Source organism: Arthrobacter sp. Leaf69 (assembly GCF_001422645.1).
Classification (GTDB): Bacteria; Actinomycetota; Actinomycetes; order Actinomycetales; family Micrococcaceae; genus Arthrobacter.
In genome coordinates, this window is the sequence record NZ_LMLR01000012.1 from 110,874 (window position 1) to 222,949 (window position 112,076).

Consider the following 112,076-nt stretch of genomic DNA (forward strand, 5'->3'; position numbering starts at 1 on the left):
CACGACCAGTGGCTTACTCGTGGCTTGACGAAGGGCCTCAAGGGAGGGCGAAACCAGCTCCAACGGCACACAATTCACACCGATGGCTGCCACGTGCGGATGTCCTCCGCAGAGCCCTGCGACGTCGGCCAGAGAAGTCCCGTCGCTGATACGCTCACCGTCCCGGAGTGTGAAGGAGAACCAGGACTCGACGTCGAACTCTTCCACCAGGTCCAATAGCGCCTCGGCCTCCGGGAGTGATGGCAGCGTCTCACATGCCACGAAATCGGCCCCTGCCCCCACCAACGCCGCAATCCGTGGCCGGTGGAAGTCCATGAAACCGCGCTTTCCGAGGACGTAGTCACCCCGGTATTCCGATCCGTCCGCGAGGTAGGCGCCATAAGGGCCCACAGACCCGGCAACCAGCAACGGACCAGCACCCGGATGTTCGTTCAGGTGCTCGCGCCGCGCCTCGTCGGCCAAGCGCACACTCAATTCCACCAACTCCAGCGCTTTGGCCTCGACAATGCCGCGCTGAAGGAATCCTTGAGGCGTGGCCTGATAGCTCGCCGTGATGGCGACCGCGGCGCCGGCGCGGAAGTAATCGCGGTGGACCTGCCTGATTAAATCCGGCTGTTCCAACAGGACTTTGGCAGACCAGAGGGGGTCTGCCAGATCACAGCCGCGCGCCTCAAGCTCTGTAGCGAGCGCACCGTCCGCCACTACTTTTTCGCCGGCCCTGAGCATGTGGGACAACTTCGCGTTCCTGGGCATCAGCAACCCTTCCTGCTAGTCGTAATAAGCATTTGTAGTTGCTTGTAATGATCATCACTATATGTCACGATGACACTCAAGCAACCTGAGAACCGCGAGGAAGAGGCGTCCCCATGGACATTGAGATGAAGACCGTCCGTAAGCTGCGCGTGCATTGGCCCATATCGTCAGAGATTTTCACTCGGCTCACAAAGGGCGAAGCCGAGGCATTTCAGGATGACCAAGGCATAGCGGCACTGCTCCAGGCTTTGGCAGCATCCCCGGAACTGGGTGATTTCGGAAACTACAGGCACGTCTTTGAGTCTGGTGTCGGTTTTGAGGGATTCACCGTGTCGGAGGGAGCCAACCCCACGCTGGGGCAGGTGGGACAGCGGACGATTTCGACGACCCTTGCCTTCACCACGTACTTCGACGCTGCCTTGGAGGACGCCGCAGTGGACCGGATCATACGCCGCATCGTGGAAATCCATCCTTGGGAAGTGCCGGTCATCGAACTGTCCGGGCCTCTCAGTGTCTCTTGCACGGCGTTGGCGGCAGCCTACGACCACCAGGCCGCGTCATGATTGGAGCCACCAAGACGGCACTCTGGGACGATCTCCAGCCGCTGCTTGCCGGCAGGACATTTACCGATTTGACGCATGCCTTCCACCCCGGTCAGCCGCATTTCCCGGCATTCCCGGACGAGGTCAGGGAAGCTGTGTACGACCTGGCGAAGGGCGACGGGTTCACCGCCGACCGCTATTCCATCATCGGGCAATGGGGAACGCACGTTGATCCCCCCTCGCACTTCATCCGCGGGGGCCTGACGCTGGACCAGATCCCGGTTGAGGACATGGTCCTTCCCCTGGTCATCCTGGACATCACCGATCGAGTCGGTGCAAACGCTGATGCCTGCCCTACGGTGGAGGATATCCAGGCGTGGGAGTGCCGCAACGGCACCGTCCCGGCGGGCTCCTTTGTAGCCCTGCGGACCGGGTGGAGCCGTCGCTGGCCTGACGCGGACGCGATGGCAAACAGGGACGGCGCGGGCGTCAGCCACACGCCGGGCTGGTCGCAGGAAGTTCTCACGTTCCTGATAGAAGAGCGGTCAATTGCGGCTCTCGGCCATGAACAGACGGACACGGATCCGGGATTAGCCACTTCCCGGCAGGATTTCAGCCTGGAGACCTACGTTCTGGCGAAGAACCGCTGGCAGATCGAGCTACTGGCAAACCTTGATGGGCTTCCCGAAGCGGGAGCCGCGCTCATTGCAACATGGCCGAAGCCGCTACAGGGCAGCGGCTTTCCCGCCAGGGTCTTTGCAATCCACTAAAACGGGTCCATCCGGCGACTAGAATCGGGTCCATGCCTAAGACATCCAGCATGGGGCGCGGAATCATGGCCGTCTTCGCGGTTGGCTCCCGCAACGCAAAAGGCCTCCCCGGCGGGACTGTCGCCGACATAGCAGCCGATTTGGGCAAGGACCGCAGCCAGGTTTCGCGGAGTCTGCGGGGAGCACAGCAGGAGGGCTTCCTGGAACGCCGGGAACAGCGGTCCTACGCGTTGGACTGGTCGCTCTTTACGGACGCGCAGCTGCTGACAGAGCAACGGCTGCAGACCGACGGCGCAACTGCCCTGGAAGGCCTTGCCCGCGAAACGGACGAAGGGTGCTTTCTGGGTGTGCTGAGCGGAGACAGCACGGTGACCATCGGTGAACGCGTTCCGACCAGCAGCCATATGGTCGGCTCGTGGCTGGGCCGGCCCTACCCTGCTTACTGCAGTGACGCCGGCCAGGCATTGCTGTGGGAGGCGTCGGACGCCGAGGTCCGAACCGTTCTTGCTGCCGCTGCATTCGTCCGCCATGGCCCCAACACGCCCGTGGATGTCGAGGACTTCCTCACCCGGCTGCGTGACGCGCGTGCGCGGGGCTACTCCATCGTCGATGAGGAGGCCGAGCCCGGCCTCTATTCCCTGGCCGTTCCGATCCGGGATTTCAAAGGCGACGTGGCGGCTGCGCTACAGGTTGTAGGGCCCAAGAAGCGGCTGGAGCCGCGTCGTGAACTCTGCGCCGCGGCTCTGGTGAGGTGGGGACGGTGGCTGGAGTCGTCGCTTGGTCACTCGTCGCCGCAGGAGCAGGCTTAGCTGGGAATGCCTTCGTGACCGGCATCGTCCCGCGCACTGAGGTCGCAGGGCCCGAGCCGTCCAGCGGCTTCCGCCATGGCCTTGGCGATGCGCTTGGCAATCGGTTCGATCGCGTTCCGGGCGCCTAGGACACTAAGGGCGGCAAGAATCGTTCCCTCAGCGTTGCGGACAGGGACTGCCAGTTCATAGATGCCGTGCTCGAACTCTTCCGCCGCCACGATGAAGCCGCGGGGCCTGTCCCGGTCCATCAGTTCGAAGACCTCAGCCGGCGAATGAGCCGCTCCCGGACCGCCGACGCCGATGAAGCTGACCTCGCTGAGCAGGTCATTAATCGTCGATTGTTCGTGGTCCCAAAGCAGCGCCCGGCCGGATCCGGTGCACCATACCGGTGTCACCATACCGGGCTTTACGAAGCTTCCGGGGAGGGCATCGTTGGTGGAAGCCCGCAGGAGAATGACGCGGAAGCCGTCGCGGACGGAGATTCTGAATCTGAGGCCGAACGTGGCCACCAAAGTTTCCAGCTCGGTTCTTGAGTCGCGAACCCAGCCGCTGTTAAGCGAGTCCGCCAAGGCGAAGAATCGCGGACCAGTTCGAAATGGCCCCCTCTCGACACGTTCCAACAGTCCCAGATCGCACAATTCCTGGGTCAGCCGGGACACACGGCTCTGTTCCAGGTCAAGTTCGGAGGCGAGCTGAGATACGCCTAGAAGCCGCCTGCCCCACTTTTCCCGGTCCGCGACCAAGCGGACAATGCGAAGACCTTGTGTCATGGACGACGATTCCGAGGAAGAATCCACTGTCAACGCTCCTTCCGCCCGATAGCCACGCCCATTCTCACACGTCCTTAGGGCTGACAAGGATGCGGCGCCCTCCCGCCCACACGGTATAAAGGTCAGCGAGGATGGCCGAATTCGCTGTTTCCAGCTCTTCGGCGGTGATTTCTTCGCTTCCTTGCCGCCCGAAGAGCACCACCTCGTCCCCGGGAGAGACATCCGCGATGTCGGTGACATCTACCACCATGGAATTCATGGAGACAAGGTCCACAATGGCAGCACGGCGGCCATGAACGAGCACGCTGCCCTGGCATGCCAGGGCACGGCGGTACCCGTCGCCGTAGCCTGCGGTCACCGATGCCAGCCTGGAATCCCGCGTCAGGGTATGCGTGAGCCCGTAGCCGACCTTGCTGCCGGTGGCATAGCTGTTGACGGAGGCGATTCTGGCCTTGAAGCTCAGGCACCGTTGAAACTGTCCCTGCGCCGGATCCGAATCGCCGTAGAGCACCGCCCCGGCACGGACCATGTCCAGCCAGGTACCGGGCATGTGCATCGCGGCGTAGGAATTCGCGCAATGCAGGAGGACATCCTCTCGGGGAATGCCGGTTAGCTGAAGCAGGGTCATCGCCTGGCTGTGAAAACGCCAAAGGCCCTGTTCGATATGCCGGTTATCGTCTGTGGGGAAGTGGGTCATGATCCCAGCCAGTTGAAGCCACGGGTGGCTGACGATGCCTACAGCGCAGGCCCGGCCGAGCGGGGTGGAGACATCGAGGCTGTGCCTGCTCATCCCGGAAGAATTGATGTCGAGATGGATTCGAATCGATTTTCCCGCGTCGGCGGCGATGTTGTGCATCTCCCACGCGCTCTCCGGATCGGCGACAAGTTCTTCGATGTCATGGTCCAGCCCGGCTTTTATCTCCTGCGGCGCTGCGGCACGGACACGCAGGATCCGGCCCTCAAAACCGCAGCGGCGCGCGAGGGCCGCCTCCTCGTTATTTCCGACTCCGACGAAAGGGACGCCAAGCCGTACGAGGGATGGGAGCACCAGGTCAGCTCCATGGCCGTAGGCATCGGCCTTGACCACCGCGCACAGAAGCGCTTGATGATCGATCATCGACAGGACGCCGCGGACATTTGACTCGAAGGCGACGGCGTCAATCTCCAGCCAGTTGCCGACGTTCTGGATGGAGCTGCCCACATGGTGCATCAGGTGTTGGGATTTCATGTCTTATCCGTGGGACAGCTTCGCGGCCGGGGACACGGAACGCCCAGGCCGCGAAGCTGAGTTGATGAGGGTGAACGGTGCAACTAGGCCGACTCGACCGTTCGCGGCTGGCGCCCGTACTTGAAGTAGAAAAAGGCGTAGCAGGCACCCACGAAGGGAACTCCGAAGTACAGTGCCGCGATCTGGTTCGGGTCAAAGGCAATACCGATGAGCGAAACGAGGCACAGCGTGAAAGCCAGGATCGGGACCAGCGGAAACAACGGGGCCCGGTACGGAAGGGCTGCGACATCGCCACCGTTTTTGACGAAAGCCCTCCGGTGGAAGAAGTGCGAGGCAACGATCGACATCCAGACCCCCACGACGGCGAAGCCCGCAACCGAAACGAGGGCCAGGTACACCGTTTCGGGTGCCATGACACTGCTGATAAGCGAGGCCAGGCCGCCCAGCATGCTGACGGACAGCGCAACCATGGGGATACCGCGTTGGGTTAGTTTCTTCAGCACCCGCGGGGCGTGTCCCTCATCGGCGAGGGAGTAGAGCATCCGGGCGCAGGAGAATAGGCCGCTGTTGCCGGCGGACAGAAGTGCCGTGATGATAACGAAGTTCATGATGTCGGCGGCAAACGGAACACCGATGGAGGAGAAGACTGTCACGAACGGACTTTCGTCCAGTCCGACCTCGTCAAACGGGACGGTTGCGGCGATGACGGCGATCGCACCGACGAAGAAGATGAGCAGGCGCACGACTGTACTGCGCATCGCCTTGGGGATGCTGGTGGCGGGATCTGCCGTCTCGCCTGCGGCAACGCCGATGAGCTCGGATCCGGAGAAAGCGTAGAACACCGCAAGTGCCGTCACGAGCACACCCGTAAAGCCGTTAGGGAAAAGGCCGCCGGCAGTGTTGAAGTTCTCGAACAGGACGGGGTGGTTGCCTCCCTCGCTGAGCGGATGAAAACCGAACAATGCGGCGCCGCCGAGAACAATGAGGCCCACGATCGCTGCGACTTTGACGATGGCGAACCAGAACTCGGATTCGCCAAAGAACTTCGAGGAAACTGCGTTGAGGCCGAACAGGAGTGAGGCGAAAATTAAGCACCAAACCCACACATCTATGCCCGGGAACCAGCGTTGCATGAGGAGACCGGAGGCTGTGAACTCCGATCCGATGGCTACGGCCCAGCAAAGCCAGTACAGCCAGGCCGTGGCGAAGCCGGTGGCGGGCCCGATGGACCTTGCGGCGTAAATGTGGAACGCACCCGAGACCGGGTAGGCGATGGCAAGTTCGCCGAGGCAGGCCATCACGAGATACACCACAAAGGAGCCGATGAGGTAGGCGATGACGGCACCAAGCGGACCGGCCTGGGAAATCGTGTAACCCGAACTCAGGAAGAGTCCGGATCCGATCACGCCGCCCATGGCGATCATGACGAGATGCCGCGGCCCCATGGACCGGCGGAGCCCTGGTTCGGCCACCGGCGGGGCCGTTGGGTGTTGTTCAAGCTTGATGGTTGATGAGGATTCCATGGTGTCTCCCAGGTGAGTGGTCAGGTCAGCGGCGATCGGTGCGCGTGAGCCTCGGGTTGAAGCGCCACGGGGTGGCTGGAGCTGCACAAGAGGATGGTGACGAAGGTAACACGGAATGGCCCTAGCGGTCATTAAAAACATCCAAACATGCATATGTCGCACGTATGTTACTTGGGGTCGTAGGTGTCGAATCGACATGCGGATGGTCAGTTCGCCCCGTTCTTCGGTCAAAATCACATGCCCTGACGGACACGCAGTGCCGTCAATATTGGGTGACCAACCTTATTGACTGAAGGAGCACCATGACCACGTATGACATCGCGCTGATCGGCTTCGGCGGCGTAAACAGGACCCTGGCCGAACTGATCGCCACACGCGGCGAGGCACTTCGTTCAGATTTGGGTTTTGGCCTGCGGGTAGTTGCCATCACCGATCTTCGCCTCGGATCGCTGGTCCAGTCCGAGGGAATTGATCTTTCCATGGCCCTGAACCTGGGCAGCGGCGGGGAAACCTTCGCCGAGCATGGCGGATCCGCGGACACCCACAACGAAGCAGTCATCCGTACATGCCCAGCGGACATCATCTGCGAGGCCACCTACACAAACCCCGAAGACGGCGAGCCTGCCGTGTCCCACGTCCGATGGGCGCTCGAAGCCGGCAAGAGCGTGTGCACCACGAACAAAGGTCCGGTTGCTCTCCGCGGTGCCGAACTGACGTCAATGGCCGAACAGAACGGAGTGCATTTCGAGTTCGAAGGTGCCGTCATGAGCGGCACACCCGTCATCCGCTTGGCCAAGAAGATGTTCGCTGGCCTCAAGCTGAACGGCTTCGAAGGCATCCTCAACGGCACCAGCAACTACGTGCTGGGGCGGATGGAAGCAGGTTTGGACTACGACGCGGCCATTTGCGAGGCACAGGAACTTGGCTACGCCGAGGCAAATCCCGCAGCAGATGTCGAGGGTTACGACGTTCAGCTCAAAGTCCTGATCCTCGCCAACGAGCTTCTCGATGCCGGCATCGAACTCAAGGATGTTCAGCGGCACGGAATCTCGACGGTGACGCCGGAAGATATCCAGAACGCTGCCCGGGCAGGACGCCGCTGGAAACTGGTCGGTTCGGCTCAGCGGAACCCCGACGGGACCATAACAGCAGGTGTTAATCCCGTCGAGCTGCCCCTCGACCACGGGCTGGCCGGGGTTTCGGGCGCGACGAACGCCGTCGCCTTCGATACCGATCTCCTGGGTCAAGTCACCGTCTCGGGACCGGGAGCCGGTCGCGTGGAGACCGCTTATGCGTTGCTTTCTGACATCATCGCCATGCACGCTGCCAAGACGGAGGCAGTTGCACATGTCTGAGTCCACCATGTTCCGCATGGAAACGGCGCTGTCGCAGAACCTCCGGGAGGTGACAAGCCCCTACGACGGGAGGGTGGTCGGCACAGTTCCACTGACCGCCTCGACGGCCGGCGAAGCGGTGCTCGAAGTGGCACGCTCCGGCGCGAGGAAGGCCCGGGCTTTGTCCCGCAATGCACGCGGGAAGATTCTTGACGCCGCCGCGACGGACATCGAACACCGGAACGAAGAGTTCGCTCGCACCATTGTGGCCGAGTCCGGAAAGACCATCCGGCAGGCACGAAAAGAGGTGCTGCGAGCCGTCAACACCCTCCGCCTCTCCGCAGACGAGGCCCGCAGGAACGCCGGCGAGGTCATCCCGTTCGACTCTTATGAGGGCTCGGAGGACCGGACCGGCTGGTACTCCCGGGAGCCGCTGGGCATCATTGCGGCGATCACGCCTTTCAACGACCCGCTCAACTTGGTGGCACACAAGATCGGGCCGGCCATCGCCGGAGGGAACGCTGTGATCCTTAAGCCTTCCGCTCTGACGCCCCTGTCGGCCCAATTGCTCACGGATGCCCTCGTGGACGCCGGGCTCCCGCCCGAAGTCCTCTTTGTTGTACACGGCGACCGGGACGTGGCCGAAAGCATCATTGCGTCCCGCGACGTACGAATGGTGTCCTTTACTGGTGGTTTCTCCACTGGAGAGAGCATCGCCCGCACCGCCGGGTTGAAGAAACTTTCGATGGATCTGGGCGGAAACGCGCCGGTGATCGTCCTGAACGACGCTGATATTGAGGACGCCGTTGAATCCTGCGTTTCCGGTGCATTCTGGGCCGCCGGCCAGAACTGCGTGGGGGTGCAGCGCATCCTCGTGGCTAAGTCGTTGTACGCCGAGTTCCGCCAGCGCTTCCTGGATGCAACGGCGATCTTGGTTGCCGGCGACCCGTCGGACGAGCGGACCGATGTGGGCCCGATGATCAGCCCTGTCGCATTGAGCGAACTCCGGAGCAAGCTGGACGAGGCGATTGACGCTGGCGCTGTGGTTCTCACTGGCAACGTGGCGGACGGCAATGTTCTTCAGCCGACCGTCCTGGAAGCCGTCCCGGCAGACAGCAGGCTGTGGAAGGAAGAAGTGTTCGGCCCCGTTGTCATGCTCCATCCTTTCAGCACCTTCGAGGAGGCCATCGAAGTTGCGAATGCCATCGACTTCAGCCTCCACGCAGGCATTTTCACGGACTCCCTGGGCAGGGCCATGGACGCTGCCCGCCAGCTGGAAGCAGGCGGCGTCATGATCAACGACTCCTCGGACTACCGGTTCGATGGCATGCCGTTCGGGGGTTCCAAGTACGGAAGCATGGGCAGGGAAGGCGTCCGCTTCGCCTATGAGGAAATGACTCAGCCGAAGGTCATCTGCATCAAGAACTAGGGACGGAGGGGCGCTGCGCTCCTCCACCTTTCGCTCGGACCAGCCACATTGGCCCTGCAAAAACGATTCCACATTAGAGAACGGAACATCATGACCACCCGCATCGAGACTGATTCGCTCGGCAGCATTCCCGTGCCGGCTGCGGTCTACTGGGGAGCCCACACTGCCCGTGCTTTGGAGAACTTCACCATCAGCGGTATTCCTGTCTCCCGTCACCCGCATCTGGTACGCGCCTTGGCGATGATCAAGAGCGCCGCGGCTCAGGCCAATTGCGAGCTCGGGGTCCTCACGCACGCGCAGAGCCAGGCAATCCGCGAGTCGTGCCAGGAAATCCAGGATGGACAGCACCATGAGCAGTTTTGCGTGGACGTCATTCAGGGTGGAGCGGGCACAAGCACGAACATGAACGCGAACGAAGTGATCGCGAACCTTGCCTTGGAAAAACTGGGCCACCGCCGCGGAGAGTACCAGCACCTGCATCCGATCGATCATGTCAACCGGTGCCAATCCACCAATGACACGTATCCAACGGCGATCAAGCTGGCCCTGATTTTCGCCACCGCGGAACTCCACCATGAACTGGGCAAACTTGCCGACACGGCCAGAGGAAAAGCCGCCGAATTCGCCGCCGTCGTAAAGATGGGCAGGACCCAACTTCAGGACGCTGTTCCGATGACCCTCGGGCAGGAATTCAATGCATTCGCCGCAACACTGGAAGAAGACCGCGCCCGGCTCCTTGAGTCCACGGGCCTTATGCGTGAGTGCAGTCTGGGCGCCACTGCCATCGGCACAGGCATCACCGCCGAGCCGGGATATCAACAGCTTGTACTGCGGGTACTGTCCGAAGTCTCTGGCGTCCGGCTCGTTCGTGCCGCTGACCTCGTCGAGGCAACGTCTGATGTCGGCGTTTTCATGCACATGTCGGGAATGCTGAAACGGACGGCGATAAAGCTGTCCAAGATCAGCAGCGACCTCCGGCTGCTGTCCAGCGGACCGCAGAACGGCTTTGGCGAGATCATCCTGCCTCCCCGTCAGGCCGGGTCGTCAATCATGCCGGGAAAGGTAAACCCCGTGATTCCGGAGACCATGAACCAGATCGCTTTCGCGGTCGCCGGAGCAGACACGACAGTCACGATGGCGGCGGACAACGGCCAACTCCAGCTCAACGCTTTTGAGCCTGTTATTGCCCACGTACTTCTTCAGAGCATTTCGTGGCTCAAACAAGGAGTACGCGTTCTCCGGACTCACTGCTTGGAAGGCATCGAAGCAAACACCGAACGACTCGCCCGCCAGACGGCAGTCTCAGCGGGCCTTGCGACGGCGCTGATTCCGGCCATCGGTTACACGGCCGCAGCAGCAGTCGCCAAAGAGGCCCTCCACAATGGATCTACGATTCTTGACGTCGTCACCGGTAGGAGGCTCCTGGACCGGGACGCGGCCCAGAAGCTGCTTGAAGCCGCCGTGCGGCCCGTTGAGGAGACCGCCATGTCGCCCGTCTGACCGCTCATTCCGCGTTGCCGACTCCACCGGTGCCCCGCCTAATGACACTGGAAAGCGTCATTGCCGTGACGGTGTCGGTGACGCCGGGAAGCGCGGCGATCTGCTCCCAGATCTCCTGGATCCTTTCCAGCGACCGGGCCTCAATTCTCACGAGGAGATCGAAGTCACCGCTGACGACATCACACAAAACCACTTCCGGAATGGTCCGCAGAACTGTGATGACGTCCGAACCCCGCACACGGTCCTTCCGATAGACCATCAGGAAGGCAGATACGGGACTCTGGCCGGGCGGGCCCGACACAACTGTGTACCCCTGGATATACCCTTGCCGTTCCATCCGGTCGATCCGCTGGCGCACCGCATTCCGTGAAAGCAACACCTTCGTTGCCAGTTCCGCGTGACTAATGCGTGCGTTCTTCGTGAGCTCCGCAAAGATCCTCTGGTCTATCTGATCAAGACTCACTCGATCCATGCCTACCCTTCACAGCAAATCAATCCCCGGGCACAACCCGAGCTGAACCAACGCCAAGACCGAAAGTTCCTGAGAAATGATACTTCCGCACCAAAACCGTCCGACGCTTAAGGACATAACCTGCGTCCTGTTCGACATGGACGGAACGCTGCTCGACTCCGCACCTGGTGTTACATCAAGTGCCGCCCAAGCCCTGGCCGCTGTAGGCGCATCCATCCCGTCACAGGATGAACTGTGCCGGTTTGTCGGCCCGCCGATGATCGAGTCCTTCAGAACAGTGGCAGGGCTGGACGAACCAACCGCCCAAAGAGCCCTCCAACAGTATCGCAAAGCGTATGCGGATAATGGTGCTGAGCAGTCCAGCCTTTACGCCGGAATCATCGAACTGCTGGAGGATCTACAGTCAGCCGGCATACCCATGGCTGTGGCCACTTCCAAAGTGGAAGATCAGGCCGTACGACTCGCGCGACGGTTTGGCATAGAACGCCACTTCGTCACCGTATGCGGTGCCTCGGACAGCGAGGGACGGGCCACCAAGGCGGAGGTCATTGCCGAACTGCTGCTCCGTCTCGACTCCTACGGCGTCGACATCTCCCATCCGGTGATGGTCGGGGACCGAAGCCATGATGTCGCGGGAGCAGCGGACCACGGCATCTCCACCATCTTCGTGCCTTGGGGATACGGCGGCGCGGAAGAAGCGTCGGGAGCGGCCGCGGTGGCCGCCTCACCTTCAGCCCTGGTGCAAATCTTCCTGCAGAACAGCCACCGCCCCACTCGCCAGGCAGGCGCCATACTGTAGCGGTTCACAGGTCTGCCTTTGAATCTCATTCGGTGGAAACGACGGCGGCGCCAGGGTCCCCGGTATCGGGCGCTGAGGCTGGGGGAGGCCCTGCCAGCGGTTCCCTAAGTCAGCCTTCCAGGATCTGCCCGCCAGCAGGACATTGCCCGGGTGAAGGTCCCCGTGGAGCATCATCGGCGGACCGTCCCAGGCTTTGGCGGCACAGGCCTGCGCCCACACTGCTCTCAGCGCTGCTGCCTGCGGGTAGCGTTCGCGGTCCCGGAGCCGTTCCACCACCGCAGTGTCGCGCTCCAGCAGCGGCACGCCGCGGAAGGGATTCACGGGTACGCCGGTGTCGGCGGGCACGTGGAGGGCGAGGAGGAAATCGGCCAGACCATCGGCGGCCGGCCCACGGCCGGCGGGGCCGACGTCGGCCGCGGCGGTTCCGGGGACCCACCGCACGATGCTCCACGGCCAGGAAAGTCCGGCGCCGGCCGGCCGGCGTGGACGGGGACAGGAACCGCCACCGGGGAGCGGCGGGAGATGCCGGGAAGGTAGCGCTGCTCATGCAGGATCAGCGGCACGGCCTCCGCCCTGCGCGGCAGCCGGACGGCCAGGTCGTCGCCGAGCCGGAAGGTCGCGTTGTCCCAGCCGTTCGTGACCCGCACCAGGGGGCGATCGGCCAGATCGGGCCGCTGGTCCCGGACGAGGGACTGGACGACGGCGTCATTGACTTCCAGCGTGGCTGGGGGCATTCCCGCCATTCAGGGCTCCGTCTTCCTTTGCGCCTGGAATGCAGTCCGATCCTTTCCCGCCATGATCCAGCCCGCTGGAGGAAATGGAATCGGTCGCCGGCGGGATGTCCCGCCGTCGACCTGGGGACGCCGGGCACGAAACTCATCCGGCGAGGACCCCGGATTCTCGGGGGTCAGCCCGTGCCCTCGCGGGCCGTCTCCTCCAGAATCCTGGCTGTTGGCGCTGCCGACATGAGCTGCCCCATGACCTCGGGTTTGTCCCACACCTGGCTGCGCAAATTTCCCAGAAATTCAGTCGCGGCGTCCTTGGTGTCGAAGTCCAGGAGCACGGCCACGCTGTTCTGGTCCTCGGTATCCCGGAACAAGCGGACAGATCGGGCGCCCGAGGCTGCGCGGCCTGCGGGATCCGTGTCGAACACTTTCTTGAAAGCCTCGTATTCCCGGACCGGATAGCTAATCTGCAGGGTGAACATCGTCCTTCCTTCCCTCGCGCTGTGGCAGGGACCACGATAGGCCGTCCAGCGTCATCCCGATAGGGCCGGAAGGTGGACGTGAGCCGGCGCCGCGCATGAGGGCGGTGACGTTGATCCGGAAGACCCGATCCCGGAGGTCATCGTCCACCTTGTGGGTGGGGCGACTGGGTTAGTCCATTCGGTGTATTATTCTGGACGGGATAACCCATTTCTCGTGCGCGTCCCTCCCAGAGCGCTCAGACGCAAGGAGCCTCCGTGAGCCTTCCCGCTCAAGCGATGGACCAGACAGCTCCCAGCAGACCACCACGCCGAACTCCCGCCGGGGATGCCGCTTGGGGGTGGCTGATCGGGATCCTCGCGGGATTGCTCGGTTTGGGCCCCTGGCTGGTGACCGGCGCACAGCTCCCACTGCAGAATTTGTGGGGCGCCGACGTCGCTCCGGACCAGATGCCCGTGTCGTTACTGCCGCTAAGCCAATACGAACTCACCACGATCGTAGCCCTCCTCACCGTGGGAGGTGCGGCAGCCGGACTTGCGGTGCGCATCTGGTCCCCCGCCCGACGGCGACTGGTGGCGTGGTGCGCGGCAGCCGGCGTTCTTGTGGTCCAGTCCACGGCTGCCGTCCAGTCCTTCACCGTGCTCGACGGCGGCTTGACGGGCGGAACAACGGCAAGCCTCTACTTCGCCGGGTTGCTCGCGGGCGTGACCGCATCCCTCGCTGCTGCCCTCGTTGCGCACCTGCTGCTCTGTTCAAGGTCACGGAGCCTGGCGGCACTGGGCGCCGGACTCGTGGCGGTGCCGTTCGCTTCGTGGACGGTGGAGTGGGTCGTCGGCTTCGTTGGCCACATCAACGTCCCAGCGGCAGTGCCGTCCCTGGCTCACTGGATTCCCGCCATCCTCGTTGGTTGTGCCCTGGCATGGTGCGGCCTTCGTCCTGCGCGGCGGGCCGCGGTGTGGGCCCTGAACCTTGCCCTGTTGTGGGTGGTTCCCGCCCTGTTCATCTCCGTCAACTACGTTCTGGGGACGCGCGTACTGGCTGGCGACCTGCAGGAGATGCTGTTGATGAGTCGGCAGATCCTGGCGGCAACACTTGGACCCGCGGGTGGAGCAGCTCCCAAAGTCTTGCTGGCTCTGGTCATCGCGTTGGCGGGGCTGGGGGTCAAATCCATTGCCGCCCGCCGGCGGCCGGACGTGCCGACCTTCCCCTCCACATAAAATCCGGGCTCACCCGCGATTGAGCACGGCCATGCTGTTTTGGTCCTCCGCCGGCCCAGACACGTTTTCCTCCAGCTGAGACAATGTCCCAATGGACATCGCGCTGGGACTCCTGGTTCTCGTCGGGGTGGTCTGTGCCGGCAGCGCGCTGGGCCGGAAGCTCAACATTTCGGTTCCACTGCTGCTGGTGTTGGCCGGCGTGGTGGGCTCGTTCCTCCCCTTCGTTCCGCAGATTGAGCTGAACCCTGAAGTGGTCCTTGTGGGACTCTTGCCGCCGCTGCTGTACGCCGCGGCGCTGCGGACTTCGCTCTTCGATTTCAGCTCCAACCGCCGCGCCATCGGACTGCTCTCGGTGGGCTACGTCATCTTCGGAACCTTCGCCGTGGGCTTTGTGGTCTGGTGGTTGTTCCCGGAAATTCCGCTGGCTGCCGCTATCGCTCTCGGCGCGGTCGTGGCGCCGCCGGATGCTGTGGCGGCCACCGCCATCGCGAGGAAGGTGCGGATGCCGCGCAGGATCGTCACCATCCTGGAGGGTGAATCCCTGGTCAACGACGCCACCGCCCTGATCTGCCTTCGCGCCGCCATCGCCGCCATCTCGGGGTCTGTGTCCGTGACGGGGATCGCCGGGGACTTCCTGCTAGCGGCCGGGGGCGGGGTGGTGGTGGGCATGGCGGCCGCCTACGTGCTGACCGAGCTCCGCAAGCGGACCCGGAACGTCGCCATTAACACGTCGACGTCGTTGATCGCCCCGCTGGTCGCCTACCTTCCCGCGGAGGCGATCCATGCGTCCGGCGTACTCGCCGTCGTCGTTACCGGGTTGGTGATGGGCACCAAGGCGCCATCCATGCCCAACGGTGCCGCCCGGCTGAGCCAGCGCAGCAATTGGAACACTGTGCAGTTTCTGCTGGAAAACGCAGTCTTCCTGCTGATCGGGCTGCAGGTGCGGACCATCATCGACGGCGTCCAGGACGACTCTCTGGGCGCCGGCCGGATTTGGGCCGGCTGCGCTGTGATCCTGCTGGCGGTGCTGGTGCTCCGGCCGGTGTGGGTTTTCCCGGCCACGTACCTGCCCCGCCTGATTCCGGCCGTGCGGCGGAACGACCCGGCGCCGCCGTGGCAGTTCGCGGCGATTGTCTCTTGGGCCGGGATGCGGGGAGTGGTCACCCTGGCCGCGGTGCTGGTGCTGCCCGCAGATCTGGAGCACCGTTCGGTGCTGATCCTGGCCGCCCTGGTGGTGGTGGGCGGCACGCTGACGCTGCAGGGGTTCACTCTTCCGGGGCTGGTCCGTCTCCTGAAGGTCCAGGGCCCGGACCAGCGCGAAGACGCGCTGAACCAGGCTTCGCTGATGCAGCTGGCCACCGCTGCGGGCGTGGCACGCCTGCAGGAACTGCGTACGGAAAACGATCCGCCAGAGGTGGTGGCCATGCTGAAACGCCGCACCCAGGAGCGCGGGTTGGCTGCTTGGGAACGGCTCGGCCGCCCATCGGCGGAAACGGCGACCCCCAGCGCGCGTTACGCCTGGCTGCGGCTGGCCATGCTGGAAGCGGAACGGGCCAAGGTACTGGAACTGAGGCGGGGCGGCGAGTACGCGCAGGAGGTCCTCAGTGATGTGCTGGACCGGCTGGATGTTGAGGAATCCATGTTGGACATGGCGCTGGACGAGGTGGACACCTCCGGCGAGGGCGGCGGGGAAGGGATCGCGCGGCCGGGCGGAGTATGTGCCCACCTCGAGTCGGCCCGGTCTAGGGACGTACCCGCGGACCCCTTCTGCGCGAGCTGCCGGAGGGAAGGCACCACGACGGTGCACCTGCGGATGTGCCTGGCGTGCGGCAGAGTGGGGTGCTGTGATTCCTCACCCGGCAGCCACGCCTCGAGGCACTTCGAAGCGACCGGGCACCCGGTGATGCGGAGCATCGAGCCGGGCGAAGACTGGCGCTGGTGCTATCAGGACGACCTGCTGGGCTGACGGCAGGACAGAACACCTTCCCTCGCCGTGAACAACGTGCCCGTTTCAGAGCTCACGATAGTAGTAAAGCATTGGGTCTGTCTGGTTGGGTTCGGTGTTGGTGAACCCGTGTGCTTCATAGAAACGGCGCGCATCGGTGTCCTCGCCGTCCACGTTGATCTCAAGGAGTGCACCGCCCCGGCTGCGCACCAAATCGAGGGCCGCGTCCAGGAGTGCGCTGCCGAGGCGGTGACCGCGGAGCTCTGGACGGACGTAGAGCTCGTCGAGGATCGCGACCGGCCCCCGGTACCAGACGTTGGGCCGGAAACTAAGCACAGCAACCCCGCTCGCTGGCTCCCCGGTCAGCAGGACCACCACGTCGTCCCCCGCCAGGAGTTGCGTCAATCGTGATTCAAGTTCCTGGGTGCCGGGCGTCGGCGTCGAGAATTCAGTGTTGAAGTCATGAAGCAACTGGGCAATGACGGCGGCGTCGTCCAGGGTCGCCCGCCGCGGCCTCTGGCCGCCTGCAGAATCGTCGGAAGTCATGGCTTCATCATGAGGAGCAGGCGAAGCGGCGTCCACCCTTACCTCCGATCAGGATCCGGAGGGCGCTGGCTGAAGGACACGAGACGCGACTGCATCTCCCAGTACGGAGTGGCGGCCGGGACCTGCTGGCCGTCACGCAGGGCGTTGACCACGTTCACCGCCGCGTCCACTGCGGCGCGGTATGGCAGGGAGCCGGAACTCACCCGCCGGACCCCCAGCTCGCCCAGCTCGGCAACAGTCAGCGAGGGATGTGCCAGCACGTTGACCGGCAGCCCAATACCGGCGGTGATGGTCCGGATGTCCTCCGGGACCACAAGTCCGGGGACGAAGATCCCGTCCGCTCCGGCGTCGGCGTAGGCCCGGGCGCGGAGCAGGACGGCATCCACAGTGGCCTGTTCGCCGAACCATATGTTGTCCACCCGGGCGTTGATGAACAGAGCAGGGCTGCGCCGCTTGACGGCGGCCACTTTCTCGGCAAAAGCTGCTGGATCGACCAGGTGCCCGTCCGTGCTGTCCTCCAGGTTGACCCCGACCACGCCCTGGGCAGCCAGTTGGGTCACAAAGTCTGCAACCTCGGCGGGGTCATCGGCGTAGCCGTCTTCGACGTCCGCCGTGACGTGGACAGGCAGGCGGCACAGCTGGTTCACCAGGGCGGCGGTCACTGCCTTGCTGGACCGGCCGCCGTCGGGCAGGCCGGCACTTGCCGCAATCCCAAAGCTGGTGGTGCCGACGGCCGGGTATCCAGCTGACGCAAATGCCAGGGCGGATCCGACGTCCCACGCATTGGGCAGCAGGAGCGGCGCCCCGGTGTGGTGGAGTTCCCGAAAAGTGGCCATAGTATTCCCTTCCCCTCCCAACCGAATAGGTGGGTCCCTATCCGGCCCAGTCGTCGTCGTACGGCCGTCCGCGGAAGTGCGCGCGGAGGTACTCCCCCACGACGGCGGCGCCCAGGTCCCCGGTGTCGGGCGCCACAACGCGGCCGCCGATCCGGCGGGCCATCCGGGCGACGAACCGCTCCAGGCCCGGGTCGTCGCCGAGCCGGAAGAACGTGGCCTGCGTGCCGGCCCGGCCCAGGCGGTCCAGCTCGGCCACGGTCACGCGGATGGTCTCCGGGTCCGGCGGATACGAGAACCAGGATTCGCCGTCGGCCAGCAGGTGCGCGGTGGGTTCGCCGTCGGTCACCACGAGGAGGACCGGCTGCATGGACGGGTGCTGGCGGAAGAACCGGCCGGCCAGCAACAGGCCGTGGTGCAGGTTGGTACCCTGCTCCCGGAAGGCCGGCAGAGCGGTGAGCTCACCGATGTCCATGGACTGCGCATAGCGGCCGAAGCTGATCAGCTGCAGCCGGTCGCCGCGGAACCGGGTGGTGACGAGGTGGTGCAGGGCGAGCGCGGTGCGTTTCATCGGCACCCAGCGTCCCTCGGCGGCCATCGAGAAGGAGACGTCCACCAGCAGGGCGACGGCGGCCTGCGTGCGCGCCTCTGTCTCTGTCACCTCGATGTCATCCACGGCCAGGCGCAGCCCGTGGCGCGGGTCGCCGCCGTCGGCGATCGTGCGGCGGATCGCGTTGGTGATGGTCCGGGTGACGTCCCACGGTTCGGCGTCGCCGAACTCCCACGGGCGGCTGGAGCCGGTCTGCTCCCCGGCCGCGCCGGCAACGCGCGTGTCCCGGAGGCCCTGCCGGCCGGAGAGCTGCTTGGCGGTGTCCCGCAGCAGCGCCCTGCCGAGCCGCCGCATGGCCTGCGGGGAGAGCCGGAGGTCGCCGTCGGCGCCGCGCTGCAGGAAGCCGCCATCGTGCATGGCCCGCTCGATCTCCGCGAGGGTCCGGGCCGACACGGCGGCGTCCTGCCCCAACTGGCGGGCGAGGGCGTCCAGGTCCAGGTCGTCCAGGCGCGAGCCGTTGTAGGACTGGGAGAGCTGTTCGGCCAGCTCGTCCAGTTCGGCGAGGTCCTGCAGCACGCCGGTGCCGTCGCCGAGTCCCAGCCCTTCCTCGCCCTCGAAGCGTTCGGAGCCGGACCAGTCCTCGCCGGGGCGCAAAGCCTGCAGGTTGGCATCGAGTTGGCCCAGCTGTGCCATAAGCTCCGGCGAGCCGAACGCCTGCGCGGAAAGCCGCATCAGCTCCTCGCGCTGCTCGGCGGACATGGACTGCAGGAGCCGCTGGGCGGCGGCCGCGCGCTGGGCGAGCGCGTCCACCAGCTCCTCCACCGACTGCGGATTCTCCGGGAAGAACTGGCCGTGCTTGGCCATGAACTCCTGGAAGTCGGCATCGGTGTCCTCGCCGCGGCGGTGTTTGTCCAGCAGCTCGTTGAGGTCCTGCAGCATCTCGGCCACGGCCGCGCGGTCCTCCTCGGTGGCGCCCTCGAGCGCCTCCTTCATCCCGGCGAACCGCTGGTCCAGGACCTCGCGGCCCAACAGGTCCTTGATCCGCTCGTAGGCTTCCCGGGCGGTGCTCGACTGCCAGTCGTAGGAGGCGAGCTCGTTGACCGCTGCCGCCGTGGACTTGGGCAGGTTCTGCAGCTGCATCTCGCGGAAGGCGCGGTCCGTGTTGTCCATCATGGCGTCGCGGGCCAGCTGTTTGCGTTCCTCCAGCACCGCGGTGTCCAGCAGCTTCTGGACCTCGTTGAGGGTGCCGTCCAGCCGGTGCCGGCCCAGCAGGTCCTTGCGCCGCTGCTGGACGCGGCCGGCGAGGTCGTCGAGCCCTTCCCGTTTGCGGCCGCCGCGCCGCAGGTACTCCTGCAGGGCCTGCCGGGGCGAGTAGCCGGCCATCACGTCCTCGGCGACGGCGTCCAGCGCCTCCGCCAGGTCCACCGGCGGGGCGAGCGGATCCGGTCCTCCCCGGTACCGGCTGTACCGGGACCGGTGGTGTGCGGTCATGAGGCCTCCTGTGCCGTGGGATTACTTACCCGTAAACGGTCGCCTCGTCGTCGGACTCCTTGGCGATCCGCCGGGCGAGGTAGAGGCCTTCCAGTGCCAGTTCGACGGCGGCGGCGCGCTGCCCGTCGTTCGTCGCGCCCAGGCGCTCGCTGATGTCGTCGTAGAGGCGGGAGCCGTTGAGGGACGGCAGGTTCTGCAGGAACTCCCGCGCGGTGACCAGCTCCCCGGTGGTTACGGTGGTGTGTCCGTCGAGCGCGGCTACGAGTTCACCCATGTCGATGCCGTGGAAGTGCGCCCGCACGGCTTCCGCGGTGGCCACACGCAGGAGGTGGTCCAGGATGTCTTGTTCCCGGCCCTCCTCCCCGGACTCGAACTCGATCTTCCCGGCCAGGACTTCCACGGCGGCGTCCAGGTCGATGATCCGGGCGACGGCCTCGTCCTCGCCGCGCACGCTGGCGCGGCGCAGGGCGGCCGCGGCGACGGTTTCGGCACCGGCGATGGCGAACCGCGCGGACACCCCGGAGGTCTGGTTGATCGCCGGGGACTGCCGCAGCGCCCGGGTGTAGCGGGCCAGGATCTCGAGGATGACGGGCGGGACGCCGGCCACCAGGTGGCCCTCCTGCCGGATGACGGCCACCTCGTCGTCGAGCTCGATTGGGTAGTGGGTGCGGATCTCGGCGCCGAAGCGGTCCCGCAGCGGCGTGATGATCCGGCCCCGGTTCGTGTAGTCCTCCGGGTTGGCGGACGCGACCACCAAGACGTCCAGCGGCAGCCGCAGCACGTAGCCGCGGATCTGGATGTCGCGCTCCTCCATCACGTTGAGCATGGAGACCTGGATCCGCTCGGCGAGGTCGGGGAGTTCGTTGATGGCGATGATGCCGCGGTTGGAGCGCGGGACCAGGCCGTAGTGGATGGTTTCCGGGTCGCCCAGGCGGCGGCCCTCGGCCACCCGCATCGGGTCGACGTCGCCGATCAGGTCCGCGACGGAGGTGTCCGGCGTCGCGAGCTTCTCGACGTAGCGTTCCGAGCGGTGGCGCCACGCCACCCGCAGCCGGTCCCCCTCGGTGAGGGCGAGGGCGCGGGAGTGCTCGGTGAGGGGTTCGTCGGGGTGTTCGTTCAGTTCCGAGTCCTCGATCACCGGCGACCACTCGTCCAGCAGCCCGGCCAGGGTGCGCAGCAGCCGGGTCTTGCCCTGCCCGCGTTCACCGAGCAGGACGACGTCGTGCCCGGCGAGCAGTGCGCGCTCCAGCTGGGGCAGGACGGTGCGGCTGAAGCCGTACATCCCGGGCCAGGGGTCGCGGCCGGCGGCGAGCGCGGCGAGCAGGTTGTCGCGGATTTCGCGGCGCAGGTCCTTGTGAACGTGGCCGGAGGCACGCAGTTCACCAACAGTGAAGATATCGGGGCGATCACTCACCCCTCCACCGTAGACCTGTACCCGGCGGGGAATCGAGGGATTTCTTGAGATTCATGCGCTTTGGGCTGTTGCCCGGCTTAGGCTGAATCTTGATGACTGCAGCAACGCCTGGACCTTCGGCGAAGCCCCCACAGCAGGGCACGCTCCTCCTTTTGGTGCGCCACGGCGAGACGCCGACGACGGGCATGGTGCTGCCGGGGCGCGCCCCGGGGCTGCACCTGTCCGACCGCGGCCGGGACCAGGCAGTGCGGGTCGCGGAGCGGCTTTCTGGCCTGCCGGTGGACGCCCTCTATTCCTCGCCGCTGGAGCGCGCCTGCGAGACGGCAGAGCCGACGGCGGTGCGCACCGGACTGGCGGTGAAGCACGACGACGGGCTGCTTGAGTGCGATTTCGGCGAGTGGACCGGTGCCGCGATCGCCGAGCTGGCGGCGTTGCCGGAGTGGCAGACCGTCCAGCACAGCCCGTCGACGTTCCGCTTTCCTGACGGCGAGAGCTTTCCGGAAATGCAGGCGCGGATCGTCGGCGCGATGGAGGTGCTGCGTGCAGCCCACGCCGGGGGCGTAATCGTGTGCTTCTCCCACGCCGACCCCATTAAGGCGGCCGTCGCCCACGCCCTGGGCACGCCCTTGGACCTCTTCCAGCGGATCGTCATCAGCCCAGGATCGGTGTCGGCCATCTCCTTCGTGGAGGGCCAGGACCCTGCCGTGCACATGGTGAATTCGACGTCGGAACCGCTCAGCGGGCTGAGGGCGTCATGAGTGAGGGCCGACGGTGTCCGCCCGGGAACTGATGCTGCTCAGCGAGGGCAGCATAGAACTTCTCGGACTCATCCCGCGCAGCAGCAACCAGACGTTTCTCGTCCAGGTCTCCTGCGGCGAGGACAAAGGGTACGCGGTCTACAAGCCGGAGGCCGGCGAACGTCCCCTGTCCGACTTCGAGCCCGGGCTCTACAAGCGAGAACGCGCCGCCTACCTGCTGAGCGAATCGCTCGGCTGGGGCTTCGTGCCTCAGACGGTCATTCGGGAGGATGCGCCCCTCGGTGTCGGCTCGCTGCAGTGGTTTGTCGAATGCGACTTCCAGGAGCACTACTTCACCCTGTTCGAGGACGCCCCCGAGACACACCGCGAGCTCGCCCGGATAGCCCTGTTCGACTACGTCGCCAACAACACGGACCGCAAAAGCGGCCACGTGCTGCGCGGCGATGACGGGCGGATCTGGGGCATCGACCACGGGCTGTGTTTCTCGGCAAGCTTCAAGCTGCGCACCGTGATCTGGGACTTCGCCGGCGAACCCATCCCAGAAGCCCTGCTCAAGGACATCGCCCCGCTCGCAGAGGCTGTTCCTCCCGCAGTGGCTAAACTGCTCGACGACGACGAGATCACGGCCATGCAGCACCGCGTCCAGCGCCTGCTGCGTGCACGGGTGCTGCCCGCTGACCGCACGGGCATGCGTTACCCATGGCCGCTCGTATAGGCGCCCGCGACAACCGATACCGGATCTTCTGTCAACCTAGTTGCCTCAGGAAACCTTTCAGGCACCAACGGCAAAGTTTCCCATGGTCCAGGCCGCGCTACTCCGGCCCCGGCACTGAGGTGTGGCCGGCTCTTTTCCAGCCGTAGACGACACGGAGTCTGGGGTGGGCGGACACAGCGAAGGCCGGCACCTTTCCGGACGTAGGCTGGCCGCAGCAGAGTGGCAGGAACCGGGAGAGGGACGCCATCGGCCTTTAGAATGCCGCGTAACCGGACCGTTCGCTAGGCTGGCCCAAAAGTACCGCCATATTGATCAGTCACACGCGAAAGAAGCACCCCGTAATGGAAGCACTTATCAGCATCGTTGGCTTCATCATCGTCGTCGGAGGTATCGTCGCCGTCGCCTACTACTACACGTACGTCGCGGAACCCCGTAAGCGCACTCCGCAGATCATTGCGGCACTGGAAGAGAACGAGCGCATCGGACTCTCTGACATCGATGTGGACATCCGTAGGACCGCCGCACGGTGGGGACTCCTGAAGATCGGGCACACTGAAGCGAAACGCTTCAAGACCGAAGCGTACAGCGACCGCATCGCCGCGCAGATGAAAGTCCTTGAGCCTCGCGCCGCCGACCTGCTGCGCGAACGCACCAAGCTCACGAACCTCGAAACGTTCCTCAATATTGACACCTCGATCTGAGACGACAAGTAAGCCAGCTCCCTCGGGCCTCTATGGACGAGGGAGCTAGTGATGGGATTCCAGCCATCCCGCCATCTCATGTCACCATCCGCAACAATTTAAGAGATGACAGGTCAGACACAAACAGGCGATGCCTGGTCAGCGACGACGGCGGCGTCTTTGGCGACCGTTTTTCCCTCGCCCCGGTAGAGCCGGGAGGCGTGGCGGACGATCCGGCCGGGGATGTTCAGGATGTCCTGGCCGTGAGCAAAGAGCAGTGCGATCAGGAGCGCCGGTCCGCCGTGTTTCAGGTCCGTCGCCCAGACCACCTCATCGCCCCCGCCGAGTTTGAGGACGTGGCGATGAGGGAGCACGGCCGGTTCATCGTTGGGGGACTTTTGCGAGAGCAGACGATTTCCATCGGCGTCGATCACGACGCAGTGATGGTGTGCTTTGCCGGTCAATACCGGCCCATAGGTGCACCAAGAACTGCCTCCAGTCTGTCGGATGGATGGGGCCCAGCAGATCACCGTGCCGTTGTGACTCCTTCGTCCTCGGATCAGGCCCCACGCGCACCAGCACGACCTGGTGTAAAGCCTTATTCCCGTTGCGGTCCCCTCCCCGGGTGAGACGGTGACGGCTCGTCTTACCTGATGATGCAGGCATCGGCACCCCGGCTAAAGCTGCGAACTGGGCCTCACTACCCACGCGTTCTAAAACGTCGCCGACCGTCACCAGCAGCTGGCTGGCAACCTCGACACCAACACCCGGAAGGTCACAGAGCAAAGGAGAGTCCAGGATCCCCGCCGGTGGCCACACGCGCTGTCATGCACTCCATCCGTGATCTTCACGGCCCCGGCCTGCACCCGGAGGGAGACGACCCGCTGGGGCGCCTGGATCAACGACTACCGCGCGGCAGTTGCAACCCGCGCTGCGGCCAGGGTTCCCCGTATGCTGACCGGGGCAGCCCTTGCCCCCGTGACCCGAAAGGTACCCAGTGACCAGTCCCGCCCCGTGGAACGAAACTGACGGCTTTGCCTACGCCACACCGCCCACCTCGAACACGTTGCCGGTATGGGCGAGGACCTTCCGTAACGTCCTGATGGTACTCGGTGGGGTTGGTGTTGCAGCCCTCATTGGGATTTATGTCAGCTTTGCTCTCCCGGCAAGCATGTACGAGCCCGGGGGGCTTCGCGGAGTTGGCTTTGGCATCATGTTGTCGCTTTTCTACGCGGTCGGATCGATCCCCTATTTGATCGCGAACGTCGTCTATGCCATTCGCTGGGCGACCTCTCTGCGCGGCCACGGCTACAGTGTCTCCCTACTCAGTTCAGCCTTCCTCGTAGCCGCCCCGATACTGGTCTCCCTTAGTGTCGCCAGTGGCGTCGCTTTGCTCTGGTGGCACTAGCGGGGACTTTGGCACACGCCTCCGCGCAGATGATGTGCATGGAAACTCAGACGCTCCCAAATTCGGCACCAACTACCATCCCAATGTCGTCCGCCAGGTCAGTGCCGGCCGGGCGACCAATCACTCGGTGGAGTCGTCCCATGAGACGCTTCTCGCCGAGGTGGAGCGCCTGACGTACCTAGTCGCCCCGGAGAAGCTGGAACAAGCGAGAGCTGTTCCTAGGCGAAATCTTGCGTTGTGCCCACGGCGCCGAACAAACCCGACTTGCGGCCGCCAATGAGGTTGAGCATGCCGACCTGGAAGTACTGCCGGGCAGTCTCCTGCTGCCAGCCCTTGACATAGACGTACAGCCGGACGTTTGGGTGACGGGTTCCTCGGTCCAACTCTTGGTTGAGGCAAAAGGCTTCAAGAAGGGCGCCGCGTTCAGTGTCGAGCAGCTTCCTCGGGAGCTGCTATGCCTGCAGGCGCGCAGCGGCGACCGCGCACTTGCTCCTGCTGCTCCTGACCACTCCCCCACCCATCAGACTCGCCGGGAGGGGCCGACACGAAGTCGAGGCTGGTGTTGCCGTGGGTCTTTAGTCCCTGTACGCCCGCGCTGGAATGTCTGCCGCAGATTACGAGGGTTTGCTTGCCTCAATTCCGTCTTGTGTCGCATGGATAACGTGGTTTGAGATCCACGCCATCGTCATGCGACAGAAAAGCGCCTTTCCCGGGCTCCCCTCAAGCATCGCTGCATCCCTACATCGGATCGCTGACGGCGTGGCCCAGGCTATCAAGTGGCACTCCGGTGGCCTCGTCACCGAACCTGTCTCGTTCGTTGATCAGCCCTAGAGCTGACCGTTGCAGCATGAAATCGGAAGTCTGTCGCTGCCGGAGTCTGTGAGTCATTGAGTGCGGGCCGATAGCGGATATTATGTAACCTCCGTACGATGAGGCGGCCCGTACTGTCGCACCATGGACCGTCTATTCGTGATTCCCGCCTGGCGGGAGCGGCCCAGCGCCCCTAAACCTCCGCCACCGGCGCCGCGAACTGCGCCGCGTACAGCGCGGCGTACGCCCCGCCCGCCTCCAGCAGCTCGGCATGCGTCCCCTGCTCCACGATCTGCCCGGACTCCATCACCAGGATGAGGTCGGCGTCGCGGATGGTGGAGAGCCGGTGCGCGATCACGAAGCTGGTCCGGTCGGACCGCAGCGCGCTCATCGCCTTCTGCACCAGCACCTCGGTGCGGGTGTCCACGGAAGAAGTCGCCTCGTCCAGAATCAGCACGGACGGCCGGGCCAGGAACGCCCGGGCGATCGTCAGCAGCTGCTTCTCACCCGCCGATACATTCGAGCCCTCGTCCTCGAGCACGGTGTCGTACCCTTCCGGCAGGGAGCGGACAAACCGGTCCACGTACGTCGCCTGCGCCGCCTCCATAATGTCCGCCTCCGAGGCGCCGGGCCGGCCGTAGGCGATGTTGTCCCGGATGGTCCCGCCGAACAACCAGGTGTCTTGCAGGACCATGCCCATCCGCGAGCGCAGCCCGTTGCGGGTCATCGCCGTGACGTCCACGCCGTCGAGCGTGATCCGCCCGGCGTCGAGCTCGTAGAAGCGCATCATCAGGTTCACCAGCGTCGTCTTCCCGGCCCCGGTGGGGCCGACGATCGCCACCGTCTGCCCCGGCTCGGCCACCAGGCTCAGGTCGGTGATCAGCGGCTTGTCCGGCGAATAGGAGAACGACACGTTCTCGAACACCAGCCGGCCCCGCCCGCCGTTCGGCGCCACCGAAGGCATAGGATCCGCCGACTGCTCGTCCTCATCCAGCAGCTCGAACACCCGCTCGGCCGACGCCACCCCGGACTGCAGCAGGTTCGCCATCGAGCCCAGCTGTGCCAGCGGCTGGGTGAACTGCCGCGAGTACTGGATGAACGCCTGCACGTCGCCCAGCTGCATCGCCCCGGCGGCCACCTGCAGGCCGCCCACCACGGCGATCCCCACATAGACCAGGTTCCCGATGAACGTCATGGCCGGCATGATCAGCCCGGACACGAACTGCGCGCCGAAGCTCGCCTCATACAGCTCCGCGTTCTTCTGCCGGAACCGCTCCTCCACCTCCCGCTGCCGGCCGAACACCTTCACCAGCGCGTGCCCGGTGTACGTCTCCTCGATCTGCCCGTTCAGCTCCCCCGTGTGCTTCCACTGCGCCACGAACAGCTTCTGCGAGCGCTTGGCGATCAGCGCCGTCGTCACCAGCGTCAGCGGCACGGTGACCAGCGCGATCAGCGCCAGCGTGGGCGAGAGGATGAACATCATCACCAGCACACCCAGCACGGTCAGCAGGGACGTGACCGCCTGGCTGATGGACTGCTGCAGGCTCTGCGAGATGTTGTCCACGTCGTTGGTGACCCGGCTCAGCAGTTCCCCGCGCTGGATCGAGTCGAAGTAGCGCAGCGGAAGCCGGTTGATCTTGGCCTCGATCCGCTCGCGCAGCCGGAACATGGTCCGCTGCACCACCCCGTTGAGGATATATGCCTGCATCCACATAAATCCCGACGCCAGCACGTACAAGGCCAGCGCCCACAGCAGCACGTTGGCCAGCGCCGCGAAGTCGATCCCCGCGCCCGGCGTCAGCGTCATGGCACTGAGCATGTCCGCCTGCTGGTCCTGCCCCTGGGCCCGCAGTTGCGCGATCAGCTGCTCCTGGCTCACCCCGGCCGGCAGCTGCTTGGACACAACGCCGGCGAAGATCAGGTTGGTGCCCTCGCCCAGCAGCCGCGGCCCGATCACCGAGAACGTCACACTCACCACGGCGAGCATCAGGACCAGCACCAGCCACAGCCGCTCCCGCCGCAGCTGGCCAAGCAGCCGTTTGGCGGACGGCCAGAAGTTCATCGCCTTCTCCGCCGGCACGTTCATCCCGGCGAACGGCCCGCCGCGCCCCGGCCCGCCCGCCGGGCGCGGAATCCGCAGCGGGGCCTCCTTGGTTGCGCCACCGGCGCCGGGCGTCTGAGACTCGACCTTGCTCATGCCGCCTCCTCCGCCGCCAGCTGGGAGTTCACAATTTCGTTGTACGTCTCCGAGGTCTCCAGCAGCTCCGCGTGCGTGCCATGCGCGACGATCCGGCCGCCGTCGAGCACCAGGATCTGGTCCGCGTCCACGATGCTGGACACGCGCTGGGCGATGATCACCAGGGTGGCGCCGGCGGTGTGCTGCCGGAGCGCCTGCCGCAGCCGGGCGTCCGTGGCGGTGTCCAGCGAGGAGAACGAATCGTCGAAGATGTAGAGCTCCGGCCGTTTCACCAGCGCCCGGGCGATCGCGATCCGCTGCCGCTGCCCGCCGGAGACGTTGGTGCCGCCCTGCGAGACGGGCGCGTCCAGCCCGCCCTCCATCTCCCGGACGAAATCCTCCGCCTGCGCGATGGCCAGCGCCCGCCAGAGTTCCTCCTCGGTGGCGTCGGGTTTGCCGTAAAGGAGGTTGCTACGGACCGTGCCGGAGAACAGGTACGGTTTCTGCGGGACCAGGCCGATGTGCCCCCACAGCAGGTCCGGGTGCAGCTCCCGGACGTCCACGCCGTCGATCATCACCGAGCCGGACGTCGCGTCGAAGAGCCGCGGCATGAGGTTCACCAGGGTGGTCTTGCCGGAGCCGGTGGCGCCGATGATCGCCGTCGTCCGCCCCGCGCGGGCGGTGAAGCTGATCCCGGCGAGGACCGGCTGCTCGGCACCCGGGTAGGCGAACCCGACGTCGCGCATTTGAAGTTCGCCGCGGCCGGTGCGGCCAGAGAAATCCAGCGGGTGCTCCGGCGGCCGGACGCTGGATTCGGTGCCCAGCACCGCGCTGATCCGGTCCGCGGAGACCGCGGCGCGCGGGATCATGATCGCCATGAACGTGGCCATCATGACGGACATCAGGATCTGCATGAGGTAGCTCAGGAACGCGATCATGGTGCCCACCTGCATGGAGCCGTCCTGGATCCGGAACGCGCCGAACCAGATCACGGCCACGGACGAGACGTTCAGGACCAGCATCACGGTGGGGAACGCGAGCGCCATCAGCCGGCCGGCGCGCAGGGCGGTGTCCGTGACGTCCTCGTTGGCGCGGGCGAAGCGGGTGGTCTCCACCTCCTCGCGGACGAACGCGCGGACCACGCGGATGCCGGTGAGCTGTTCGCGGAGCACCCGGTTCACGGTGTCGATCCGGGTCTGCATGAGCCGGAACAGCGGCACCATCCGGGTGATGATCAGCCCCACTCCCGCCAGCAGCACGGGCACACTGACGGCGATCAGCCACGACAGCTGCAGGTCCTGCCGGATCGCCATGATGACGCCGCCGATGCAGAGCATTGGCGCGGCCACCATGAGGGTGGCGGACATGAGGACCAGCTGCTGGACCTGCTGGACGTCGTTGGTGGAGCGGGTGATGAGGCTCGGCGCGCCGAAGTGGGTGACCTCCTGCTCGGAGAACGCCGCCACGCGGCTGAAGATCGCGCCGCGCACGTCCCGGCCCATCGCCATGGCCGCTTTCGCCCCGAAGTACACGGCCGCGATGGCGCAGGCGATCTGCAGCAGGGTGACCAGCAGCATCACGGCGCCGGTGCGCAGGATGTAGTCCGTGTCCCCCTTCGCCACGCCCTGGTCGATGATGTCCGCGTTCAGGGTGGGCAGGTACAGCGAGGCGATGGACTGCGCCAGCTGGAAGACGACGACGGCGAGCAGCAGCCGCTGCTGCGGCCGCAGGTATTCAACGAGCAGTTTCCAGAGCATCCGTACTCCACTTCACGGGTCACGGCAGTGGTGTGAAGGTCAGTTTACGTCCAGAGGCTTGGAGCGGAACGGGTTCCTCTCAGGGCGGACCGCTTCCCGGCGGAAGGTGGCACCATGGGGAGATGACTCCTGCTCACGGTCTTTCCGGCATTTTCCGGCGTCCCCGGCCCATCAAACCCGAGCCCGGCCAAGAATCAGTGTGGGACTACCCCCGGCCGCCCAGGGTGGAGCACCGGCCGGAACGGGTCACCGTGCGGCTGGGCGGGCAGGTGATTGCCGACACCACCGATTCCGTGCGCGTCCTGGAGACGAGCCATCCGCCGGTCTACTACCTGCCGCTGGATGCCTTCCCGGCCGGGGTGCTCGTCCCGGTGGAGGGCACCAGCTTCTGCGAGTTCAAGGGGGAAGCGCACTACTTCGACGTCGTTGCCGGCGGCGTCGTGGTTGCCCGCGGAGCGTGGACCTACCCGGAGCCCGCACGGGGGTTCGAGGCGCTCAGGACCCGGGTGGCCCTCTACCCGCGGCACATGGACTCCTGCGAAGTCGACGGCGTGCCGGTGACCTCCCAGGAGGGCGACTTCTACGGCGGCTGGATCACTAAGAAGATCGTCGGTCCGTTCAAGGGCGGCCCTGGCACGGCCGGGTGGTGATGACCTCTTCTGAACCTGACACGACCATCCGGGCGTTCCCGGCTCTGCTGATTGGGGACCGCGGGCGCTGGGTTTCTTCCTCTAACCGACAGGAAGCGGGACATCTTCCGTGGGCGCGAACTCCGTCATTGCGTAAGAGCCGACGCGTCCAGGAGATGCGGGAAGGTGTGTGCCATCTCCAGCGCCGCCAGGGTCATCGCCTGGTTCTCGTTGATGGGGCGGCCGAGTAGCTCGGCGGCTCGTTTGACCCGATATGCCACGGTGTTGGTGGCCAGATGCAAGGCTTGGGCTGCCGCAAGGCGGCTGCTGCCGGCCATCAGGAAGTGGCGCAAGGTGTCGCGGATGTCGGCCAGTTTCTGGTCCGGACCCAGCAACCCATCGAGCTGGACTTGGACGAACCTGGCAGCTGCCTGGGAATCAGCAATGAGCAGTGCCAGCATGCCGGCGGTGTCGTAGTCCCAAAATTTCTGCTGCGGCGAAATCCGGGCGACCCGGGCAGCCTGCTGGGCCTCAAAGTGGCTGTCCCGCAACCCGAATAGCCCGGAGCCGGGCCGCCCAGCTGCGAGGTGGATCCAGTCGGCGCGTGGCACAGCACGTAGCGCTCCTGCCACCGAGGGGTCCGGGCGGGTGTTGAACCCCCACCAGAAGAGCGTGGTGCCCTGGTATTCGACGGTCAGGAAGCCAGCGGCGCCCAGCGCCTGCGCAGCGTCGGTGCCGAATCGCTGGCGCGCCGCCTCACGGTCCGGGATGTGCCCGCTGGTGGCGGGCCACGCCAAGGCGACCAGATGGTGCCTTCCGAGCCTGAGTCCCAGGATGCGTTCGGCGTCTTCGCCCGGCTCTTCGCCGTCGAGGATTGCCGTGAGTACCCTCTGCCGTTCGGCTGGAAGCCGGCCATGCCACAGGGTGAGCTCGTCTTCGTAACCGTGCATGAGGTCGATGACGTAGGAGTTCACGTAGGAAAAAAGGGCCGCATTGAGCTCCCGCACTTCAGGGACCATGCGGTCGGCAGGGACTTCCTGCTCGATGACGGCCAGCAGCGCATCCTGGACCCGGGTGTGGCAGGCCCAGACGGTGCGCAGCACGGACCCGATCGGGACGCCCTGCCGCACTGACAACCGTACATTTTCCTGGGCGCCGCGCGGGGCCACAATGTCAGCCGCCGCGGTGCCGCGGTGCAAGCCGATCAGGGTCGTGAGGAGGGACGCTTCACATCCCTCCCGCTCGGTACCGGTCATCATGCCGGGCGTCCCGGCGAGGCTGAAGTCCTCATCCACTTGGCGGACTATCTCCGCGGCAGCCTCGATGGCCCATGCCGTGGCTGGCGCGCCGATTTCCGCCTCGGCGCTGGCAATGATCTCCGGATCCGATGCAGGGCCGTCAACCGCGCCGTTCGCTGTCGGGCGGAGACTTTCCATCCAGTTCATCACTGTTACAAACCACCTTTGGTCTTGGCCACCGGAAGCCAAGTATAGGGATGCGCGCAGAGGTCTTTGCTCCCGGGCGCCATACGGAACGACTTTTCTTGCCGTCCGGCACCAAGAACCAACCCTGTGTGCCACACCACACTTGAAGCAACCGGTGTTCGGAGCTGAACACCCGTCAAGCAACGGAGCGTGACACAGCACATGACAACAACCACTGAGCTCAACAACTCGTCCTCGGTTCTGAGCAAGGCCATTGCGCGGATGACCGAAGTTCTCGGCTCCGATGCCGTCTTGCTGGATGAAAGCCAGGTCAAGGACTTTCGCGACCCCTACGAGGGCGACGACGCTAAGGACTACCAGCCCTCCTTTGTGGTCCAGCCGTCCACCGTAGAAGAAATCCAGGCCGTGGTCCGGATCGCCAACGAACTGCAGATCCAGCTCTGGACCTCCTCCACTGGGCGCAACTACGGCTACGGCGGCTCGGCCCCGGTGGTCAACGGCTCCGTGGTCCTGAGCCTGCGCCGTATGAACAAGATTCTGGAAATCAATGAGGCCGCCGGCTACGCCCTGCTCGAGCCCGGCGTGAGTTTCTTCGACCTCTATAACGAGATCAAGGCGCGCGGGCTGAAGCTCTGGATTTCGGTCCCGGACCTCGGCTGGGGCAGCATCGTCGGCAACACCCTGGACCACGGCTACGGCTACACCGTCAACGGCGACCACGCCAGCGCGGTCTGTGGCATGGAAGTGGTCCTCGCCTCTGGCGAAGTGGTCCGCACCGGCCTCGGCGCCATCAGCAACAGCCCGATGTGGCAGCGCCACAAACGCGGCTTCGGCCCCTCCCTGGACAGCCTGTTCATGCAGTCCAACTTCGGCATCGTGTCCAAGATGGGCGTCTGGCTCATGCCCGAGCCGGAGGTATTCACCACGGGGGCGATCATTTGCCACAACGACGAGGACATTGCCCCGCTTATCGACGCGCTCCGCCCTTTGGTGCTGGACGGCACCATTCAGGGCCTCCCGCTGATCACCAGCTCACCGGAACCCGAGGACGGTCGGGCCAACCCGATGCAGGACACCACCGGGATGTCGAAGGCGGCGAAGCTGTCCGCGACACTGCCCCCAGGGCGCTGGCACGCCCGCATCGCCTTCTACGGCCACGAAGCCATGGTGGAGGCACGGCGCCGCATTGTCACCGATGCCGTAGCCCACCTTCCCGGCGTCACCGTGGATCTAAGGTCCTACCGCGGCGACGTCAGCCCGGAAGAAGTGCACCCCCTGGACCTGGTCCCGGCCGGCATCCCTAACATGTTCCTGCTGGACATGATGAAGAAGCACATCGGCGAAAACGTTGGCCACATCGACTTCTCGCCCGCGATCCCGTTCGACGGCGAATCCGCTGCCAAGCACGAGCTCATGGTCCGCACCATCCTCGAAGAAGCCGGACTGGTGGCGGGTTTCGGCTGGATCGCCAACACCCGGAGCCTCGTGGGCGCCTGCATGGTCTTCTTCGACGTGAACGACCCTGCCGAAGCGGCAGCCGCCCACGCCGCCGTCGAACTCATGTGTGCAAAGGCCGCCGACTGGGGCTGGAGCGAATACCGCGCCCACCCCTCGCTGATCGAGCACGTGGCAGAGAACTTCGACTTCAACGATCGTGCCTTGAACCGCCTCTACACCTCCCTCAAGGACGCTCTGGACCCTGCCGGAACGCTCTCGCCGGGCAACCACGGCATTTGGCCCTCTTCGGCCAAGAACTCCTAGAACTCCAATACCGAAAGGCACCACCATGTGGGAGACAGACAACAAGTTCCTCAACGGCCCCTTCACCCCCTGGCATGAGGAGACAGAAGCCTTCGACCTCGAGGTCATCGGCAAGATTCCCGATGACCTCGACGGAGCCTTGTTCCGCACCGGGTCCAACCCCAAGTTCAAGCCGCGCAACACAGACCGGTACCACTGGTTCGAAGGCGACGGCATGGTCTACGCTACCTACCTCCGCGACGGCAAGGCCGCCTACCGGAACAAGTGGGTCATGACCGACGCGCTGAAAGTCGAGATGGAGGCGGGAGAGGCGGTCTACTCCGGGTTCGTCAACGGCGGCACGGCCCCATCGCTGCCGGCCGGCGCCCCGCGCATGAAGAACGTGCCCAACACCAACGTAGGCGTCCTCGCCGACCGGCTGCTCGTATTCTTTGAGGGCGGCCTACCGCACCAGATGAATCCGCAGTCCTTGGAAACATTCGGAACATATGACTTCAACGGCGATGTTCCGTTCACCTGCACGGCCCACTACAAGCTCGACCCGGACACCGGCAACATGCTTTTCTACTCCTACATGGGCACCAACGTCACCTGGTATGAGGCAGACCGGCACGGGAAGGTCCTCGACACCTTCGCTTTCAGCACCAGCGCCCCGTCGATGTTCCATGACTTCGCCGTGAGCAAGAACTACGCGATCTTCTTTGTAACCCCGGGGCTGTTCCTGGCACCCAACATAGGCCAGGGCAAGCCGGGCCTGGTCTGGGACCCCGCCGCCACGAACAACGGCGTCGAGATCGTCACCATGCACCGGACGACCCACGAAGTGCGGACCTACCGGGTCGACGAGACGTTCTTCCCGACGCACTTCTTCAACGCCTACGAGCGAGGCAACGAAATCGTCATCGAAGCCCCGCGCATCAAGGAACGCTTCGGCACGCCCGCGGACCGTATCACCCGGCCCGTGGACTCCCATGAGTGGTTCATGAACGCAATCCCCTGGCGCTGGACCGTCAACACCGCCACGGGACGCGTCACGAACCAGGCCACCAGCCACATCGCGGGTGAATTCCCGGCTATCAACCCGAACAAGGTCGGTCTGGAACACAAGTTCGGTTACTTCGCCACCACCCGTGGCAGGGACGCCGACACCATGAGCGACGGCCTGGCCAAGACGGACCTCACCAAGGAAACGGTCACGGTGATCGAGGGGCTGGATGACCTGACAAACCCCTCAGAACCGATCTTCGTTCCACGGGCCGGGGCCGTGAATGAGGACGACGGTTACCTGCTCTCAATCTGGTGGAACCGCCAGACGGAGCTGAGCGAACTGTGCATCTACGACACGGCCGAATTCGGCCGTACACCGCTCGCCAGGGTGAAGCTGCCCGGCCGCGTTCCCTTCGGCTTCCACGGCAGCTGGTCTGACCGCGAGCAGATCGAAGACTCCCTCCGGGTCCTCGCCAGTGAACACGTCAACTAACCACCTTCATACTTCTCTGCACTACCTGAACAGGAGCGACACCCCATGACCATCTCCACCATCGAAGCCCCGGCGATATTCGCAGGGCAGGACATCAGCCTCCAGTACATTGCCGGTCAGTGGCGCGAGGGCCGGTCCGCGAAAACCCTCACGGTAACGAACCCTTTCGATGACAGCGTGCTGACCACCATCCGTCAGGCCTCAGTCGCAGACGTCGACGAGGCCTACCGCGCCGCAGAGGCAGCCCAGACTGAATGGGCCGCCTGGCCACCGGCCGAGCGCCAGAAGGTGATGCGCCGTGCCGCGCAGATTCTTGAGGAGCGTCGCGAACAGATCGTGGACTGGCTGGTCCGCGAGTCCGGTTCCACTTTGCTGAAGGCCAACATCGAGGTTTCACTCGCCGTCGGAATCACGCAGGAGTCGGCATCCTTTCCCACCAGGGTCCACGGCAAGATCTTCGATTCCAACACCCCCAACCGAGAGATGCGCGTCTACCGCAAACCGATCGGTGTGGTGGGCGTGATCAGCCCGTGGAACTTTCCCCTGCATCTATCCCAGCGGTCCGTCGCCCCGGCCCTGGCCCTGGGTAATGCCGTGGTCATCAAGCCGGCTAGTGACACTCCTGTTACCGGCGCACTGATCCTGGCACGGATCTTCGAGGAAGCTGGCCTGCCGGCAGGAGTACTGTCCACTGTCATCGGTGCCGGCTCGGAGATCGGTGACGACTTCGTGGCCCACCCTGTGCCGGGACTGATTTCCTTCACCGGCTCCACCCCGGTCGGGCAGAGTGTGGGCGCAGTCGCTACCAGCGGCGAACACCTGAAGAAAGTGGCCCTGGAGCTTGGCGGTAACGCCCCACTGGTGGTACTCGACGACGCCAACCTCGAAGCAGCTGTAGCAGCTGCGGTCCCAGGGGTTTTCCTGCACTCCGGCCAGATATGTATGTCCGTCAACCGGATCATCGTCGAAGCCCCGGTCTACGAGGAGTTCGTCTCCCGTTTCGCCGAAGCGGCAGCGTCCGTGACCTACGGCGACCCCACTGCCGAGGGCACCTTGGTAGGCCCTGTAGTCAACGATTCTCAGCTTGCAGGCCTCAAGCAGAAAATCGCATGGGCCCAGGAAGCCGGTGCCCGCACTGTCGTCGAAGCCGAGATCAGGGGCCGGGTGGTGCCCCCACACGTCTTCGCCGACGTCACCCCTGACATGGAGATCGCCCGCGAGGAGATCTTCGGTCCCATGGTCGCCATCCTGAGGGCTGAGGACGAGGCTCACGCTCTTCAACTCGCCAACGATCACGCCTACGGCCTCTCCAGCGCCGTTTTTACTCAGAACCTCGACCGCGGCCTGCAGTTTGCCCACAAGGTCAAGGCCGGGATGACCTTCATCAACGAAATGACAATCCAGGATGAAGCGCATGTGGCCTTCGGCGGGCAACGCAATTCCGGGTTGGGTCGCTTTAACGGCGATTGGGCCATCGAGGAGTTCACCACCGACCACACAATCGGCGTCACCCGCCTCTAGATCAGCGGGAACATACGAAAGTGGCCTGCACGGACAATCCCGTCCGGGCAGGCCACTTTCGTGCCTCCAAAGCAGTCAGCGATGCGAAAGGTTAACTGCTCTGCCGTGGATTGAAGCGCCGACCGCAACAACATCCCGTTAGCGCGTGAGTACATCGAGCCAAGACGCGCAGCTGCAGCTCAACCCTGTCTGAAGGCAGCTGCTGCAGCCGCCACGCGATTATCTCGGATGAGCTCGGTGTGGCGCCTTGTTCCGGTGAAGAAGAACAACGGCTCGGTGCCGACTTTTGAAGGTCGGCATACGCCAAATGATCGATTCCACGGCTTAATCGGGCGCGGCCGACCGGATCTGTTCATACACGGTCAGCAGCCGATGCCCTACATCACCGCCGTGCCGGTCGATGTACTCGATAATCGGTCAGGGTGTCTCCCCTTCGCCACGTCAGGTGGGGTGACGGTCCCATCTTGAGCGATGCCGCGCGCCTGATCATGTGGCACGACGGCGGGTCCGAGTTAGGAGGCGGGATCGGCGTCGTGCTTTGCCGGCTGATGGCCGTCGACGGCGGCGCGGACGTCGCCCTCTTCGCGCCCGCTCTTCTTCTTGCCGAATGGCAGCACTTTGAGGAGCGGAGTCAGGATCGCCATGACCACCAGGCCCCAGGCGAGACCGAGGACGGCCGAGCACAGGGTGTTCACCAGCCAGGCCAGGAAGCCGCCCGCCACCGCGATCCCGGCGAAAGGAGCCTCGAGGACGTGGACCAGGTCGTACGGCAGGTGCCAGCCGAGGTCGTAGGCCCCCTGCAGCATGATGTGGCCACCCACCCACAGCATAGCGACCGTCCCGACAACGGTGATCGTGGTCAGCACGGAGGGCATCCCCTTGACGAGCAGCTCGCCGAAGCGCTGGGAGCCCGCAGAGTCCTTGGCTGCCAGGTGCAGTCCGATGTCGTCCATCTTCACAATGAGTGCGACGGCGCCGTAAACGGCCACCGTGATCACGAGCGCCACAACCACCAGGATGAGCGCCCGGGCCCACAAGGACTCGTCGGCCACCTCGTTCATGGCAATGACCATGATCTCGCAGGACAGGATGAAGTCGGTGGTGATGGCGCCCTTGGTGACCTTGGCCTCCGCTTCCGGGCCCCGGTCCACCGCCGGCGTGTCTTCTTCGGCGGTGTGGTGGCCGAAGAACTTGTGCCAGACCTTCTCGGCACCCTCGTAGCAGAGGTAGGTGCCGCCCAGCATGAGGATGAACGGAATGACCCCTGGGATGAAGGCGCTGATGAGCAGCAGCGCCGGCAGGATGATCAACAGTTTGTTGCGCAGCGAGCCCCAGAAGATTTTTTTGATCATCGGCAGTTCGCGGGACGGGTCCCCCCCGGACACGTATTGCGGGGTGACGGCGGCGTCGTCAATGACGACGCCGGCGGCCTTGGCACCCGCCTTGGCCGCTCCGGCCGCGACGTCGTCCACCGAGGCGGCCGCTATCCGGGCCAGGGCTGCGATGTCGTCCAGCAGGGCGACGAGACCGCCGCTCACAGCTCGCTTCCGTAATGCTTGAGGGCGGACGGCGGGGCGAGGTTGCCTCGGTCAAGGCGCGTGATTAGCATGTTCGAATTATATGGTGGCGGGCGGTCCGTCGACGGGAAAGGCGGACTTAGCCGCCCAGCACCACGTTCGCCGGCGGTTCGCCAGCAAGCATGAGGTCGATCTGCCGCTGGAGGAGCCGGCCCATCCGCGGGCGCATGGCAGAGCTCGCCCCGCCCACGTGCGGGCTGATGATGACGCCGGGGGTCCGCCAGAGCGGGTGGTCCTGCGGCAGGGGCTCGGGATCGGTGACGTCCAGGGCGGCGCGGATCCGGCCGCTGGCGGTGTGCTTCACCAGGGCGTCGGTGTCTGCGACCGGTCCGCGGGCCACGTTGACCAGCAGGGCGCCGTCGGGCATGGCCCCGAGGAAGCGATCGTCGATGAGGTGGCGGGTGGAATCGCTGAGCGGCACGCCCACGATCACGATGTCGTGTTCCGGCAGCAGGGTGTGCAGCTCGTCGATGCCGTGAACGTGGCCGCGCGGGTCTGTCCGTTCCCGGCTGGCCACCCTTGTCACGGTGGTTTCGAACGGCAGGAGCCGGTCCTCGATCGCCTTGCCCACGCCGCCGTAGCCGACGATCAGCACCCGCCGGTCGGCGAGGCTGGCGGTGGGCCGGGTCTCCCAGCGCCCCTCCCGCTGGTTGGCCAGCAGCCGCGGGAACTCGCGCTGGCTGGCCAGGATCAGGGCAAGGGTCAGTTCGGCGGTGGAGGTTTCGTGGACGCCGGCGGCGTTGGCGAACACCCGGTCCGGCGGCAGCGAGTCCGCGACGCCGTCGTACCCGATCGACTGGCTCTGCACCAGCCCGGTCTCCACCTGCTCCAGGCTGCGCAGAATCTCCGTGCTGCCCATGTAGGGCTGGACCACGATGTCGATGCGGGGCACGGGCGGTTCCCCGGTTAGGTCCCACTCCAGGACGGTGACGTCCGGGTGGGGCGTCAGGTACTTGCGCAGGGTGGGGTCCGGCAGGCTCACAGTTATTATCCTCGGCATAGCTGCCAGCCTAGTGCGGCGGTCCCAGCTGGAAGTTGGCCCTCATCTGCCTGACGTCCCGTGCGTCGCGTGGACATGCCCAGTCCCCGGGCATAAGTTGCAGGAAACCCCTCCCCTTTGTAAACCCGGAAGGCCCTGCCCCATGAACACCTCGGGACCCTCCCGCCCGGCCGCGTCCCTCTCTGCCCGTGGAAAGCTGCTCCTGGTCTGGGCGGCCACGGTCCTGGTGCTGCTGGGCGTGGTGACCGCCGGCGTCGTCCGTACCGGGCCGGATCCCCGGACGGACTTCCTCACCGGACCGCAGTCCCAGCAGGACGAGAAGCCCGCGGCAGCGGTCCCGGCGACGCGGGCCCCGCGGGCCGCCGTCGACCTCGATGCCGAGATCGAGCGGATCCTGGCCGCGAACTCCGGCTACCGGATCGGCGTCGTCCTGGCGGACACGCACGGCGGTGAGCCGCGCAGCTACGGCGACGGGACCGAGTTTGTGGCGGCCAGCACCGCCAAGATCATCACGGCGGCCGCCTATTACCACCTGGTGGAGGCCGGCGAGAAATCGCTCGACGCGCCGCTGGGGAGCTTCGACGCCGCGTTCCAGCTCCAGGCGATGGTCAACGCGAGCAGCAACGACGCCTGGCTGCTGCTGATACAGGACATCGGCTATCCGGAGCTGATCGAGTACGCCGCGTCGATCGGGATCAGCTACGACCCCGAACAGAACCTGCTGACCGCGGCCGAGATGGCGGAGTTGCTCAAGCAGCTCTCCACCGGCAAGCTGCTCAACGCGGAGCACACGCAGGAACTGCTGGGCTACATGCAGAAGACCAACAACGAACGCCTCATTCCGGCCGCCGTCGGGCCGGACATCACGGTGCAGCACAAGTACGGCGAGCTGGAAGGCTATGTCCACGACGCCGCACTCCTGACCTCCGGCGAGCGCTCCTATGCGCTGGCCATCTACACCTGGGGCGAGGACGGCGAGAGCAAGGAACGCCTGGCCGTAATCCACGGGCTCACCGAGGTGGTGACGCGGGCGCTGCTGGAGTAGGGGCTCCTCAACGAGCAGGGCCCCCGCCGCACTCGGTGCGACGGGGCCCTGCCTGCCGGAGAACCGGGTTAGCGGCCGAAGAGCTTGGCGAAGAAGCCGGTCTTGGTGCTGACTTCACCCTCGTGGCCCTTGCAGCGGTCGGCGCTCTTGACGCCCCGCATGACCTGGTCAACGTGCTGGCCGCAGCCGGCCCAAGTGGTCTTACCGCACTTCTTGCATGCAACCTGTCGGCACATCTGGCTCTCCTTTTGGTAGGTCTGTTGCAATTATTATACCCCTAGGGGTATCTGCGTCAAAATATGCACCGGCAAAATCCCGGGCACGGGAACACCCCACTGCCTGCCTGCGTTGGTTCCGTACAGTGGCACCAGCGCTGCGCCACTCCTGCACGAACTGACTTTCCGAACCGTACCGAGAGGACCGCTGACATGGCTTACATCAAGGTTGGAACCGAGAACAGCACCGACATCGAGCTCTACTACGAGGACCACGGTACCGGGCAGCCGGTGGTCCTGATCCACGGCTATCCGCTGGACGGATCCTCCTGGGAGAAGCAGACCACGGCCCTGCTGGGTGCCGGCTACCGCGTCATCACCTACGACCGACGCGGCTTCGGCCAGTCCAGCAAGCCCACCGACGGCTACGACTACGACACCTTCGCCGCGGACCTCAACACCCTGCTCACCACCCTGGACCTGAACGACGCTGTGCTGGTGGGCTTCTCGATGGGCACCGGCGAGGTGGGCCGGCACCTCGGCACCTACGGCTCGTCCCGCGTGGCGAAGGCCGTGTTCCTCGGTTCGCTGGAACCCTACCTCCTGCAGACCGATGACAACCCCGACGGCGTCCCGCAGTCCGTGTTCGACGGCCTGATGGAGGCTGTGACCGCCGACCGCTACGCCTTCTTCACCGAGTTCTTCAAGAACTTCTACAACAGCGACACCTTCCTGGGCACGCCCCGGCTCAGCGAGGAAGTGATGCGGGCGGGCTGGAACCTGGCGACCTCGGGCGGCCCCACCGCCTCGGCGGCCGCACAGCCCACCTGGCTCACCGACTTCCGCGGCGACATCCCCAAGATCGACGTCCCCGCGCTGATCGTCCACGGCACCGCGGACAACATCCTGCCGATCGACGTCACGGGCCGGCGGTTCGCCAAGGCATTGCCCAGCGCGGAATATGTCGAGATCGAAGGTGCCCCGCACGGCATGCTTTGGACCCACGCCGCCGAAGTCAACGAGGCCCTGCTGGGGTTCCTCGGGAAGTAGGGGCTCGGCCGGCCGTGGCGGGGTGGACATGCCCGCGTCCCAGCGGCCGGCGAAGGGCGTTCAGGGGTGGCGCGGCGGCCGAAGCAGGAGCACCATAGATATACCGGGCCGAGCAAGTACAACGAGCGGGCCCCGGACCCAAGCCCCGCACAATCAGGGGGTGCTAATCGAAATGGACGGAATCGTTACCGCCTCGATTGCCCTTCGTTCGACGTGCAACCGTCGCCGGCTCGCACCGTCCGAAATTGGTGATCCGCATCATTAATGTAGGAGCAAGAAAACAATGTCCATCACTCCGACCGCCAAGAAATCCTGGCGGTCAAGGCTGGCCTTATTCTCGGCCATATCCTTCGGATTGACCGGAATACCGCTGGCACTGGCGGCACCGGCCCAGGCCGATACCTCGTACCGCGGCTGTACCGTCGATCCCCTCGACCCCCAGTCGCGTGGCAACGGCAAAGTGGACTTCAAAATCAAGGTCTACTGCCGCGACGGCCGGACCGTACAGATCCGGCAGCTGCGCTACGAGGACGAACGCCGCCACGACAACTTCCTGGGTTCATCGTGGTTCAGGGAGTCCTTCGATCGCCACGACAGGGCGGTCACGCTGCGCAGCTCCGACTGGGTACCGAACTATGATCGCCACGGCCCTGAAAAGGTGTACCAGCTGGTCTCCTTCAGGGTCAGCACCGACCATGGCCGCTGGTCCAACTGGACACGGTGGGAGAAGAGCGACCTGGAAACAGTGCGCCGCTGATCCACCGGCATGCCTACCCCGGCGGGTACGCAACGGGAGCCAGGGGACATGTCCCCTGGCTCTTCCTTGTGGGCGGAGGCGCTACACCTCTTCGTCCCACATGCCGGTGTCCGCGGCGTCTTCCGGTTTGTCTTCCGCCTCGGAGTCGCCGGACCCGACATGGGCTGCGGGCACTGTTCCGGCGGCCTGGGTCAGCTGTTCCTCGCGGATGTTGCCGGCCTGGCCGGGTTCGGCGTGCGGCTGACGGGCTTCGACGGCGTCCGGGTCGCCCGGCCCCCGCAGATCGGCCGGATCGTTGCTCGGTTCAGTGGGATCGCTCATGACCCTGCCTTTCGTCCGCGGATGGAATCCTTCCCAGCGTAACGCGGAGGCAGAAGGGGCTGCCGGTGGGCGGAGTCGACCGACCGGGGGCTCGTCAGCTAGGGATCACGGGACTCAGCTGGCGGGGTCGTACTGGAAAGCGCGCACCTCCTGCGCGCAACGGCAGGCGACGGCGATCTTCGCGGCCCACTCCAGGGCCGCCTCGTACGAGGGCAACTCCAGCACCGAGTAGCCGCCCTCGAGCTGCGCAGTCTGCGGGTAGGTGCCCTCGCCCACGGTCCCGTCGCCTTCGACCATCACGGGCGGGATGCTCTCATCGATGCCGCCGCCGAACACCCAGACGCCGGCATCCTTCGCCTCCTGGACGACGGCGTGCGCCGCATCCGAAACGGCCTGCAGCTCTTCCTCAGGGAAGACCATGGCGGCACTCGGAAACGAGATCAGATACTTGGTCATCGCGTCGACTCCTTCTTCGCAGCACGGGGATCGCACCCATCCTCGCCGACGCGATCGTGCCGCGCAAGGATCCCGATGGCCCCAAACGCCGGTGCCCGCTCCGTCGCCAACCGCCCGGAAGTTGACACCCGCAGGACAGTACGATTGACTTTTTGCATATGCTGAAATAACAGTTCCATGATGCGGAAGCAAATGTCCGCATAGCCCTACACCGTGGATGCCAGCATCACATACGAGGACCTGTCTCATGCACCTTGAACAGTTCAACGCGACCGGCCGCACGGAGGCCGCCGATGCCCTGCGTCCCTGCCTGGACATCCGGCGCTGGATCGACGAGGTCGCCGACGCGCGGCCCTACGCCACCATCGACGCACTCCTGGACGCGGGCCGCGGCGCAGCCGACCCGTTCACCCCGGCCGAGATCGACGCCGCCCTGGCCCATCACCCGCGGATCGGTGAGCGGGCGGCAGGAAACAGCACCGAAGCAAAATTGTCCCAGTCGGAGCAGGCCGGACTGGGCGTGGCCGATGCCGCCGTCGCGGAAGCCCTGGCCGAAGGCAACCGGGCCTACGAAGAGAAGTTCGGCCAGGTGTTCCTGATCCGCGCGGCCGGCCGCAGCCGCGAGGAAATCCTGGCCGCGCTCAACACCCGCCTCGCCCACACCCCCGAAGAAGAACAATCAATCATTGGCCAGCAGCTGCGGGAAATCGCAGTGCTCCGACTCGAAGGACTGATCGGCAAATGAGCATGTCCCACGTCACCACCCATGTGCTCGACACCGGCTCCGGCAAGCCGGCGGCAGACGTCCCTGTCACCCTCCACATGCTCGACGGCGAGCGTTGGGTCCAGATCGCCGAGAGCACCACCGACGCGGACGGACGCGTGAAACAACTCGGACCGGACCGGCTGCCCACAGGGACCTTCCGCCTGGCCTTCGACACGGGCAAGTACTTCGCCGCCAGCGGCACCGAAACGTTCTTCCCGGAAGTGATCCTCACCTTTGGCGTGGTGGAGTCAGAAGCCCACTACCATGTGCCGCTCCTGCTGAGCCCCTTCGCCTATTCCACCTACCGGGGCAGCTGAGAGCACCAGAACCTGCCATAACGGGAAGGGTCCGCGGCGCCGCCGCGGGCCCTTCCGCGCGCCCGGCACCCTGCCGCCAAAGCCCGGCTCCCACCCCGCACCCGCCACGGGATCCTCCGCCCGCAGCTGTCACAATCAGTATTTTGGCCCAGGTGGGCCACAACAGAACCAAAGTCCTTGACAGTGGCGCGGGTCACTCCTAATCTGAATTTTGGGATCCCAAAATGGGATCCCAAAAGACAGCGATTCAGATCCCGAGCCGCAGTTCATTGCCAGGCTCCCCTGAATTAGGTCCCAGGACGCCCCACCACCCGGCCCCTGCCCCGCCGTCACCCAAGTCTTTCTCCCCGTCTGCAATCTTCCTCTCTGTAAAGGAGAAGTTGTGTCTGTTCAAAATACTGAAACCGCAGTCCCGCTCCCCGACGACAAAACCGGCAAGGACGGCGTGCAACGTCGCACCAACGTCCGCTGGAAAATGTTCCTGCTCCTGCTGGTCCTGGTCGCCGTCAACTACATCGACAGGGGCTCCATCTCCGTGGCCCTGCCGATCATCCAGAAGGAATTCAACCTCGCCCCCGAACTCGTGGGCCTCCTGCTCTCGGCGTTCTTCTGGACCTACGCCCTCATGCAGATTCCGGTCGGCCTCCTGATCGACAAGTTCGGTCCCCGTAAGGTGATGACCGCCTCCTGCGTCGGCTGGGGCGCCGCAACGGCAGCATCCGGCCTGGCCGGCGGCTTCCTCAGCATGTTCATCGCCCGCCTGGGCATCGGCGTCACCGAAGCCGGTGTGATGCCGGCCGGCGGCAAGCTCAACGCCATCTGGATGCACAAGTCGGAACGTGGCCGCGGCGCCACCATCCTCGACGCCGGCGCGCCCCTGGGCGCCGGCCTGGGCGGCATCCTCATCGCAGGCCTCATCGCCTCGACGGGCAGCTGGCGGATCGCCTTCATCATCGCCGGCGCCGCCACCGTCCTCATGGGCCTGGCCGTCTGGTGGTACGTCCGGGACAATCCGCGCCAGCACCGCGGCGTCAACGACGCCGAGGCCGAGTACATCGAGGCCTCCCACGCCGCCGAGGACGCAGAAGCCGAGCTCGACGGCAGCAGGGGCAAGCGTGCACTGCTCCCCTACCTGAAGTTCCGCTCCTTCTGGGCCATGTGCTTCGGCTGGCTGGGCTTCAACGGAGTCTTCTACGGCCTGCTCACATGGGGTCCGCTCTACCTGGCCCAGGCCAAAGGCTTTGACCTCAAGACCATCGGTTGGTCCACGTTCGTGATCTTCGGCGCCGGGTTCGTCGGCGAAATCCTCGGCGGCACCCTTGCCGACAAATGGCGGGCCGCCGGCGCCTCCGCCAACCGCGTGATGCGCACGCTCCTGGGCACCTCCAGCGTCGTCGTGATCGGCGGCCTGATCGGCGTCACGGTCGTCGCGGACCCCACCACCGCCGTCGTCCTCCTGTCCGTGGTGATGTTCTTCCTCCGCTGGGTGGGCCTGTTCTGGAGCATCCCCTCCATCCTGGGCGGCCGGACGAACGCCGGTGTCCTGGGCGGCGCGATGAACTTCAGCGGCAACATCTCCGGGTTCGTGACGCCGATTGCGGTGGGCCTCATTGTCGGAGCCACCGGCTCCTACACCTGGGCGCTGCTCTACTTCGTGGGATCCGCGATCATCATGGGCGTCTCCGTCCTGACCCTGAACTACAACAAGCGGCTACCTGTCTAAGCTGGCCACACACATCTGTTCCTGATGCCTGGAACGCAATGCCTGACAAGAACCGAAAGTGGAGAAACATGCACACCGCAGAAGAGACCCAGGACAAGGAACGTCCCCTTCGGGAGGCCGTCCGGGACACCCTCCGCAACAGGATCTTCGAAGGGCATTACGTTCCCGGCACCAGGTTGGTGGAACGCGACCTCGCCGCCGAATTCAACGTGTCCCGCCTTCCCGTCCGCGAAGCACTCCGCATGCTTCGCCAGGAAGGGCTCCTCAGCGACCGGGGCGCCCGCGGGGCCGAGGTCAGCACCCTGAGCCCCAAGGACGTCGAGGATTTGTTTGACGTCCGGCAGTCCCTCGAGGTGCTCGCCTGCCGCCTGGCCGCCACCCGCGCCACGCCCGACGACCTCAGCGCCCTCAAAGACCTGCTGGACGAGGCGGACCGCTGCCTGGCCAAGGGCGCCATCATGGAAGCCCACCGCGCCAACAGCGAATTCCACGATGCCATCACCCGGATCGCGGACAACGGCTTCCTCAGGTCCGCGCTGGAGCCGCTCCAGGGCCGCATGCACTGGCTGTTCCGCCACGTCAGCGACCTGCCCGAACTCATCGCAGAACACCGCGCCCTCTATGCCGCCATCGCCAGCGGCGACCCGGAACGGGCCGCCGCCCAATCGGCGTCGCACATCGGCAAATACCGCGAACAGTTTCCGGAGGATTTCAGCCGGACAGAACCCGCCCTTCATCGGAAGAACTTATGAAACTTCTTGTCATCAACCCCAATATCAGCGACGCCGTCACCGCCCTGATCGAAGCGGAGGCCCTCCGCTCCGCCTCCCCCGGAACCGAACTTGTGGTCCGGACCGCCGGGTACGGCGTGGAATACATCGAGACCCGCTTTGAGTCCCTGATCGCGGCGGGGGCAGTCGCCGAAATCATCGCCGAATACACACGCGAAGGCCCCGGATCCGGCAACAGCGTCGACGGCGTGGTGGTGGCCGCCTTCGGCGACCCCGGGATGCCGGCGCTGAAGGAACTCACCGACATTCCCGTCATCGGGATCACCGAGGCCGCACTCTGCGCCGCCGCCCTGCAGGGGCACCGCATCTCAATCATCGCCATCTCGGACCGGATCCGGCCCTGGTACCAGGACTGTGTGGAACGCTTCGGCCTCGGCGGCCGGCTGGCGTCCATCCGCTCCATCAACGAGTCCCTGCACGGCATCGCCTCGGTGCAGCAGGACTTCAAGTCAACCCTGCTGGCACTCAGCCACCAGGCCGTCACCGAGGACGGGGCCGACGTCGTGATCCTCGCCGGGGCGCCGCTCGCCGGCCTGGCCCGCGAACTCCGCGGGCAGATCAGGGTCCCCGTGGTGGACGGCATCTCCGCGGGCATCCGTATGACTGAAGCGGTGGTCGGCCTTCAGTCCGGCCCGCACCGCGCCGGCGCCTTCGCGGCTCCCCCGGCCAAGTCCCGCCGCGGCCTCTCCGCGAACCTGGACGCTGCCCTCACCACCACGCAGAACGCCGCCGCGCTCAGCGGAACCACCCAGCCGGCCTAGCCCGCACCGGCCAAACCAGCCCTACTTCAACCTAGGAGGACACCGATGTCCGACACCCCAGATCTCGTCATCGCCCACGGCACCGTGGTCAACAGTTTCGGCCGCCAACAGGCCCACGTTGTGGTCCGGGACGGCCGCATCGACCGGCTGGTGAACGCCGCCGAGCCGGTCCCGGACGCGAACCGCGTCATCGATGCCGCCGGCCTGCTGGTCATTCCCGGCGGCGTCGACGGGCACTGCCACGTAGCCCAGATCACCGGACGGTTCCGCACCCTCGATGACTACCGGACCACCTCGACGGCCGCTTTGTGGGGCGGGACCACCACGATCATCGACTTCGGCATCCCCCGCGACGCCCGCGAGACCCCGCTCGCAGCGGTCCTGCACAAGAAGGAACTGGCCCGCGAGTCCCGCTGCGACGTCGCGCTGCACGGGTCGGTGGTCCAATGGGACGAAACAGTGCCATGGCAGCTGGAGCAGCTCGCCGCCGAGGGCGTCCGGTCCGTCAAGATGTACACCACCAACCGCGGCACCACCATGGCTGACGGGGACACGATCCTGAAGGTCATGCGCGAGATGGTCCGCCTGGACGGCCTCACCTACATCCACGCCGAGCACGACCCCATCATCGCGGACTGCACCGGGCAGCACGCGGACGACGGTCGGATCGGCATCGAACACCTGCACCGCACCCGCCCCGAACTGGCCGAAGAGGTCTCGGTCAAGGAAACCCTGGCCATGGCCGAATACACCGGCGCCCCCGTCTACTTTGTGCACCAGTCCACCCCCGGCGCCGTGGATCTGGTCAGCGAGGCCCGCGCCCGGGGGCAGGAGGCCTACTCCGAGACCTGCCCGCACTATCTCACCCTCGACAACAGCGTCTACGGATCGGTGATGCCCGAGTGGTACGCCTGCTGCCCGCCGATGCGCAGCCCGCAGACCGTCGCCGCGCTCCGGGAACGGCTGGCCGACGGCGCCATCCACACCGTCGCGTCCGACCACTCCTGCTACGACCTCACGCAGAAGCGGGAGCGCACGGACGACATCCGCGAAATGCCGCACGGGCTCCCCGGCGTCGAAACGCGGATGCCCGTCACCTTCACCGCCCTGAGGGAAGCGGCCGGCGAGGCCCGGGTGGAGGACTTCGTCGAAGTCTTCGCCGCCGGCCCGGCCCGCATCAACGCCCTTCCTGGCAAGGGCACCATCGCGCCCGGGTTCGACGCCGATCTGGTCATCTTCGATCCGGCCGAGGAACGCGTCGTCGACGGCGGCGCGCTGCACATGGGCACTGACTTCTCCCCGTTCGACGGCCGGACGCTCACGGGCTGGCCCGCCGTTGTCGTCTCCGCCGGACGTGTGGTGCTGGACGGCGCTGGGTTCCACGACCCCGGCCCCGTGGGCCGCTTCGTGCCCCGGGCCGGATTCCGCGAGCACCAGTCCGCCGCGCCGTCCGCGCCCATTCCCGCCACCCAGGCCACCTGTTAGGAGCCCCCATGCCCTCCGCAAACCGCCCCACCCGTATCGGCATGATTGTGCCGTCGTCCAACACCTGCCTGGAACCGCAGAGTTACCGGATCCTGGGCGCCCGCGACGACGTCACCATCCACTTCGCCCGGATCCCAGTCACCAGGATTGCCCTGGACAAATCCTCGGACAAACAATTCGACGCCGCCGTCATGCGGTCGGCCGCCGAGCTTCTCGCCACGGCCGATGTGGACGTCATCGCCTGGAACGGCACCTCCGGATCCTGGCTCGGCGCCGACCACGACCGCCGGCTCGTCGAGGACATCACGGACGCCACCGGCATCCCGGCCACCACGTCCACCCTGGCCTACATGGAGGCGTTCCGGACACTCGGCACGGAGCGCATCGGTCTGTTCACCCCGTACACCGGGGACGTCAACGAACAGATCGTGGCGTCCTACGAACGGGACGGCATCAAGACCCTGGACCACCGGTTCCTGGGCCTGAGCGACAACGAGTCGTTCGCCCGCGTGGCGGACGACGAGATGCGTCCCGGGTCGCTGGAGCTGGCGGCTGCCCGGCCGGACGCCATCATCTACCTCTGCACCAACCTCTACGGCGCCAACATCACCGCGGAGATCGAGGCCGGGACGGGCGTTCCCGTCCTGGACTCGGTGGCCGTCACGCTGTGGCACTGCCTCAAGATGGCGGGCGCCCCGCTGCTGGACCCGCGCTGGGGCAAGCTCCTGGTCTGATTGCGGTTTCCGGGGCCCGCACGCCCAGGCTGCCGATTGTGACCGTCCGCCCGCCTTGACGCCCGGATCGTCGCCTAGATAATCTCAAATTGCAAGAAAGTTTTCTCACAGAATGAAAACTTGAGCCGACCATTCAATGATGAAAAGAGGTTGGACGTGGCTGCAGGAGAAGAGACCTCCCATATCCTCAGCGGGTTGACTAACCAGCTGCCTGATCGTGATCCGGAAGAGACCGCCGAGTGGCNAGAGGTTGGACGTGGCTGCAGGAGAAGAGACCTCCCATATCCTCAGCGGGTTGACTAACCAGCTGCCTGATCGTGATCCGGAAGAGACCGCCGAGTGGCTGGAGTCCCTGGACGCGCTGATTCAGGATCAGGGCACCGAGCGTGCCCAGTACATAATGCGCAGCCTGCTCCAGCGGGCCGGCGCGCAGTCCGTGGGTGTTCCGATGGTCACCACCACGGACTACGTCAACACCATCCCGGTGGACCAGGAGGCCGAGTTCCCCGGGGACGAGGAGATCGAGCGGAAGTACCGGGCGTGGCTGCGGTGGAACGCSGCGGTCATGGTGCACCGGGCGCAGCGGGCCGATATCGGCGTCGGCGGGCACATCTCCACCTACGCCGGGGCCGCGACCCTGTACGAGGTGGGCTTCAACCACTTCTTCCGCGGCAARGACCACCCCGGCGGCGGGGACCAGGTCTTCTTCCAGGGCCACGCCTCCCCCGGCATGTAYGCCCGGGCGTTTATGGARGGMCGGCTGACCGAGGAGGACCTGGACGGGTTCCGGCAGGAGAAGTCCAAGGAAGGCCATGCCCTGTCCTCCTACCCGCACCCGCGGCTGATGCCGGAGTTCTGGGAGTTCCCCACGGTCTCGATGGGCATCGGCCCGATGAACGCGATCTACCAGGCCCAGTCCAACCGGTACCTGCACAACCGCGGCCTGAAGGACACCTCCGACCAGCAGGTCTGGGCGTTCCTGGGCGACGGSGAAATGGACGAGCCCGAATCCCGCGGCCTGCTCCAGCTCGCCGCGAACGACAAGCTCGACAACCTCAACTTCGTGATCAACTGCAACCTCCAGCGCCTCGACGGACCCGTGCGCGGCAACGGCAAGATCATGCAGGAACTCGAGGCGTTCTTCCGCGGCGCGGGCTGGAACGTSATCAAGGTCGTCTGGGGCCGGGAATGGGATGACCTGCTGGCCAAGGACCGGGAYGGYTCGCTCGTGAAGATCATGAACGAAACCGTCGACGGGGACTACCAGACCTACAAGGCCGAGTCCGGCGCGTTCGTCCGCGAGCACTTCTTCGGACAGACCCCGCAGACCAARGAAATGGTCCAGGACCTCACCGATGACCAGATCTGGAACCTCAAGCGCGGCGGCCACGACTACAACAAGGTCTACGCCGCGTACAAGGCCGCCACCGAGTTCAAGGGCAAACCCACCGTCATCCTCGCCCACACGGTCAAGGGCTACGGCCTGGGCACCCACTTCGAGGGCCGCAACGCGACCCACCAGATGAAGAAACTCACCCTCGCRGACCTCAAAGCCTTCCGCGACCACCTGCGCATCCCGATCACCGATGACCAGCTCGAAGCGGACCTCTACCGGCCCCCGTACTACCACCCCGGCATGGACTCCCCCGAGATCCAGTACCTCATGGACCGCCGCCGCGCCCTCGGCGGCTTCGTCCCCGAACGCCGNGATGACCAGCTCGAAGCGGACCTCTACCGGCCCCCGTACTACCACCCCGGCATGGACTCCCCCGAGATCCAGTACCTCATGGACCGCCGCCGCGCCCTCGGCGGCTTCGTCCCCGAACGCCGGCCGGACCACGCCCCGGTGGAGCTGCCTGACCCCAAAACCTATGAGGTGGCCAAGCGCGGCTCCGGGAAGCAGCAGGCCGCCACCACCATGGCGTTCGTCCGCCTGCTCAAGGACCTGCTGCGGGACAAGAAGTTCGGCCACCGCATTGTCCCGATCGTCCCGGATGAATCCCGTACGTTCGGCATGGACGCGTTCTTCCCCTCCGCGAAGATCTACAATCCGGACGGCCAGGGCTACCTCTCCGTGGACCGGGACCTGGTCCTTGCCTATAAGGAATCGGCCCAGGGCCAGCTCATCCACCCGGGCATCAACGAGGCGGGGGCTGTGGCGGCGTTCACCGCCGCGGGCACGTCCTACGCCACACACGGCGAGCCGCTGATCCCGATCTACGTCTTCTACTCGATGTTCGGTTTCCAGCGCACCGGCGATTCCTTCTGGGCCGCCGCGGACCAGATGACCCGCGGGTTCATCATCGGCNCACGGCGAGCCGCTGATCCCGATCTACGTCTTCTACTCGATGTTCGGTTTCCAGCGCACCGGCGATTCCTTCTGGGCCGCCGCGGACCAGATGACCCGCGGGTTCATCATCGGCGCCACCGCCGGCCGCACCACCCTCACCGGTGAAGGCCTGCAGCACGCCGACGGCCACTCCCCCATCCTGGCCGCGACCAACCCGGCCGTGCTCACCTACGACCCCGCGTACGGCTACGAGATGGGCCACATCATCCGGGACGGCCTGGAGCGGATGTATGGTCCCGGCGCCGCCGCCAATGACCCCGACCGGAACCTCATGTACTACCTCACGGTCTACAACGAGCCCATCTTCCAGCCGGCCGAACCGGAGAACCTCGATGTCAACGGTGTGCTGAAGGGCATTTACCGGGTGTCGGCGTCGGACGCGGAAGGGCCCAAGAGCCAGATCCTGGCCTCCGGCGTGTCCGTCCCCTGGGCCCTCGAGGCCCAGCGGATCCTCGCCGAGGACTGGGGCGTCTCCGCCGATGTCTGGTCCGTGACGTCCTGGAACGAACTCCGCCGGGACGGACTCGCTGCCGAAGAGGAAGCCTTCCTCAACCCCGGCCAGCCCGCCCGCGTGCCGTTCGTCACCCAGCAGCTCGCCGGGGCCGCCGGTCCGATCGTGGCAGTCACCGACTACATGAAGGCCGTCCCGGACCAGATCCGCCAGTTCCTGCCGCACCAGTTCGCCTCGCTCGGCGCCGACGGCTTCGGCTTCTCCGACACCCGCGCCGCAGCCCGCCGCTTCTTCAAGAACGACACCCACTCGATTGTGGTGAAGACCCTGCAGATGCTCGCCTCCCGCGGCGAGGTCGACGGCGAGGTCCCCGCCTATGCGATGGACCGCTACAAGCTCCTGGACGTCAACGCCGGCACCACCGGCGGAGCGGGCGGCGACGCCTGACGCCATCGAGTACGCAGTTGACGGCAGTGTCCGGCCCGGGACTGCCGTCAACTGTCATCCGGGTGCATAGGCTGGGACCATGGCTGATTCATCGGAACCACTCACCACGGCGGGGTCAACGACGGCGGTCCTGCTCGCCGCCGGCGCCGGGAGGCGGCTGGGACTCGGGCCCAAGGCGGCGCTCCGGTTCCGCGGCCGCACGCTCGTGGAAGCCCTGGCCGACGTGCTGCTCGACGGCGGCTGCCGGGAAGTGGTGGCGGTGCTGGGCGCGGACGCGGCAACGGTCCGTGCCGCCACCGACCTCAGCCGGCACCGGGTCATCGACAACCCGGACTGGGCCACCGGCATGGGCGGCTCGTTCCGGCTGGGCGTCGCTGCGGCAGCGCCGGAGGACCATGTGCTCATCGCACTGGTGGACCAGCCCGGGCTGACCCCCGAAACCGTCGCCCGCCTGCTGGCAGCCCACCGGCCCGGCCGGGTGACGGCCGCCGCCTACCGGGACGCGGAAGGGAAACTGCGGCGGGGCCATCCGCTGCTCATCGACGCCGGACTCCGCACTGAAGCCACGGACACGGCAACGGGCGACGCCGGAGCGCGCTTCTTCCTTCAGGCCCACCCCGGGCTGGTCGACCTGGTGGACTGCAGCGACCTCACCGGCGGTGCGGACCTCGACACCCCGGACCAGCTGCATCTCCTCGACTAGGACCCGGTGCCCGCCACTGCGCCGGGAGGGACCAGGAGCTCCTGAAGACCGCGCTTGAACCCGGACCGGCCGCCGTGGGCGGGATGCCTGATTTTTGGCACGTCCAGGCCGCTGCGCTGCAGGCTGCGGTGCGCCACATTCCCCACGGCCACCACCGTTTCGATGGGAAAAAGCTCCGTCAGCGCCTGCCAGAACGGGGTTCCCAGCGCCGCCTCGGCCGACGTCGGCGTGCGGTTGGACAGCGGCCGCCCGGGCACGTGGGTATGCCACGGGCAGGCACTCCACAGCAGGGGCAGGAAATCCAGTTCGGCCAGCACCGCCCACATCACCGTGGCCGTCGGCTCCGCCGCGACACCCGCAGCATCCGCCGGCAGCGCATACCCCTTGCCCGGCCCGAACAGCCCGAACCCGTTGGCGGGGCCCTCAAACATGGTGCGGTTGGTGAAGGGAACCCCGGTGATCCTCATGCCCCGGAAGCCCGGCGCCTCCCCCACCAGCAGCACTCTCGGGGAGCGATCCCGCATTTCCTTCAGGTAGATCGCCAGGTTCCGCCGGCGCAGTGCATTTCCCGGGGCGGTGTGGTCGAAGAAGTTGGCGCACCCCGGTCCCGTTTCCACCGAAGCGAGCCGGTCCACAAAGCCCCCGATGGCCGATGAAATCATTCCTGCCCGTTCCCTTGGCGTCTGGTCGGTCCACCAGAATATCCGGCCCGCCTCGCCGCCGACACAGGCCACTCCGCCACCGACACTGGCCGCCATAGCATGGGGGCATGGCGGACATGACCATCTTCACAGTGGGGCACTCCACCCACCCCATCGACGAATTCATTGGCATACTGCAGGCTCACGGCGTCAAGAAACTGATCGATGTGCGCACTGTCCCGAAGTCGCGGCACAACCCGCAGTTTAATGCGGATGCCCTGGCGGCGAGTGTGCGGGCCAGCGGGATCACGTACCGGCGAATGGAATCCCTCGGCGGCCTGCGGCATGCCCGGAAGGACAGCCCCAATGGCGCCTGGCGCAACGCGTCGTTCCGGGGATACGCGGACTACATGCAGACCGAGGAATTTGCCACTGCCATCGGCCAGCTGCTGGAACGCGGGCGGACCAACGATGCGGCGATCATGTGCGCTGAGGCGGTCCCGTGGCGCTGCCATCGCTCGCTGATCGGCGACGCGCTCCTGGTCCGGAATGTCCAGGTCCTGGACATCATGACGGAGAAGTCCGCCAAACCCCACACCCTGACCTCCTTCGCACGCGTCGAAGGAGAGCGGATCTGGTACCCGGCGGGCTGACGGCCGGTGAGCCAACCACAACGCGGGGTCAGCTACCAGCGCGGGTGGATCGAGGCGCGGAAGTATCTGTCGTAGATTTCCCGGACGCCGACGTCGAACGTTGCGTCGATCCCGCCGACCCCCGCCGCTTCGGCGTTGGAGCGGGCCTGCTCCACGTTGCGGGCGCCCGGGATCACCGTGCTGACGCCGTCCTGCGCCGCGATCCAGGCGATGGCCGCCTGGGCGGTGCTGACGCCGTCGGGCACCAGTTCCTCGAACTCGGTCACCGCCTGCAGGCCCTGCCCGAACTCCACACCGGAGAAGGTCTCCCCGACGTCGAACGCCGCTCCGGCGCGGTTGAAGTTCCGGTGGTCATCCGCCGCGAAGGACGTGTCCGCGGTGTATTTGCCGGACAGCAGCCCCGACGCGAGCGGCACGCGGGCGATGATGCCGACGCCGGCGGCCTCCGCCGCGGGCAGCACCTCGTCCAGCGGCTTGAGCCGGAAGGCATTGAGGATGATCTGGACAGTGGCCGTGCCTTCGTGCCGCATCGCTTCGAGGGCTTCGTCGGTCCGCTCCACGCTGACGCCGTAATTCCTGATGGCCCCCTCCGCCACGAGGGTGTCCAGCGCGTCGTAGACCTCGGCGTTGCTGTACACGGCGGTGGGCGGGCAGTGCAGCTGGACCAGGTCCAGACAGTCCGTCCCCAGGTTCCGCCGGGAGCGGTCCGTCCATTCGCGGAAGTTGGCCAGGTTGTAGTTCTCCGGCCGTTGTTCCGTCCGGCGGCCCATTTTGGTGCCCACCGTGATGTCCAGGCCCGGGTTATCGGCCAGGAATTTTCCGATGGCCTGTTCGCTACGGCCGTCGCCGTAAACGTCCGCCGTGTCGAAGAACGTGACCCCTGCTTCCGCCGAGGCGGCCAGGATGGCCTGCGCCTGCGCGGGGTCCACGTTGCCCCAGTCCGCGCCAAGCTGCCAGGTCCCCAGTCCAACGATGGAGACGTTCCGTCCGGTCTTGCCCAAGATTCGCTGTTCCATCATCCGACTATAGGCCTGACCTGCACTGCGGAGGCTGTCAGCCCGGCTTCCTTCAGGCCCAGGTAGATCTTGTCCCGGGCAATGGGCAGCTCCGCGAACCGGACCCCCGTGGCGTTGCGGATGGCGTTGGCCAGCGCCGGCGCCACCGGGTTGAACGGGCTCTCGCTCATGGACTTCGCGCCCAGCGGGCCCAGCTTGTCGCTGGTGTCGGCGAAATACACCTCGCTGCGCGGCACGTCCGCGAAGGACGGGATGTGGTACTGCCGGAGAATGTCCGTGGTGACCCGGCCGGCGTCGTCCACCCTGACCTCCTCATACAGCGCGGCGCCCAGCGCCTGCGCGATCCCGCCTTCGATCTGCCCGCGGCACTGCCGCGGGTTGACCACGACGCCGGCGTCGGCGGCCTGGACGCTCTGCAGGATCCGCAGCTCCCCCGTCCCGGTGTTAACGGCCACCCGGAAGCCGTGGACGTTGAACGCCACGGACCGCGGGGTCCCGCCCCAGTGCCCCTCGCCGGAAAGGTCGACGCCGGCCGCTGCGGCGGCGTCGTGCAGTTCCATCAGCGGCACCCGGGTTCCCTCGCACACCACCGCGTCCTCCTCCAGCACACACCCGGAGGCCTGGACCTGGCGGATGCCGGCGGCGAAGGCGCGGATCCGCACCGCGAGTTCCTCGGCCGCGGCCAGCGTGGCTTTCCCGGCCACCACCGTCCCGGCCGAGCCGAAGGCGCCGGAATCGTGGTCCACCAGGTCCGTGTCCGACTGCCGGACCGTGATCCGGCCCGCTGTGGTGGACAGGGCGGTGGCTGCGAGCTGGGCGTGCACGGTGGTGGTGCCGTTGCCGAATTCCGCGGTGCCCACGTCCACCCGGTAGGTCCCGTCGGGCAGGAGCCGGAGCTTGGAATGCGCGAAGTGGCCCCGCGGCGGGACCGTGTCGATCATGGACAGCGCCGAGCCCTCCCCGGTGACCCAGTCCGGGCCGAGGTCCTCGAGGCCGGCGTCCCGGTAGCGTTCCCGGCCGCGGTCCAGGGCGTCCTGCACCAGCCGCGTGCACTGGTCCAGCCCGTAGCTGCCGTAGAGCACGTCCTCCTCCGGGTCGGGGTGGGTGGAGAGCATGTCGTCGCCCTCGCGGACCATGTTGCGGCGGCGGAACTCCATCGGGTCCATGCCGATCCCGGCGGCGAGCTCGTCCACGGCGGACTCGATGGCGAAGACCGTCTGGCTCAGTCCGTAGCCGCGGAAGGCCCCGGACGGCACGGTGTTGGTGTACACCGCGTGGGCGTCCACTTTCTTGTTGGCGCAGTTGTACACAGCCAGGGATTCGCCGCAACCGTGAAACATCACGCCCACGGAATGGTTGCCGTAGGCGCCGGCGTTGGTCAGCACCTCCAGCTGCAGGGCCGTCAGCTTGCCCTCGTTGCTGGCGGCGGCCTTGAGGTGGATGGTGAACGGGTGCCGGGTGGTGGAGGCCGTGAACTGCTCGCTGCGGGTGAATTCCAGCTGCACCGGGCGCCGCAGTTTCAGCGCGGCGAGCGCCACGATGTCCTCGGTGAGGACTTCCTGCTTGCCGCCGAAGCCGCCGCCCACCCGTCCCGCGACCACCCGGATCCTGTCCTCGGGGAGGTCGAAGACCCGGCCCAGGGTGCGCCGGACCAGGAAGGGCACCTGGCTGGACGTGCGGACCTGGAGCCGGCCGTCGTCGTCGATCAGGGCGATGGCGGCGTGGGTCTCCAGGGCGGTGTGCTGCACCCGCTGGGTGCGGTAGGTCTGTTCGTGGATGAAGTCCGCGGCGGCGAAGGCCGCGGCGACGTCCCCCAGTTCGGAGTGCAGCTCGGCCACGACGTTCTGTTCCGGCCGGCCGATGCGGGCCGTCGCGGCGTTCTTGTCGCCGTGGACCAGCGGCGCGCCGGGGCGCATGGCGTCCTGCGGGGTGAACACGGCATCCAGCACCTGGTACTCCACTTTGAGTGCCCGGACGCCGGCTTCCGCCGCGGCCACGCTGTCGGCGACGACGGCGGCGATCCGCTGCCCGACGAACCGGACCACGTCGTCGAGCACGCGGGTGTCGTCCGGGTCGTCGGTGTAGAGCTCGTGCTGGGCCGTGGAGAACAGCTGCGCGGGCGCGTCCTCGTGGGTGAAGACCGCCTCGACGCCGGGAATCCGCAGGGCGTCCGCGGAGTCGATGGACAGCACGCGGGCGTGGGCGTGCGGCGAGCGCAGGAGCTTCACGTGCAGGAGCCCGGGCAGCTCGGCCGCCGGGACGTCCAGGGTATAGCGCGCTGCGCCGGTGACGATGGCCCGGCTGGCGGGGGCCGGGACGTCGTCGCCCAGCTGGCCCGGGCGCGGCTCGGGCTGGCTCTCGCCGGCGATCCCGGATCCCGGCCCCGCGGGGTCCGGGTGGCTCGATTCGCCGTGCGCGGCCCCGCCGCAGACGGCGTCCGCAATGGCCCGGTAGCCCGTGCAGCGGCACAGGTTCCCCTTGAGGTTCCGTGGCAGGTTGGCCTTCTGCTCGTCGTCGAACGTGGCCGCCGTCATCACCATGCCCGCGGTGCAGAACCCGCACTGGAAGCCCTGCCGCTCCATGAACTGCTGCTGCATGGGGTGGAGGAGTCCCGCGCCGCCGGCTTCGGTGCCGGTGTCGGCGCGGGCGGTGCCGGCCAAGCCCTCCACCGTGGTCACAGCCCGGCCCTCCGCGCGGACCGCGGGGTAGATGCAGCTGTGCACGGGGGCACCGTCCACGTGGACGGTGCAGGCCCCGCAGTCGCCGCCGTCGCAGCCCTTCTTCACGCCGAAGTTGCCCTGCTCCCGCAGGAACGTCCGCAGGCACTGCCCCGGCCTGGGCTCGGCCTCCGCCGGCGTGCCGTTGATGGTCATTGCGCCATTGATCTCGATGGCCATGTTCAGGCCCCTTTCTGCTGTGGCGAAGCCTGCGGTGCCGGCTCGTGCTGTGCCGGCTCCTGCCGGGACGGCTCCTGCGGCGACGGGCGCCGCGGCGGCCAGAAATCCCCGGAGACACGGGCCGGCGCGGTGCCGGCCGGGGCCGACAGTTCGGCACGGATTTCCTCGGCGAGGCGGTAGGTCATGTCCTTGCGCCAGGCCGGCAGTCCGTGGATGTCGTCGTGGTAGAGCCCGTCCGGGATGGCGGCGTCGAGCGCGGCGGCGAGTCCGGCCGCCGCATCGGCTCCTGCCTCCGCACTGGCTCCGGCGCCGGTGCTGCCAGGGGTGCCGGTGCCGGTGCCGCCGGTGCCGGTGCTGCCAGAGCCGGGGAGGCGGAGCTGCACGGGGCGCTTGGTGGCGGCGGTAACGGTGAGGACCAGGGTGCCGTCGGCGTCGAGCCTGCCGATCAGCAGCACGCCGGAGCGGCCCAGATTGCTCAGCGACAACCGGCGGAACGCCACCCGCGAGGCAAGGGCCGGCGCCGGCAGGTGGATACTGCGGAGCAACTCGCCGGGCGCCAGGCAGTTGCGCCCGTCCCCGGTCACAAACTCCGCCACGGGGACGGTGCGGCTGGCGCCGCCCGGACCGAGCACCGTGCCCACGCCGTCCAGGGCCGCACAGAGCGAGATCATGGGTCCGGCCGGCAGGGAGGTGCAGAGGTTGCCGCCCACGGTGGACATGTTCCAGACCTTAAAGGACGCCACAAAAGAATCGCAGCACGGCCGGATCAGCTCCAGCGCGGGCCACGACGCCGCATGCGCCCGGACGGTTTCGCCGGCGGGCAGGGCATACAGCTCCGCGACGGTGCAGGTGGCCGCGAGTTCGATCCCTTCTTCGGACACGGTGATGGCCGGCCAGCCGGTGGAGCCGAGGTCCAGCAGCCGCCGCAACGGCTCCTGGCCGAAGGCGAAGCTGCCGTAGGAAAACAGCACGGTGCCGCCGGCCAGCCAGGCGTCGCCGGCCTGCCAGTCGGCCGGATCCGCGGTGCGGACCACCGCCTCGATGGTGTTCATGTCCATGGCATCTCCTGGTGGTGCGGGGTAAGGATTTCCGGCGTGCGGTGCGGAGTGTTCAAATCCGGGGTGCGGATTTCCGGGATATGGGGCTCCGGCATAGGGATTTCCGGACCGCCGTACGGATGGATCGGTCCGCTCCCGTGTTTCAAGGACAACCCGCGGGCGGAACGGGTCCGGGCTGCCACCAGCTCCGCGGTGATGGAGACGGCCACCTCGGCCGGGGTGACCGCGCCGAGGTCTAGCCCAATTGGGGAATGCAGCCACTCGATCTCCGCCGGCGCCACCCCGGCGGCGAGCAGTGATTCCAGCCGCTGGCGGTGGCTCCGCCGCGATCCCATGGCCCCGACGTAGGCCAGGTCCAGGCGCAGCGCGGTCTGCAGCAGGGGGATGTCGAACTTGGGATCATGGGTGAGCACGCAGACAACGGTCCGGGCGTCGAGCCGGCCGGACGCAGCTTCCGCGGCCAGGTAGCGGTGCGGCCAGTCCGTCGCCACCTCGTCGGCCGGGGCGAAGCGCTCCTGCCGGGTGAAGGCCGGCCGGGCATCGCACAGGGTCACGTGGTAGCCCAGCAGCCGGGCGGCCGGCACCAGGGCCGCGCCGAAATCGTTGGCGCCGAACACCAGCATCCGGGCCGGCGGCAGCCTGCTCTCCACCAGCACGGTGATGGGCCCGGCGGCGGGCCGGTCCGCGTCGCCATAGCAGCCGGATTCCGCCGCCAGCCGTAGCACCCCGGTGGTCCCGCTTCTCAGCAGGGGCTCCAGTTGCGCGGCGGCCGCCCGGAGCCGGGGGCTGGTCCCGCCGGGTACTCCCAATAGCGCGGCCACGGCCTCGGACTGCGCCACCCGGTAGCTGGCCGGATCCGGGATGATGACGGCGCCGGCACCCCGCCGGGCACCGGTACCGCCCGGGGACCCGGCGTCGAGCCGGCGGATGAGCGCCAGGCCCGTGCCGGGGCCGTGGGCGTCCGTGGTGTTCAGGACCTCCGGCCGGAGACCGCCGAGGGCATCCGTCAGCAGTTCGATGTGGACTTCCAGCTCGCCCCCGCAGGTGAGCCCGACGGCGAACGCGTCCTCGGCGCTGTAGCCGAAGAACTCGCGGCGGGTGCCGCCGTCGGCCATCACCTCCAGGGCCGCAGCCACGACGGCGCCCTCGACGCAGCCGCCGGAGAGGCTGCCCAGGACATCGCCTGCCGCGGACACCAGCATGGAGGTTCCCACCGGGCGCGGCACGGAACCGTTGGCGGCCACCACTGTGGCCACGGCGCAGGGCTGGTCTGCGGCGGCCGGCGGCCAGGCCGCCAGCGACGGCATCAGGTCCAACATGGCTGCACCTCTATTTCCTGCACGGCGATGGTGTGCATATTCTCGTTCCAATCGTTGTCCGGGGACAGCACTGCCGCGGCGGCGTGGCCCAGAATCGCTGCGCTTTCGGATTTTCGCACCCGGGATCCCGGGTGCGGCGGTCCGAAAGCGCAGCGAAAGTCCGGATGTCAGGCGCCGAGCAGCGCGTTGATGGGGCCTCGGGCGAAATAGACCAGGAATCCGGCCGTCACCACCCACATGAGCGGATGGATTTTCTTGGCCTTCCCGGACGCTGCCCCGATGATGACCCATGAGATGAAGCCGACGCCGATGCCGTTGGCGATCGAGTAGCTCAGCGGCATCGTGACGATGGTCAGGAACGCCGGCAGGGCCACCGCGAACTTGGTGAACTTGATCTCGCGGATCTGGGCCATCATCATGGCGCCCACCACCACCAGGGCGGCGGCGGCTACTTCCAGCGGAACCACGCTGGTGAGCGGCGTAAGGAACATGGAGCCCAAGAACAGGACACCGGTGACCACGGAGGCCAGCCCGGTCCGGGCGCCCTCGCCAATGCCCGCGGCGGAATCGATGTAGACGGTGTTGGAGGATCCCGAGGTGGCTCCGCCGGCAACCGCGCCGACGCCTTCGACGATGAAGGCCGACTTGAGCCGCGGGAACGTGCCGTCCTTGTGGGCGACACCGGCGCTCTTGGCGAGTCCGGTCATGGTGCCCATGGCATCGAAGAAGTTGGTGAAGACCAGCGTGAAGACCAGCATGGTGGCGGCAAGCCCGCCGATCCGGCCGAATGCACCGAACAGGTCGAACTGTCCCACCAGGCCCAGGTCCGGCGCCGACACCAGCTGGCCGGAGAGCACCGGGGTGTTCAAGTGCCATCCGCCTGGGTTTGTGTCGCTGCCGGGGCCGATGCGCAGGACCGCCTCGACGAGAGCTGCGAGCAACGTGGTGGCGACGATCCCGATCAGCAGTCCGCCCTGAACCTTGCGGGCGACGAGGATGCCCATGACGAGGAGTCCGACGATGAAGACGAGGGTGGGAACTGAGCTGATGGAACCGTTGTCGCCCAGTTGCACCGGGGGCCCGGCTGTCGTCGCCCGGACGAAGCCCGAGTCGACGAAGCCGATGAACGCGATAAACAGGCCGATGCCGACGGTGATGGCTGCCTTCAGTTCCTTAGGGACGGCCCGGAAGATGGCCGTCCGGGCGCCGGTGACGCCGAAGAGCACGATCAGGATGCCGTTGATGACCACCAGGCCCATGGCTTCGGGCCACGTGACCTCGTTGATCACCGAGACTGCGAGGAAGGAGTTGATGCCCAGTCCCGCGGCCAGGCCAAACGGCAGATTGGCTACCAGCCCGAACAGAATGGTCATCACGCCGGCGGTGAGTCCGGTGACCGCGCCGACCTGCGCGGCCGACAGCCAGCCGCCGGCCACGTCGGTGGGGGCGTTGCCGGCGCTGAAGCCGCCCAGAATCAGCGGATTCAGGATCACGATGTAGGCCATGGTGAAGAACGTGACCAGGCCGCCGCGGAACTCGCGGGCGAGTGTCGAACCGCGCTCGGTGATGTGGAAGAAGCGGTCCAGGAAAGCGTTGGACGCCGGCGGCCGGGTGTTGCGGTCCTGCCGCTTGGCGTGGGCTGCGGCGTTGGGGGCCGGCGTCGTTGCCGGCTGCGGGCCTTCGTGGGACTGATCGAGGATTGTCATCTCAGCCTCCGGCCCTAGTAGTCAATCCGGGAACCGAGCGTGTTCCAGGTGTGGAACGGTTCCAGCACTGCAGGGGCCTGGGGATCGCCCAGATCCAGCTTGGACACCGGCATCAGGACATCCCGGTTGTCGTTCTCGAAGTACTCGTAGAAGACGGCATCATCGAAGCCGACCGAGGCGGCGTCGTGCCGGTCCGCCGCGAAGACGACGCGCTCCACCCGCGCCCACAGCGCGGAGGCGAGGCACATGGGGCAGGGCTCGCAGCTCGTGTAGAGGGTGGCCCCCCGCAGGTCGAACGTGCCGAGTTCGCTGCACGCCCGGCGGATGGCCGTGACTTCGGCATGGGCGGTGGGATCGTTGGTGGCGGTGACGCGGTTGACGCCGTCGAACGCTTGACCGCTCGCGGTGACGATGACGGCGCCGAACGGCCCGCCGCTGTTCAGGACGTTGGCCGTGGCCAGCTGGATGGATCTGGCCAGAAAATGTTCGGCCGTGACGGTGCTGCTCATGATGCGACTCCCTTTGCCGGGAAGCCGGGTATACCGAGGTGAGACGGAAGGACCAGATGCGACGGTTACCAGACTTCAGCGTGTGCTTTTGAGGGTTAGGTTGCGCCTGGTAGATAGCTTCCCCGGGGTCCGGGGGCCCGCCTTTGGCAAGATCGAGATTAGCACCGGAAAGTGAGCTGCGCCATAGATTTCTGGAAACTTAATTTCGGGATGTGAAATTTATGTTTCCGGATTCTCACTCCGCCCGACCATTGACGGATGGGCCGCGGTCACCCTAGCCTATTGAAACCCGGCCACGATGCCGGGCACCCTGGATCAGCAGACAGGGCATCACTGAGCTGGCATTCCCTTCCCACGCTCAGACAGGAAACCATGATGCCCACACCGTCCCCGCAATCCCGGCTCTGGATCAAGAATCCCCGCGGCGCCTTCACCGCCAACAGCCTCGACGCCTCCGGCGGAGTGGTGGTCAGCGGCGGCGTCATCACGGAGGTGCTCGCCGCCGGCCAGCTGCCCTCCGCCCCCTGCAGCGAGGTGTTCGACGCCGGCAATCACGTCCTGCTGCCCGGCCTCATCAACACGCATCACCACTTTTACCAGACGCTCACCCGGGCGTGGGGGCCGGTGGCCAACGCGCCACTCTTCCCCTGGCTGCAGAACCTTTACCCGGTGTGGGCGCGCCTCACGCCCCGGGATTTGGAGCTGGCCACGACCGTGGCGCTCGCCGAGCTGCTCCTGTCCGGCTGCACCACCGCGGCGGACCACCACTACCTCTTTCCGGACGGCATGGAGGACGCCATCGACATCGAGGTTCGGGCGGTGAGCCGGCTCGGCATGCGGGCCACGCTCACACGGGGATCCATGAGCCTCGGGGAGGACGACGGCGGCCTGCCGCCGCAGTCCACCGTGCAGTCACCGGACGTGATCCTGGCCGACAGCGAACGGCTCATCGGCGAGTACCACCAGCGAGGGGACGGCGCCACGATCCAGATTGCGCTGGCCCCGTGCTCGCCGTTTTCCGTCACCCGGGAGATCATGGCGGAAAGCGCCGCCCTGGCGGAGCGGCACGATGTCCGGCTGCACACCCACCTCGCTGAGACCCTGGACGAGGAGGAGTTCTGCCGGGAGATGTTCGGCCTGCGGACCGTGGACTACCTCGACAGTGTGGGCTGGCTGACCGGCCGGACATGGCTGGGTCACGGCATCCACTTCACCGACGGCGAGATCGCAGCGCTGGGGGCCGCCGGCACCGCCGTCGCGCACTGCCCCACGTCCAACATGCGTCTGGCCTCCGGAACCGCGAGGGTGCTGGAACTGGAGGACGCCGGGGTGCCCGTGGGGCTGGGTGTGGACGGCTCGGCGTCGAACGATGCCTCCAACATGATCCTGGAGGCGCGGCAGGCGCTGTACCTGCAGCGGCTGCGCTACGGCGCGCAGGTTCCGGTGGAACGGGCGCTGGGCTGGGCCACGAGGGGCTCCGCCGCAGTCCTGGGCCGGCCGGACCTGGGCCAAATAGCCCCCGGGATGCAGGCGGACCTGGCCCTCTTCACCCTGGACGAACTGCGCTTCTCCGGCAGTCACGACCCCGTCGCGGCCCTGCTGCTGTGCGCGGCCGACAGGGCGGACCGCGTTATGGTGGGCGGACAATGGCGCGTGGTGGACGGCCACATTCCGGGGCTGGACCTTGCCGGGCTCATTGCGGAGCACTCCGCCGCGGCGCGGAGACTGGTGAACGGCTGAACGATTTCCGGCCGCCTTCGCCGGTATGCCGCGGGTCTGGCTGCGGCATCCGATCGTTGCTAGCGTGTCGGAATGAGCCCATCGAAGGCCCCGGCCGAGATCCTCAACATCGCCGGCACTGAGGTTCGGATCTCGAGCCCGGACAAGGTGGTGTTCCCCGAACCCGGGCTGACGAAGCTGGACCTGGTGCGGTACTACCTCGCCGTGGCGGATGGTGCGCTGCGGGGCGCGGGCGGCCGGCCCATGGTGCTCAAGCGCTTCCCGAAGGGCATCGACGCTGAGCCGTTCTTCCAGAAGCGCGTGCCGGAAAACCATCCGGACTTCATCGACACGGCGACCCTGCACTACGCGTCGGGGACATCCGCCGAGGAGGCCGTCATCCGGGATGCCGCGGGCCTGGCGTGGGTGGTGAACCTCGGCTGCCTGGACCTCAACCCGCATCCGGTGCGCGCCGAGGACCTCGAGCACCCCGACGAGCTGCGTGTCGATCTGGATCCGATGCCGGGAGTCGGCTGGTCCCAGATCGTCGACGTTGCGTATGTCGCCCGCGACGTGCTCGGCGACGCGGGACTCGTGGGGTGGCCGAAGACCAGCGGGTCGCGCGGACTCCACATCCTGGTGCGCATCTCGCCGCAGTGGTCATACCGCGACGTGCGGCTTGCCGCCGAGACCCTGGCCCGCGAGGTCGAAAACCGCGCGCCCGGCCTCGCCACCGCGCGGTGGTGGAAGGAGGAGCGCGGCGAGAGTGTGTTCGTCGACTTTAACCAGAACGCAAAAGACCGCACCGTGGCCTCGGCGTACTCGATCCGGCCTCTGCCCGACGCCCGGGTCTCGACGCCGCTCGTATGGGACGAGGTCCGCTCCGCGCGGCCGGAACTGTTCACGGTGCGCACAGTGCCCCGGCGCTTCGCGGACGGGGGCGACCCACACGCCGGCATCGACGGTGCGGCGGGCTCACTCGACAAACTCCTCGCGTTGGCGTCCGAGCTCGGCCCCGCCGAAAAGCCCCCGCGCGGCGGGGACGGCTCCGGCCGCCGGCAGTCGGTGATGCCGCTCATCGAAGTGGCCCGCACCAGGACCAAGCCCGAGGCGCTCGCGGCGCTGGATGAGTGGAAGACCCGGCATGCGGACATCGTCCCGGCGCTGCACCCCGCCGACGTGCTGGTCGACGGAATGCGCGGATCGAGCTCGCTCTGGTACAGGGTGCGGGTGAACCTGCAGCATGTCCCCGAGGCGGAGCGTCCGCCGCAGGAGGAGCTCATTGCCGACTACGACCCCTGGGCGGGCAAGGAGTGGCCGGGGCGCCGGGGGTCCTGACACGGGGCGCTCGTTGAGGCGCGCCCCTCCAGTACGACAGAACCCCTGCGGGGGTTAGCGGCCGAACAGCGGCAGCGCGCGCAGCCAGCGGGAGAATCCCCTGCCGGCGCGGTCGCAGTCGGCCGGGATGTAAAAGTCGGGATCCGTGGCGCCGAACGGCAGGTACAGCTCCTGGCCGGGCGCCGGAAAGTCAGCGACGTTGTTTTGATCCTGCTGGTCCATCTGTTCCTCCTCATTCTTGCCATTATTCCGTATTGTTTCCGCATTTCGGAAACTATTTATTGTCCTATGGAAACTGTAAGACGCGGGCCCGCGCCCGTCAACACCCTCCGCGCCCGCCGCAGACCCCGCCCGGTCACAATCGGAAAGTTGGGATTGTGATGTACACCACCGCCGGCCTGGGCTAACCTTGAAGGTAATTCGTGGCCCAGGTCACGTAACCTGGGAGCAGCAGGCAGGGTTGTAATGAGCTGGCGTCAACTGACGTCGGCTCTTTTTTGTGGGCCGGCGGTGAAAGAAACGAACGCGAAACGCGTACGAAATTTCTATGTGGGAGTTTGATTCCACATACCGGAAGTTGGGAACCACACCATGAACAACAAGATCGTCCTCGGACAGAACCAGTACGGTAAGGCCGAAGTCCGCGTCGTCAAGATCACCCGCGACACTGAACGCCACGAGATCGAAGACCTCAACGTCACCTCGCAGCTCCGCGGCGACTTCGCGGCGGCCCACCTGGAAGGCGACAACAGCCACGTGGTGGCCACGGACACGCAGAAGAACACCATCTACGCCTTCGCCCGGGAGGGCATCGGCTCCCCGGAAGCCTTCCTCCTCCGGCTCGGCGACCACTTCACGTCCAGCTTCGACTGGGTGACCGGCGGCCGCTGGGAGGCCGAGGCGTACAGCTGGGACCGCATCCAGGCCCACGGCGCGGCCCACGACCACTCCTTCGTGCGCAACGGCCAGGAAGTCCGGACCGCAGTGCTGGTCCGCGACGGCGCCGACCGGCACCTCATCTCGGGGCTCAAGGACCTGACGGTCCTCAAGTCCACGCAGTCAGGCTTCGTCGGCTACCCGCGGGACAAGTACACCACCCTGCCTGAGACCACCGATCGGATCCTCGCCACGGACGTCTCCGCACGCTGGCGCTACAACGCCGGCACCGATTTCAGCGCCCTCGATTTCAACAAGAACTACGACGACGTCAAGGCCCTCCTGCTGGAGGGTTTCACCGAAAAGTACTCCCACGCCCTGCAGCAGACCCTGTTCGATATGGGCACCAAGGTCCTCGAGGCACACAGCGAGATCGACGAAATCAAGTTCTCGATGCCCAACAAGCACCACTTCCTGGTGGACCTCTCGCCGTTTGGCCTCGACAACCCCAACGAGGTCTTCTTCGCCGCCGACCGCCCGTACGGCCTCATCGAGGCCACGGTCCAGCGCGAAGAGGCAGCACCGGCCGACGCCGCTTGGTCCGGCATCGCCGGATTCTGCTAGGCACCCCCGCCCGTTCACAACGCCGCGGCCTGTTCCAGGGCCAGCCCCAGCGCCGGCCCCGGAACAGGCCGCCAGTACCCCACCAAGCCACATCTGTTAGCCAGACACTGTTAGCCAGACAAAGACGTCTGCCATGAACCAAGAAAGTCTGCCATGAACATGAAAAAGAAGCCGTCCGCGGTCAAGTCCCGCTCCGGCCGCACACAGTCCGACCGGCCCGAAGACGAACGCCTCCCGATCGGCAGCACCTTCGCCTACGGCCTCCAGCACGTCCTGACGATGTACGGCGGCATCATCGCACCCCCGCTCATCATTGGCGCGGCGGCCGGAATGCCCTCCGAGGAAATCGGCCTGCTGATCGCAGCCTGCCTCTTTGTGGGCGGCCTCGCCACCATTCTCCAGACCATCGGCATCCCGTTCTTCGGCTCCCGGCTTCCGCTGGTCCAGGGCGTCTCGTTCGCGGGCGTCTCCACCATGGTGGCGATCGTGGATGAGGGCGGCGGGATCCAGTCCGTGTTCGGTTCGGTGATTGCCGCGTCGCTGATCGGCCTGCTCATCACACCGCTGTTCTCCAAGATCATCCGCTTCTTCCCGCCGGTGGTCACGGGAACGGTCATTACCGTCATCGGGCTGACCCTGATGCCGGTGGCCGCGAACTGGGCCATGGGCGGCAACAAGGCCGCGCCCAACTACGGTTCCGTGGCCAACATCGGGCTGGCGGCGGCCACCATGGCCATCGTGCTGCTGCTGAGCAAGGTGGGAAGCGCCACCATCTCGCGGCTTTCCATTCTCCTGGCCATGGTGCTGGGCACGGTCATCGCCTTTATTGCCGGCATGACGGACTTCTCCAAGGTGGCGCAGGGCCCCATCGTGGCGTTCCCCACCCCGTTCGCCTTCGGGCCGCCCACGTTCCACGTCGCGGCGATCATCTCGATGCTGATCGTCATCCTGGTGACCCTCACGGAGACGTCCGCGGACATCATTGCCGTGGGTGAAATCGTGGGCACCAAGGTGGACTCCAAGCGCATCGGCGACGGCCTGCGGGCCGACATGCTCTCCAGCGCCATCTCGCCGCTGTTCAACTCCTTCACCCAGAGCGCCTTCGCCCAGAACGTGGGGCTCGTCGCCATCACGGGTGTCAAGAGCCGCTTCGTGGTCAGCGCCGGCGGCGCCATCCTGGTGATCCTGGGCCTCCTCCCGGTCCTGGGCCGGGTGGTAGCCGCGGTGCCGACACCGGTACTGGGCGGTGCCGGCGTCGTACTCTTCGGCACGGTGGCCGCCAGCGGCATCCGGACGCTGGCGAAGGTGGAGTACAAGAACAACATGAACCTGGTCATCGTGGCCGCGTCGATCGGCTTCGGGATGATCCCGATCGCCGCCCCGACCTTCTACGATCAGTTCCCGTCGTGGTTCGCCACCATCTTCCACTCCGGCATCAGCTCTGCGGCCGTGATGGCCATCCTGCTGAACCTGCTCTTCAACCACCTCAAGGCGGGCAACTCGGAAAACCAGTCCGTGTTCGTGGCGGGGACCGGACGAATCGTGAAGGAACAGGACCTCAAAGGCCTGGCCGACGGCGACCGCTTCGAGGGCGGCAAGCTGATCGACTGCGACGGCAAGGAAGTCCCCGTGGAGTCGGCGTCGAAATCCGAGCACTGACGGCCGGCGGCACCACCGTTATGAATGCAGCGGCCCCTTTCCCGAAAGGAAAAGGGGCCGCTGCGCGGCCGCGCGGGCCGCAGTTTGAATGCCGGGGCTCAGGCCTTGTTGAGGTCCTGCGAGATCGCCAGGGCGGCCTCGCGCAGCAGCGGCACGGCCCTTGCGGCGAACGACTCGTCCACCCGGGACACAGGGCCGGAGACGGAAATCGCGGCCGGGGTGGGCGCATTGGGGATGGCGATCGCGAAGCAGCGGACGCCGAGCTCCTGCTCCTCCTCGTCGATGGAGTAGCCGCGGTCCCGGATCAGCTTCAGGTCCGCAAACAGGGATTCGACGTCGCCGATGCTCTTCGGCGTGGGGGTGGGCATGCCCTTGCGGGTGACGATGCCGCGCACCGTCTCGTCGTCCAGCTGGGCCAGGATGGCCTTGCCCATGCCGGTGGCGTGCATAAAGCCGCGGCGGCCCACCTCGGTGATCATCCGCATGGAGTGCAGCGACGGGACCTGGGCCACGTACATGACCATGTCCGAGTCCAGCACCGCCATGTTGGCGGTTTCCCCGAGCCGCTCCACCAGCGACTGGAGCTCCGGCCGGGCCAGCGCGCCCAGCTGCTTGTTCGCGGCCTCACCCAGGCGGATCAGGCGCGGGCCCAGCGCATAGCGGCGGTTCGGCAGCTGCCGGATGTAGCCGAGGGTGACCAGCGTGCGGAGCAGCCGGTGGATGGTGGGCAGCGGCAGGTCGGTGGAGGAAGACAGTTCACTGAGGGTGACGTCGCCGCCGGCATCAGTGATCAGTTCCAGAAGTTCGAAAACGCGTTCAACGGACTGCACGCCTCCGGGGGCTTTTTCCGCCATGGCTTGGGTCTCCTGAGAGTTCGCTTGCGACAACTTTTATCCGCATCGTGAAAAAAGTGCTTAGTAGACCCAAGATACAGCACCGCCTGCCCGCCGTCGACGCCGCGTCAGAGTCACATTCGGGGCTTGTATTTCCACAAAGTAGATAATAATATCCATAATACGAAATAAGTGATTGCAGAGAGCGCCCGTCCGCGGGCCGACTAGGAGGAAATTCAATGGCGAATCCGAGCCCCGGAAATTCGATCACCCTGCGCGTGGAGGCACCGTCCAGCTTCACCGCCACGTCCGAGCTGGCCGCCGCCGTCGGAGCCGCCGGCGCCGCGATCACCGCCCTGGACGTCACCGAATCCCACCACGAGACACTGGTGGTCGACGTCACCTGCAACACCACGGACGACGACCACGCGGCCCGCGTCAAGGACGCGCTCAACGCGCTCGACGGCGTCACCGTCCGCAACGTCTCCGACCGCACCTTCCTGATGCACCTCGGCGGCAAGCTGGAGGTTGTCCCAAAGGTCGCGCTGCGGAACCGCGACGACCTCTCCCGCGCCTACACCCCCGGGGTGGCGCGCGTCTGCCTGGCCATCGCGGAAAACCCCGAGGCCGCCCGGAACCTGACCATCAAACGCAACACGATCGCCGTAGTGACCGACGGGTCCGCCGTCCTGGGCCTCGGCAACATCGGCCCGGCCGCGGCACTGCCCGTCATGGAAGGCAAGGCGGCACTGTTTAAGCAGTTCGCCAACGTCGACGCCTGGCCGGTCTGCCTGGACACCCAGGACACCGAGGAGATCATCAGCATCGTCAAGGCCCTCGCCCCGGTCTACGGCGGCGTCAACCTCGAGGACATCGCCGCGCCGCGCTGCTTCGAGATCGAAAACCGGCTCCGCGAGGAACTCGACATCCCGGTCTTCCACGACGACCAGCACGGCACCGCCATCGTCACGCTCGCGGCCCTCGCCAACGCCCTGCGCGTGGTGGACAAGAAGCTCCCCGAAGTCCGGATTGTGGTGTCGGGCGTCGGCGCGGCCGGCTCGGCCATCATCCAGCTGCTCAAGGCGCAGGGCGCGCGCAACATCATTGCCGCCGGGCGCTCGGGAGCGATCCACTTCGGCGAACAGTACGACGACGAGCACCGCACTTGGATCGCCGAGAACACCAACGAACAGGGTTTCTCCGGCACCCTGCACGAGGCCCTCAGGGGAGCCGACGTCTTCATCGGCGTCAGCGCACCGCACGTGATCGGCGAAGAGCAGGTGGCTTCCATGGCCAAGGACGCTATTGTGTTCGCCATGGCCAACCCCACGCCGGAAATCGACCCCGTGGTCGCGTCACGGCACGCCGCCGTGGTGGCCACCGGCCGCAGCGACTTCCCCAACCAGATCAACAACGTTCTGGCGTTCCCCGGATTCTTCCGCGGCCTGCTGGACGCCGGGGCGTCGGACATCACCCCCCAGATGCTCGTGGCCGCCGCCGAGGCAATCGCGAACCGGGTGGCTGACGACGAGCTGAACGCCAGCTACATCATTCCCAGCGTCTTCGACCCCCACGTGGCCTCCGATGTCGCCGCCGCTGTTGCCGCCGCCGCCCACGCGGCGGCCCCGGCCGCTGCCCTCTCCCACGCCTGATCCGCCGCCTAACCAAGCGCCTGATTCACCGCCTGACTCACCGAACAGGAAGGACCACAATGGCTCTCACAATCTCAGCCCACCGCCCCGTAGACCGCTCGGAGGAGATCCTCACCCCGGAGGCGCTGGCCTTCATCGAGGAACTGCACCAGCGGTTCGCCGCCACCCGCGGGGAGCTCCTCAAGGCCCGTGCGGTCAAGCGGGAGGAAGTGGCGCGCACCGGCCGGCTCGACTTCCTGCCGGAGACACGGGACATCCGCGAGGGAGACTGGGCCGTCGCCCCGGCCCCCGCTGCCCTCCAGGACCGCCGGGTGGAAATGACGGGACCGGCCGCACCGGCGAAAATGGCGATCAACGCCCTCAACTCCGGGGCAAAGGTCTGGCTCGCCGACCTCGAGGACGCCAGCACCCCCACCTGGTCCAACGTGATCGAATCGATCCTGAACCTCCGCGACGCCGCGGCGGGCACCCTGGCCTACACCTCCCCTGAAGGCAAGGAATACACGCTCCGCACCGACGCCCCGCTGGCCGTCGTCGTGGCCCGCCCGCGAGGCTGGCACATGAGCGAGCGCCATCTGCTGATCGGCGGCGAACACACCGTGGGCGCCCTGGTGGACTTCGGCCTGCACTTCTTCCACACCGCCAAGCGGCTGCTGGACAACGGCCAGGGCCCGTACTACTACCTGCCCAAGATGGAGAGCCATCTCGAGGCCCGTCTCTGGAACGAGATCTTCGTCTTCGCCCAGGACTACCTCGGCATCCCGCAGGGCACCATCCGCGCCACGGTCCTGATCGAGACCATCCCCGCGGCGTTCGAGATGGACGAGATCCTCTACGAACTCCGCGACCACGCCTCCGGACTGAACGCCGGGCGCTGGGATTACCTGTTCAGCATCATCAAGTACTTCCGCGACGCCGGCCCGCGGTTCGTGCTGCCGGACCGCGCCACCGTGGCCATGACCGCGCCGTTTATGCGCGCCTACACCGAGCTGCTGGTCAAGACCTGCCACCTCCGCGGCGCCTTCGCCATGGGCGGCATGGCGGCCGTCATCCCCAACCGCCGCGAACCCGAGGTGACGGCCCAGGCCTTCGAGAAGGTGCGCGCGGACAAGACCCGTGAGGCAAACGACGGCTTTGACGGCTCCTGGGTGGCCCACCCGGACCTGGTGCCGGTCTGCCGGGACGTCTTCGACGCGGTCCTGGGCGACCGGCCGAACCAGCTGGACAAGCAGCGCCCGGAAGTCTCCGTCACCGCGGACCAGCTCCTGGACGTCGCCTCCGCCGACGGCACGGTCACCGAGGCCGGCCTGCGCCTGAACCTCTACGTCGCCATCGCCTACACCGCGGTGTGGATCTCGGGCAACGGCGCCGTCGCCATCCACAACCTGATGGAGGACGCCGCGACGGCGGAGATCTCCCGCTCGCAGGTCTGGCAGCAGATCCGCAACCAGGTGGTCCTCGCCGACACCGGCCGGACCGTGACCCGCGAGCTGGTGACCGGGATCCTGGCCGAAGAAACGGAGAAGCTCCGCGGCGAGGTGGGCGAGGACGCGTTCGCGAAGCACTACCTGCCCGCCAGCAAGCTCATCGGCGATATCTGCCTCTCCGAGGACTACACGGACTTCCTCACCACCCCGGCCTACGAATTGGTGGGCTGAGCCATGGCTGCATCGCCCTCCGGGGCGCTCTCCGCGGCGGACCTGGGCAGGATCGATGCCCAGCTGGCGGCGACGGATGAGCTACTGGAACGTAACTACCCGGGCGACGACGGCACCCGCCAGCCGGTGCACACCGTCTATGTCCCGGCCGACCGCTTCACTCCGGGGTTCGCCGCCGGCTGGGGCGCCCAGGCGCTGGCTGCCGCCGACGCCCACGGCGGACTGGAACAGCTCTGCACCCTGCTCGGCCAGGATCCCGCACTGGCCGGCGCCGTCGCCCCCCGCGTGGCCGCGAAGCTCGGCAGCGAGCCGATCGAGGACCTCCGGCTGGATTTCGAGGACGGCTACGGGGACCGGGGTGACGACGCCGAGGACGCGGACGCCGTCACTGCCGCGGCCTCCGTGGCCGCCGCGGTGGCCGACGGCAGTGCCCCGCCGTTCATCGGGATCCGGTTCAAGTGCTTCGAGGCGCCCACCCGGGCCCGCGGGCTGCGCACCCTGGACCTGTTCGTCTCCGGCCTGGCCGCCGCCGGCGAGCTCCCGGAGGGGCTGGTCCTCACCCTGCCGAAGGTCACCACCGTGGCCCAGGTGCAGGCGATGGACTACGCCGTGTCCCGGCTGGAGGAGGTCCACTCGCTGCCCGCCGGACGCCTGCGCTTTGAGGTCCAGGTGGAAACGCCGCAGCTGATCCTGGGCCCGGACGGCACCTCCCCGGTGGCACAGCTGCCGCACGCCGTTCCCGGCCGGATCAGCGCCCTGCACTACGGCACCTACGACTACTCTGCGTCCCTGCAGATCTCCGCGGAATACCAGTCCATGGAGCACCCGGTGGCGGACTACGCCAAGGAAGTGATGCAGCTGGCCGTGGCCGGCACCGGCATCCGGCTCTCCGACGGGTCCACCAACGTCATCCCCGTCGGCGACGGGGTGCAGGACGCCTGGCGGCTCCACGGCCGCCTGGTCCGCCGCTCGCTGGAACGCGGCTACTACCAGGGCTGGGACCTCCACCCCGCCCAGCTGCCGAGCCGCTTCGCCGCCACCTACGCGTTCTACCGGCAGGGTCTTCCCGCCGCCGCCGCGCGGCTCCGCAACTATGTGGAGCGCACCGATGGCGGCGTGATGGACGAACCCGCCACGGCCAGGGCCCTCGCGGCCTTCGTGCTGCGCGGCATCCAGTGCGGTGCCGCCGGCGCGGAGGAAGTCCTGGAACTGAGCGGCCTCGCACTGCCCCGGCTGACCGCCCTGGCGCACCCCCGGCTGGCCCAGCCGGCCGCCGCCCACAACCACTGACCCCATTTACACAGGAGTGACCCAATGAGCACCTACTTTTCCCCCGAAGGCGGCCTGCCGCCGCAGACCCAGCTCCTCACCGACCGCGCCGTCGTCAAAGAGGCCTACACCGTGATCCCCAAGGGGGTGCTGCGCGACATCGTCACCAGCAACCTCCCCGGCTGGACCAAAACCCGCGCCTGGATCATCGCCCGCCCCATCGCCGGGTTCGCCACCACCTTCTCGCAGCTGATCGTGGAGGTGGCGCCGGGCGGCGGCAGCGACAAGCCCGAGGCGGAGGCCGGCGTCGAAGGCGTCATCTTCCTCACCAAGGGCGAACTGACACTGACCCTCGACGGCGAGATCCACCACCTGGAGTCCGGCGGCTACGCCTACCTCGCCGCCGGCTCGGACTGGAAGGTCTCCAACGATTCCGCCGGGGACGCCGCCAGCTTCCAGTGGATCCGCAAGGCCTACGAGCCGCTGGACGGCTTCACCGCGAAGTCCTTCGTGACCCGCGACCAGGACGTCGAACCGCGGCCTATGCCGGACACCAACGGCGCCTGGGCGACCACCCGTTTCGTGGATCCGGACGATCTGGCCCACGACATGCACGTCAACATCGTCACGTTCCAGCCGGGCGGCTCGATCCCGTTCGCCGAAACCCATGTGATGGAGCACGGACTCTTTGTCCTGGAGGGCAAAGCCGTCTACCGGCTCAACGACGACTGGGTGGAGGTCGAGGCCGGCGACTTTATGTGGCTCCGCGCTTTCTGCCCGCAGGCCTGCTACGCCGGCGGACCGGGCCCGTTCCGCTACCTGCTCTACAAGGACGTCAACCGGCAGATCCGCCTCACCTAAACAAGTTCCCTGCGCTGTTCCCGCCCGGCCGGACACCCGTCACTGCCCCACCCCGGGAGCGCGGCCCGGGGCGCTGCCGGATGCCATATGGCGTTCGACGGCGCCCCGCGGCACGTCGGCTGCCTCCCCCAACACAGTGGCCCCTTGCGCATCCTTGTGCCCCCTTGTGCGCCCGGCGATGCTTGCTAGCCTGAGGCTGTGAAGTACGAGTCCCTGTGGATCGGAATGCTCCTTGGCGCGGCCCTTGGCCTCGTCATTGGAGTGGTCACTGCCGACAAACCGTTCACCGGTCTGCTGATCGGGCTGGGGGTCGGGGCGCTGGTAGGCCTGGCGGCCCGGAAAGACCCCACGAAGCGGTAGAGATATCCCGCGCCCCGCACTGCCGGGCCCCGGCCTCCCGCGCACTCCGCGCCTTGATTCCCCACGTCGCCCACCCCCTTGACTGACCTGCCTACCTTCCCTACACTTTTCATAAAGCAGAATTAAGATTCCACAAAGCGGAAAATATAAAGAAACCTGAATTGGAAGCGACAGACGGGCAACGACGCCCGGTATCCAGTTCCCGCCCTCACCGGAAAGAACCCGCCATGACGTACTCCGTGAACTGCTCCATCCTCTTGACCGAACTGCCCCTCCTCGAGCGGCCCGCCGCGGCGAAGGCCGCCGGCTTTGACGCCGTCGAGTTCTGGTGGCCCTTCGCCTCATCGGTGCCCGGCGATGCCGAACTGACCCGCTTTGAGCGGGCCATCACCGATGCCGGCGTCCAGCTCGCCGGGCTCAACTTCAACGCCGGCGACATGCCGGCCGGGGACCGGGGCCTGGTGTCCTGGAAGGGCCGTTGCGCCGAGTTCAAGGACAACATCGACGCCGTCGCCGGGATCGGCGGACGGCTCGGCTGCACGTCCTTCAACGCGCTCTACGGCAACCGGCAGGACGAGCACACCCCGGAGGCGCAGGACGAGCTGGCGGTCCAGAACCTCGCCGCCGCGGCCGCCGGCGTTGCCGGCATCGGCGGCACCGTGCTGCTGGAGCCGGTCAGCGGCGCCCCGCGCTACCCGCTCCTCACGGCCGACGACGCCCTGCAGGTCATCTCCCGGGTGAAGGCGGAAACCGGTGCGGAGAACATCAGGCTCCTCGCCGATTTCTACCACCTGTCGGTCAACGGCGACGACGTCCCCGCCGTCATTGAAAAGCACGCCAAGGACTTCGGCCACATCCAGATCGCCGACAACCCCGGCCGCGGGGCTCCCGGAACCGGTGAGCTTCCCCTCGGCGATTGGATCGCCCGCAGCCGCCAACTCGGCTACGAGGGCTACATCGGCCTCGAGTACAAGGAACCGGCGGAGACCGCCTTTGCCTGGGCCATCCGCCAGCGCGTGGCCCGCTAGTCCCCACCCGCACCCGCACCCGCCACGCAGCACACCCGCGCTAAAAAGACTTCAGAAAAGAGAACCATCATGAGCAACGTTGCAGTCATCGGACTCGGAATCATGGGCCTGCCCATGGCCATCAACCTGGTCAACGCCGGCCACACTGTCACCGGCTTCAACCGCAGCCAGGACAAAATCGACAAGCTCGTCTCCGAAGGCGGCCGGGGCGCCACGAGCATCGCCGACGCCGTCAAGGACGCCGACGTCGTCATCACCATGGTGCCGGACTCCCCCGACGTCGAGGGAGTCGTCAGCGGGCCCGACGGCGTCTTCGCCAACGTCAAGTCCGGAGCCCTGTGGATCGACGCCAGCAGCATCCGCCCGGACGTCGCCAAGCGCCTCGCCGAGGACGCCAAGGCCGCCGGGATCCGCGCTCTGGACGCTCCGGTGTCCGGCGGCGAGCAGGGCGCCATCGACGCCGCCCTGTCCATCATGGTGGGCGGCGACGCGGCAGATTTCGAGGCCGCCCAGGATGTCCTCAACGCGGTAGGCAAGACCATCGTCCACGTCGGCCCCGCAGGCTCCGGCCAGACCGTCAAGGCAGCCAACCAGCTGATCGTCGCCGTCAATATCGAGGTCCTGGCGGAGGCCATCGCCTTCCTTGAGGCCTACGGCGTGGACACGGACGCGGCCCTGAAGGTCCTGGGCGGCGGCCTGGCCGGTTCCAAGGTCCTGGACCAGAAGGGCCAGAAGATGCTGGACCGCAACTTCGACCCCGGCTTCCGCCTGGCCCTGCACCACAAGGACTTGGGCATCGTTACCTCGGCCGCCCGCGAAGCCAACGTCGCCGTCCCCCTCGGCGCCGTCGTCGCTCAGCTCGTTGCCGCCACCGTCAGCCAGGGCGACGGCGGACTCGACCACTCCGGACTCTTCAAGCAGGTCCTGCAGCTCTCCGGCCGGAAGTAGCGCAGGCCGCCACTAAGCGGCCCGCCGCCCGCCGGCTGCTGCCCAGTCGTCGCCGGGCGCAACCCAACCGGCCGTCCGGGGGCACTTCGACACGGACACGCCGGCCGCCGTCGTGGATTACGACGCCGGCTCCCCCAAAGTGCCCCGCGACCGTTCGCCGGGCCTCCCTTCAGCACACCCAAAATCAGACTTTCAAGGAGCACCCCATGACTAAGATGCGCACCGTAGATGCTGCCGTCGCCATCCTGGAAAAGGAGGGCGCCACCGAGGCGTTCGGCCTGCCAGGCGCGGCCATCAACCCGTTCTACTCCGCCATGCGGAACCACGGCGGGATCCGCCACACCCTGGCCCGCCACGTGGAAGGCGCCAGCCACATGGCTGACGGCTACAGCCGGTCCCAGGACGGCAACATCGGCATCTGCATCGGCACCTCCGGGCCAGCCGGCACGGACATGATCACCGGACTCTACGCCGCCTGGGCCGATTCCATCCCCATGCTGTGCATCACCGGGCAGGCCCCCGTGGCCAAACTGCACAAGGAAGACTTCCAGGCCGTGGACATCGAGTCCATCGCCAAGCCGGTCACCAAAATGGCCATGACCGTCCTGGAACCTGGGCAGGTCCCCGGCGCCTTCCAGAAGGCCTTCCAGCTGATGCGCTCCGGCCGCCCGGGACCGGTGTTGCTGGACCTGCCCATCGACGTCCAGCTGGCCGAGATCGAATTCGACATCGACGCTTACGAGCCCCTGGCCGTCGAAAAGCCGCGGGCCAGCCGCAAACAGCTGGAGAAGGCGCTGGACATGCTCACCGCCGCCCGGCACCCGCTGATCGTTGCCGGCGGCGGCGTCATCAACGCCGGCGCGTCCGCAGAGCTGGTGGAACTGGCCGAACTGCTGGGCGTGCCCGTCATCCCCACCCTGATGGGCTGGGGCGCCATCCCCGACGATCACCCGCTCATGGCCGGCATGGTGGGCCTGCAGACCTCGCATCGCTACGGCAACGAGACCATGCTGGCCTCCGACTTCGTCATCGGCATCGGGAACCGCTGGGCCAACCGCCACACCGGCGGACTGGACACCTACACGGCGGGCCGCACGTTCGTCCACATCGACATCGAGCCCACGCAGATCGGCCGCGTGTTCTCCCCGGACCTGGGCATCGCCTCCGACGCCGGCGCGGCGCTGGCGGGCCTGGTTGACCTCGCCCGCGAACGCCAGGCGGCAGGCACCCTGCCGGACTACTCCGGCTGGGCCGCCGAATGCGCCGGGCGCAAGGCCACGATGCACCGCAAGACCCACTTCGAGAACATTCCCATCAAGCCGCAGCGCGTGTACGAGGAGATGAACAAGGCCTTCGGCAAGGACACCACCTACGTCTCCACGATCGGCCTGTCCCAGATCGCAGGCGCGCAGATGCTGCACGTGTTCGGGCCCCGCCAGTGGATCAATGCGGGCCAGGCCGGCCCCCTGGGCTGGACCGCCCCGGCCGCGCTCGGCGTCGTGCGCGGAAAACCGGACCAGACCGTCGTCGCCCTCTCCGGCGACTACGATTTCCAGTTCATGATCGAAGAGCTGGCCGTGGGCGCCCAGTTCAACCTGCCGTACATCCACGTGGTGGTGAACAACTCCTACCTGGGCCTGATCCGCCAGTCCCAGCGCGGCTTCAACATGGAACAGAACGTGTCCCTGGCCTTCGAGAACATCAACTCCACCGGACTCTCCGCCACCGCGAGCGGCTACGGCGTGGACCACATCAAGGTGGCCGAGGGCCTGGGCTGCAAAGCCATCCGGGTGGAGGACCCCAACGACCTGGCGTCCGCGTTCGGCAAGGCCAAGGCCATCATGGGCGAGTTCCAGGTTCCCGTGGTGGTCGAGGTGATCCTGGAGAAGGTCACCAACATCTCCATGGGCGTGGAAATCAACGCCGTCAACGAGTTCGAGGCCCTGGCCGAGACCCGCGAGGACGCCCCCACCGCCATCCTGGCCCTGCAGGCCTAAGACATGCGCGTAGTCATAGCTCCGGACAAGTTCAAGGGGTCGCTGTCCGCCCCGGACGTCGCCCGGCACGTCGAGGCCGGGCTGCAGGCGGCGACGGGCTCCAACCTTGACGTCCTCCGGATTCCGGTGGCCGACGGCGGCGAAGGGACCCTCGACGCCGCCGTCGGCTCCGGTTTCACCCGCCGCAGCGCTGTGGTCAGCGGCCCCACCGGGCAGCGGATCCGGGCGGACTTCGCGGTCCGCGGCCGGGAAGCCGTCATCGAAATGGCCGCCGCGTCCGGACTTGCCGTCCTGCCCGGCAGCCCAGCCGGGACCGGCGAAGGGGGCTCGGGCGGCCGGGCGGATTCGGCCAGCGCCAAGAGCGCTACCAGCCTCGGCACCGGGGAACTGATCCGGGCAGCGCTCGACGCCGGGTGCCGGCAGATCATCCTCGGCGTCGGCGGCAGCGCCAACACCGACGGCGGCGCCGGCGTCCTGCAGGGACTCGGCGCCAGGCTCCTCGACGCCGACGGCGCCGACCTCCCGCCCGGCGGCGCGGCCCTCGCCCGGCTGGACCGGATCGATTTCTCCGGCTTCGATTCCCGGCTGGACGGTGCCCGCTTCGTCCTGGCCAGCGACGTGGACAACCCGCTGCTCGGCGCGGAAGGCGCCCCGGCGGTTTTCGGCCCGCAGAAGGGCGCCACGGCGGAGGACGTAGCAGTCCTCGACTCGGCCCTAACCCGCTTTGTGGACGCCCTCGCAGCCGAGATCGGACCCCGGGCGCTGAAGGCCGCGGCCGCTCCAGGCGCCGGTGCCGCCGGCGGGGTGGGCTACGCGGCGATCGCGGTACTGGCCGCGACCCGCCGGCCCGGCATCGACGTCGTACTGGAATTCACCGGGCTGGCCGACCGGCTGGCCGGCGCGGACCTGGTGATCACCGGCGAAGGCAGCCTGGATGAACAGAGCCTGCTCGGCAAAACGCCCCTGGGGGTTGCCCGGGCGGCCGCGCGGGCGGGCGTGCCGGTGGTGGCCGTCTGCGGCCGGACCACGCTGACGGCCGAGCAGCAGAAGGATTCCGGATTCCGGCAGGTCTACCCCCTGACCGCGCTGGAGGCCAAGGTAGAACTGTGTATAGCCGAAGCAGGACCCCTGCTTGAACAAGTGGGCAAGCAGATCGGCGCGGAACTGGCGGACCTGACCCGCGCCGGCACCGCGCCGGCGGAAAGTGCCCGCACGAAGGAGCCACTCAATGTCTGAAGAAAACTTTGACCTTGTCGTCCGTGGCCGGCGCATCCTCACGACGGCCGGTATCGCGGCCCGTGAGGTGGGTGTGCGCGGCGGCAGGATCGCCGCGATCGTGCCGCTTGGCAACGGGCTCTCCGGCACGGAAGTCATTGAACTCGCCGACGACGAAACCCTGATCCCGGGCCTGGTGGACACGCACGTCCACGTCAACGAGCCCGGCCGCACCGAGTGGGAGGGATTCGCGTCCGCCACCCGCGCCGCGGCAGCCGGAGGCGTCACCACCATCATCGACATGCCGCTGAATTCCATCCCGCCCACCACCACCGTGGAAGGACTCAAGCTCAAACGCGAGGTGGCCGAGGACCAGGCGTTCGTCGACGTCGGGTTCTGGGGCGGGGCCGTGCCAGGCAACAAGGCGGAGCTGCGCGGACTCCATGACGAGGGCGTGTTCGGTTTCAAGTGCTTCCTGCTGCACTCCGGCGTGGACGAGTTCCCGCACCTGGAAGCGGACGAGATGGAAGAGGACATGGCCGAGCTCAAGTCCTTCGACTCGCTCATGATCGTCCACGCCGAGGACTCCCATGCAATCGACCGCGCGCCCCACCCGGGCGGCGACCACTACGCCACGTTCCTGGCTTCTCGCCCCCGCGGCGCCGAGAACAAGGCCATCGCCGAGGTCATTGAACGGGCCCGCTGGACCGGCGCCCGCGCCCACATCCTGCACCTCTCGTCCTCCGACGCCCTGCCGATGATCGCCACGGCCAAGCGCGACGGCGTCCACCTCACCGTGGAGACCTGCCCGCACTACCTCACCCTCATGGCCGAGGAAATCCCCAACGGCGCCACCGCCTACAAGTGCTGCCCGCCCATCCGCGAGGCCGCCAACCGCGAGCTGCTGTGGAAGGGCCTGGAGGACGGGACCATCGACTGCATCGTCTCCGACCACTCGCCCAGCACCCTGGACCTCAAGGACCTGGAAAACGGCGACTTTGCCGTGGCCTGGGGCGGGGTCTCGTCGCTGCAGCTGGGCCTGTCCCTGATCTGGACGGAGGCCCGGCACCGCGGCATTCCCCTGGAGCAGGTCGTGTCCTGGATGGCCGAGAAGCCGGCCGCCCTGGCCCGGCTCTCCACCAAGGGCCAGCTGGCCCTCGGGTTCGACGCGGACTTCTCGGTCTTCGCGCCCGACGAGGCCTTCGTGGTGGACGTGTCCAAGCTCAAGCACAAGAACCCCATCACGCCCTACGACGGCAAGGCGCTCTCCGGTGTGGTCCGGAGGACATTCCTGCGCGGGCATGAGATCGACGGCCAGACCCCCGGTGGAAAGCTCATCCGCCGCGGCGGCGTCTGAGGCAGATGACCGTGGCAGTCCAAGTACATGCCCCGCGCGGCATATGCGCAGCGGCCCCGGCGAAGCCGACGCCCGTCACCCCGGCGCCTGTCCCGTCGGAGCGCGCCCAGGCGGGGCCGGCTCAGGCGGGTCCGGTTCAGGCGGGGCCGGTTCAGGCGGGCCCAGCCCTCAAGGCCCACGGCCTGGCGGTCTGGGTTGCGCCGGGCGGCGGACAGGACATTGATAAGGCCGTGATGGCCCGTGCCGCGGAACTGCTGCTGGCGCGCGCCCTGAAGATTGCCCCGGAGGCGGAAGTCCACGTCAGGCCCGCCGCCGGGGCTGCAACCTCCGCTGCTACCCCCCTCCCGCAGGGTGGACCGGCGGGAACACCCGGCAGCGGAACCCGGGCGCCGTCGTCGTCCGTTCCGGAGGACTCCCCGGAAGACTTCCCGGGAGATAGCGGCGCACCCCGGCTCCCGCCGTCGGCCGGTCCGGACACCCTGGTGTCCGTAGACCTTGCCGCCGGCGAGGTGCTGCTGGACGGCCGGCCGGTGGCCCTGACCGGTGTCGAGTTCAGGCTGCTGCGCCACCTCGTGGAGAACTGCTCGCGCACCGTCAGCCGGGAGGAACTGCGGATGTTCCTCGAATCGTTCGATTCCTCCGCGGCGGCCTCGCGGTCCATCGATGTGTACGTGGGGCGCGTGCGGCGCAAACTGCGGCGCGGGCGGCACGCGATCGCGACAGTCCGCGGCGGCGGCTACCAGTTTGTGCCCGGACCCCGGACCAAGGTGCGCGGGCCGGCGGAATACAGCATCTGAAACCGTGGTTGTGCATCAGCAAACCGCCTTTTCCCAGTCGACAGACCACACCAGACCCGAAGGATCCTTATGAGCCCCAACCTGACCACCAAGCTCCAGCCCGGAACCCCCGCCCCGGAGTTCACGCTCCCGGACGCCGCGGGCCAAAAGGTGTCCCTGGCCGATTACCGCGGCAAGAACGTCATCGTGTATTTCTACCCGCAGGCCGCCACCCCGGGCTGCACCACCGAGGCCTGCGATTTCCGCGACAGCCTGTCCTCCCTGCAGGGCTCCGGCTATGAAGTGCTGGGTGTCTCCCCCGACGGCCCCGAGGCCCTGGCCGAGTTCACGGGCGACTTCGCGCTGACGTTCCCGCTGCTCGCCGACGAGGACCACTCCGTGGCGCTGGCCTACGGCGCCTGGGGCGAGAAGCTGGTCAACGGCGAAGTCACCGAGGGCATCGTCCGGTCCACAGTGGTCCTGGATCCCGAGGGCAACGTCAAGCTGGCGCAGTACCAGGTCAAGGCGCAGGGCCACGTCGCCGCGCTGAAGGATGCCCTCGGCATCTGACGCCACGATGTCCGTTGCCCGGTCTCGGACAGGCGCCCCGATTTCGGACCGGCGCCCCGGGGATCCATGGCGCGGCGGTCCGATTTCGCCGCGCTTTTCCGACAGCGCCGCCCCGGGCCGAAGTCGCCGCGGGAAAGTTCTCCACATCCGCTGCACCGGCCGTTGCCCGGACCGTCTTGGCCGACCAGCATCTGTGGCATGGACGTACCGGAACTGATTCTCAGTAGCGACCTCTCACGGCTTGGCCAGGACGCTCGGGACCTGGCCCGGAAGGCGAAGTCCGGGCAGCTCCGCCGCATCCGGCAGGGCGTCTACGTCCGGGCGCAGGACTGGGAGACGCTGACGCCGTGGGACCGGTATCCGCTCCTCATCAGGGCGGCGGCCGCCACTTTGCAGAGCCGCACGGTCTTCTGCCGCCAGTCCTCCGGCGTGCTCTGAGACATGCCGGTGCTGGGCCTTCAACATCCAGTGCACGCATGCACCTCCGACGCCGGCGGCGGACGCTCGCGTGCCGGGGTCCGCCGGCATTTCGTCGATTTGGACTCGGCCCGGATCGAGGAGCGCCACGGCCTGCTGGTCTTGGACCGCGCGCGTACAGCCTTGGACCTGGCAGCCTTCGAATCATTTGAGCAGGGCGTCGCGGTATTCGACCACGTCCTCCGGCCGCAGCCGGGCACCCTTGCACCGCTCAGCAAAGCGGAACTCGACGCCGGCGTCGACGGTAATTACACGGCGGCTGCCGCCCGGCGGATCCGGGCCGCCCTGAGGTTTGCCGATCCCGCGTCCGGTTCCCCGGGCGAATCCGTCAGCCGTGCCATGATGCACCGGCTTGGCTTCCGGGTTCCCCTCCTTCAGGTCGAGATCCGGGACGGGCGCGGGCTGGTGGCCATCACAGACTTTGACTGGCCCGAGGAGCGGCTGTGCGGAGAATTCGACGGCCTCGTGAAATACCGGAATCCGGAGTACCTTCGCGGCCGGACGACGGCGCGGGCGCTCACCGACGAGAAGCGCCGGGAGGACCGGATCCGTGCCACGGGCCGGCGGGTGGTCCCCTGGACGTGGTCTGAGCTGTCCAGTCCCGCACGGTTTGCCGCTTTTTTCGGAGGCGGGCGTTCCGCGGGCGACACTCCCGTCCTGCCGTCGCTGATCCGGACACGCTTCCGGAAAACTGCTGCGGAATCAGACACACGCTCCCCGGATCCGCGCCGGGCCGGTCCGAAATCGCGGCGCGAGACGGAAAACGGCGCGGAAAACGGCGCAGCAGCAGCAGCAGCCTAAACCCGGGTCCCCGCCACAATGGTGGCCGTGGAGCGGAGGCGGAGGGCGCCGTCGTGCTCGTAGCGGCCCAGCAGCCGGAAGACGTCGGAGCGGATCAGTTCCCGGGCTTCCCTGTCGGCCCGGGCCAGGCCCACCGCCACGGTGGTCGCAATATCGGTCATGAACTCCCAATAGAGCTCCGGTGAGTCCTGGACCAGGTCCGTGCTGACCTTCCGCTCGCTGACGTCGACCAGGCCGGCGTCCCTGAACATCCGGGTCATAAAACCCTGCGCGGCGCAACGGAACAGGCCGGGCGTGCCCGCCGGAGGTACCGGCAGTTCGGTATGGCGGGCGATCGTGCCGAGGATCAGGCTGGCCCACGGGTTCTCGGCGGCGCGGCTCCAGACGGCGGCGCTGATCCGGGCGCCCGGTTTGGCCACGCGTACCATTTCGCCCACGGCGGTGGACATCCTGGGGAAGAACATCAGGCCGAAGCGGCAGAGGACCGCATCGAAAGATGCGTCGTCGAACGGCAGGGCGGCGGCGTCGCCGACGGCGGTCTCCACGTTGGCCAGACCGCGGGCCGCAGCCTTCTCCGCGGCCACCCGCAGCATCCCCTCGGAGATGTCCAGCAGGGCGACGCTTCCGCGGGGAACGAGGGCGGCGGCGGTCAGGCCCGGCTCTCCGGTTCCGGCCGCGACGTCGAGTACCGCCGAGTCCGGTCGGAGCCACGCCTCCTCGATGACGGCGTCGCCAAAGGATGCGTGCCAGTCCATCACTTCGGCGTCCCATTTCCGCCAGCCTGCGGAGAACTCGTCCCAGGTGCTGCGCTGCTGGTCCCTGATCTGCTCCGCTGAGGCTGACATGGCGCTCCTTGGCTGTTCCTTGCCCTCCCCCACCCCTTAGTGTGCTCCCCCGCCCCGGGCCGAGGCAATGGTTCCAGTGGCAGTAGGCTTAACGGCATGTCTACCCCCGAAAACCCCGGCACCCCAGACGAGCAGCACGTCCCCGAACGGCGCGAAATCACCGTGCGCCGGGCGCCGAAGTACGTGCCATTCCTGGTCCTGGGCGGGCTTGTGGGCTTCGTCGTGGCCGCGTTCCTCGCCTACGGCCTCCCGGGCGACGAAAGTTACGACGCCAGCGCCGTCTTCGGCTTCTTTATGATCATGTGCGGCGCCGGAGGCGTCATATTGGGTGGCACTGTTGCGCTCATCCTGGACCGGCTGAGCGTCCGCCGGGCCAAGCGCGCCGTCGTCGAATCCGTCCCGGATTCCGTTCCCGACACCGAGGACCAGCAGGGGGCCTAAGGGCTGCAGGTCAAACGCTGCAGGTCATAAACCGGCCGCCGGGAAAGTCCTAGCGCACAACGTGAGATAATCGACCAGTGGCACGCGGCGATGGAAAACTTTCTCATGACCTTCTCTCTGGCGAAAAAGGCCCTCAGGACGCATGTGGCGTCTTCGGGGTCTGGGCTCCCGGCGAAGAGGTTGCAAAACTCACCTATTACGGGCTGTATGCACTGCAGCACCGCGGTCAGGAGTCCGCTGGTATAGCCACCAGCGACGGCAACCGGATCAACGTCTACAAGGACATGGGACTTGTGTCCCAGGTCTTCGACGAGACCACACTCAACACCCTGACCGGGCACCTGGCCGTCGGGCACTGCCGTTACTCCACCACAGGCGCGAGCCACTGGGCCAACGCGCAGCCCACCCTGGGCGCGACCGCGACCGGCACCGTGGCCCTGGCGCACAACGGCAACCTGACCAACACCGCCGAGCTCAAGGCCATGATCGTGGACCGCAACGGCGGCCAGCTCACCGGCGAAATGAAACAGGGCAACACCTCGGACACCGCCCTGGTCACCGCCCTGCTGGAGGGCGAAGAGGGCAAGTCGCTCGAACAGACCGCCATGGAACTGCTGCCCAAGATCAAGGGCGGCTTCTGCTTCGTCTTTATGGATGAGGGCACCCTCTACGCGGCCCGGGACACCTACGGCATCCGTCCGCTTTGCCTCGGCCGGCTGGAACGCGGCTGGGTGGTGGCCTCCGAGCAGTCCGCCCTCGCCACCGTCGGCGCCAGCTTCATCCGCGAAATCGAGCCCGGCGAGTTCATCGCGATCGACGAGGACGGCGTCCGCTCGCAGCGCTTCGCCGAGGCGACACCGGCCGGCTGCGTCTTCGAGTATGTTTACCTCGCCCGCCCGGACGCCTCCATCGCGGGCCGCTCGGTGTACGAATCCCGCGTGGAAATGGGACGCCAGCTGGCCCGGGAAAACACCCAGGAAGCGGACATCGTCATCCCGGTGCCGGAATCCGGCACCCCCGCCGCTGTGGGCTACGCCGAGGAATCCGGCATCCCCTTCGCGCACGGCTTCGTCAAGAACTCCTATGTGGGCCGCACGTTCATCCAGCCCTCGCAGACCCTGCGGCAGCTCGGCATCCGGCTCAAGCTCAACGCCCTCGAATCGGTGATCCGCGGCAAGCGTGTGGTGGTGGTGGACGACTCGATCGTCCGCGGCAACACCCAGCGCGCCATTGTGCGGATGCTCCGCGAGGCCGGCGCCGCAAGCGTCCACATCAAGATCTCCTCCCCGCCGGTCAAGTGGCCCTGCTTCTACGGCATCGACTTCGCCTCCCGCGCGGAACTCATCGCCAACGGCGCCACCATCGAAGAGATCACCCAGGCCATCGGCGCCGACTCGCTCGCCTACATTTCCGAAGACGGCATGATCGAAGCCACCCGCCAGCCGCGCGAACGCCTGTGCACCGCCTGCTTCACAGGCAAGTACCCCATTGAGCTCCCGGCCCCCGACAGGCTGGGCAAGAACCTGCTCGAACGCACCGATCTGGGCGGGCTCCCCGCCGCCGGCACCGCGGCCGTCTCCGCTGCGGGGGCCGCCGACGTCGATCCCGGCACCGCCGAGGATGAGGACCCGGCAGAGAAGCCCGGTGCCACCGGCTGCGATCCGGGCCCGGACGCCGAATTCGAAGAACTGCTCACCGATGCCGATCGCGTCACCCCAGCCGACAAGAAAGAGCCCGTATGACTTCCGCCTCCCCGGCCGCTGACATGAACGCCGCCCAGAACGCCGTTGGCATCACCTACGCCTCCGCCGGCGTCGACGTCGAAGCGGGCGACCGCGCCGTCGAACTCATGAAGGACGCCATCAAGGCGACGCACAACTCCTCGGTGATTGGCGGCGTCGGCGGCTTTGCCGGCCTGTACGACGTCTCGAAGCTGCTGACGTACAAGCGCCCGCTGCTGGCCACGTCCACCGACGGCGTCGGCACGAAGGTCGCCATCGCGCAGGCCATGGACATCCACGACACCATCGGCTTCGACCTCGTCGGCATGGTGGTCGATGACATCGTGGTGGTGGGCGCCGAGCCGCTGTACATGACCGACTACATCGCCTGCGGCAAGGTTGTCCCGGAGCGCATCGCGGACATCGTCCGCGGCATCGCGGCCGCCTGCTCCGTTGCCGGCACCGCCCTGGTGGGCGGCGAAACCGCCGAGCACCCGGGGCTGCTGGGCGAGCACGAGTACGACGTCGCCGGTGCCGCCACCGGTGTTGTCGAAGCCGCCGACCTGCTGGGCCCGGACCGCGTCCGCGCCGGCGACGTCGTGATTGGCATGGCCTCCTCCGGGCTGCACTCCAACGGCTACTCCCTGGTCCGCCGCGTCATCAACCACGCCGGCTGGGCCCTGGACCGCCATGTCTCCGAGTTCAGCCGCACGCTGGGTGAGGAACTGCTGGAACCGACCCGCGTCTACGCCGCCGACTGCCTGGACCTGGCCCGCACTTTCCCGGTGAACGGCTCCGCCGCCGGCCAGGCCGTGCACGGCTTCAGCCACGTGACCGGCGGCGGGCTCGCCGCCAATCTGGCCCGCGTCCTGCCGCAGGGCCTGCTGGCCACCGTGGACCGCGCCACCTGGCAGCTCCCGGCCATCTTCCGGCTCGTCGCCGAGCTGGGCAACGTCCCGCTGGCCGACCTGGAGCGCACGCTGAACCTTGGTGTGGGCATGGTGGCGATCGTTTCCCCCGAAGCCGCCGACGCCGCCGTGAACCGTCTCAACGAGCGCGGGCTGCCGGCCTGGGTCATGGGCACCGTCGAGGAAAACTCGGACTCCGTAGTCAAGACCGGCCCGGACTACGTGCAGGGCGCCAAGGGCGTCGACGGCGGCGCAGTCCGCCTGGTCAACGCCTACGCCTAACCCCCTCGTCACCGACATCGAGTGCTCCTCCCCACCGGAGTGGAGCACTCGATGTGTTTAAGCCGCGGCCTCAGACCTCCAGCACGCTGAACACGCCGCCCTGCGGATCCTCGAGGGTGGCGATGGTGCCGGCTTCCTCGGCCTCGTCCGGTGCGATCAGGACCGTGCCGCCGGCGGCCTCTGCCGCCGCGACGGCCTTTGCGACGCTTGACACCCCGAAGTACACCTGCCATCCCGGTTTGAGCGTACCCTCGGCGTCCGCCGGGACCGCGGCAATCCCGGCCACTTCGGTGCCGTTCACCATCAGCGTGGAGTACTTGCCGCCGTCGTCCTGCGGGTATTCGGTGACGTCGTGCCCGAACAACTGCTGGAAGAATCCGACGGCGGACTGCGGCTCGGGCGTCAGCAGCTCGGCCCAGGTCAGGGCGCCGGGCTCCCCGCCGCGCGCGGTGCCGAGGTGGGTTCCGGCCTGCCAGGCACCGGTGGTGCCCCCTCCGGGCGGGGCGAAGAAGACCATCACGCCCGTGCCGCCCACCGCCTCCGGACCAAACTCAAGGGTTCCGCCGGCGTGGACCAGGCCGGCAGCGAGCTCGGCGGCATCGGGGGATGCGAAGTACACGTTCCACTGCGGAGCCGCTGCGGCGGCCATCTGGTGCGGGTTCTGCGGCGCGATCACAGTGACCAGGTCTTCGCCCAGGAATGCCTGCGCGTAGCTGCGCCCGTCCGGGGTGGGAAGGTCCTCGAAGCGCCAGCCGAACACCGCCGCATAGAATTTCTTGGCCGCCGGGACGTCGCTGGTCTGGAGGTCCGTCCAGCAAATCTCGCCTTCGGTGAACCCCGTGCGCATGGTCATGGCAATCCTTCCGAACGGTTGGTGCGGGTCCGGCGGAGCCGCAGCTTCAACCTAGCCCGAGGGGCCGGCCCGGACAACCGCGCCCCCGCCCCCGGGAGTGGCTCGGGTATGGACCGGCAGCAGAAAACCCGCCGTCCACACCCTTGCGGGAGTGGACGGCGGGCCTGAAATCATGTGGTCGGCAATCCGCTAAAGAAGCTGATGCCGGGAAGAAGTGTCGACTAACCTATCCGACGGGAATCAACCTCGTCGTCGTCCTCTTCCACATCGTCCGCGTACTTATCCACATAAGCCGAATAATCCGGCTCAACCGGCTCACTCGAGAAACGACTCGGTGCACGACCCTCTGAGCTCTTGAGCTCACGCTGAAGCGCAGAGTAGTCAGTGTTCGGGGAATAGTACTTAATATCCCGAGCCTGCTTGGTAGCTTTTGCCTTTTGACGGCCGCGCCCCATGGCGTGACCCCCTTTTGTACTCGGACCGGAGGTGGTCACCATTGGCGATCGGTGAGGCCCCGGAATGTTTGGTCAATTTGTCGTACACCTAGATTACATGCTTTCTGCTGCAACTGCTCCCCGGGGCGGCCGCCGGGGGCAGTGTTGCGCGCTCCGGAACCCCGGGCGGCGCCCCTGCGGCATGCAGGCCGCCCGGCATCTTAGATAGAGTTCCGTAGTGGACTCGCGGAAACGGGTCCTTCCGCCGCGCGTCCAGCCGCGGCAAAGACGCTCGAAAGTGGTGAATTCTCAGTGACCGAAGAGAACGAGAGGCGCAGCGGCCCCCGCCTGCCTGGGGTTCCTCCTGCCGGCGGACCGGGCGAACGGTCCGCCCCCGCCGCACCACACACCCCATCTGCCATCCCCCCGAAGCCGTCGACGCCGCCGACCTCCGCGACGCCGATCGTGCCGGCGCCCCCGGCAACTCCCGTTGCGCCCCCGGCCGCTCCTGCTGCACCCCCGACGCCGGGACGCGCCGCGGCGGCGTCCAACGCCTTGGCCGGGGCGGGCAAGGCGGCCTCGGAAAAGGCCTCGCAGCTGGGAGGCTGGCTGCGCCGCCAGAGCCCCGTGCGGATGGGCACCGCCGCGGCCGCCGTCGTCGTCGTGGGTCTGCTGGTCTGGCTGGTTGCCTCGCTGGGCGGCGGCAGCAAGCAGCCTGTCGCGGATACGTCCCCGGCCGCGTCCGCCACGACGTCGGCCGCCCCCGTGAAGCGGGGACCGCTTCCGCTGAAGGGAGTCGGCCCGCTGGAATTCCAGCCCGGCGACTGTTTCAAGGATTTCGACCCGGAAGCTCCGGAGTCGACGGTCGTGGACTGCTCCACGGGGCACTCGGCCCAGCTGATCGCCGTCCACCACTTTGAGGATTCCGCCGGCTATCCCGGGCTGAACGCGTTGAAGGACAAGGGCCGCGAGACCTGCCGGAATGCGCAGCTGGCCGCCGCTGCCACCGGTTACGACCTGAAGCAGCGCAACGCGTACCCGAGCTCCACGAGCTGGGACAACGGCGACCGCCGCGTGGACTGCTACGTCACCGCCGATGCCGGCAATGTCATCAAGGAATCGCTGATCCCCTAAGGGTTCACGAACCCTCGCGGCACTCGTCCTGAAGAAAAGAACTGCCAGCCGGAGCACGCTCCGGCTGGCAGTTCTCTTTTGATGCTTCGGGCCTACCCCTTGCGGCGGACGGACAGCCCTCTGCCGGTGGAGGCGCCGCCGTCGGGCCGGTCCGACGCCTCGGCGCCGCCCATGGTCAGCTCCGTGAGATCCGGTGCGGTATCCACGAGCACCGTGTCGCCGTCGGCGATGGTCCCGGCCAGGATGGCCTTCGCCAGCCGGTCGCCGATTTCCCGCTGCACCAGGCGGCGCAGCGGCCGGGCGCCGTAGGCCGGGTCGAAGCCGGTCACCGCGAGCCAGGCACGGGCCCCCTCGGTCACTTCCAGGTTGAGGCGGCGGCCCTTGAGGCGTTCGCCCAGTTCCTTGACCTGCAGCTCCACGATCCGGGACAGCTCCTCGATGTTCAGCGGGTCGAAGAGCACCACTTCATCGAGCCGGTTCAGGAACTCGGGCTTGAAGGAGGCGTGCACAGTGGCCATAACAGCCTCGCGCTTGGCATTCGCGTCCAGGGTCGGGTCCACCAGGAACTGGCTGCCCAGGTTGGAGGTCAGCACCAGGATCACGTTGCGGAAGTCCACGGTGCGGCCCTGGCCGTCGGTGAGGCGGCCGTCGTCGAGCACCTGCAGGAGGATGTCGAACACCTCGGGATGGGCCTTCTCCACCTCGTCCAGCAGCAGCACGGAGTAGGGGCGGCGGCGGACGGCTTCGGTGAGCTGGCCGCCCTCCTCGTAGCCCACGTAGCCGGGAGGGGCGCCGACGAGGCGGGCCACGGAGTGCTTCTCCGAGTATTCGGACATGTCGATCCGCACCATGGCGCGTTCGTCGTCGAACAGGAAGTCGGCCAGGGCCTTCGCCAGTTCTGTCTTGCCGACACCGGTGGGGCCCAGGAACAGGAAGGAACCGGTGGGCCGGTTGGGGTCGCTGATTCCGGCGCGGGCGCGGCGGACGGCGTCCGAGACCGCGGTGACGGCCTTGGACTGGCCGATCAGCCGCTCGCCTAGCACGTGCTCCATCTCCAGCAGCTTCTGGCTCTCGCCCTGCAGCATGCGGCCGGCGGGGATCCCGGTCCAGGCCGAAATCACCTCGGCGATGTCGTCGGCGGTGACCTCGTCGGCCACCATTAGGTCCTGCTTGGCGCCGCCGCCGGCCACCCGCGCCGACTCCGCTTCAGCGGCTTCGCTGAGTTCCCGCTCCAGGGCGGGCAGTTCGCCGTACAGGATCCGCGAGGCCGCCTCGAGGTCGCCTTCGCGCTGGAACTTCTCGGCGGCGGAGCGCAGTTCGTCGATCCGGGCCTTGAGGTCTCCCACACGGTTCAGGCCCGCCTTCTCGGACTCCCAGCGGGCGTTGAGCGCGGCCAATTCTTCCTTTTTGTCCGCCATGTCCGCCCGGATCGCGGCCAGCCGCTCCACCGACGCCGGATCGGTCTCGTTGGCCAGGGCCAGTTCCTCCATGGTCAGGCGGTCCACCGAGCGGCGCAGCTGGTCGATCTCCTCCGGGGCGGAGTCGATCTCCATGCGCAGCCGGGAGGCGGCCTCATCCACGAGGTCGATCGCCTTGTCCGGCAGCTGCCGGCCGGAGATGTAGCGGTTGGAGAGCGCGGCGGCGGCGACGAGGGCGGAGTCGGCGATGGCGACCTTGTGGTGCGCCTCGTAGCGCTCCTTGAGCCCGCGCAGGATGCCGATGGTGTCCTCCACGCTGGGCTCGCCGACGAAGACCTGCTGGAAGCGGCGTTCCAGGGCGGGGTCCTTCTCGATGTTTTCGCGGTACTCGTCCAGCGTGGTGGCGCCGATGAGGCGCAGCTCGCCGCGGGCCAGCATGGGCTTGAGCATGTTGCCGGCGTCCATGGAGCTGTCCCCGGTGGCGCCGGCCCCCACCACGGTGTGAATCTCGTCGATGAACGTGACGATCTGGCCTTCGGAGCCTTTGATTTCCTCCAGCACGGCCTTGAGCCGCTCCTCGAATTCGCCGCGGTACTTGGCGCCGGCCACCATGGACGCGAGGTCCAGCGCGATCAGGGTCTTGCCGCGCAGGCTCTCGGGGACGTCGCCGGCCACGATCCGCTGGGCAAGGCCTTCGACGACGGCGGTCTTGCCGACGCCGGGTTCGCCGATGATGACGGGGTTGTTCTTGGTCCGCCGGCTCAGCACCTGGATGATGCGGCGGATCTCGGCGTCGCGGCCGATCACCGGGTCCAGCTTTCCCGAGCGGGCAATCGCGGTGAGGTCGGTGCCGTACTTCTCCAGCGCCTGGAAGGAGTTTTCGGGGTCCGCGTTGTCCACCTTGCGGTCGCCGCGGACGCCCGGCAGGGCGGCGAGCAGGGCTTCGTGGGAGGCGCCGGCGTCGCGCATCAGCTTGCCGACGGCGTCGCTTCCGGAGGCCAGCCCCAGCAGCAGGTGCTCGGTGGAGACGAAGCTGTCGCCGAGCCGCTCGGCCTCATTTTGGGCGTTCTTGATGGCCTGCAGGGCAGTACGGGACAGCTGCGGCTGCTGCACACTGCTCCCGGAGGTGGCGGGAAGGGCCTTGATGGCGGTGCTCGCCTGGACGCTGACGGAATCCGGGTCCGCCCCCGTGGCGCGGAGGAGCGCGACGGCGACACCCTCGCGCTGGTCCATCAGCGCCTTGAGCAGGTGGGCGGGTTCGAGCTGGGGGTTCCCGGCCGTCGAGGCGTTCATCGCGGCGGCCGCGAGAGCCTCCTGGCTCTTGGTGGTGAACTTGGCGTCCAAAGAGAGCTCCTTTCGGGAACATGCTGGTCTTAAAGTTGAGTGTACTCCGCTCAACTTTGTATCGGGACCGTTTGGGTCCATGTTTGCCCACGGCGAAATGACTGTCTAGGGCCGGAGTCCCCACGGCGTCGCGTTCCGACTCGGCCCGGAAATCACTTAACGTTGCTTAACGCGAACTCGCCTACCTAATGTAACTGAGGTCACAGGGGCCAACAACGACGCGAAGGAGGGCCGGGATGCGCAGGAACACCACGAGTGCTGCCGCAGAACGCCCTGCCCCGCAGGTATCGGCCGCCGCCGTGGCCCGGGCAGCGGGAGTCTCCCCCGCCTCGGTGTCCTACGTTCTCAACGGCAAGGGCGGCGTGTCGCCGGAAACCCGCCGCCACATCATCCACGTGGCCAACGAACTGGGCTTCAGGCCCCGTAAGTCCTCTCAGTCCACCGATGCGCAGCGGACCCGGGTGATCGGCCTGATCCTGCCGAACATCATCAACCCCATGTTTCCCAGGTGGGCCCAGGCAGTCATTTCCGCCGCGGCCGAGTCCGGCTACGAAGTCTTCGTCGCCACCACCCAGGACGATCCGGACGTGCTCGCCCAGGTCACGTCCACCCTCGCGCACCGCAACGTGGACGGCATCATCCTGGCAGCGTCACTCCGGGACGACGCCACCGCGCTCCGCACCCTGCGGGCAGCCCGGATTCCCTACGTCTGCCTCTCGCGCCGGGCCGACTTCCTCGATTCCGACTTTGTCGGGATCGACGACGACGCCGCCGCGACGACGCTGATGCAGCACATGCTCAGCCACGGCTTCACGGAGATCGCCACAGTGATCGGGCCGCGGTTTTCCACTGCGTCACTGGCCCGGGAACAGGCCTTCGTCCGCACCGCCGCGGCTGCGGGGATCACTATCAGCGGTGACCGCAAGATCAGCACCCGGGTAAACAACGAAGGCGGCCGGCTGGCGGCCGAGCGCCTGTTTTCCGCGGCGACACCGCCGCAGGCCGTGGTCTGCGGGAGCGACGAACTGGCCATCGGCGTTATGGAATACGCCCTGGCGAAAGGGCTGCGGATTCCCGACGACGTCGCCGTCGCCGGCTGTGACGGTCTCCCCCACAGCCGGTCCGGGCTCATCAACCTGACCAGCATCGTCCAGCCGCAACAGGAAATGGCCCACGAGGCCTTCGCCATGCTGCTCAAACGCATCGAAGCCCCCTCCGGGACCTACAGCTCCAAGGTATGCACGCACCGCCTTCATATCGGGCGGACCTGCGGCTGCATCCCATCCCCCGGCTGACCTCCGCCACCCGCTGACCCCCGCCAACGCACATCCCCGGCCAGGCACCCTGGCTCCTGCCCTGCTGCCCGGCCTCCGGGCTGCCCCGAACCCCCATCCACCAGACCTGACCACCAATACAAGGACGAAGACCATGTCAGTTGTATCCGCACCAACGAAGATGCGCACACCGAAAGAAATCAACGGTGTGATCCTCCGCAGAGTCATGCCGATCCTTATCGGCGCCTACATCATGGCGTTCCTGGACCGCACCAACATCGGCATGGCCAAGGACCGGCTGGAGATCGACCTCGGCATCTCCGCCACCGCCTACGGCATTGGCGCCGGGCTGTTCTTCCTGACCTATGCCCTCTCCGAAATCCCGTCCAACCTGATCATGCACAAGGTGGGCGCGCGTTTCTGGATCATGCGGATCATGATCACATGGGGCATCATCTCCGCCTGCATGGCCTTCGTGCAGGGCGAATGGTCCTTCTACATCATGCGGATGCTGCTCGGCGTCGCCGAGGCGGGGCTCTTCCCCGGCGTGATGTATTTCCTGACCCAGTGGTTCGTGGTGAAGGACCGGGCGAAAGCCAACGGCATGTTCCTGCTGGGCGTTTCCATCGCCAACATCGTCGGCGCACCGCTCGGCGGCCTGCTGCTCACCATGGACGGTTTCGGTGGCCTGCACGGCTGGCAGTGGATGTTCATCATCGAAGGCCTGCCCGCTTGCCTCCTGGCCTACGTCGTCTGGAAGAAGCTCCCGGACCGGCCCACCCAGGCATCATTCCTTACCCCTGAAGAAGCCACAGACCTCGAAGCCCGCATCGCCGCTGAGGAAAAGGCCGGCGCCGAAGCGTCCGGCAACCACCGCCTCCGCGACATCCTGAAGGACAAGCAGATCCTCCTGGTGGTCGGCATCTACTTCACGCACCAGATCGCCGTCTACGCCCTGTCCTACTTCCTGCCCTCCATCATCGGCACCTACGGCAAGCTCAACCCGCTGCAGATCGGCCTGCTGACGGCCATCCCGTGGATCTTCTCCGCCGCCGGCGCCCTGCTGATTCCCCGGTTCGCCACCGACGGCCGGCGCTCCCGCCTCCTCGTCACGGGAACGATGATCGGCATCGTCTCCGGCTTCGCCCTCGGCGCCGTCGGCGGTCCCGTGCTCGGCATGATCGGCTTCTGCCTCGCCGCGTTCAACTTCTTCGCCCTGCAGCCGATCCTCTTCACCTACCCGGCCACCCGGCTCACCGGCGCCACCCTCGCCGGCGGCATCGCCTTCGTCAACACCATCGGCCTCTGCGGCGGTTTCCTCGGCCCGTACGTCATGGGCATGATGCAGGACACCACCGGCTCCAAGCTCTCCGGTCTCTGGTTCATCGTGGGCATGTGCATCATCGGCGCCCTGCTCTCGCTCATGCTCAAGCGCGGCACGGAAAAGCCGCAGCTCGCCCCCGTAGCCCACTAGGCCTGCCCTCCCCACCGCTTCACCAACGCAAGGAAAAGTTCATGGATTTCAGCTCAAAGAGGGTGCTGGTCACCGCCGGGGCCAACGGCATCGGCCTGGCCATCGCCACCAAGTTCCAGGCGCTCGGCGCCGCCGTCTTCGTCACGGACATTGACCCTGACGCCGTCGAGAAGGCCCGCGTCAACGGCCTCGCCGCCGCCGTCAGCGACGTCTCCGACGAGGATCAGGTCCGCGAACTGATGGCCCTGGTCCAGGCGGAACTGGGCGGCCTGGACGTCCTCGTCAACAACGCCGGCATCGCGGGACCCACCGGGCCCGTCGAATCGCTGGACACGGCCGCGTGGAAAGCCACGTTCGACGTCAACATCCACGGCCAGTTCTTCTGCATCAAGCACGCCCTGCCGATGCTGCGGCAGGGCCGGGAAGCCTCGATCGTGAACCTCTCCTCCGCCGCCGGGCGGCTGGGCATGGCCGGCCGCAGCGCCTATTCGGCGTCGAAGTGGGCCGTCATCGGGCTGACCAAGACCCTCGCGATCGAGCTCGGTCCCGACCGGATCCGGGTCAACGCCATTTGCCCCGGCGCGGTCAACGGCCCCCGGATCGACGCCGTCATCGCGGCCAAGGCACAAATGCTGGACCTGCCGGCGGACAAGGTCTCGGAGCTCTACCACAACCAGTCCTCGCTGGGGCGGCTGATCGAGGCCGAGGACATCGCGAACATGGCCGCCTTCGCCGCGAGCGACATGGCCCGCAACGTCAACGGCCAGGCCCTGGCCGTCGACGGCAACACCGAGAAACTCTACTGATCCAGCCCGCCCGGACGATTCGACCCACCCTAGGAGACCTTCCCATGGCTGCTTCCCGCAAAGTCATCATCACCAGCGCCGTTACCGGCGCCATCCACACCCCGTCCATGTCCCAGTACCTTCCGGTCTCCCCCGATGAGATCGCCGACGCCGCCATCGGCGCCGCCGAGGCGGGCGCCGCCATCGTGCACATGCACGCCCGCGACCCCCGGGACGGCCGCCCCTCCCAGGACCCGGAACACTTCGCCCCGATCCTGGACAAGCTCAAGCGCAACACCGACGCCGTCATCAACATCACCACCGGCGGCTCGCCGCACATGACCGTGGAAGAGCGCATGCAGCCCGCGGCCCTGTTCAAGCCCGAGCTCGCATCCCTGAACATGGGTTCGATGAACTTCGGCCTCTACCCGATGCTGGACCGCTTCACCGAGTTCGGCCACGCCTGGGAGCGGGAAGGACTCGAAAAGAGCCGCGACCTGGTCTTTAAGAACACCTTCCAGGACATCGAGACCATCTTAGGCATCGGCAACGAGAACGGCACCCGCTTCGAATTCGAGTGCTACGACATCTCGCACCTGAACAACCTCGCGCACTTCCACGCCCGCGGTCTGGCCCAGGGGCCCTTGTTCGTCCAGTCGGTCTTCGGCCTGCTCGGTGGGATCGGCGCGCACCCGGAGGACCTCATGCACATGCGCCGGACAGCGGACCGGCTCCTCGGCGACGACTACGAATGGTCCATCCTGGGCGCCGGGAAGAACCAGATGCCCCTGGCCACCATCGGCGCGGCCATGGGCTCCCATGTCCGGGTGGGACTGGAGGACTCGCTCTGGATCGGCCCCGGCCAGCTGGCCACGTCCAACGCCCAGCAGGTCACCCGGATCCGCACCATCCTCGAGGCCCTCAACTTCGAGGTCGCCACCCCGGATGAGGCCCGCGACATGCTGCAGCTCAAAGGCCGCGACAAGGTCGGCTTCTGAGCGCATGAGCATCCTCGTTGCCCCGGACAGCTTCAAGGGGACCTTCACCGCCGTCGAGGTGTCCCGGCACATTGCGGCCGGGATCCGCTCGGCCGGCGGCGCGGCCGTCGAACTGCCGGTGGCCGACGGCGGCGAAGGCACCTTCGACGTGCTGGCCCGCGGCCTCGGCGCGCGGCGCGTCAGCGTCAGCACCATCGGACCGTGGGGCGACGATCTGACTGCGGAGATCGGGCTGACGGCGGACGGGACCGCCGTCGTCGAGCTTGCCGCGGCGGGCGGTCTCAATCTTCCCTCCAGCCGGGAGCGGGATCCGGTGACGGCCAGCACCTTCGGCACCGGAGTGCTCATCGCCGAGGCCGCGCGGCTGGGCGCCCGCCGGATCCTGGTGGCCTGCGGCGGGTCCGCCACGACCGACGGCGGCGCCGGCGCCATCGCCGCGATCGAGGAACGCGGCGGACTCCGCGGCGCGGAGGTGGTGGTCCTCAGCGACGTGACCACCCGGTTCGGCGACGCCGCCCGGGTGTTCGGGCCGCAGAAGGGCGCCGGGCCGGCCGCCGTCGAAATGCTGACCGGCCGTCTTGAGCAGCAGGCCCTGACGTTTCTCCGCGAACACGGCCGCGACCCGCGCACCGTGGACCGGACCGGGGCAGCCGGGGGATTTTCCGGCGGCCTGTGGGCCAGATACGGGGCCACGCTGGTCTCCGGCGCCGACTATGTGCTGGACCTGCTCGACTTTGACCGCCACCTCCCCGGCTGCAGTGCCGTGGTGGTCGGAGAGGGCCGGCTGGATTCCCAGACCGGCCAGGGCAAGATCATCGCCGCGGTGCTGGCCCGGAGCGGCACAACACCGGTGTACGCCGTCGTCGGCTCCGTCCACGAGGACTTGGGCGGCTACGCCAAGAACTTCGCCCGTGTGATTGTGGCGAGCGACGCGGCCGCGATGACACGTGCGGGTGCGGCGGTCGCCACGGCGTGCCCGGCGAACACGAGGGGACATGCCCTCCGCTAGCTCCAAGCACTGGACATAGCCCCCATATGCCCACTCTCCGGGCCAAAGACTGGACATGTCCCCCGGGATCGAGCCGCAAGACTGGGCATGTCCCCTAGTGCGTCCAGGGCGGGCTGCACCCGGGACTGGACATGTCCCGCAGGCGGCGCCTCGGCCCAAACCCCGTTAAACCATTTCGGCGGTCGGCTCCCCCAAGGAGCCGACCGCCGATTAATGGGGCTGGTCCGATGTCGGCGGACCAGCTCCAGTGGAACGGCCGGGGGAACCGCTCCTGCAGGGGATTTCGCTGTTCATGCATCTTGTCACACATGTGACAGATTTGTCACGCGGTATTTTTGCTGTTTCCCGTGGGTAGGCTTTTGACATGGATGAGACAGCAGCAGCGCAGCACCACACCACCCGGTCCGTCTTCCTGGACAAGGCCCACCCCGCCGCCTGGCGGGCCCTCAACGGGCTCGGCCTGAAAGCCAAGGAAGCCGCCGATGAGGCCGGCCTGGACCAGACCCTGATCGAGCTGCTGAATGTCCGCATCTCACAGATCAACGGCTGCGCTTACTGCCTGGACCTGCACGTGGGCGACGCCGTGAAAAACGGCGAAACCGCGCAGCGCCTCGCGGTCCTGCCGGCCTGGCGGGATACGGACCTGTTCACCGAGAAGGAACGCGCCGCCCTGACCCTGGCCGAAGCCATCACCAACATTTCCGACGCCCGGGCCCGCGAGCATGAAGGCGCCGCCGCGAGGAAACACCTCACGGACGGGGAGTTCTCCGCCGTCAGCTGGCTGGTGATCGCCATGAACGCCTTCAACCGGGTGTCGATCGTCAGCCAGCACCCCGTCCGCAAGGACCGCGGGTAAGCCGGCGCCGGCTGCCCCAGCAGGACGCCGCACCCGCCCGCCCCTGCCGCCCGCCGGGCCCAACGCCCGCCCACCCGCACCCCGGCCGCCGTCACGACGGGTAAATCGACACCGCCGCCGCCTTGACCACGAAATAGACGTCGAGGCCGGGAGCGAGGCCGAGGTCCGCGGAGGCAGCCGGGGTGACGTCCGCGGACAGCTCCCCGGCGCGGACCCGGATCTGGTCCCCGTGCGGCTCCAGGTCAGTGACCGTGACACGGAACGAGTTCCGCGGGCTGCCATGCGCCTCGCCCAGGAACACCGAGACGGCCGACGGCGGGAACGCCGCCACGCCGGCTTGCCCGGCGACGAGCGGCGCGTCGTGCTGGCCCGCGAATTCGAGGCCCCCGGCAGTCCTGATACCCGCTGACGTCACAGTGCCCGAGACCAGGTTCAGTCCGGCCAGCCCGGCGGCGAAGCGGCTGCGCGGCCGCCGGAGCACCTCACGGGTGGGCCCGTCCTCGGTGATCCTGCCCTCCTCCATAACAATCACCCGGTCCGCCAGCATGTAGGCGTCCAGGACGTCGTGGGTGACGATGATGGCGCGCCGCCCGGCCAGTACCCGTTTGAGCAGCCTTCGCAGCAGCGGGGCCGCGTGGATGTCCAGGGCGGACAGGGGCTCGTCCAGCAGCAGCACCTCCGGATCCACGGCCAGGGCACGGGCCGCCGCCACTCGCTGTGCCTGCCCGCCGGACAACTCCCCCGGCCGGCGGTCCGCGAGATCCGCGGCGTCCACCTCAGCCAGCCAGTGCCGGGCAGACTCCCGGGCCTCCCGCTTGGGCATCCCGGCACTCCGGGGCCCGAAGGCGACGTTTTCGAGGGCGCTCAGGTGCGGAAACAGCAGGGGATCCTGGGCCAGCAGGGCGGTTCCGCGGCGGTGCGGCGCGGTCCACGTGTGCACGCCGGGACCGAGCTCGAACAGGACCCGCCCGTTCACCTCGGCCCGGCCGGTGTCCGGGCGCAGCAGCCCGGAGATCACCGAGAGCAGGGTGGATTTTCCCGCCCCGTTCGGGCCGAGCACGGCCACCGTCTCGCCCGGCGCCAGGCTCAGTGACACGTCGAAGCGGCGGGCGGCGAGGGCGGCGTCGAGCGTAAACGTCATGCCGGCACCCGCCCGGGGGTGCCGGTACGCGCTGATCTGCCGCCGGACCCGGCCGGCGCCGGTCCACGGTAGGAGAGCCCGACGACGACGACCGCCACCACAACGAGGAGCAGGGACAGCGCGACGGCGGCGTCGGCGTCGGTCTCCCGCTGCAGGTAGATTTCCAGCGGCAGCGTGCGGGTGACCCCCGGCAGGCTCCCGGCGAAGGTGAGCGTGGCGCCGAATTCGCCCAGGCTCCTGGCGAAGGAGAGCACCGCCCCGGACGCGAGCCCGGGCAGGACCAGCGGCAGGGTGACCCGGCGCAGCACGGTGGTGGGGCGCGCCCCGAGTGTGGCGGCCACGGACTCGTACCGGCTGCCGGCCGAGCGGAGGGCGCCTTCGAGGCTGACCACAAGGAACGGAAGCGCCACGAACGTCTGGGCGAGGATCACCGCCGTCGTCGTGAACGCGATCTGGAGGCCGGCGATGCCGAGGCTCTGCCCCAGGAGGCCCTGGCGGCCGAAGGCGTAGAGCAGCGCGATGCCGCCCACCACAGGGGGCAGCACCAGCGGCAGCAGGACGAAGGACCGCAGCAGCCGCTGGCCGGGGAAGTCGCCGCGGGCCAGCACCAGCGCCAGCGGCACCCCAAACAGCACGCACAGCACCGTGCTCGCGGCGGCCGTGCGGAGGCTGAGTCCCAGTGCGGTGAGCGAGGATTCGGAGGTGATGAGCGGGATGAACTGCGGCCAGTTGACCCGGCCCAGCATGGCCGCGAGCGGCAGCAGCACAAACAGCGCCCCGACGGCGGCAATGGCCGCGACCCAGCGCGGGATCCCGGTGTACATGGTGTCTCTCCGGCGTTTCATCCGGGCCTAAGGCGTTCCGAAGCCGGCGCCGCGGAGGATCCGCTGGCCGTCGGTGCCCGTGACTGCCTCGATGAAGGCGTCCGCGAGGTCCTGGTTCTTGCCGGTCCGCACCGCAGCGATCGGGTAGGTGTTGACTGCTTGCGCGGACTCGGGGAAGGGGATCGCCTGCACTTTGTCCCCGGCGGCTTTCACGTCCGTGACGTAGACCAGCCCGGCGTCGGCCTCGCCCGAGACGACCTTGCCCAGGACATCGGTGACGGACGATTCCTCACTCACCGGTGTCAGCGTGGTGCCGGTTTCCTGTTCGACCCTCTTCGTGGCCGCGCCGCACGGGACCTGCGCCGCGCAAATCACGGTCCTGACCCCCGGTTTGGCGAGATCCGCGAAGGAGGCGATGGACGCGGGGTTCTCCGGGGGCACCGCGATGGTCAGCACGTTGGTGGCGAAGTCCCGGGGTGATCCTTCCACCAGGCCTGCGCCACCGAGCTTGGCCATGTTTTTCGTGTCGGCGGAGGCGAAGACATCCGCCGGTGCGCCTTGGCTGATCTGGGTGGCGAGGTCGGAGGACCCGGCGAAGCTGAGGGTCACGGTGGTCCCCGGGTGCGCGGCCTCAAACTCCTCGGCGAGCGCAGTGAAGGGGGTCTGGAGGGATGCCGCGGCGAAGACTGTGAGGGTTTTGCCGGCGTCTCCGGCCGGTGCGGCGCAGCCCGTGAGGACGGCGGCAACGGTTCCTGCCCCCAGCACCGCGGAGGCCCTGATGCCGGGCCTCATATAACGCCCTTGCCCTTGGGCGTTTCGATGATCACCGTGGTGGCCTTGACGACGGCGGTCGCCACCGAGCCAAGCTCCAGGCCCAGCTCCCGCACGGCCTCACTGCTCATCAGCGACACCACCCGGAACGGCCCGCACTGCAGTTCCACCTGGGCCATCACGGTATCGGCCGTGATGGCGGTGACGAGGCCAACGAAGCGGTTGCGGGCCGAACTGCCCGCCTTGGCCGGGTCGTCGGGAAGCTGGGCCTGCTCCCGGGCGAGCCGGGCGAGTTCCAACCCGTCCACGGCGAGCCGGCCGGCGTCGTCCTTGAGCGGGGTCAGGCTTCCGTTCTCGGTCCAGCGCCGGATGGTGTCGTCACTGACGCCCAGGAACCGGGCCGCCTCGGAAACGCGAATATTGGGCATAATGCCACCCTAACCCGCATTCGCGGAACTTTGATGGGATTCTGCCCGCGATTCCGAATCGGCGCGCAGGCCCCCTCCGGCCGCCACGCAGGTTTCTCCCCTAGCCCCGGCGCCGCCACCGGACTTAAAATTTCTGCGAGGGGTGGAGCCGCGGTCGCCGAGGAGCACCGCCGTGAAGTGGATTACACCTGTTGACCCGGGCTACAACGAGTCCCGGACGCTGTTCAACGCCATGATCGACCGCCACCCGGCGGTGATCGCCCCCTGCAGCGACGCGGACGACGTCGCCGAGGCCCTCAAATACGCAGGGGAACACCACCTTGACGTCGCGGTCCGCGCCGGCGGCCACTCGGTGGCGGGCATGTCACTGAACGACGGCGGCCTGGTGATCGACGTGCGGCCGATGAAGTCCGTCCGTGTGGACCCGGACGCCCGCACGGTCACCGCCGGCGCCGGACTGACATGCGGGGAATTCGACCGGGCCACCCAGCAGCACGGCCTCGCCCTCACCGGCGGCCGGGTGTCCACCACGGGCCTGGCCGGGTTCACCCTCGGCGGCGGCTCCGGCTGGCTGGAGCGTGCCTTCGGTTTCGCCTGCGACAGCCTCCTCTCCGTGGACCTGGTGACCGCTTCCGGGGAACGGGTGACGGCCAGCGCCACGGAGAACCCGGAGCTGTTCTGGGCCCTGCACGGCGGCGGCGGGAATTTCGGCGTCGCCACCTCCTTTACCTTCGGGCTGCACCGGCTGGGGCCCCGGGTCCACGCGGGCCTCATGCTGTGGCCCGGCGACGCGGCGGATGAAGTCAGCCGGGGCTTCCGGGAGCTGGCGCTCGCGGCGCCGAACGAGGAAACCGGCGCCATCATCTACCTGACCGTCCCGGACGAGCCCGGCATGCCGCCGGAGATGGTCGGCAAGATGGCGGTCGCCGTCGTCTACCTCTACGCCGGGGACGCCGCGGAGGGGGCTGAACACACGAAGCCCTACCGCGCGCTGAAGCCTGCCGCGGACTTCCTGGAGGACATCGACTACGCCGACTTCCAGTGTTCCCTGGACGATCCGCCGGGCAAGTACAACTACTGGAGCGCGGACTACCACGACGACCTGTCCGACGACGCCCTCGACGTCATCGTTGATTCCGCCCGGAACCTTCCCGGGCCGAGTTCGCAGCAGCTGATTGCCCGCTGGGGCGGGGCGGTGGGCGGCCCGGCCGCGACGGCGACCCCGCTGATGAACAGAAACGCCAGCTGGGTGACCCATCCCTTCGGCCTGGGCGAAACACCGCAGGGCGGGCAGGAAGCGAAGGTCTGGGTCAAAAGGTTCCGCCAGGACATCGCGCCGTATGCGACCGGCGGCGTGTGGCTGAACTTCATCGGCGACGAGGGCCAGGAACGGGTCCGGGCGGCCTTCGGCGAGGAGAATTACAGCCGGCTGGCCCGGGTCAAACAGGAGTTCGATCCGGAGAACACCTTCCACGGAAACCAGAACATCCGGCCAGCCGCGTCCTGAGGCCCCGGACAGCGTGTGCGGGCAAGTCCCGCGGGTCTGCGGCTCCGGCTGTGAGACGGTTGGTAAGTAACATGACCAACCGACAGTGGGAGACACATCAGCATGGGCAGTCCGGACAAGACAACCCCCTGGGGCGACAGCCTGGGCCGCGCCAGCATCAGGACCGCCCAGGTGCTCCTGCTGCTGGTCCTGACCGTCGTGGTGGTCTATGCCCTGATCCAGGTGCGGCTCGTGGTGATTCCGGCGCTGCTGGCCCTCATCCTCGCCGCCGCGATCGCCCCGTTCGTCCACTGGCTGCGCCGCCGCGGCTGGCCCAGCACGGCCGCCACCACCCTGTCGTTTGTGCTGCTCCTGCTCGCGTTCGGGGCCGTGATCACCGGCATCGTCTTCGCCGTCATGAGCCAGGCGGACGAGCTGGGCAGCAAGGCCACGGAGGGCTTCGACCGGGTCTACGACTTCATCCGCACCGGCCCCATCCCAATCGATGACCAGCAGATCCAGCAGGCGCGCGACGCCGCCATCGACTTCGCCACCAGCAGCACCGTCGGCGCCGGCGCCATTTCCGGACTCAGCGCGGCCGGCAACTTCATCACCGGCGCGGTGCTCATGGCCGTGATCCTGTTCTTCTTCCTGAAGGACGGCGAGAGCATCTGGGCCTTCATGCTGCGGGCGTTCAAGGGCCAGAACCTGGTGAAGGCGCGCCGGGCCGGGGAGCGAAGCCTCAACGTGCTGGGCGGCTATGTGCGCGGCACCTCCATCGTGGCCTTCGTGGACGCGTTCTTCATCGGCCTCGCGCTGGTAATCATGGGCGTGCCGCTTGCGCTGCCGCTCGCCGCGCTGACCTTCATCGGCGCCTTCATCCCACTGATCGGCGCCACCCTGGCCGGCATCCTCGCGGCGCTCGTCGCGCTGGTGGCCAACGGACCGCTCGCGGCCCTGGTCGTCATCATCGTTGTGATCGTCGTCAACCAGCTGGAGGGCAACTTCCTGCAGCCCGTCGTGATGGGCCAGGCGCTCAACGTCCACGCCCTCGTGATCCTGCTGGCCCTTACCGCCGGCACCATCCTCGCCGGCATCATCGGCGCGATCCTCGCCGTTCCGCTGGTGGCCGTGGCGTGGGCCGCGATCAAGGCCTGGAACTCAGGGGGCGACATCACCCCCGAGGCCGTTGCCGAGGCCGAGCATGAGACCCGGCTGAACGAACAGGGCGAAGGCGTCCGTTCCAAGCCGCGCAGTGCACGGACGCAGGACGAGGAGCAGTCCGACACCGCTGCCGCTGACGCCAGCCAGGGCTGATCCGGCGCCGGAATAGACTTCCCCCATGGCCATCTACATTGATCCTCCGCTCTGGCCGGCGCACGGAACGCACTTCTCGCACCTGATCTCGGACACGTCCCTGGCGGAGCTGCACGCCTTCGCGGCGGCGGCCGGCATTCCGGACAGGGCGTTCGACGGCGACCATTACGACGTCGCGGAAGCGCGCTACGGCGCACTCGTGGCGGCCGGGGCCGTCCCCGTGGAGGGGCGGGTCCTGGTCCGCAAACTGATCGCCAGCGGCCTGCGGATCCCGGCCCGGCGGCGCAGCAGCTCCCTCAAGCTTCCCCTGCTGACACGCTGGAACGCGGTGCTGCCCGGCCACGACGCGCTCTTCCTGGACCTGCTGGACCGCTGGGGCGAGGAGCACCGGAAGTACCACGGCCGCACCCACCTGCTCGCCGTCCTGGAGGCCCTGGACCTCCTCACCGAACCGGCTGATCCGCCCCGCACCGTGCTCCTCGCCGCCTGGTTCCACGACGCCGTCTACCGCGGGGTCGCGGGCCAGGACGAGGAGGAGTCGGCCCGGCTCGCCGAGGACCGGCTGGCCCAGGCGGGCCTTCCTGCGGCCGAGGTGGACGAGGTGGCCCGCCTGGTGCGGATGACGGCCGACCACCGGCCGGAGGCCGGCGACGGCGCGGCCGCCCTGCTCAGCGACGCTGATCTCTCCGTGCTGGGCGGGGAGCCGGCAGCCTACGCCCGGTACCTGGCCGCCGTCCGGCAGGACTTTGCGCACATCGGCGACGACGACTTCGCCGCCGGACGCGCCGCCGTCGTCCGCCAGCTCCTGCAGCTGGATCCGCTCTTCCACACCCCGCGGGGCAGGGACCTGTGGCTGGACGCGGCGCGGCGGAACCTGCAGGCCGAACTCGGGTAACCGGGCCGACGCCAGCGACGCGGGGTCAGGCGCCCCGGCGGAGGTGTTCGGCGAGGCGGTCGAAGGATTCGCGCCAGCCGACGCCGTGGCCGTCGCGGTTGTCGATGGTGTCGAAGGGGCCCTGGATGAACGTCATCCGGGTGCCGCCGTCGATCTCGTCCAGCTGGAAGGTCACTTCGGTTTCGAAGCCGCGGGTGCCGTCGGGTTTGTCCCAGGCGTGGGTGAAGACGAGGAGGTTGGGCGGTTCAATGTCCGTGTGGACGCCGCTCCACCACTGCTCCTCCCCCGTGCTGTCGTGGACCATGCAGGCCCGGTAGAGGCCGCCGATCTCCAGGTCCGCGTCAATACTCTGCCTGGGGGTGTGGAAGCCGCGCGGTCCCCACCACGCCGTGGCCTGGTCCGGGTCCGTGAGGGCAGACCACACCCGGGTAATGGGGGCCTGGAATTCACGGGTAATGACCAGCATGAGATCTTCGGCCGGAGCGGGGGATTCACCCTGGCCGGTCGTTGCCGGAACAGCGGTGACATGCTCGGACATTGCGGTCCTCCTCTGATGGTGGCTAGCGGTAGGCCTTGCTGTAGGTCGTCACGAAGGGCCTGTCAGTCGGGACGATCTGTTTGCCCAGGGGCATGAGCGAGACCGGAATGAGCTTGAGGTTGGCGATGGCCAGCGGGATGCCGATGATGGTGATGGCCATGGCAAAGGCGGTTACCACGTGGGCGATCGCAATCCAGATGCCGGCGACCAGCAGCCAGATGACGTTCCCGAGCAGGGCGAACAACCCGGTTCCGCCCGGGCGGTCCACCACCGTGCGGCCAAACGGCCAGAGCGCATAGTTGGCGATGCGGAACGATGCGAGTCCCCACGGGATGGTGACGATCAGCAAGCAGCAGATGACCCCGGCCGCGAAGTATCCAAGCGCGAGCCACAGCCCGCCAAAGAGCAGCCAGATGATGTTAAGCAATGTCTTCATGGCTCCATTGTCCTCCGCCGGAGGCCGATCCGGCCTAGGGGTTCACCCTGAACAATTCCTGAAACGGCCCCGGTGACGCCAGCCGCGGGCGGGGAGCTTTGCGAACGCCCAAAAGGGCACAATACTGGGAGCATGCCTGCACTCCTGAAGATCGCCCTCATTGTCGCCCTTGTCCTATTGGTTGTCGGGCTTGTTGTGAAGGCCGTGCAGTTCCTGCTCTGCGTGGGCCTCCTGGTCCTGGTGGGCGCAGGCATCCTGTTCGTCGTGCGCCGCTCGCGCGTCACGCGCTGACACCGCCCGTCCGGCCCGCGCGCAGATGACTAATTTCGGGGACCTCCTCGGGCCCATTCTCGAGGTCATGACGTGGGTGGGCTTCGTCCTGGGCGTGCCGCTGCTGGTGTGGGGCTGGATTGCCCGGCGGCGGCACTGCGAGTGGGTGGGGACCACCGGCACGGTGATCAGCGCCGGCGGCTTCACCGGTTACAGCTGGACTGACCACCACGACGCCGACCACCGGTCCCTGTTGCCCGCGGCCGAGTCGCACGGCCTAGTGGTCGGCTCCGACGTCGACCTCTTCTACGACGTGTGCCACCCGTCCCGCTGGGGACTCACCCCGCCGAAGCACGATAACGCGGCGTGGACCCTGGGCTGGATCCTTACCGGGGTGGGCATCCTCTCCACGGTCGGCGGATTCGTTTTGCTGCTTTTCTGATCGGCCGGCGGCCCGCCCGCTAACCCTGCTTCACCATGGCGGCTTCGACGCTGATTTTGACCTTGTCGCTGACCAGCAGCCCGCCGGCTTCGAGCGCGGCGTTCCAGGTCAGGCCGAATTCCTTGCGGCTGATGTCCGCTTCCGCGCTGAACCCCGCGCGGGTGGCGCCGAACGGATCCACCGCGATCCCGGTGAACTCAACCTCCAGGTCCACCGGCTTGGTGACGCCGCGGATGGTCAGGTCGCCGGTCAGCACGTAGTCCTCGCCGTCGCCCCGGATGCCCGTGGCCCGGAACGTCATCTCCGGATACTGTTCGACGTCGAAGAAGTCAGCGCCGCGGACGTGGGCGTCGCGGTTGGCGTCGCCGGAGTCGAAGCTGGCAGTCTTGATGCTCGCATGCAGGCTGGAGTCGGCGAGGGAATCGCCGACGTGCGCCTCCGCCGAGGCTTCGTTGAAGCGGCCGCGGACCTTGCTGATGCCGGCGTGCCGGACGCTGAAGCCGACTTCGCTGTGGGACATGTCCAGTGTCCAGACGCCGGGGGTCAAACCTTCGGGCAGAGTCACAACGGTCTCCTTCGCACGCATGGCGGGCCGGGCCCGCCGGGTCATCGGGGTACTCCCCCAAACAGCCATGCTAGCCACGGCAACGCGGACCGGCTAGCCTTTCGCGGTGCCGCGGCCCGGGCTAGGACCGGGACTTCGGCGCCCAGCCGATGGCCGGGGCGATATGCCGGACCACGGTGCCCAGCAGCTTGGCATTGAAATCCACGCCGAGCTGGTTCGGGACGGTGAGCAGCAGGGTGTCGGCATCCCGCACGGCAGCGTCGGCGGCAAGGTCCTCGGCGATGGCGTCGGGGGCTCCGACGTAGCTCCGGCCGAAACGCGCCACCAGCCCGTCGATCACCCCGACCTGGTCGCGTTTCTCCCGCAGCGCGCTGAGGCCGAAGAACCGCCGGTCCTCCTCGTCGACGATCGGCAGGACGCTGCGGCTGACGGATACGCGCGGCTCGTGCTGGTGGCCGGCGTCGGCCCAGGCCTTGCGGAACATGCCGATCTGCTCGGCCTGCAGCTGGTCGAACGGCACACCCGTGTCCTCGGTGAGCAGCGTGGAGCTCATGAGGTTCATCCCCTGCTCCGCAGTCCAGACGGCGGTGGCACGCGAGCCGGCGCCCCACCAGATCCGCTCGCCGAGCCCGGGTGAATGTGGCTGCACGGGCAACAGCCCGGACCCGCCGCCCGCGTAGCGCGGCTCCGCCTCCGCCATCCCGGCCCCCGAGATCGCACGGCGGAACACCGCGGTATGCCGCCGTGCCATGTCCGCGACGGTCTCACCGTCCTCCGGCACATGGCCGAAGGCGGCGGCGCCGTCGCGGGCGGGTTCGGGTGAGCCCCGGCTGATCCCCAGCTGCAGCCGCCCGCCGCTGATCAGGTCGGTCGCGGCGGCCTCTTCGGCCATGTACAGGGGGTTCTCGTAGCGCATGTCGATCACGCCGGTACCCATTTCGATCCGGCTGGTCCGGGCGGCGACGGCGGCCAGCAGGGGGAACGGTGAGGCTTGCTGCCGGGCGAAGTGGTGCACGCGGAAAAACGCGCCGTCCACGCCCAGTTCCTCGGCGGCGACGGCCAGGTCAATGCCCTGCAGGAGGGCGTCGCGGGCGGTCCGGGTGCGGGAACCCTCGCCGGGCCCCCAATGGCCAAAGGACAGGAATCCGATGCGCTTCATGTCAGGGGCAACGCGGCGCGGGCGGGCGGCATTCCTGCCGGCTGGTCAGGGGTTCGGCGTGGGCAGCCGTCAGGGTCTCCGACGTTGCTCCGGCCGAACAGGGCCCCCCGTCCGCCCTGCACCGACCGGGAGGATGTTGACCGGCCAGGTTGCAGGCGCAGACGTTAAGGCAGACGCTGGCCGGGGGGAAGAAACGTTCTCGGCCAAGGCAGGGTGTCGCGGGCACTCCGCTGGTCCGAGCGTTCGCCCGATTCCCCATGGTGGGCGCGGTGAAGCGTGGATCCTGGCTTCGTGTCGGCTGAGGAGTTCGGCGCGTTTCTTGACGGCGCTGAGGTATTCGGCGAAGGCCTTTTCGATATCGGGGACGGCGTTCCAAAGCAGGCCCGGCAGTGGGCCGGCAAAATCCTGCCTGACGTGCAGGAGCGTCTGCCCGCCGTGCGGTGTGAGCGTGAATGTGCGCACGCTCTTGAACAGGGCAAGGGGCATGCCTCCGGTCCAGGTCATTACTTCGCCCGGTATTTGCCGGACGCGTAAGCGGAAGGTACGGCTGCCGCCGGTCCGGGTGCGGACTCTTATCGTGACGCCGTGGCGCAGTTCGCCGTCAATGTGAGTGATGCCGGAGTTCCAGACGGTGTAGTTGCCGCCGTCAGTAATGATGTCCCACACCGTGCATTCCCGGGCATTGATCAGTGTCTTGGACTCGTAGGATTTCATGTCACAGTCAGGCCAGTGACAGTCCGGAACTTAACACTTCGCCGCCGTCTGCAGGTCGCTGACGGCGGCCTGGACGTTGGCTGCTTCGTCTCGCAGGGAACCGACTGCCTGGGTGAGGGTTGCATCGTCGGGAACGTCCTTGACGGCTCGATCGAAGTTCTTTTCGGCCGCTTGAACGGCGTTCACCTCGTCTCTTGCGACGTCCTGGCTGGCCTTGATCAGATCGTCGTAGGTCTTCGCGACCTGGTCTCGCGCCGAGCGGATCTGCTCCACCGTGG

The 112,076-nt window shown here is 67.2% G+C and carries 104 protein-coding genes and 7 pseudogenes (2 of these 111 cut by a window edge); 65 read left to right on the top strand and 46 right to left on the bottom strand.

Going from position 1 to position 112,076, the window contains the following annotated elements; translation table 11 throughout:
- On the bottom strand, positions 1 to 753 hold the 5' portion of the coding sequence (gene mmuM / locus ASE96_RS11850) for a homocysteine S-methyltransferase (protein WP_056430372.1). 210 nt of this gene lie to the left of the window's left edge; 753 of the gene's 963 nt are visible here — the first part of the coding sequence; the start codon lies at positions 751 to 753; its stop codon lies off the left edge, out of view.
- Positions 754 to 866: 113 nt separating this feature from the next.
- Between mmuM and ASE96_RS11855 the strand changes: the two genes are divergently transcribed.
- The 3 genes from ASE96_RS11855 to ASE96_RS11865 are packed head-to-tail and all read left to right on the top strand — an operon-like array spanning position 867 to position 2,874.
- Positions 867 to 1,316, top strand: a complete 450-nt coding sequence (locus ASE96_RS11855) for a hypothetical protein (RefSeq protein WP_056430376.1) — start codon at positions 867 to 869, stop codon at positions 1,314 to 1,316.
- The gene (locus ASE96_RS11860; RefSeq protein WP_056430379.1) at positions 1,313 to 2,065 is read left to right on the top strand and encodes a cyclase family protein; all 753 of its coding nucleotides are present in this window, start codon (positions 1,313 to 1,315) and stop codon (positions 2,063 to 2,065) included. The genes ASE96_RS11855 and ASE96_RS11860 overlap by 4 nt, the downstream gene beginning before the upstream one ends.
- Before the next feature lie 32 nt (positions 2,066 to 2,097).
- The gene (locus tag ASE96_RS11865) at positions 2,098 to 2,874 is read left to right on the top strand and encodes an IclR family transcriptional regulator (RefSeq protein WP_056430382.1); all 777 of its coding nucleotides are present in this window, start codon (positions 2,098 to 2,100) and stop codon (positions 2,872 to 2,874) included.
- Here the strand turns inward: ASE96_RS11865 and ASE96_RS11870 are convergent.
- The 3 genes from ASE96_RS11870 to ASE96_RS11880 all read right to left on the bottom strand — a co-directional run bounded on the left by ASE96_RS11870 (position 2,871) and on the right by ASE96_RS11880 (position 6,395).
- Positions 2,871 to 3,671 carry an IclR family transcriptional regulator gene (locus ASE96_RS11870; RefSeq protein WP_056430386.1) on the bottom strand — a complete coding sequence of 267 codons (801 nt, stop codon included), beginning with the start codon at positions 3,669 to 3,671 and terminating at the stop codon, positions 2,871 to 2,873. The genes ASE96_RS11865 and ASE96_RS11870 overlap by 4 nt on opposite strands.
- 37 nt (positions 3,672 to 3,708) lie before the next feature.
- On the bottom strand, positions 3,709 to 4,854 hold the full coding sequence (gene alr, locus ASE96_RS11875) for an alanine racemase (protein WP_235500234.1): 1,146 nt from the start codon (positions 4,852 to 4,854) through the stop codon (positions 3,709 to 3,711).
- Between the two features lie 101 nt (positions 4,855 to 4,955).
- Positions 4,956 to 6,395 (bottom strand): amino acid permease, encoded by a 1,440-nt coding sequence (locus tag ASE96_RS11880; protein ID WP_056430391.1) that lies wholly within the window; start codon positions 6,393 to 6,395, stop codon positions 4,956 to 4,958.
- Between the two features lie 302 nt (positions 6,396 to 6,697).
- Here ASE96_RS11880 and ASE96_RS11885 point away from each other — a divergent pair, with 302 nt between their 5' ends.
- The 3 genes from ASE96_RS11885 to ASE96_RS11895 all read left to right on the top strand — a co-directional run bounded on the left by ASE96_RS11885 (position 6,698) and on the right by ASE96_RS11895 (position 10,658).
- Entirely contained in the window at positions 6,698 to 7,750 is a 1,053-nt protein-coding gene (locus ASE96_RS11885; protein WP_056430393.1) for a homoserine dehydrogenase, read from the top strand.
- Positions 7,743 to 9,158: an aldehyde dehydrogenase family protein gene (locus ASE96_RS11890; protein ID WP_056430396.1), complete on the top strand. Its 1,416-nt coding sequence runs from the start codon at positions 7,743 to 7,745 to the stop codon at positions 9,156 to 9,158. Before ASE96_RS11885 ends, ASE96_RS11890 begins: the two co-directional genes overlap by 8 nt.
- Before the next feature lie 90 nt (positions 9,159 to 9,248).
- On the top strand, positions 9,249 to 10,658 hold the full coding sequence (locus ASE96_RS11895; protein WP_056430399.1) for an aspartate ammonia-lyase: 1,410 nt from the start codon (positions 9,249 to 9,251) through the stop codon (positions 10,656 to 10,658).
- A gap of 4 nt (positions 10,659 to 10,662) precedes the next feature.
- Here the strand turns inward: ASE96_RS11895 and ASE96_RS11900 are convergent, their stop codons facing one another.
- Positions 10,663 to 11,130: an Lrp/AsnC family transcriptional regulator gene (locus ASE96_RS11900; RefSeq protein WP_056430402.1), complete on the bottom strand. Its 468-nt coding sequence runs from the start codon at positions 11,128 to 11,130 to the stop codon at positions 10,663 to 10,665.
- Positions 11,131 to 11,206: 76 nt separating this feature from the next.
- On the opposite strand from ASE96_RS11900, the gene ASE96_RS11905 reads away from it, so the two are divergent.
- Complete coding sequence (locus ASE96_RS11905; RefSeq protein ID WP_056430405.1) at positions 11,207 to 11,929, top strand: HAD hydrolase-like protein; 723 nt, start codon at positions 11,207 to 11,209, stop codon at positions 11,927 to 11,929.
- On the opposite strand, the gene ASE96_RS19585 is transcribed toward ASE96_RS11905, so the two are convergent.
- The 3 genes and pseudogenes from ASE96_RS19585 to ASE96_RS11915 all read right to left on the bottom strand — a co-directional run bounded on the left by ASE96_RS19585 (position 11,861) and on the right by ASE96_RS11915 (position 13,136).
- Positions 11,861 to 12,370, bottom strand: a complete 510-nt coding sequence (locus ASE96_RS19585) for a phosphotransferase (protein ID WP_235500236.1) — start codon at positions 12,368 to 12,370, stop codon at positions 11,861 to 11,863. The two genes, ASE96_RS11905 and ASE96_RS19585, sit on opposite strands and share 69 nt — an antisense overlap.
- Positions 12,371 to 12,462: 92 nt before the next feature.
- Positions 12,463 to 12,672, bottom strand: a pseudogene (locus ASE96_RS19820) (aminoglycoside phosphotransferase family protein); the annotation flags it as partial.
- Positions 12,673 to 12,836: 164 nt separating this feature from the next.
- Positions 12,837 to 13,136 (bottom strand): hypothetical protein, encoded by a 300-nt coding sequence (locus tag ASE96_RS11915; RefSeq protein ID WP_056430408.1) that lies wholly within the window; start codon positions 13,134 to 13,136, stop codon positions 12,837 to 12,839.
- Between the two features lie 255 nt (positions 13,137 to 13,391).
- On the opposite strand from ASE96_RS11915, the gene ASE96_RS11920 reads away from it, so the two are divergent.
- Both ASE96_RS11920 and ASE96_RS11925 read left to right on the top strand, forming a co-directional pair.
- A complete protein-coding gene (locus tag ASE96_RS11920) occupies positions 13,392 to 14,351 on the top strand; it encodes a hypothetical protein (protein WP_235500237.1) in 960 nt (319 codons plus the stop codon).
- 91 nt (positions 14,352 to 14,442) lie between these two features.
- Entirely contained in the window at positions 14,443 to 16,317 is a 1,875-nt protein-coding gene (locus ASE96_RS11925; RefSeq protein WP_056430415.1) for a Na+/H+ antiporter, read from the top strand.
- A gap of 45 nt (positions 16,318 to 16,362) precedes the next feature.
- Here the strand turns inward: ASE96_RS11925 and ASE96_RS11930 are convergent, their stop codons facing one another.
- Genes ASE96_RS11930 through ASE96_RS11945 form a run of 4 tightly spaced genes read right to left on the bottom strand, consistent with a single transcriptional unit; the run spans position 16,363 to position 21,130 of the window.
- A complete protein-coding gene (locus tag ASE96_RS11930; RefSeq protein ID WP_056430418.1) occupies positions 16,363 to 16,842 on the bottom strand; it encodes a GNAT family N-acetyltransferase in 480 nt (159 codons plus the stop codon).
- A gap of 38 nt (positions 16,843 to 16,880) precedes the next feature.
- Positions 16,881 to 17,678, bottom strand: coding sequence for an isocitrate lyase/PEP mutase family protein (locus ASE96_RS11935; RefSeq protein ID WP_056430420.1), 798 nt, complete (start codon positions 17,676 to 17,678; stop codon positions 16,881 to 16,883).
- Between the two features lie 37 nt (positions 17,679 to 17,715).
- Positions 17,716 to 19,716 (bottom strand): vWA domain-containing protein, encoded by a 2,001-nt coding sequence (locus ASE96_RS11940; RefSeq protein WP_056430423.1) that lies wholly within the window; start codon positions 19,714 to 19,716, stop codon positions 17,716 to 17,718.
- A 25-nt stretch (positions 19,717 to 19,741) separates the two neighbouring features.
- Entirely contained in the window at positions 19,742 to 21,130 is a 1,389-nt protein-coding gene (locus ASE96_RS11945) for a sigma 54-interacting transcriptional regulator (RefSeq protein ID WP_056430426.1), read from the bottom strand.
- Positions 21,131 to 21,222: 92 nt separating this feature from the next.
- Between ASE96_RS11945 and ASE96_RS11950 the strand changes: the two genes are divergently transcribed.
- The 3 genes from ASE96_RS11950 to ASE96_RS11960 all read left to right on the top strand — a co-directional run bounded on the left by ASE96_RS11950 (position 21,223) and on the right by ASE96_RS11960 (position 23,304).
- Positions 21,223 to 21,888, top strand: a complete 666-nt coding sequence (locus ASE96_RS11950; protein ID WP_056430429.1) for an MSMEG_4193 family putative phosphomutase — start codon at positions 21,223 to 21,225, stop codon at positions 21,886 to 21,888.
- 13 nt (positions 21,889 to 21,901) lie between these two features.
- A complete protein-coding gene (locus ASE96_RS11955; protein ID WP_056430432.1) occupies positions 21,902 to 22,603 on the top strand; it encodes an SCO1664 family protein in 702 nt (233 codons plus the stop codon).
- Between the two features lie 341 nt (positions 22,604 to 22,944).
- Positions 22,945 to 23,304, top strand: coding sequence for a hypothetical protein (locus ASE96_RS11960; RefSeq protein WP_056430435.1), 360 nt, complete (start codon positions 22,945 to 22,947; stop codon positions 23,302 to 23,304).
- A gap of 131 nt (positions 23,305 to 23,435) precedes the next feature.
- Here the strand turns inward: ASE96_RS11960 and ASE96_RS11965 are convergent.
- Positions 23,436 to 23,769 (bottom strand): annotated as a pseudogene (locus ASE96_RS11965) (IS110 family transposase); the annotation flags it as partial.
- A 60-nt stretch (positions 23,770 to 23,829) separates the two neighbouring features.
- A pseudogene (locus ASE96_RS18850) lies at positions 23,830 to 24,072 on the bottom strand (transposase); the annotation flags it as partial.
- 208 nt (positions 24,073 to 24,280) lie between these two features.
- Here ASE96_RS18850 and ASE96_RS11970 point away from each other — a divergent pair.
- A complete protein-coding gene (locus ASE96_RS11970) occupies positions 24,281 to 24,691 on the top strand; it encodes a hypothetical protein (protein ID WP_056430440.1) in 411 nt (136 codons plus the stop codon).
- 218 nt (positions 24,692 to 24,909) lie between these two features.
- Here the strand turns inward: ASE96_RS11970 and ASE96_RS19180 are convergent, their stop codons facing one another.
- From ASE96_RS19180 to ASE96_RS11980, 3 genes are all read right to left on the bottom strand, one after another.
- Positions 24,910 to 25,074, bottom strand: a complete 165-nt coding sequence (locus ASE96_RS19180; RefSeq protein ID WP_156367582.1) for a hypothetical protein — start codon at positions 25,072 to 25,074, stop codon at positions 24,910 to 24,912.
- A 620-nt stretch (positions 25,075 to 25,694) separates the two neighbouring features.
- A complete protein-coding gene (locus ASE96_RS11975; RefSeq protein WP_056430443.1) occupies positions 25,695 to 27,698 on the bottom strand; it encodes an ABC transporter ATP-binding protein in 2,004 nt (667 codons plus the stop codon).
- Positions 27,695 to 29,434, bottom strand: coding sequence for an ABC transporter ATP-binding protein (locus ASE96_RS11980; protein WP_056430446.1), 1,740 nt, complete (start codon positions 29,432 to 29,434; stop codon positions 27,695 to 27,697). The genes ASE96_RS11975 and ASE96_RS11980 overlap by 4 nt, the downstream gene beginning before the upstream one ends.
- 122 nt (positions 29,435 to 29,556) lie before the next feature.
- On the opposite strand from ASE96_RS11980, the gene ASE96_RS11985 reads away from it, so the two are divergent.
- The gene (locus ASE96_RS11985; protein ID WP_056430449.1) at positions 29,557 to 30,084 is read left to right on the top strand and encodes a DUF427 domain-containing protein; all 528 of its coding nucleotides are present in this window, start codon (positions 29,557 to 29,559) and stop codon (positions 30,082 to 30,084) included.
- A gap of 125 nt (positions 30,085 to 30,209) precedes the next feature.
- On the opposite strand, the gene ASE96_RS11990 is transcribed toward ASE96_RS11985, so the two are convergent.
- Positions 30,210 to 31,499 carry a PucR family transcriptional regulator gene (locus ASE96_RS11990; RefSeq protein WP_056430452.1) on the bottom strand — a complete coding sequence of 430 codons (1,290 nt, stop codon included), beginning with the start codon at positions 31,497 to 31,499 and terminating at the stop codon, positions 30,210 to 30,212.
- Between the two features lie 210 nt (positions 31,500 to 31,709).
- On the opposite strand from ASE96_RS11990, the gene ASE96_RS11995 reads away from it, so the two are divergent.
- Genes ASE96_RS11995 through ASE96_RS12005 form a run of 3 tightly spaced genes read left to right on the top strand, consistent with a single transcriptional unit; the run spans position 31,710 to position 36,270 of the window.
- Positions 31,710 to 33,269, top strand: a complete 1,560-nt coding sequence (locus ASE96_RS11995; RefSeq protein ID WP_056430455.1) for an FAD-binding oxidoreductase — start codon at positions 31,710 to 31,712, stop codon at positions 33,267 to 33,269.
- A 25-nt stretch (positions 33,270 to 33,294) separates the two neighbouring features.
- Entirely contained in the window at positions 33,295 to 34,749 is a 1,455-nt protein-coding gene (locus ASE96_RS12000) for a carotenoid oxygenase family protein (protein WP_056430457.1), read from the top strand.
- A gap of 45 nt (positions 34,750 to 34,794) precedes the next feature.
- Positions 34,795 to 36,270 carry an aldehyde dehydrogenase family protein gene (locus ASE96_RS12005; protein WP_056430460.1) on the top strand — a complete coding sequence of 492 codons (1,476 nt, stop codon included), beginning with the start codon at positions 34,795 to 34,797 and terminating at the stop codon, positions 36,268 to 36,270.
- A 512-nt stretch (positions 36,271 to 36,782) separates the two neighbouring features.
- Here ASE96_RS12005 and ASE96_RS12010 read toward each other — a convergent pair.
- Positions 36,783 to 37,808, bottom strand: coding sequence for a DUF808 domain-containing protein (locus ASE96_RS12010; RefSeq protein WP_056430463.1), 1,026 nt, complete (start codon positions 37,806 to 37,808; stop codon positions 36,783 to 36,785).
- A gap of 118 nt (positions 37,809 to 37,926) precedes the next feature.
- Entirely contained in the window at positions 37,927 to 38,847 is a 921-nt protein-coding gene (locus ASE96_RS12015) for a 2-hydroxyacid dehydrogenase (RefSeq protein WP_056430466.1), read from the bottom strand.
- A gap of 142 nt (positions 38,848 to 38,989) precedes the next feature.
- On the opposite strand from ASE96_RS12015, the gene ASE96_RS12020 reads away from it, so the two are divergent.
- Positions 38,990 to 39,892 carry a serine hydrolase gene (locus ASE96_RS12020; protein WP_082492708.1) on the top strand — a complete coding sequence of 301 codons (903 nt, stop codon included), beginning with the start codon at positions 38,990 to 38,992 and terminating at the stop codon, positions 39,890 to 39,892.
- Positions 39,893 to 39,960: 68 nt separating this feature from the next.
- Here ASE96_RS12020 and ASE96_RS19370 read toward each other — a convergent pair whose 3' ends face one another.
- A complete protein-coding gene (locus ASE96_RS19370) occupies positions 39,961 to 40,128 on the bottom strand; it encodes a hypothetical protein (protein WP_192815714.1) in 168 nt (55 codons plus the stop codon).
- A 192-nt stretch (positions 40,129 to 40,320) separates the two neighbouring features.
- On the opposite strand from ASE96_RS19370, the gene ASE96_RS12025 reads away from it, so the two are divergent.
- Positions 40,321 to 41,157, top strand: a complete 837-nt coding sequence (locus ASE96_RS12025; RefSeq protein WP_056430469.1) for an alpha/beta fold hydrolase — start codon at positions 40,321 to 40,323, stop codon at positions 41,155 to 41,157.
- A gap of 355 nt (positions 41,158 to 41,512) precedes the next feature.
- A complete protein-coding gene (locus ASE96_RS12030; RefSeq protein WP_156367584.1) occupies positions 41,513 to 41,914 on the top strand; it encodes a hypothetical protein in 402 nt (133 codons plus the stop codon).
- An 81-nt stretch (positions 41,915 to 41,995) separates the two neighbouring features.
- Here the strand turns inward: ASE96_RS12030 and ASE96_RS12035 are convergent, their stop codons facing one another.
- Entirely contained in the window at positions 41,996 to 42,235 is a 240-nt protein-coding gene (locus tag ASE96_RS12035) for a hypothetical protein (RefSeq protein WP_056430475.1), read from the bottom strand.
- Between the two features lie 114 nt (positions 42,236 to 42,349).
- On the bottom strand, positions 42,350 to 42,691 hold the full coding sequence (locus ASE96_RS12040; protein ID WP_056430479.1) for a YciI family protein: 342 nt from the start codon (positions 42,689 to 42,691) through the stop codon (positions 42,350 to 42,352).
- A 247-nt stretch (positions 42,692 to 42,938) separates the two neighbouring features.
- Here ASE96_RS12040 and uraD point away from each other — a divergent pair, with 247 nt between their 5' ends.
- The 11 genes and pseudogenes from uraD to nboR all read left to right on the top strand — a co-directional run bounded on the left by uraD (position 42,939) and on the right by nboR (position 53,219).
- Entirely contained in the window at positions 42,939 to 43,436 is a 498-nt protein-coding gene (uraD, locus tag ASE96_RS12045) for a 2-oxo-4-hydroxy-4-carboxy-5-ureidoimidazoline decarboxylase (RefSeq protein WP_056430482.1), read from the top strand.
- The gene (uraH, locus tag ASE96_RS12050) at positions 43,433 to 43,774 is read left to right on the top strand and encodes a hydroxyisourate hydrolase (protein ID WP_056430484.1); all 342 of its coding nucleotides are present in this window, start codon (positions 43,433 to 43,435) and stop codon (positions 43,772 to 43,774) included. Before uraD ends, uraH begins: the two co-directional genes overlap by 4 nt.
- A gap of 382 nt (positions 43,775 to 44,156) precedes the next feature.
- Entirely contained in the window at positions 44,157 to 45,497 is a 1,341-nt protein-coding gene (locus ASE96_RS12055; RefSeq protein WP_056430487.1) for an MFS transporter, read from the top strand.
- 68 nt (positions 45,498 to 45,565) lie between these two features.
- Positions 45,566 to 46,249 carry a GntR family transcriptional regulator gene (locus ASE96_RS12060; RefSeq protein WP_056430492.1) on the top strand — a complete coding sequence of 228 codons (684 nt, stop codon included), beginning with the start codon at positions 45,566 to 45,568 and terminating at the stop codon, positions 46,247 to 46,249.
- Positions 46,246 to 47,049, top strand: a complete 804-nt coding sequence (locus ASE96_RS12065; RefSeq protein WP_056430495.1) for an aspartate/glutamate racemase family protein — start codon at positions 46,246 to 46,248, stop codon at positions 47,047 to 47,049. Before ASE96_RS12060 ends, ASE96_RS12065 begins: the two co-directional genes overlap by 4 nt.
- A gap of 45 nt (positions 47,050 to 47,094) precedes the next feature.
- Entirely contained in the window at positions 47,095 to 48,534 is a 1,440-nt protein-coding gene (locus ASE96_RS12070) for an amidohydrolase family protein (RefSeq protein ID WP_056430497.1), read from the top strand.
- 8 nt (positions 48,535 to 48,542) lie between these two features.
- The gene (locus tag ASE96_RS12075; RefSeq protein ID WP_056430500.1) at positions 48,543 to 49,268 is read left to right on the top strand and encodes a maleate cis-trans isomerase family protein; all 726 of its coding nucleotides are present in this window, start codon (positions 48,543 to 48,545) and stop codon (positions 49,266 to 49,268) included.
- Between the two features lie 256 nt (positions 49,269 to 49,524).
- Positions 49,525 to 50,975 (top strand): annotated as a pseudogene (locus tag ASE96_RS19590) (pyruvate dehydrogenase (acetyl-transferring), homodimeric type); the annotation flags it as partial.
- A 1-nt stretch (position 50,976) separates the two neighbouring features.
- Positions 50,977 to 51,576: pseudogene (locus ASE96_RS19825) on the top strand (pyruvate dehydrogenase (acetyl-transferring), homodimeric type); the annotation flags it as partial.
- Position 51,577: 1 nt separating this feature from the next.
- Positions 51,578 to 52,516: pseudogene (locus ASE96_RS12085) on the top strand (transketolase-like TK C-terminal-containing protein); the annotation flags it as partial.
- Positions 52,517 to 52,595: 79 nt separating this feature from the next.
- The gene (gene nboR, locus ASE96_RS12090) at positions 52,596 to 53,219 is read left to right on the top strand and encodes a nicotine blue oxidoreductase (RefSeq protein WP_056430506.1); all 624 of its coding nucleotides are present in this window, start codon (positions 52,596 to 52,598) and stop codon (positions 53,217 to 53,219) included.
- Here the strand turns inward: nboR and ASE96_RS12095 are convergent.
- The gene (locus tag ASE96_RS12095) at positions 53,216 to 53,881 is read right to left on the bottom strand and encodes a uracil-DNA glycosylase (protein ID WP_056430509.1); all 666 of its coding nucleotides are present in this window, start codon (positions 53,879 to 53,881) and stop codon (positions 53,216 to 53,218) included. The genes nboR and ASE96_RS12095 overlap by 4 nt on opposite strands.
- 107 nt (positions 53,882 to 53,988) lie before the next feature.
- Between ASE96_RS12095 and ASE96_RS12100 the strand changes: the two genes are divergently transcribed.
- A complete protein-coding gene (locus ASE96_RS12100) occupies positions 53,989 to 54,513 on the top strand; it encodes a DUF488 domain-containing protein (RefSeq protein WP_056430512.1) in 525 nt (174 codons plus the stop codon).
- Positions 54,514 to 54,545: 32 nt separating this feature from the next.
- Here ASE96_RS12100 and ASE96_RS12105 read toward each other — a convergent pair whose 3' ends face one another.
- The 6 genes from ASE96_RS12105 to ASE96_RS12130 all read right to left on the bottom strand — a co-directional run bounded on the left by ASE96_RS12105 (position 54,546) and on the right by ASE96_RS12130 (position 63,018).
- Complete coding sequence (locus ASE96_RS12105; protein ID WP_056430516.1) at positions 54,546 to 55,529, bottom strand: aldo/keto reductase; 984 nt, start codon at positions 55,527 to 55,529, stop codon at positions 54,546 to 54,548.
- A complete protein-coding gene (locus ASE96_RS12110) occupies positions 55,529 to 58,426 on the bottom strand; it encodes a molybdopterin-dependent oxidoreductase (RefSeq protein WP_056430518.1) in 2,898 nt (965 codons plus the stop codon). The genes ASE96_RS12105 and ASE96_RS12110 overlap by 1 nt, the downstream gene beginning before the upstream one ends.
- Positions 58,427 to 58,428: 2 nt before the next feature.
- Positions 58,429 to 59,484: an FAD binding domain-containing protein gene (locus tag ASE96_RS12115; RefSeq protein ID WP_056430521.1), complete on the bottom strand. Its 1,056-nt coding sequence runs from the start codon at positions 59,482 to 59,484 to the stop codon at positions 58,429 to 58,431.
- Positions 59,475 to 60,803 (bottom strand): XdhC family protein, encoded by a 1,329-nt coding sequence (locus ASE96_RS12120; protein WP_082492709.1) that lies wholly within the window; start codon positions 60,801 to 60,803, stop codon positions 59,475 to 59,477. The genes ASE96_RS12115 and ASE96_RS12120 overlap by 10 nt, the downstream gene beginning before the upstream one ends.
- Before the next feature lie 167 nt (positions 60,804 to 60,970).
- Positions 60,971 to 62,509 carry an NCS2 family permease gene (locus ASE96_RS12125; RefSeq protein WP_056430524.1) on the bottom strand — a complete coding sequence of 513 codons (1,539 nt, stop codon included), beginning with the start codon at positions 62,507 to 62,509 and terminating at the stop codon, positions 60,971 to 60,973.
- A 14-nt stretch (positions 62,510 to 62,523) separates the two neighbouring features.
- Positions 62,524 to 63,018, bottom strand: a complete 495-nt coding sequence (locus tag ASE96_RS12130) for a nucleoside deaminase (protein WP_056430527.1) — start codon at positions 63,016 to 63,018, stop codon at positions 62,524 to 62,526.
- A 375-nt stretch (positions 63,019 to 63,393) separates the two neighbouring features.
- On the opposite strand from ASE96_RS12130, the gene ASE96_RS12135 reads away from it, so the two are divergent.
- Both ASE96_RS12135 and ligD read left to right on the top strand, forming a co-directional pair.
- Positions 63,394 to 64,758: an 8-oxoguanine deaminase gene (locus tag ASE96_RS12135; RefSeq protein WP_056430529.1), complete on the top strand. Its 1,365-nt coding sequence runs from the start codon at positions 63,394 to 63,396 to the stop codon at positions 64,756 to 64,758.
- A gap of 72 nt (positions 64,759 to 64,830) precedes the next feature.
- Entirely contained in the window at positions 64,831 to 66,075 is a 1,245-nt protein-coding gene (gene ligD / locus ASE96_RS12140) for a non-homologous end-joining DNA ligase (RefSeq protein ID WP_056430532.1), read from the top strand.
- Positions 66,076 to 66,129: 54 nt separating this feature from the next.
- Here ligD and ASE96_RS19375 read toward each other — a convergent pair whose 3' ends face one another.
- Positions 66,130 to 66,297: a hypothetical protein gene (locus tag ASE96_RS19375; protein WP_200913045.1), complete on the bottom strand. Its 168-nt coding sequence runs from the start codon at positions 66,295 to 66,297 to the stop codon at positions 66,130 to 66,132.
- 369 nt (positions 66,298 to 66,666) lie between these two features.
- Here ASE96_RS19375 and pucL point away from each other — a divergent pair, with 369 nt between their 5' ends.
- Positions 66,667 to 67,575, top strand: a complete 909-nt coding sequence (gene pucL / locus ASE96_RS12145) for a factor-independent urate hydroxylase (protein WP_056430535.1) — start codon at positions 66,667 to 66,669, stop codon at positions 67,573 to 67,575.
- A 153-nt stretch (positions 67,576 to 67,728) separates the two neighbouring features.
- Complete coding sequence (locus ASE96_RS12150) at positions 67,729 to 69,234, top strand: nucleobase:cation symporter-2 family protein (RefSeq protein WP_056430539.1); 1,506 nt, start codon at positions 67,729 to 67,731, stop codon at positions 69,232 to 69,234.
- A gap of 98 nt (positions 69,235 to 69,332) precedes the next feature.
- On the opposite strand, the gene ASE96_RS12155 is transcribed toward ASE96_RS12150, so the two are convergent.
- Positions 69,333 to 70,088, bottom strand: a complete 756-nt coding sequence (locus ASE96_RS12155; protein WP_056430542.1) for an IclR family transcriptional regulator — start codon at positions 70,086 to 70,088, stop codon at positions 69,333 to 69,335.
- A 218-nt stretch (positions 70,089 to 70,306) separates the two neighbouring features.
- Here ASE96_RS12155 and ASE96_RS12160 point away from each other — a divergent pair, with 218 nt between their 5' ends.
- From ASE96_RS12160 to ASE96_RS12220, 14 genes and pseudogenes are all read left to right on the top strand, one after another.
- On the top strand, positions 70,307 to 71,719 hold the full coding sequence (locus ASE96_RS12160; protein ID WP_056430544.1) for an NAD-dependent malic enzyme: 1,413 nt from the start codon (positions 70,307 to 70,309) through the stop codon (positions 71,717 to 71,719).
- A 59-nt stretch (positions 71,720 to 71,778) separates the two neighbouring features.
- Positions 71,779 to 73,377, top strand: coding sequence for a malate synthase A (gene aceB, locus ASE96_RS12165; RefSeq protein ID WP_056430547.1), 1,599 nt, complete (start codon positions 71,779 to 71,781; stop codon positions 73,375 to 73,377).
- Positions 73,378 to 73,380: 3 nt separating this feature from the next.
- Positions 73,381 to 74,667 (top strand): DUF6986 family protein, encoded by a 1,287-nt coding sequence (locus tag ASE96_RS12170; protein WP_056430550.1) that lies wholly within the window; start codon positions 73,381 to 73,383, stop codon positions 74,665 to 74,667.
- A gap of 24 nt (positions 74,668 to 74,691) precedes the next feature.
- Positions 74,692 to 75,507: a bifunctional allantoicase/(S)-ureidoglycine aminohydrolase gene (locus ASE96_RS12175; RefSeq protein ID WP_056430552.1), complete on the top strand. Its 816-nt coding sequence runs from the start codon at positions 74,692 to 74,694 to the stop codon at positions 75,505 to 75,507.
- Positions 75,508 to 75,705: 198 nt separating this feature from the next.
- Complete coding sequence (locus ASE96_RS19185; RefSeq protein WP_156367585.1) at positions 75,706 to 75,867, top strand: glycine zipper domain-containing protein; 162 nt, start codon at positions 75,706 to 75,708, stop codon at positions 75,865 to 75,867.
- 227 nt (positions 75,868 to 76,094) lie between these two features.
- Positions 76,095 to 76,895 carry a hydroxypyruvate isomerase family protein gene (locus ASE96_RS12180; RefSeq protein ID WP_056430555.1) on the top strand — a complete coding sequence of 267 codons (801 nt, stop codon included), beginning with the start codon at positions 76,095 to 76,097 and terminating at the stop codon, positions 76,893 to 76,895.
- A gap of 45 nt (positions 76,896 to 76,940) precedes the next feature.
- A pseudogene (locus tag ASE96_RS12185) lies at positions 76,941 to 77,843 on the top strand (2-hydroxy-3-oxopropionate reductase); the annotation flags it as partial.
- Between the two features lie 206 nt (positions 77,844 to 78,049).
- Positions 78,050 to 79,840: a glyoxylate carboligase gene (gene gcl, locus ASE96_RS12190; RefSeq protein ID WP_056430560.1), complete on the top strand. Its 1,791-nt coding sequence runs from the start codon at positions 78,050 to 78,052 to the stop codon at positions 79,838 to 79,840.
- Between the two features lie 3 nt (positions 79,841 to 79,843).
- Entirely contained in the window at positions 79,844 to 81,076 is a 1,233-nt protein-coding gene (locus ASE96_RS12195; RefSeq protein ID WP_056430562.1) for a glycerate kinase, read from the top strand.
- Positions 81,069 to 82,412: an allantoinase AllB gene (allB, locus tag ASE96_RS12200; protein ID WP_056430565.1), complete on the top strand. Its 1,344-nt coding sequence runs from the start codon at positions 81,069 to 81,071 to the stop codon at positions 82,410 to 82,412. Before ASE96_RS12195 ends, allB begins: the two co-directional genes overlap by 8 nt.
- Before the next feature lie 11 nt (positions 82,413 to 82,423).
- A complete protein-coding gene (locus tag ASE96_RS12205) occupies positions 82,424 to 83,209 on the top strand; it encodes a winged helix-turn-helix domain-containing protein (protein WP_056431011.1) in 786 nt (261 codons plus the stop codon).
- A gap of 69 nt (positions 83,210 to 83,278) precedes the next feature.
- Positions 83,279 to 83,758 (top strand): thioredoxin-dependent thiol peroxidase, encoded by a 480-nt coding sequence (gene bcp / locus ASE96_RS12210; protein WP_056430568.1) that lies wholly within the window; start codon positions 83,279 to 83,281, stop codon positions 83,756 to 83,758.
- 198 nt (positions 83,759 to 83,956) lie between these two features.
- A complete protein-coding gene (locus tag ASE96_RS12215) occupies positions 83,957 to 84,196 on the top strand; it encodes a type IV toxin-antitoxin system AbiEi family antitoxin domain-containing protein (RefSeq protein WP_056430571.1) in 240 nt (79 codons plus the stop codon).
- 30 nt (positions 84,197 to 84,226) lie between these two features.
- Positions 84,227 to 85,036, top strand: coding sequence for a hypothetical protein (locus ASE96_RS12220; protein WP_056430574.1), 810 nt, complete (start codon positions 84,227 to 84,229; stop codon positions 85,034 to 85,036).
- On the opposite strand, the gene ASE96_RS12225 is transcribed toward ASE96_RS12220, so the two are convergent.
- Positions 85,033 to 85,881 carry a class I SAM-dependent methyltransferase gene (locus ASE96_RS12225; protein WP_056430577.1) on the bottom strand — a complete coding sequence of 283 codons (849 nt, stop codon included), beginning with the start codon at positions 85,879 to 85,881 and terminating at the stop codon, positions 85,033 to 85,035. The genes ASE96_RS12220 and ASE96_RS12225 overlap by 4 nt on opposite strands.
- 96 nt (positions 85,882 to 85,977) lie before the next feature.
- Here ASE96_RS12225 and ASE96_RS12230 point away from each other — a divergent pair, with 96 nt between their 5' ends.
- The 3 genes from ASE96_RS12230 (at position 85,978) to purM (ending at position 89,233) form a co-directional block, all read left to right on the top strand.
- On the top strand, positions 85,978 to 86,322 hold the full coding sequence (locus ASE96_RS12230) for a hypothetical protein (protein ID WP_056430580.1): 345 nt from the start codon (positions 85,978 to 85,980) through the stop codon (positions 86,320 to 86,322).
- A gap of 77 nt (positions 86,323 to 86,399) precedes the next feature.
- Positions 86,400 to 88,064 (top strand): amidophosphoribosyltransferase, encoded by a 1,665-nt coding sequence (purF, locus tag ASE96_RS12235; protein WP_056430583.1) that lies wholly within the window; start codon positions 86,400 to 86,402, stop codon positions 88,062 to 88,064.
- Positions 88,061 to 89,233 (top strand): phosphoribosylformylglycinamidine cyclo-ligase, encoded by a 1,173-nt coding sequence (purM, locus tag ASE96_RS12240; RefSeq protein WP_056430585.1) that lies wholly within the window; start codon positions 88,061 to 88,063, stop codon positions 89,231 to 89,233. The genes purF and purM overlap by 4 nt, the downstream gene beginning before the upstream one ends.
- Before the next feature lie 70 nt (positions 89,234 to 89,303).
- Here purM and ASE96_RS12245 read toward each other — a convergent pair whose 3' ends face one another.
- Positions 89,304 to 90,086 (bottom strand): VOC family protein, encoded by a 783-nt coding sequence (locus ASE96_RS12245; protein ID WP_056430588.1) that lies wholly within the window; start codon positions 90,084 to 90,086, stop codon positions 89,304 to 89,306.
- Positions 90,087 to 90,307: 221 nt separating this feature from the next.
- Positions 90,308 to 90,541 carry a DUF3073 domain-containing protein gene (locus tag ASE96_RS18860; protein WP_082492711.1) on the bottom strand — a complete coding sequence of 78 codons (234 nt, stop codon included), beginning with the start codon at positions 90,539 to 90,541 and terminating at the stop codon, positions 90,308 to 90,310.
- A gap of 291 nt (positions 90,542 to 90,832) precedes the next feature.
- On the opposite strand from ASE96_RS18860, the gene ASE96_RS12250 reads away from it, so the two are divergent.
- Positions 90,833 to 91,654, top strand: coding sequence for a septum formation family protein (locus tag ASE96_RS12250; protein ID WP_156367587.1), 822 nt, complete (start codon positions 90,833 to 90,835; stop codon positions 91,652 to 91,654).
- Positions 91,655 to 91,746: 92 nt separating this feature from the next.
- Here the strand turns inward: ASE96_RS12250 and clpB are convergent, their stop codons facing one another.
- Positions 91,747 to 94,416: an ATP-dependent chaperone ClpB gene (clpB, locus tag ASE96_RS12255; protein ID WP_056430593.1), complete on the bottom strand. Its 2,670-nt coding sequence runs from the start codon at positions 94,414 to 94,416 to the stop codon at positions 91,747 to 91,749.
- A gap of 236 nt (positions 94,417 to 94,652) precedes the next feature.
- Here clpB and ASE96_RS12260 point away from each other — a divergent pair, with 236 nt between their 5' ends.
- The 6 genes from ASE96_RS12260 (at position 94,653) to ASE96_RS12285 (ending at position 100,812) form a co-directional block, all read left to right on the top strand.
- Positions 94,653 to 95,711: a LacI family DNA-binding transcriptional regulator gene (locus ASE96_RS12260; protein WP_056430595.1), complete on the top strand. Its 1,059-nt coding sequence runs from the start codon at positions 94,653 to 94,655 to the stop codon at positions 95,709 to 95,711.
- 133 nt (positions 95,712 to 95,844) lie between these two features.
- Entirely contained in the window at positions 95,845 to 97,164 is a 1,320-nt protein-coding gene (locus tag ASE96_RS12265; RefSeq protein ID WP_235500238.1) for an MFS transporter, read from the top strand.
- Between the two features lie 41 nt (positions 97,165 to 97,205).
- Positions 97,206 to 97,970 (top strand): SDR family oxidoreductase, encoded by a 765-nt coding sequence (locus ASE96_RS12270; RefSeq protein ID WP_056430598.1) that lies wholly within the window; start codon positions 97,206 to 97,208, stop codon positions 97,968 to 97,970.
- 44 nt (positions 97,971 to 98,014) lie between these two features.
- Entirely contained in the window at positions 98,015 to 98,947 is a 933-nt protein-coding gene (locus tag ASE96_RS12275) for a 3-keto-5-aminohexanoate cleavage protein (RefSeq protein ID WP_056430601.1), read from the top strand.
- A 4-nt stretch (positions 98,948 to 98,951) separates the two neighbouring features.
- On the top strand, positions 98,952 to 99,956 hold the full coding sequence (locus ASE96_RS12280; RefSeq protein ID WP_056430603.1) for a glycerate kinase: 1,005 nt from the start codon (positions 98,952 to 98,954) through the stop codon (positions 99,954 to 99,956).
- A 364-nt stretch (positions 99,957 to 100,320) separates the two neighbouring features.
- Positions 100,321 to 100,812 carry a carboxymuconolactone decarboxylase family protein gene (locus ASE96_RS12285; protein ID WP_056430605.1) on the top strand — a complete coding sequence of 164 codons (492 nt, stop codon included), beginning with the start codon at positions 100,321 to 100,323 and terminating at the stop codon, positions 100,810 to 100,812.
- A gap of 91 nt (positions 100,813 to 100,903) precedes the next feature.
- Here the strand turns inward: ASE96_RS12285 and ASE96_RS12290 are convergent, their stop codons facing one another.
- The 4 genes from ASE96_RS12290 to ASE96_RS12305 are packed head-to-tail and all read right to left on the bottom strand — an operon-like array spanning position 100,904 to position 103,976.
- Entirely contained in the window at positions 100,904 to 101,953 is a 1,050-nt protein-coding gene (locus ASE96_RS12290; RefSeq protein WP_056430608.1) for a sulfate/molybdate ABC transporter ATP-binding protein, read from the bottom strand.
- Positions 101,950 to 102,777 (bottom strand): ABC transporter permease, encoded by an 828-nt coding sequence (locus ASE96_RS12295; RefSeq protein ID WP_442853895.1) that lies wholly within the window; start codon positions 102,775 to 102,777, stop codon positions 101,950 to 101,952. Before ASE96_RS12295 ends, ASE96_RS12290 begins: the two co-directional genes overlap by 4 nt.
- A gap of 27 nt (positions 102,778 to 102,804) precedes the next feature.
- The gene (gene modA / locus ASE96_RS12300) at positions 102,805 to 103,569 is read right to left on the bottom strand and encodes a molybdate ABC transporter substrate-binding protein (RefSeq protein ID WP_056430613.1); all 765 of its coding nucleotides are present in this window, start codon (positions 103,567 to 103,569) and stop codon (positions 102,805 to 102,807) included.
- Entirely contained in the window at positions 103,566 to 103,976 is a 411-nt protein-coding gene (locus tag ASE96_RS12305; RefSeq protein ID WP_056430616.1) for a TOBE domain-containing protein, read from the bottom strand. Before ASE96_RS12305 ends, modA begins: the two co-directional genes overlap by 4 nt.
- Positions 103,977 to 104,148: 172 nt before the next feature.
- Between ASE96_RS12305 and ASE96_RS12310 the strand changes: the two genes are divergently transcribed.
- The 3 genes from ASE96_RS12310 to ASE96_RS12320 all read left to right on the top strand — a co-directional run bounded on the left by ASE96_RS12310 (position 104,149) and on the right by ASE96_RS12320 (position 107,674).
- A complete protein-coding gene (locus ASE96_RS12310; protein WP_056430619.1) occupies positions 104,149 to 105,483 on the top strand; it encodes an FAD-binding oxidoreductase in 1,335 nt (444 codons plus the stop codon).
- Between the two features lie 102 nt (positions 105,484 to 105,585).
- The gene (locus ASE96_RS12315; protein ID WP_082492712.1) at positions 105,586 to 106,779 is read left to right on the top strand and encodes an AI-2E family transporter; all 1,194 of its coding nucleotides are present in this window, start codon (positions 105,586 to 105,588) and stop codon (positions 106,777 to 106,779) included.
- Between the two features lie 25 nt (positions 106,780 to 106,804).
- Positions 106,805 to 107,674 carry a DUF4031 domain-containing protein gene (locus ASE96_RS12320; RefSeq protein ID WP_056430622.1) on the top strand — a complete coding sequence of 290 codons (870 nt, stop codon included), beginning with the start codon at positions 106,805 to 106,807 and terminating at the stop codon, positions 107,672 to 107,674.
- 25 nt (positions 107,675 to 107,699) lie between these two features.
- Here the strand turns inward: ASE96_RS12320 and ASE96_RS12325 are convergent, their stop codons facing one another.
- Positions 107,700 to 108,212 (bottom strand): SRPBCC family protein, encoded by a 513-nt coding sequence (locus tag ASE96_RS12325; RefSeq protein WP_056430624.1) that lies wholly within the window; start codon positions 108,210 to 108,212, stop codon positions 107,700 to 107,702.
- 22 nt (positions 108,213 to 108,234) lie between these two features.
- Positions 108,235 to 108,648 carry a YccF domain-containing protein gene (locus ASE96_RS12330; RefSeq protein ID WP_056430626.1) on the bottom strand — a complete coding sequence of 138 codons (414 nt, stop codon included), beginning with the start codon at positions 108,646 to 108,648 and terminating at the stop codon, positions 108,235 to 108,237.
- Between the two features lie 132 nt (positions 108,649 to 108,780).
- Here ASE96_RS12330 and ASE96_RS19380 point away from each other — a divergent pair, with 132 nt between their 5' ends.
- Complete coding sequence (locus tag ASE96_RS19380; protein WP_200913046.1) at positions 108,781 to 108,939, top strand: hypothetical protein; 159 nt, start codon at positions 108,781 to 108,783, stop codon at positions 108,937 to 108,939.
- A gap of 25 nt (positions 108,940 to 108,964) precedes the next feature.
- Positions 108,965 to 109,360, top strand: coding sequence for a hypothetical protein (locus ASE96_RS12335; protein ID WP_056430629.1), 396 nt, complete (start codon positions 108,965 to 108,967; stop codon positions 109,358 to 109,360).
- A 19-nt stretch (positions 109,361 to 109,379) separates the two neighbouring features.
- Here the strand turns inward: ASE96_RS12335 and ASE96_RS12340 are convergent, their stop codons facing one another.
- The 4 genes from ASE96_RS12340 to ASE96_RS12355 form a co-directional block, all read right to left on the bottom strand.
- Positions 109,380 to 109,925, bottom strand: a complete 546-nt coding sequence (locus ASE96_RS12340) for a YceI family protein (RefSeq protein ID WP_056431017.1) — start codon at positions 109,923 to 109,925, stop codon at positions 109,380 to 109,382.
- A gap of 121 nt (positions 109,926 to 110,046) precedes the next feature.
- Positions 110,047 to 111,084 carry an LLM class flavin-dependent oxidoreductase gene (locus ASE96_RS12345; protein WP_056430632.1) on the bottom strand — a complete coding sequence of 346 codons (1,038 nt, stop codon included), beginning with the start codon at positions 111,082 to 111,084 and terminating at the stop codon, positions 110,047 to 110,049.
- A 69-nt stretch (positions 111,085 to 111,153) separates the two neighbouring features.
- A complete protein-coding gene (locus ASE96_RS19830) occupies positions 111,154 to 111,798 on the bottom strand; it encodes an SRPBCC domain-containing protein (protein WP_082492713.1) in 645 nt (214 codons plus the stop codon).
- A gap of 30 nt (positions 111,799 to 111,828) precedes the next feature.
- Positions 111,829 to 112,076 carry the 3' portion of a hypothetical protein gene (locus ASE96_RS12355; RefSeq protein WP_056430636.1) on the bottom strand. It continues 199 nt past the right edge of the window, so 248 of the gene's 447 nt are visible here — the last part of the coding sequence; its start codon lies beyond the right edge, outside the window; it ends in the stop codon at positions 111,829 to 111,831.

What these genes read in the sequence shown, in the direction of transcription:
- purM (WP_056430585.1), top strand. Translation starts at nt 88,061, where the DNA reads ATGACTTCCGCCTCCCCGGCCGCTGACATGAACGCCGCCCAGAACGCC.
- allB (WP_056430565.1), top strand. Translation starts at nt 81,069, where the DNA reads ATGTCTGAAGAAAACTTTGACCTTGTCGTCCGTGGCCGGCGCATCCTC.
- ASE96_RS11975 (WP_056430443.1), bottom strand. Translation starts at nt 27,698, where the DNA reads ATGAGCAAGGTCGAGTCTCAGACGCCCGGCGCCGGTGGCGCAACCAAG.
- ASE96_RS12025 (WP_056430469.1), top strand. Translation starts at nt 40,321, where the DNA reads ATGGCTTACATCAAGGTTGGAACCGAGAACAGCACCGACATCGAGCTC.
- ASE96_RS12230 (WP_056430580.1), top strand. Translation starts at nt 85,978, where the DNA reads ATGTCTACCCCCGAAAACCCCGGCACCCCAGACGAGCAGCACGTCCCC.
- ASE96_RS12325 (WP_056430624.1), bottom strand. Translation starts at nt 108,212, where the DNA reads ATGTCCGAGCATGTCACCGCTGTTCCGGCAACGACCGGCCAGGGTGAA.
- bcp (WP_056430568.1), top strand. Translation starts at nt 83,279, where the DNA reads ATGAGCCCCAACCTGACCACCAAGCTCCAGCCCGGAACCCCCGCCCCG.
- gcl (WP_056430560.1), top strand. Translation starts at nt 78,050, where the DNA reads ATGACTAAGATGCGCACCGTAGATGCTGCCGTCGCCATCCTGGAAAAG.
- ASE96_RS12065 (WP_056430495.1), top strand. Translation starts at nt 46,246, where the DNA reads ATGAAACTTCTTGTCATCAACCCCAATATCAGCGACGCCGTCACCGCC.
- ASE96_RS12335 (WP_056430629.1), top strand. Translation starts at nt 108,965, where the DNA reads ATGACTAATTTCGGGGACCTCCTCGGGCCCATTCTCGAGGTCATGACG.
- ASE96_RS11925 (WP_056430415.1), top strand. Translation starts at nt 14,443, where the DNA reads ATGGACATCGCGCTGGGACTCCTGGTTCTCGTCGGGGTGGTCTGTGCC.
- ASE96_RS12270 (WP_056430598.1), top strand. Translation starts at nt 97,206, where the DNA reads ATGGATTTCAGCTCAAAGAGGGTGCTGGTCACCGCCGGGGCCAACGGC.
- ASE96_RS12225 (WP_056430577.1), bottom strand. Translation starts at nt 85,881, where the DNA reads ATGTCAGCCTCAGCGGAGCAGATCAGGGACCAGCAGCGCAGCACCTGG.
- ASE96_RS11915 (WP_056430408.1), bottom strand. Translation starts at nt 13,136, where the DNA reads ATGTTCACCCTGCAGATTAGCTATCCGGTCCGGGAATACGAGGCTTTC.
- ASE96_RS19370 (WP_192815714.1), bottom strand. Translation starts at nt 40,128, where the DNA reads ATGTGCCGACAGGTTGCATGCAAGAAGTGCGGTAAGACCACTTGGGCC.
- ASE96_RS12330 (WP_056430626.1), bottom strand. Translation starts at nt 108,648, where the DNA reads ATGAAGACATTGCTTAACATCATCTGGCTGCTCTTTGGCGGGCTGTGG.
- ASE96_RS11940 (WP_056430423.1), bottom strand. Translation starts at nt 19,716, where the DNA reads ATGACCGCACACCACCGGTCCCGGTACAGCCGGTACCGGGGAGGACCG.
- ASE96_RS12280 (WP_056430603.1), top strand. Translation starts at nt 98,952, where the DNA reads ATGAGCATCCTCGTTGCCCCGGACAGCTTCAAGGGGACCTTCACCGCC.
- ASE96_RS11860 (WP_056430379.1), top strand. Translation starts at nt 1,313, where the DNA reads ATGATTGGAGCCACCAAGACGGCACTCTGGGACGATCTCCAGCCGCTG.
- ASE96_RS12155 (WP_056430542.1), bottom strand. Translation starts at nt 70,088, where the DNA reads ATGGCGGAAAAAGCCCCCGGAGGCGTGCAGTCCGTTGAACGCGTTTTC.
- ASE96_RS12215 (WP_056430571.1), top strand. Translation starts at nt 83,957, where the DNA reads ATGGACGTACCGGAACTGATTCTCAGTAGCGACCTCTCACGGCTTGGC.
- ASE96_RS11995 (WP_056430455.1), top strand. Translation starts at nt 31,710, where the DNA reads ATGACAACAACCACTGAGCTCAACAACTCGTCCTCGGTTCTGAGCAAG.
- ASE96_RS12115 (WP_056430521.1), bottom strand. Translation starts at nt 59,484, where the DNA reads ATGGACATGAACACCATCGAGGCGGTGGTCCGCACCGCGGATCCGGCC.
- ASE96_RS12245 (WP_056430588.1), bottom strand. Translation starts at nt 90,086, where the DNA reads ATGACCATGCGCACGGGGTTCACCGAAGGCGAGATTTGCTGGACGGAC.
- ASE96_RS12120 (WP_082492709.1), bottom strand. Translation starts at nt 60,803, where the DNA reads ATGTTGGACCTGATGCCGTCGCTGGCGGCCTGGCCGCCGGCCGCCGCA.
- ASE96_RS12020 (WP_082492708.1), top strand. Translation starts at nt 38,990, where the DNA reads ATGAACACCTCGGGACCCTCCCGCCCGGCCGCGTCCCTCTCTGCCCGT.
- ASE96_RS12345 (WP_056430632.1), bottom strand. Translation starts at nt 111,084, where the DNA reads ATGAAGCGCATCGGATTCCTGTCCTTTGGCCATTGGGGGCCCGGCGAG.
- ASE96_RS12100 (WP_056430512.1), top strand. Translation starts at nt 53,989, where the DNA reads ATGGCGGACATGACCATCTTCACAGTGGGGCACTCCACCCACCCCATC.
- ASE96_RS18860 (WP_082492711.1), bottom strand. Translation starts at nt 90,541, where the DNA reads ATGGGGCGCGGCCGTCAAAAGGCAAAAGCTACCAAGCAGGCTCGGGAT.
- aceB (WP_056430547.1), top strand. Translation starts at nt 71,779, where the DNA reads ATGGCTCTCACAATCTCAGCCCACCGCCCCGTAGACCGCTCGGAGGAG.
- alr (WP_235500234.1), bottom strand. Translation starts at nt 4,854, where the DNA reads ATGCACCATGTGGGCAGCTCCATCCAGAACGTCGGCAACTGGCTGGAG.
- ASE96_RS11985 (WP_056430449.1), top strand. Translation starts at nt 29,557, where the DNA reads ATGACTCCTGCTCACGGTCTTTCCGGCATTTTCCGGCGTCCCCGGCCC.
- ASE96_RS12260 (WP_056430595.1), top strand. Translation starts at nt 94,653, where the DNA reads ATGCGCAGGAACACCACGAGTGCTGCCGCAGAACGCCCTGCCCCGCAG.
- ASE96_RS12060 (WP_056430492.1), top strand. Translation starts at nt 45,566, where the DNA reads ATGCACACCGCAGAAGAGACCCAGGACAAGGAACGTCCCCTTCGGGAG.
- ASE96_RS12320 (WP_056430622.1), top strand. Translation starts at nt 106,805, where the DNA reads ATGGCCATCTACATTGATCCTCCGCTCTGGCCGGCGCACGGAACGCAC.
- ASE96_RS12195 (WP_056430562.1), top strand. Translation starts at nt 79,844, where the DNA reads ATGCGCGTAGTCATAGCTCCGGACAAGTTCAAGGGGTCGCTGTCCGCC.
- ASE96_RS19380 (WP_200913046.1), top strand. Translation starts at nt 108,781, where the DNA reads ATGCCTGCACTCCTGAAGATCGCCCTCATTGTCGCCCTTGTCCTATTG.
- ASE96_RS12125 (WP_056430524.1), bottom strand. Translation starts at nt 62,509, where the DNA reads ATGACAATCCTCGATCAGTCCCACGAAGGCCCGCAGCCGGCAACGACG.
- ASE96_RS11980 (WP_056430446.1), bottom strand. Translation starts at nt 29,434, where the DNA reads ATGCTCTGGAAACTGCTCGTTGAATACCTGCGGCCGCAGCAGCGGCTG.
- ASE96_RS12135 (WP_056430529.1), top strand. Translation starts at nt 63,394, where the DNA reads ATGCCCACACCGTCCCCGCAATCCCGGCTCTGGATCAAGAATCCCCGC.
- ASE96_RS11950 (WP_056430429.1), top strand. Translation starts at nt 21,223, where the DNA reads ATGACTGCAGCAACGCCTGGACCTTCGGCGAAGCCCCCACAGCAGGGC.
- ASE96_RS12180 (WP_056430555.1), top strand. Translation starts at nt 76,095, where the DNA reads ATGACGTACTCCGTGAACTGCTCCATCCTCTTGACCGAACTGCCCCTC.
- uraD (WP_056430482.1), top strand. Translation starts at nt 42,939, where the DNA reads ATGCACCTTGAACAGTTCAACGCGACCGGCCGCACGGAGGCCGCCGAT.
- ASE96_RS11885 (WP_056430393.1), top strand. Translation starts at nt 6,698, where the DNA reads ATGACCACGTATGACATCGCGCTGATCGGCTTCGGCGGCGTAAACAGG.
- ASE96_RS12305 (WP_056430616.1), bottom strand. Translation starts at nt 103,976, where the DNA reads ATGCCCAATATTCGCGTTTCCGAGGCGGCCCGGTTCCTGGGCGTCAGT.
- ASE96_RS11935 (WP_056430420.1), bottom strand. Translation starts at nt 17,678, where the DNA reads ATGGCCACTTTTCGGGAACTCCACCACACCGGGGCGCCGCTCCTGCTG.
- ASE96_RS12170 (WP_056430550.1), top strand. Translation starts at nt 73,381, where the DNA reads ATGGCTGCATCGCCCTCCGGGGCGCTCTCCGCGGCGGACCTGGGCAGG.
- ASE96_RS12150 (WP_056430539.1), top strand. Translation starts at nt 67,729, where the DNA reads ATGAACATGAAAAAGAAGCCGTCCGCGGTCAAGTCCCGCTCCGGCCGC.
- ASE96_RS12005 (WP_056430460.1), top strand. Translation starts at nt 34,795, where the DNA reads ATGACCATCTCCACCATCGAAGCCCCGGCGATATTCGCAGGGCAGGAC.
- ASE96_RS11900 (WP_056430402.1), bottom strand. Translation starts at nt 11,130, where the DNA reads ATGGATCGAGTGAGTCTTGATCAGATAGACCAGAGGATCTTTGCGGAG.
- ASE96_RS12315 (WP_082492712.1), top strand. Translation starts at nt 105,586, where the DNA reads ATGGGCAGTCCGGACAAGACAACCCCCTGGGGCGACAGCCTGGGCCGC.
- ASE96_RS12075 (WP_056430500.1), top strand. Translation starts at nt 48,543, where the DNA reads ATGCCCTCCGCAAACCGCCCCACCCGTATCGGCATGATTGTGCCGTCG.
- ASE96_RS11880 (WP_056430391.1), bottom strand. Translation starts at nt 6,395, where the DNA reads ATGGAATCCTCATCAACCATCAAGCTTGAACAACACCCAACGGCCCCG.
- ASE96_RS12275 (WP_056430601.1), top strand. Translation starts at nt 98,015, where the DNA reads ATGGCTGCTTCCCGCAAAGTCATCATCACCAGCGCCGTTACCGGCGCC.
- ASE96_RS12265 (WP_235500238.1), top strand. Translation starts at nt 95,845, where the DNA reads ATGTCAGTTGTATCCGCACCAACGAAGATGCGCACACCGAAAGAAATC.
- ASE96_RS11960 (WP_056430435.1), top strand. Translation starts at nt 22,945, where the DNA reads ATGGAAGCACTTATCAGCATCGTTGGCTTCATCATCGTCGTCGGAGGT.
- ASE96_RS12070 (WP_056430497.1), top strand. Translation starts at nt 47,095, where the DNA reads ATGTCCGACACCCCAGATCTCGTCATCGCCCACGGCACCGTGGTCAAC.
- ASE96_RS12040 (WP_056430479.1), bottom strand. Translation starts at nt 42,691, where the DNA reads ATGACCAAGTATCTGATCTCGTTTCCGAGTGCCGCCATGGTCTTCCCT.
- ASE96_RS12105 (WP_056430516.1), bottom strand. Translation starts at nt 55,529, where the DNA reads ATGGAACAGCGAATCTTGGGCAAGACCGGACGGAACGTCTCCATCGTT.
- ligD (WP_056430532.1), top strand. Translation starts at nt 64,831, where the DNA reads ATGAGCCCATCGAAGGCCCCGGCCGAGATCCTCAACATCGCCGGCACT.
- ASE96_RS12095 (WP_056430509.1), bottom strand. Translation starts at nt 53,881, where the DNA reads ATGATTTCATCGGCCATCGGGGGCTTTGTGGACCGGCTCGCTTCGGTG.
- ASE96_RS12295 (WP_442853895.1), bottom strand. Translation starts at nt 102,777, where the DNA reads ATGTACACCGGGATCCCGCGCTGGGTCGCGGCCATTGCCGCCGTCGGG.
- ASE96_RS19830 (WP_082492713.1), bottom strand. Translation starts at nt 111,798, where the DNA reads ATGAAATCCTACGAGTCCAAGACACTGATCAATGCCCGGGAATGCACG.
- ASE96_RS12285 (WP_056430605.1), top strand. Translation starts at nt 100,321, where the DNA reads ATGGATGAGACAGCAGCAGCGCAGCACCACACCACCCGGTCCGTCTTC.
- ASE96_RS12035 (WP_056430475.1), bottom strand. Translation starts at nt 42,235, where the DNA reads ATGAGCGATCCCACTGAACCGAGCAACGATCCGGCCGATCTGCGGGGG.
- pucL (WP_056430535.1), top strand. Translation starts at nt 66,667, where the DNA reads ATGAACAACAAGATCGTCCTCGGACAGAACCAGTACGGTAAGGCCGAA.
- ASE96_RS11865 (WP_056430382.1), top strand. Translation starts at nt 2,098, where the DNA reads ATGCCTAAGACATCCAGCATGGGGCGCGGAATCATGGCCGTCTTCGCG.
- modA (WP_056430613.1), bottom strand. Translation starts at nt 103,569, where the DNA reads ATGAGGCCCGGCATCAGGGCCTCCGCGGTGCTGGGGGCAGGAACCGTT.
- ASE96_RS11890 (WP_056430396.1), top strand. Translation starts at nt 7,743, where the DNA reads ATGTCTGAGTCCACCATGTTCCGCATGGAAACGGCGCTGTCGCAGAAC.
- ASE96_RS12110 (WP_056430518.1), bottom strand. Translation starts at nt 58,426, where the DNA reads ATGGCCATCGAGATCAATGGCGCAATGACCATCAACGGCACGCCGGCG.
- ASE96_RS19375 (WP_200913045.1), bottom strand. Translation starts at nt 66,297, where the DNA reads ATGGACCAGCAGGATCAAAACAACGTCGCTGACTTTCCGGCGCCCGGC.
- ASE96_RS11990 (WP_056430452.1), bottom strand. Translation starts at nt 31,499, where the DNA reads ATGGAAAGTCTCCGCCCGACAGCGAACGGCGCGGTTGACGGCCCTGCA.
- nboR (WP_056430506.1), top strand. Translation starts at nt 52,596, where the DNA reads ATGGCTGATTCATCGGAACCACTCACCACGGCGGGGTCAACGACGGCG.
- ASE96_RS12000 (WP_056430457.1), top strand. Translation starts at nt 33,295, where the DNA reads ATGTGGGAGACAGACAACAAGTTCCTCAACGGCCCCTTCACCCCCTGG.
- ASE96_RS12290 (WP_056430608.1), bottom strand. Translation starts at nt 101,953, where the DNA reads ATGACGTTTACGCTCGACGCCGCCCTCGCCGCCCGCCGCTTCGACGTG.
- uraH (WP_056430484.1), top strand. Translation starts at nt 43,433, where the DNA reads ATGAGCATGTCCCACGTCACCACCCATGTGCTCGACACCGGCTCCGGC.
- ASE96_RS11895 (WP_056430399.1), top strand. Translation starts at nt 9,249, where the DNA reads ATGACCACCCGCATCGAGACTGATTCGCTCGGCAGCATTCCCGTGCCG.
- ASE96_RS11855 (WP_056430376.1), top strand. Translation starts at nt 867, where the DNA reads ATGGACATTGAGATGAAGACCGTCCGTAAGCTGCGCGTGCATTGGCCC.
- ASE96_RS11930 (WP_056430418.1), bottom strand. Translation starts at nt 16,842, where the DNA reads ATGACTTCCGACGATTCTGCAGGCGGCCAGAGGCCGCGGCGGGCGACC.
- ASE96_RS12160 (WP_056430544.1), top strand. Translation starts at nt 70,307, where the DNA reads ATGGCGAATCCGAGCCCCGGAAATTCGATCACCCTGCGCGTGGAGGCA.
- ASE96_RS12015 (WP_056430466.1), bottom strand. Translation starts at nt 38,847, where the DNA reads ATGCCGAGGATAATAACTGTGAGCCTGCCGGACCCCACCCTGCGCAAG.
- ASE96_RS11905 (WP_056430405.1), top strand. Translation starts at nt 11,207, where the DNA reads ATGATACTTCCGCACCAAAACCGTCCGACGCTTAAGGACATAACCTGC.
- ASE96_RS12130 (WP_056430527.1), bottom strand. Translation starts at nt 63,018, where the DNA reads ATGAGCAGCACCGTCACGGCCGAACATTTTCTGGCCAGATCCATCCAG.
- ASE96_RS12175 (WP_056430552.1), top strand. Translation starts at nt 74,692, where the DNA reads ATGAGCACCTACTTTTCCCCCGAAGGCGGCCTGCCGCCGCAGACCCAG.